The sequence below is a fragment of the Brucella tritici genome, from assembly GCF_008932295.1.
Classification (GTDB): domain Bacteria; phylum Pseudomonadota; class Alphaproteobacteria; order Rhizobiales; family Rhizobiaceae; genus Brucella; species Brucella tritici.
The window spans coordinates 111,896-222,589 of the sequence record NZ_WBWA01000006.1 but is presented as its reverse complement, the minus strand read 5'-3'; the positions used below and the strand labels follow the sequence as shown (position 1 = coordinate 222,589).

The window sequence follows — 110,694 nt, the reverse complement described above, 5'->3', positions numbered from 1 at the left end:
TTAAGCTCGGTGCGCACAAAGTTTATCGCGGGGTGGAGCAGCCCGGTAGCTCGTCAGGCTCATAACCTGAAGGCCGCAGGTTCAAATCCTGCCCCCGCAACCAAGACTTTCAAACCCCGCAGAAAAACTGCGGGGTTTTTGCGTTTAACCGCTGCAATCTTCCAACCACCCAAAATAGCGACAAACCAGCCCGCTTGAGCTATCAGACCATGTGCTTAACCAAGGAAGAAAATGGTGAACCTCGAACGCTCAATGCTCGCTGATCTCAACATATTCGTCACAATCGTGCGACGCCAGAGCATCAAACAGGCCGCTAACGAACTCGGTGTCACAACATCCGCAATCAGCCATCGTTTGCGTAAACTCGAAGCCGATCTCGGCGTCCGCCTCCTCAATCGCACAAGCCGATCCATCAAACCAACCCTAGCCGGAAAAGCTTTCGCTGAACAGTTTGCAGCCTCTCAGGACGACTTTTGGGACAGGCTCTTAGAGGTCTGCGATGTTCCGCGTATCCCGATCGTTGAGTGAATACCTTAATTTAATATATTCTAGTAAATACAAATATCTAGCAAGCAATACTTCGCGGATTGTAGTTTGACTTTTTATTATTCAGTATTGATGTCGTGCCAAGATGCACAAATAACTATTAAACTGGAGGGAAAGCTATGTTTCGTGAATTCTCCTGGTAAGTGATAGGCGACCGGAATACCCGGTCGCCTTTGCTTTGTGACGCTGTATTTCGTTGGCGGAGAGGAAAATGCAGCTTGTTGACCACCCGTTCGTGAAATTTGATCATCTGAAGCCAGTATACAACTTCACATATCCGTTGTTTCGGACAATTTCAGATAAATTCCGCGGTTATATAAATTATTCCAAGCTGATTGATTGTGACAAGGTTCCGCGGGCTCGAAGTGTTTCTCTTTATCTCCATGTTCCGTTCTGCGAAACTATCTGTTCATTTTGCCCCTTTCAAAAAGGCGCTTTTAAACATACCAGTCAAATCGACGATTATACTGACGCTCTTGTCAGAGAAATAAGTATCAAAGGTAATTTCGTTCGTTCATTGGGCGGACGTATCCGTACCATCTATATTGGCGGCGGTTCGCCATCTGTTTTAAGTATGGAGCCGTCCAGCTTGGCTCATCGACAAGTTCTTCGCTTGTTTAGTGACACAGTTTTGCGTGAATGTGGCTATGCTCCTTGCAATGGGCATTCTTAGATCAGAGATGCAAACTGCGGATTGCTTAATCTGGCAGGTATTTGTTCAGCAGATAATTTCCGCTATCACAAGTATCTACATGGCTATCATGACGACTATGTTGTTGGGTTTGGGGCTTCTGCCCAATCTATATTAGGACCGCTCATTACGCGCGCCAATCCAAATCGTAGCGACTATATCGCAGATACCAGGGAACACGGTGCGCCGAAAGTACACTACAACTGGGCACCGACGCGACAGAGTGCATCCAAGGCTCTCTGCATGCGCCTTCCCTATAGCGGGTATGTCGCCAAGGAACGCATCGACTGGAGGAATGTAGATCCGTTTGTCAGAGAAAATTTGCGACATGTCATCAAAGCCGGTCTCGTCGTTGAAGATGAGCATTGCATGCAACTCACGCGGACAGGGTGGCAATGGTACTCCGGCTTGATGTTCTATCTGCTTCCTCAAGCCGACAGAGCTGTCTTGGATGATTACGTCGCGGAAATGTTGAACGCCCCGGCTGTACTGGATGGGGCGACAGAAGTGTTTACGGCAGCCTGACGGAGATAGCGATGCATGAGATATTGTCCCATCGGCATATTCGTTATTTCTGTCTGACTGTTGTTCTTCTCGCGTTTCTCAGCGGTGCCCTGCGCACTGCCATACCTTTGCTGGCAACAAAGTCGGGTTACGGCGTTTTGGGGGTAAGCTGGTCACAGGGGCTGTTCTCTTTGGCATGGCCCCTCTTCGGCATCGTCGCGGGCATTTTGCTGGACCAGAATGACAAGGTGGTGCTCGCGGTTCGCGCACTTGCACTCTTCATTGTCGTCCACCTCATTCTGTTCCTGATGTATGCGCTCCAATTCATTCCGGTTGAGCAGATTTTCGTCTACGCAATGATCGCTGGAATCATCGTGGTTTCAGCTGAAGCTTATATGCTAACGGTCCCACCGCTCATTATGGAGGGAGACCAGCTCACCGGCTTCTATTCCATTGTGCTATTTCTGGATTTCGGCTTTTCATACTTCATCGGACCCGTTGTGACTACCGCCGTTCTAACCTCAAGCCCGCAGAGTTTTTACCTGCTGATAATCGCCGTACTGATTGCCACAGTCTGGACAGTGCAACTGGCAACCCCGGAGCTTCCACCGATAAATAAATCAAGCATCACAATTAACTACATTATGGCGGGCTTCAGATTCATTTTTTCTAATCGACAGTTAACTTCGCTGACCGTTCTGACTTTCTTTCTTTCAGTTGTATTTGGAGCTTTTTTGACTTCTTTCGTGCTTTTCGTTACGGGCGATCAGTATCTCGGATTGGATGTCAGCCAGTATGGAATTATGTTCGGCGCATATGCTGTCGGATCGATGACTGGAGCCTTGTTTGTGCGACAACTTCTCGGTTCAACATCGGTACGGACCGCTGTGTTAGCTGACGGATTAGGCACTGTTGCCCTGCTGATCGTCCCGGCCTTCTGCAACAATGCTTTGCTTGTCTGGCTCACGACTTTTCTGGCGGGGGTAGGGCTTAGTCTTTGGTTCGTTGCCGTGACGGCTTTCAGGCAACGTCTGACGCCGAGGGATCTGCTTGGCCGAACCAATTCTGCATTTCGGGTTATCGGCTATGCCGGAATGCCGATTGGTAGCTTGCTGGTCGGTGTTCTGGGTTCACTTGCATCATTACAATTCGCAGCGATCATCATAGCGGGTCTGCTCTTGTTGGCTCTCGCGATAACGCTTCCCTTGATCTGGTCTGTGGATGTTGAGCCAGAATGCCAGGAACTCGAATTCTAGTGGATTGAATTTGGCGTTTGATACCCGTCCGATATTAATCTCGGTCAAACGTCAAATTCGAAAAAACCCATTAGATTGTACTCATCTTGGGTGATGAACGGCGAACAGTGTGTCGGATATGACGCAAAGCGTGGATACGACCGTTTTAAGCCATTTCCACTAACCAAAAGATTGCTAATATGACCTTGCAAGCATGGAGGGGCTCTATCCATGAAAGGTCTGGTAGATAAATCACCGCCTGGCGTCGGTGAAAACAATGATACTTCGCACCCTGCCGACGGGGCTCGTCAGCCGTCAGAACAAAAGCCGGGCGACGATGCGCCCATGGGCGCGGAGCAACTCGACTGGCTCGTCGCGATGATCAATCACGTGCCGGATTTCATCTATGCCAAGGACCTGCAAGGCCGGTTCCTGTTCGCCAATGAGGCGGTGGTTCGCAACAACGGCCTCTCGGACATCAAGGAACTGATTGGACTGACCGACTTCGATGTTCACGGCGAAGCTGCGATCATCGCTCGCATCTCCGAGATCGAAAAGCAGGTGATGGAGAGCGGCCAGCCAGATCTCGGCTATGAAGAGCGCGCCATGCGCGGAGGAGCCGATCGCTGGCTCATGATCTCGCGGGTGCCTTTGCGGGACAGAAGCGGCAATATCATCGGCGTCGTGGGCGTTTCCCGTGATATCTCCGTCAAGAAGCGAGCTGAACGCTTCATGCAGGTTCAGGCCCGTATTCTGGAAATGACGGTGAGCGCGGTCGCCATACCGGAATTTGTCGACCAGTTGACCCGGTTGCTGGAGGGGCTTGCGGCTGGCATTCATTGCGTTGCAATGGTTACCGGCGAGACCAGTGACGATATTGTCATTTCTGCACCGTCGTTTCAGCCTTTGGCGAGCAATTTGAGGGACGGGTCTGAAACACTGTCTGCGACACGCCTTAAGGCGGCGCTGGAAGCTCTCGTTCCCGATAGCAAGACCATATTTGCTATTGATATTCCGTCTGCGGACGGTGAGGGGCATGGTGTTCTCGGCTTCGTGGTGGATGAAGAGGCTTCGGATGATCGCGGCCTTCGCGAGTTTTTGACCGCTGCCGCCGGGATGGCTGGCATCGCCATCGACCGACGCATCGCCGACGAGCGCATTCGTTATCTGGCTGAACACGATACGCTGACGGGACTGGCGAACAGGGCCTTTCTGGAACGAAAGCTTGAACGGATACTCGAACAGGCTGCCGCCCATTCTCAGCGGGTGGCTGTCGGTTTTCTTGATCTGGACCAGTTCAAGCCAGTCAACGACACACTTGGCCATGCCGCCGGAGACAAGCTCCTGCGGCAGATTGCCGGACGGATTGCGCTACTGCTGCGTGAGGGTGAGCTTGCCGGTCGCATGGGCGGGGATGAGTTCATTCTTGTCTTGCAGGCCGATGACGGGGATTTCTGCTCACGGCTGGATGAAATCAGGCGCAGGATCAGCGAGCCGGTCGAGCTTGATGGGATATTTCTGGAAGTCACCTGCAGTATCGGTGTTGCCTGTTTTCCGAGGCATGGCCGGTCGGTCACCGAACTGTTCGCGGCCGCAGATGCCGCCATGTATGATGCTAAAGCGAAGGGGCGTAACAGCGTCAGTATCTATTCCGATCAGATGTCGCGCGGCCATGCTTCGGGCGAGGACGGACAGGCTTAGCTACAGCATCACTTTCAGCCGATCCTGGCAGCCGATCCTGGCCCCCCGATCCTGGCCTTGACGAACACGTCGTAGCGCGTGCTTTTGCCGAGTATCTGATGAGAGGGTTTGCGCAGTCCGGCCATCGGCTCGGCACGCAATGGCCACTTCAACACCACGCGATTCTGCGCGGCTTCCAGCGCCACTTGCATCAGCCGTTCCGCATCCGGATCGGTACCAACGATCTCGCGGATCTGCCGCATTTCCTTCTTGACGAGCGCGCTGTTGCCGCGTGGAGGATGCATCGGGTCAACCAGCACGACCTGCGGCTTCAGTTCAGGCAGGAGCAGGCAGGAATCGCCCAGCAGAAGTGTCATGCGTGCGATGGTCTCGGCATAGCGACCGCCTTCTGCGGCTGCGCGTGCCAATCCTTCGGCGAGAAGACTATGCATCTTTTCGGAGCGCTCGATCAACGTTACCTTTGCACCCAGCGATGCCAGCAGAAAGGCATCGCGCCCGAGGCCCGCCGTCGCATCGACGATTTCCGGCATGACATCGCGGGTCAATCCGGCGGCCTTGGCGAGAGCCTGTCCGCGTCCTTCGCCGGAGCGAAACCGGTGGCCAACGGCGCCTCCGACGAAATCAACAACCAGTTCCGATGGTTCGATTTTCTGCGACATGGATGCTCTCAGAAGGGGCAGGGCGCGGTAAAGGTCACGGAGCGACCGTCGGGATGCCGGAAAGACAATTCTTCCGCGTGCAGCAGCAGGCGATCTGCGGCAGAAAGTGCTTCGCCTTCGGCGTAGAATTCATCGCCGAGGATCACGTGGCCGAGTGCCTTCATGTGTACCCGCAGCTGGTGCGTACGGCCTGTCAGCGGAAAAAGCCGCAGCCGGGTTGTGTTTTCGCCTCGATCCATAATCTGCCAGCGTGTCTGCGCGGGTTTGCCGTGATCGCAGTCGACACGATGGCGCGGCTTGTTGTCGGGATCAATCGCCAACGGCAGATCGATCAGCCCTTCGTCACCTTCGACACGCCCCCAGACCACCGCGACGTAGGACTTTTCCGTCGTCCGTGCCTCGAACTGCGAGGCGATGGCCGCATGTACCTTGCGGTTGAGCGACATCAGCACAAGGCCGGACGTGTCCTTGTCGAGACGATTAATCATCTGGGCTTGCGGAAACTTTTCCCGAACGCGCGTTGCGAGACTGTCCGACAATGCCGGGTGACGCCCCGGTACGGACAGCAAGCCGCCTGGCTTGTCGAGCACGAGAAAGCCTGGATCGCGATGAAGGATCGAGACATAGGGTTCGAGCGGCGGGTGATAGATAGGAGCAACGTCGGATGGCACAGTCATGATACGCTTCTAGCATGGTTTGCGTGATGCGGAGAAGCGTGCGCTCAATTCTGCAGCAGCAAAGGACAGACCATATGCGCCGGATGGCCGATTGTTTGTGCCGGGAAAATAAATGGCGGAGAGGGAGGGATTCGAACCCCCGATGGAGTTGCCCCCATGCCGCATTTCGAGTGCGGTGCTTTCAACCACTCAGCCACCTCTCCGCGTTATGCAGCACTGTAAAACGACCCTTGAAGAATCGCACAGTAAAGAGCATCAATAGCGAATGCCGAGCGTGCAGCGGCTCAATAACGGGCCAGCGCCGATTAGACAAGAGCTAATTTGCATTCCCTTGTGAAAATTCTTGACTTTTCTGCCGCTTCACACCTATAAGCACCAGACCTTAGGCGTGGGGTAATCCGCGCCTATTGTTTTGATTGCAGATTTCGGGCTTTACCGGGCTGCGATCAGGGGCCAAAAGCCCGCTCATCAACCGACTGATAAAAAGACGGCCCATCACTTCGACGCCAATGTCGTGGAAATGAGAGCCGGACCGAACAACCGAAAGGACAACAAATGTTCGCAGTCATCAAGACCGGTGGCAAGCAGTATCGCGTTGCCGCAAACGACCTCATCAAGGTCGAAAAAGTTGCTGGCGAAGCCGGTGACATCGTAGAATTCGCAGAAGTCCTGATGGTCGGCTCGACCATTGGTGCCCCGACCGTTGCCGGTGCTCTCGTCACCGCCGAAGTTGTCGAACAGGGCCGTGGCCGCAAGGTCATCGCGTTCAAGAAGCGCCGCCGTCAGAACTCGAAGCGCACCCGCGGTCATCGTCAGGAACTGACGACCATCCGTATCTCGGAGATCCTCACCGACGGCGCAAAGCCTTCCAAGAAGGCCGCCGAGAAGAAGGCTCCGAAGGCAGCGCCTAAGAAGGCAGCAGCCAAGGCCGAGTCGGCTGAGTAAGTAGAGAGATTAAAGGAGAACACCAATGGCACACAAAAAAGCTGGCGGTTCCTCGCGTAACGGTCGCGATTCAGAATCCAAACGCCTTGGCGTGAAGAAGTTCGGCGGCGAAGCTGTGCTCGCCGGCAACATCATCGTGCGTCAACGCGGCACGAAGTGGCATCCGGGCGCCAATGTTGGCCTCGGCAAGGACCACACGATTTTTGCAACCACGAACGGTTCTGTATCTTTCCGTACGAAAGCCAACGGCCGTACGTACGTATCGGTAGACCCGATCGCGGAAGCAGCAGAGTAAGCCGGGCACTCTCTAAAGCACCGGCGTCCCATCGGACCCGGTGCAAATGGCAGCCTAGCCAAAAGATCGAAGGGAAGATGGGGCCACCATCTTCCCTTTTTGCATCTGGAGGAACGAAAAATGGTTGTCGAAGTTCTGGAAGAAGATTGTTACGACGCAAGCAGTAGCGAAAGAAGAGACAGTTACACCGATCTGTCGCCCGGCCTGAAGCCCAGTTTGGCGACCAGTCTGGCTGATGATCTGAGCCCTGATCTGGCTTACGAATTAGACTGTCCTGTCCTCGTCACTGAAAGGCTGGTCCTGCGCCCGCCGCATGTCGAAGACGTGGATGCGATTTCCTATCTTGCCAATAACGCCCGCGTCTCCGGTATGCTTGCCCGCATGCCGCATCCATACACGCGTGAAAATGCCGTCGATTTTGTCGAGCGCGTGCGAAAAGGCGAGATGGGCAATTGCATCTACGCCATCACGCAAGCGGAAACTGGCATCTTTATGGGTTGCTGCGGCATCCATCCGCTAGATCGTGGCGGCGGGCTTGAAATCGGCTACTGGCTGGGCGAGCCCTATTGGGGGCACGGCTTTGCCACCGAGGCCGCCCACGCTCTGATCGATCTGGCTTTCCGCGCGACCGCTATCGAGCGGCTGCATGTCTCGTGCCATGCCAGCAATGGCGGCTCGCGCCGGGTGATCCACAAGTGCGGGTTCCAGTTCAGCAGCATGGGCATGGCGGATTCGCTTGCTGCAGGCAATGTGCCGGTCGAGCGCTATGTCCTTGATCGTCGCACCTGGATCGGGCTGAGAAGCTGGCAGTCATAAACAAAAGGTCCTGCGTGCCAAACCTCATAGGCCGCAGGACCAATAATAACGGGGAATGAAATGATGGATACTCACGCAATCGCACGCGAGAAGATCGTGGTGCGTGCGCTCGAAAAGGGCGATCTGCATCGTTATCGGGCTATAAGATTAAGCGCCTTGCAGCGTGCGCCAATGGCCTTCGGTTCGAGTTTCGAAGAAGAAAATGCCTATTCGGACAGCGTATTAGCGCGTCGTCTGGAACAGGTGGACGGCAATGTGGTTTTCGGTGCCTTCGACGGCGAAAGCCTGCTGGGAACGGCTGGCCTTTTCCGCCACGACCGCAAGTCCGAGCGCCATCGCGGGACGCTCTGGGGGGTCTATGTGGCCCCCGAAGCACGCGGGCTGGAACTCGGCAAGGCTCTCGTCAGTAAGGTCATCGATCATGCTGCAAAGCAGGTCCTCGTTCTGGATGCCAAGGTGGTGGCCACGAATGAAGCCGCCAAGCGCGTCTATTATGCGCTTGGTTTCAAGACTTACGGTGTCGAACCCAAGTCACTTTACGTGCAGGGCCAGTATCTGGATCAGGAATTGATCTATATCGATTTCACCGATCCGGTCTGGAAAGACAAACTCGGATGAAATCTGGCCTCCTCGACTGTTTGCAGGAGGCCGCTTTTGCTGTAATTGCAACACACCACATGCGGGCACACGCCCGCATGTAACGATATTCAGGGCGCCTGCCGCCCAAAAGCCCGCCAGAGTGCGGGCATCCAAGAAGGTTACGTTCAGATGAAGTTTCTCGATCAGGCAAAGATCTACATCCGCTCCGGCAATGGCGGTGCGGGGGCGGTTTCGTTCCGCCGCGAGAAATTTCTCGAATTCGGCGGTCCTGACGGCGGTGACGGCGGACGCGGCGGCGATGTCTGGGTCGAGGCTGTAAATGGTCTCAACACGCTGATCGACTATCGCTATCAGCAGCATTTCCGGGCCAAGACCGGCATGCATGGCATGGGTCGCAACATGACAGGCGGCAAGGGCGACGACGTTATTCTCAAGGTGCCGGTCGGCACGCAGATTTTCGAGGAAGACGACGAAACGCTGATCTGCGACATCACCGAAATCGGCCAGCGCTACCGGCTGGCCAAGGGCGGCAATGGCGGCTTCGGCAATCTGCATTTCACGACCTCGACCAATCGCGCACCGCGCCGCGCCAATCTCGGACAGGATGGCATCGAACGCACCATCTGGCTGCGCCTGAAGCTGATCGCCGATGCTGGTCTGGTCGGTCTGCCCAATGCCGGAAAGTCAACCTTCCTTGCAAGCGTGACAGCGGCCAAGCCGAAGATTGCCGATTATCCATTCACCACGCTGCATCCCAATCTTGGCGTCGCGCGTGTGGACGGTCGCGAATTCGTCATCGCCGATATTCCGGGACTGATCGAAGGTGCGAGCGAGGGTGTCGGCCTTGGTGACCGTTTCCTCGGCCATGTCGAGCGCACGCGCGTTCTGCTGCATCTGGTTTCGGCGCAGGAAGAGGATGTTGCCAAGGCCTATCAGGTCATTCGCGGCGAACTTGAAGCGTATGAGCACGGGCTTGCCGACAAGCCGGAAATTGTTGCGCTGTCGCAGATCGATACGCTTGATCCTGAAGCGCGCAAGGCCAAGGTCAAGGCGCTGAAAAAGGCATGCGGGCGCGACCCGCTGCTGCTTTCAGCCGTCAGTCATGAAGGTCTGAACGATGCTCTTCGCCAACTCGCAAGCGTCATCGATCAGAGCCGCGCCGCAGAGGCCGGCACGGCGGAAGCCGAAGAATAAGCGTCGGATTTTATTTGGGCGCGCATCTTGTCCGAAAACCGTTTCACACTTTTCGGGATGCGCTTTGGATGCGGCGAGGGGAATGAAGGCATGCTGAAGAAACTGAAAGACTATCGCCGCATCGTTGTCAAAATCGGGTCCGCCCTTCTGGTGGATCGGGCAACCGGTCTCAAGCGGGACTGGCTGGAAAGCCTCGGGCAGGACATTGCCGCTCTTCATCATGCGGGCGTCGAAGTTCTGGTGGTTTCTTCCGGTGCTATTGCACTTGGACGCACGGTTCTGGGGTTACCAAAGAAGGCGCTGAAGCTTGAGGAAAGTCAGGCTGCCGCCGCTGCAGGCCAGATCGCGCTCGCCAAGGCTTATGCCGATGTGCTCGGCGGCCATTCCATCCGTTCAGGCCAGATTCTCGTCACGCTTTCCGATACCGAGGAGCGCCGCCGCTATCTCAATGCGCGCGCGACCATCGAGATGCTGTTGAAGCTGAAGGCCGTGCCGGTCATCAACGAGAACGATACGGTGGCGACCACCGAAATCCGCTATGGTGACAATGATCGTCTGGCCGCACGTGTGGCGACCATGATGGGCGCGGACCTGCTGGTCCTGCTGTCGGATATTGACGGGCTTTATACGGCCCCGCCGCATAAGAACCCGGATGCTGCGTTTCTGCCTCTGGTCGAAACCATCACGCCGCAGATCGAGGCCATGGCCGGAGCAGCGGCGTCGGAACTGTCGCGCGGCGGCATGAAGACGAAGCTCGACGCAGGCAAGATCGCCAATGCGGCAGGGACCGCGATGATTATCACATCGGGTACGCGTTTGGGCCCGCTTTCGGCAATCGATCGTGGGGAGCGCGCAACGTTGTTTGAACCGGCGCGTGCGCCGGTCAATGCCTGGAAAACCTGGATTTCCGGTAATCTTGAACCGGCTGGCCGTTTGACGGTGGATGCCGGTGCGGCCAAGGCGCTGAAATCCGGCAAGTCGCTTTTGCCAGCGGGCGTGAAGGAAATCGACGGCCAGTTCGAGCGCGGCGATACGGTTGCTGTGATGAACGAGGACGGGCGCGAAATCGCGCGCGGACTGATCGCTTATGATGCCGAGGACGCGCGCAAGATCGCAGGCCATAAAAGCGATGAGATCAGTGAAATTCTTGGCTATGATGCTCGCGCGGCGATGATCCATCGCAATGATCTGGTTGTGCGTGCTGCCAGCAATACGGAAGCTGCATAAAGGGGGAAGAGGATGTTGAACAAAGTGGACGCCGAAACTGACATTGCAGCCATCATGGCAAAGGTTGGCCGTAAAGCTCGGCAGGCAGCGGCTCCGCTTTCCATCGCTTCGCCTCAACAGAAAAACAAAGCTTTGCTTGCCGCCGCCGATGCGATGCTTGAAGCGCTTGGCGACATTCTTGCAGCCAACAGGCTTGATCTGGCCAATGCGGAAAAGAACGGCATGGCAGCCTCTTTTGTTGACCGCCTGACGCTCGATGACGGCCGGATCAATGCGATTGCTGACGGTATCCGCGCCATTGCCGCCCTGCCTGATCCGGTAGGGGAAGTGATTGCCGAATGGGACCGTCCGAATGGCCTCCATATCGAGCGCGTGCGCACGCCGCTTGGTGTGATCGGCGTCATTTACGAAAGCCGCCCCAATGTGACCGCCGACGCCGGTGCATTGTGTCTTAAGGCTGGCAATGCCGTCATTTTGCGTGGCGGCTCGGATTCGGCACATTCGTCGGCTGCCATTCATAAAGCGCTGGTCAGGGGGCTTGAAGCTGCCAACTTGCCAGCCGATGCGATCCAGATCGTGCCGGTGACAGACCGTGCCGCTGTTGGCGAGATGCTGAAAGGTCTGGACGGTGCGATTGACGTGATCGTGCCGCGTGGTGGGAAAAGCCTTGTTGCGCGGGTTCAGTCGGAAGCGCGGGTGCCGGTCTTCGCGCATCTGGAAGGCATTTGCCATCTTTATATCGACAAGTCGGCCGATCTCGACATGGCCCGCAAGATTGCAGTCGATGCCAAGATGCGGCGCACCGGCATTTGCGGCGCGGCGGAAACGCTTCTGGTGGATCGTGCTGCGGCTTTGACCCATCTGGCGCCGATCCTTGAAGATTTGTCCGCCAAAGGCTGTGAAATTCGCGGGAACACGGATGTGCTGGCGTTCTATCCGGCGGCAAAGCCTGCAACCGAAGAGGACTGGTCGACCGAATATCTCGATGCGATCATTTCCGTTGCGCTGGTTGACGGCATTTCGGGCGCGATTGAACACATCAACCGCTATTCCTCGCATCACACCGAAGCTATCGTGACGCAGGATGCGGCAGCGGTTGCGCGGTTCTTCAACGAGATCGACTCGGCCATTCTCCTGCACAATGCCTCGACGCAATTTGCCGATGGCGGTGAGTTCGGCATGGGGGCGGAAATCGGCATCGCTACCGGCAAGATGCATGCGCGCGGGCCGGTTGGCGTGGAGCAGCTCACCTCGTTCAAATATCGTGTGCGCGGTGACGGGCAGATTCGTGGTTAGATTTGGCATGATCTTATCTGATCGAAGCGGGAGCAGAAATCAGTCCAGCGGACTGATTTTCCCGCGTAGGCGGTTCCCACTTTTCGGGATCATTCCCTGATGAAATTCGGCTTCGGGCTTTCCGCATTGAAGGAGCAATATCCTGGTGTCGATGCGCATTATCTGCGCATGCCATATGTCGAGAAGGGTATGGCGGTCGGGCTGTTCGGCGGCTCGTTCAATCCGCCGCATGGCGGGCACGCACTGGTGGCGGAAATTGCCATCCGGCGGCTCAAGCTCGACCAGCTCTGGTGGATGGTGACGCCCGGCAATCCGCTGAAGGACAGTCGCGAACTGGCACCGCTTGCCGACCGGTTGAAGCTGAGCGAGGAGATTGCATCCGACCCGCGCATCAAGGTGACGGCCCTCGAAGCGGCGTTCAATGTGCGTTATACGGCGGATACTCTCGCGCTTATCCGCGATGCCAATCCCGGCGTCCATTTTGTCTGGGTGATGGGCGCGGACAATCTTGCCTCTTTCCACCGCTGGCAGCGCTGGCGCGAGATTGCGCAGAACTTTCCGATTGCGGTTATCGACCGTCCGGGTTCGACGCTGGCTCATCTGTCGTCACGCATGGCACAGACATTCTCCGACAGCCGTGTCGATGAACAATATGCGCCGATACTGGCGCGTCGCACACCTCCGGCCTGGACCTTCATCCATGGACCGCGTTCGTCGCTCTCATCCAGCGCGATACGCAAATCCCGTACTTGATCTTGATGCTTTCATGACGATTTCGACAAGATATATGCAAAACGGGCGAATAAACTGAAAAAGTGAACGGTTTGGAAAAGCCGATACTCTTGAAACAAAACAGGGACTCTGCCTATTTTAGGGAGTGTGGTGCTTATAACTGCCACACGGCGTTGTTCTGCTGAGAAAGGGAATACACTGAGAACAGCAATTGAGAAGAAGGCTCATCACGCGCCTTCAACGGTCAGGATGGACGAGTCCAATCTCGTGTCCCAGACCTTCGACGCGGCCTTGGCCAGTCTCGAAAACTCCAAGGCAGAATCCATCATCCCCATCGACATTCGCGGAAGATCAACGATCGGCGATTATATGATCGTCGCGTCGGGCCGTTCGCATCGCCATGTGACGGCGGTTGCCGACCATCTCCTGCAGGCCCTGCGTGAAGCAGGCTGCAAGGATATACGGGTCGAAGGTCTCGAGAGTGGCGACTGGGTTCTCATCGACACCGGCGACATCATCGTCCATGTCTTCCGACCGGAAGTCCGTGATTTCTACAATCTCGAGAAGATCTGGCTCGACGAGGGTTTCGACGCGTTCGACACCGAACCTGCGCCGGGATTGGTGCACTAATTCGATGAATTGAGAGCGTCATGCGTGTGAGTGTTTTTGCCGTGGGCCGGATGAAAGCCGGCCCCGAACGGGAGCTGGTCGAGCGCTATTTCGATCGATTTTCGAAAGCTGGACCGCCATTGGGGCTTGAATTCGCCGGTGTGAGCGAAATTCCCGAAAGCCGGGGCCAGACGGCAGAGTTGCGCAAGGCCGAAGAGGCCCAACGCATCTATGAAGCTCTCGATAATGGAGCTGCCTTGATCCTGCTCGACGAGCGCGGCAAGGCGCTCGGATCGGAAGATTTTGCGGATCGCATCGGGCGGATGCGGGACGACGGCAAGCGCCAGCTCATCGTCGCCATTGGCGGGCCGGACGGCCACGATCCGGCATTGCGATCACGCGCCGACCTCGTTCTAGCGCTGGGCGAATTGACCTGGCCGCATCAGATCGCCCGCATCCTGATTGCCGAACAGCTTTATCGCGCCGCCACCATTCTGGCAGGCCATCCCTATCATCGGTCTTGAAATGCGTAATGCAGGCGTATGCAGCCGCGGTCAAGCGTCTTGGCGCTGAGGAGAACAGGGCTCGCCTTGAAGCCGGTTGCAGGAAATAGCGGTATGCCGCCGCCAATGAGTTCGGGGATGAGGTAGATTTCGATCTCGTCCAGCGCGCCGCGTTCCAGAAATGCCATTTGCAATTGCCCGCCGCCGAGCATCCAGACATCGCCATCGTCGAATGCCCGTAATTCGGTGATCAGCGCATCCACATCCTGACGTATTTCGAGCGGTCCCTTCGGGGTCTCGATCGGCCTTGACGTGACGACGATGGCTCTCTGGTCGCCATAGGCCCAGGGCGCATCGCTTTCGGCGATGAAGTCATAGGTTCCCCGGCCCATGACAACAGTGCGTATTCCTTTGATGAAGGTGCGGTAATCGTGCTCCCCCATATCTCCGCCGCTATATTTGAACAGCCAGTCTAGGTTTCCGTTCTCGGCGGCAATAAATCCGTCGAGACTGGCGGCAATGTAGCCGACAATCCTTGCCATGATGAACTCTCCTGTTGATTTATAAATAAATATACGTTTATATATCCTGTATGGCAAGAACCAAATCCGTGCCCGATGAGGCAGTGCTCGACCGATTGATGGCTGTTGTGGCGGAAGAAGGTCCCGACGGGCTTACCTTTGCGCGGGCTGCAAAGGCTGCTGGGCTTTCGGCTGCGACGCTCGTCCAGCGTTACGGCAGCAGTCAATCCATGCTTGAGGCGGTGCTGTTACGGGCGTGGGATCAGCTCGATGCGGCAACGCGTACTGCCGATGAAAATGCAGCCCTCACCCCGCAAGGCGCGATAGATCTGCTGATGGCGCTTATGCCCCCCGACACCGCGGATTATAACGCCAAAGATGGTTTGCTTCTTCTGCGCGAGGACATCCGAAACCCGGTCTTGCGGGCACGGGGTGCCGCTTGGGGCCTATATCTGGCAGGTGCGTTGGGGCGACGACTTTCCGGCGATGCGGCAAAAGCTGAACGCCTTGGCTGGCAGATGGCAAGCATCTGGCAAGGCGCGCATATCTGGTGGGCTTTCACGCGCTCCGAGCCGCCGGAGATTGCAATCCGGCGGGCACTGATGGAATGGGTGGAGACGTCGCGGTGCGCAGGCTCGCTGGATCACCATTCGTAATACGGTTCATTTCCTTGACAATACGCTGAAATCTTAGGATTGCTCCCGGCACGAAATGCATTTGGTTGGGCATAATGCATTGTTTTATTAGAATGAACTAAAGTGCTTGGGGGAAAATTGAACAGGCCTACGATTATATCGCTATCGACTATTCCGCCGCGTTTTGATCTTTTGAAGCCAACGCTGTTGTCGCTTCTGTCGCAAAGGCTGAAAGCCGAGGAAATCCGCCTCTATATACCGCACAAGTACAGGCGGTTTCCCGATTGGGATGGGCGCTTGCCTGAAGTGCCAGCCGGCATAAAAATTGTCCGTTGCGAGGAAGATCTCGGACCTGCCACCAAGGTTCTGCCAGCGGCCCGCGATCTCAAGGGGCGGGACGTGGATATTCTGTTCTGCGACGACGACAAGATTTACGATGCCAATTGGCACCAGCGTTTCAAGACGGAAGCCGCGTGCAAGCCGGGCCATTGCATTATCGAGGTCGGGGAAACATTTCCCGATATTGCCGATGCAGGCAGGTCCGCCGACCGGCTCCCGCGCAGCCGCTGGAAGCCCAAGGACTACAAGTATAGAATGAAACGCGTCGCGTCCCTGTTTCTGCATAAGCCGGACCGCAGCATGCCCGGTTATGCCGACCAGATTTCCGGCTTTGCCGGTGTGCTTGTTCATCCTGAATGGTTCGATGAGTTGTTCTACGATATTCCCGACATCATGTGGACCGTGGACGACCCCTGGATCTCCGGCCATCTTGAAAGACGCGGCATTCCGATATGGGTGATCGGGCAGAACTGCCGTCGTGCCGAAGGCAAGGGAAGCGGGGTGAGCGCTCTCCTGAACCATGTCGAGGACGGGCAGGGTCGCGTGCACGCCGACCTGTTGGTGATCGACTATTTCCGACAGCACTACGGCATCTGGAAAAAAACCGAAAAGATCGACGAAAAAGCGGCGCTACGCACCACATAGATGCGCGAAATGATGCGGCGCAGAAAAGCAGAACTCGGCCTGATCGATTCATAGGGACGGATGCGGAGGGGCCTGCTGACTGCAGTTGCCAATCTGGTTGACGCTTGGAGGAGCGGCGGCGCCGGGTTCGGCATTGCAGTCGACGGGTTTATGGTTGATGGTTCGTTAACAGGTTCGGGCTAGTTTCGGCTCTGAATTTGGCCTTGTTTCGTCCTGATAGAACACGCATGAGTCCTGTACGCTTTTTCAAAAGACCACGATTGCTTGTTTTCGCGCAGGCTGGCCTCGTTTTGGCTGGCGTGTTCGCCTGCGCGCCGTCGGTTCTTGCGCAGGAAGCCTTGCAGCAGCAGCGCGATCAGGCGGCGAGCGAATATGAAAAGCTCAGCAGCGAACTCACCGTCACAGGTGACAAGCTGAAACAGCTTGAAGACGAGGTGGCCGGGCTCAAAAAGGACCAGGCCACCATTACCGCAGCGCTGATCCAGTCGGCCAAGACCGACAAGAAGCTGCAGCAGGATATTGCCGACATTGCCGACAAGCTGGTTTCGCTGCGGGAGCAGGAAGACGGCATTCGCTCGTCGCTGCGCGCAAGGCGCGGCGTTCTGGCGGAAGTGCTGGCCGCCTTGCAGCGCATGGGGCTGAACCCGCCGCCCGCCATTCTGGTTCGGCCCGACGATGCGCTTGCTTCGGTGCGCAGCGCCGTGCTTCTGGGCGCTGTCGTGCCCGAAATGCGCGAGCAGGTGGAAGAACTGACCGGCGATCTGAAGGATATGCAGCGGGTCACCGCTTCCATCACCGAAGAACAGGAAAAGCTGAAGACGACGCGCACCGTTCAGGCCGAAGAGCAGAAACGGCAATCACTTCTTCTTGAGGAGAAGAAGAAATTGCAGTCGCAATCGGAACAGGAAATCGACGCGCAGCGCGCACGTTCGGAAGAACTGGCGGCCAAGGCAGGCAGCCTGAAAGACCTTATCGACGGGCTCGACAAGCAGATGGCAGGCGTGCGCGATGCAGCCGAAGCAGCCCGCAAGGCCGAGGCGGATCGCCTTGCAGCAGCAAGGGAAAAGGCCGGTGAATCGACGCCGGACGACACGCATCTGCGAGCCCATATCGATTTTGCCTCGCTACAGGGCAAGCTTGCTCTGCCTGCGGCTGGCAAGACCATGCGCCGCTTCGGCGACAAGGATGGCGTCGGCGGCAGCATGATGGGGCAGATTGTCGAAACCTTGCCTTCTGCCACGATTACGTCACCTTCCGATGGCGTGATACTTTATGCGGGCACTTTCCGTTCTTACGGGCAGCTCTTGATACTCGACGCGGGCAATGGATATCATGTCGTAATGGCTGGCATGGGTCGAATCGACGTATCGCAAGGCCAATTTGTACTTGCTGGAGAGCCGGTCGGCGCAATGGGAGAAAAACTTCTGGCAAGTGTTGCACCGATAGAGGTGGGCAATGGTGCGCCATTGCTTTACATTGAATTTCGAAAGGATGGAAAACCCGTCGATCCCGCCCCTTGGTGGACCGAACGGCTTTCTGGAAGGACGTGAAAATGATACGTAAACTATCGCTGCTGTTCGCCGGGGCCCTTCTGGGGGCGTCAGCCATGGTGATGGTCCAGGGCGCGCCGGCTTCCACCGCTTTTGCGGCAGGGAAAGATAGCGATGTCTACAAGGAACTGGCCCTTTTCGGCGATATTTTCGAACGGGTGCGCGCGCAATATGTGACGCCGCCGGACGACAAGAAGCTGACCGAAAGTGCGATCAACGGCATGTTGACCTCGCTCGATCCCCATTCTTCCTATCTTAACCCGGAAGCCGCGCAGGACATGCGCGTGCAGACCAAGGGTGAGTTCGGCGGTCTCGGCATCGAAGTGACGATGGACAACGATCTCGTGAAGGTCATTGCGCCGATTGACGATACGCCTGCTTCCAAGGCCGGCGTGCTGGCAGGCGATCTCATCACCAAGATTGACGGGCAGGAAGTTCGCGGGCTGACGCTGACCGATGCGGTCGACAAGATGCGCGGTGAAATCGGTTCGCCTATCGAGCTGACCATCCAGCGCCAGGGCGTCGACAAGCCGATCACGCTGAAGATCGCACGCGCCGTCATCAAGGTGAAGGCCGTCCGCTATCGCGTCGAGAATGACATCGGTTATCTGCGCGTCATCTCGTTCACCGAACAGACATCCGAAGACCTCAAGAAGGCGATCAAGGATATTCAGGACAAGATTCCTGCCGAAAAGCTCAAGGGCTTCGTGCTGGATCTTCGCCTCAATCCGGGCGGTCTGCTTGATCAGGCTGTTGCCGTTTCCGATGCCTTCCTCGACAAGGGTGAAGTCGTCTCGACCCGTGGTCGCGATCCGCAGGATGTGACCCGCTTCGATGCACGCAAGGGCGACCTGACTGACGGCAAGCCGGTCATCGTTCTCATCAATGGCGGTTCGGCCAGCGCGTCGGAAATCGTTGCCGGTGCGCTTCAGGATCATCGCCGCGCCACCGTGCTCGGCACGCAGTCCTTCGGCAAGGGCTCGGTGCAGACGATCATTCCGCTTGGCGAAAACGGTTCGCTGCGTCTGACGACGGCGCTTTATTACACGCCGTCGGGCAAGTCGATCCAGGGCAAGGGCATCACGCCTGACATCAAGGTCGATCAGCCTTTGCCGCCGGAACTGAAGGGTGAGGACGTCGTTCGCGGCGAATCCGAACTCAAGGGCCACATCAAGGGCAATGCCGAGGATGACAATGGCTCCGGTTCGTCGGCTTATGTCCCGGCTGATCCGAAGGACGACATCCAGCTCAACGAAGCCTTCAAGCTCCTGCGTGGTGAGGTGGCCAATGCTGCATTCCCGCCGGATCCGAAGAAGGGCGTGTTGAACTGATCGCTCCATGCTGGATCTGAACAGCCCGTTAGGACTGGATAAGAAACCGCAAAAGCGCGGGGGCTCACGCTCCCGCGCTTTTCGTTCGTTCATGACAGGCCTCGTCATTTTAGGTGGACTTGGTCTCGCCGGTGGCGCGGTGTTCGCCATCTGGCAGAGCAATCAGGCGGCCTTTCGCAAAACCGAAACCGCCGCCGTGGAGCCGACGCAAATTGAAGCGCCAGTCGCCAACAAGACTGAAGCCAAGCCCGTAACCGGCAATACGCCGCCGCCCGGCAGTGCGCTGCGCGGGGCAAGCGGACAGCCGGGGCCTGCCATCATCAAGGTCACGCCGGACATGCCACCCGGTATGCCAGGTGCCACCACCGGTATGGCGGAAGGCAATGTGGTCGTGGTGCAGAATACGCATCAATCCGGACAGGATAAGCGTGTCGCCCATCTGCCGGAACAGGCGCTGGTCGAGCAAAGCCCCACCGGCCCGCTGCCGGTGCGCGGAGCGGACGGACTGCGCCCGATGGATGCCTATGCAGCGGGATGGTCTGGCGCGCGTGGCGCGCGGATTGCACTCGTCATTGGTGGTCTTGGGCTGTCACAGACTGGCAGCATGGAGGCGGTCGACAAGCTTCCGCCGGAAGTCACGCTCGGATTTGCGCCGCAGGGCAACAGTTTGCAGCGCTGGATGCAGGCGGCCCGGCAAAACGGTCATGAACTTGTGCTGCAATTGCCGATGGAGCCTTTCGACTATCCGCGCGTCAATCCCGGTCGCAATACGCTGACGGTGGATGATGGGGCCAGCAAGAATCAGGCTTCCTTGCTGTGGGCGCTGTCGCGGATGACGAATTATGCCGGTGTGATGAATTATATGGGTGCGCGTTTTACATCCGAGGCAGGCGCCTTTTCGCCGGTGCTGGGCGAGATCGGAAAGCGCGGCCTTTATTATCTCGATGACGGCACCTCGGCGCGCAGTCAGGCTGACCGGATTGCGGGAAGCGATGCGGTGCCTTTCGCGGCGGCGGATATTCTGATCGATGCAGCGCAGGAGCGCGGTGCGATCCTCGATCGTCTCGATGAACTGGAGCGGACCGCGCGCGCCAATGGCAGCGCCATCGGCACCGGCTCGGCCTTTGCGGTGACCGTCGATGCAGTTGCCCAATGGGCCAATGAGGTCAAGAAGCGCGGCATTGAAATCGTGCCGGTTTCGGCGCTGGTCCGCGATCCCGAACGGCAGTAGAGTATTTCCAGTTTGAACTGAATCGTTGGAAATACTCTATCTCTTTGTTTTTACGCATTATCCTACACAAAACCGCTTCGCACTTTTGCTGGAAATGCTATAAGTTTGCATATCATGGAGAATGTCATGTCGAAGCACAAAGGTCCTGTCGATCCTGAAAGCCTGCCTTATCGCCCCTGTGTTGGACTGATGGTGCTGAACAAGGCCGGTCTGGTCTGGGCTGGCCGTCGTATCGTCATTCCGGGCGACGAGATGGATGGCGCGACCCTGCTCTGGCAGATGCCGCAGGGCGGTATCGACAAGGGCGAGGAGCCGCTCGAGGCGGCTATCCGCGAACTTTACGAGGAAACCGGCATGAAGTCGGTTTCGCTGCTTGAGGAAGCGTCGGACTGGATCAATTACGACCTGCCGCCGCATCTGGTCGGCCAGGCGCTCAAGGGCAAGTATCGCGGCCAGACGCAGAAGTGGTTTGCCTATCGTTTCGAGGGCGACGAGAGCGAAATCGCCATCAACCCGCCGCCCGGCGGACACACCGCCGAGTTCGACCGCTGGGAATGGAAGCCGATGGTCGAGCTGCCGGAACTGATCGTTCCCTTCAAGCGCAAGGTTTACGAGGAAGTTGTCGCGGCTTTCCGGCATCTGGTAGCCTGATTTAACGGGGGAGGCGCTGGCACCCCCTTGTGCCGTCGCTCAACATATAGTCAACTCGCTTCAGGCGCACCGGATGGTTGCGTTTTGAGAGGGAGAAAAACGCATGGATGTTGGAAGTCTTCTCGTATTTCTTTTCGTCGGTCTTATCGCCGGTTGGCTGGCGGGCAAGGTCGTGCAGGGTGGCGGTTTCGGCCTGATCGGCAATATCATCGTCGGCGTGATCGGCGCATTCTTTGCAGGCTGGTTGCTGCCGCGTCTCGGATTTTCCGTTGGTGGAGGGATGATTGCCTCGATCGTCAACGCCTTTATCGGCGCGGCCATCCTCCTGATTATCCTGCGCATCGTCAAACGCGCCTGACTTGTAAATATTCCTCTGAACAGGCCCGGCTTCCCGCAAGCCGGGTTTCTGCATTCCCAAGTTCAATCCCATGACACCGAATTCCAAACTTTCGCTCGGTCTTGTTCTCACTGCATCAGCCGGTTTCGTCGATGCGATTGCTTTCCTGCAACTGGGCGGTTTCTTCGCATCCTTCATGAGCGGCAACACCACGCAGCTTGGTGTTGCACTCGCGGGACAGCCCGGCGTGCAGGGCGAAGTGCTGGTCTGGTTTCCCGCGATCCTGATCGTGCTGTTCTTTTCCGGCGCCTTCTTCGGCACGCTTGCAGTGCGCGCTTACGGGCGATGGGGCAGTCTCTATGTGATGGCGAGCGTGGTGGCGATCCTGCTGCTGGTCGGCGTGCTGCGGCGCGAGGGTGCATTGCTGGTCCAGCCGGTGCTGCTGCTTGCCGCAGCCATGGGCGCGCAGAATGCTGCGGTGCAGCCTATCGGGGCTGCGCGTCTCGGCGTGACCTATGTGACCGGCACGCTTTTCAACGCTGCCGCCGATCTTGCCTGTTCGCTGCGCGGTGAAACGCCGAAATGGCGCTGGCTGCAGCATGTGGCGGTCTGGCTGTCCCTGATGCTGGGCGCTGTCGGCGGCGGTCTCGGTCACTATTTCATCGGCCTCGACGCCTTGTTCGTTCCGGCTGCGATGATCGTCGGCGTCATGGTTGCCTATATGCGGCTTAATTGAAGAGCGATTTCTCGCTTTCCACCAGTTCAGAAATCAGCGCCGATATGGCGGTGACGCGCCGCAATGTGCGGGCGGATTCGTGATAAGCGAGCCAGTAGGCGCGGCGGATCACCTGGTCCGGCAGAATGGGCACGAGATCGGGATCGGCGCGGGCGATGAAGGCGTGCAATATGCCGATGCCTGCACCAGCCCGCACGGCCTCGACCTGCCCAAGCGCGCTCGACACTTCGAAGGCCGGTTTCCAGTCGCGGCTGATTTCCGGCGCATAGGCCAGCGACGGGTTGATGACGAGATCTTCCACATAGCCGATGAGCCGGTGCCGGGCGAGATCGTCGGTGTTTTCCGGCGTGCCGTTCGCCTCCAGATAGCTGCGATGCGCATAGAGACCAAGCGTATAATCGACGAGCCTGCGCGCGATCAGCCTGCCTTGTTCCGGACGTTCGACCGTAATCGCGATATCGGCTTCGCGGCGTGACAGCGAAAACGAGCGCGGCACCGGCACAAGCTGGATGGTCAGGTCTGGATATTTCTGTGTCAGCCGCGCCAGCCGGGGCGCCAGGAAATTCACGCCGAACCCGTCTGGCGCCCCGATACGCACCGTGCCGGATACCGCAATATCCGCATTGCCGACATGCGAGCGGGCGGAAAGCATTTCGGCTTCCATGCGTTCGGCGGCAAGCAGAAACTCTTCGCCTGCCTGTGTCAGCGTCGAACCGTTGGTGCGGCGGGTCAAAAGCGTGGTGGACAGCGCCGTTTCAAGCGCGGTGAGCCGTCTGGCAACCGTGGTGTGGTTCAGGCCGAGCCTTTTGGCCGCGCCCAGAATCTGGCCAGAGCGCGCAACAGCGAGAAAAATCCGAATATCGTCCCAGTTCATGATGTTCTCTATCCATGCATGATCTTGCCCGAAAGCCGCTCCGCACTTTTCAGGATCATGGTCTTTTGCTTGAACATGATCTTGTCCGAAAACCGTTTCACACTTTTCGGGATCATGTTTCCAATTACTATAAAATTTGCACAACGGATACGCTTTTCATCGCCTTGCAATCACGAATTTGCAGAGTCAAGATAATGTCAACGATGGGAGCCGCGTGGCTCCTCAAAGCGATCATCAGGGAGGTTCTTCGATGCGCAATATCGGACATTTCATCGGCGGCAAGCATGTGGCAGGCAAGAGCGGCCGCACGGCGGACGTTTTCCAGCCGCTCGACGGCTCGGTGCAGGGCAAGGTGGCGCTCGCCACCAAGGAAGAAGTGCGCGCGGCGGTCGAAAACGCCAAGGCGGCACAGCCAGCCTGGGCAGCGACCAACCCGCAGCGCCGCGTCCGCATCCTGCGCAAGTTCATCGAACTCGTCGAAGCTGAATATGACAGCCTGGCCGAATTGCTGGCCCGCGAACACGGCAAGACCATTGCCGACGCCAAGGGCGACATCCAGCGCGGCCTCGAAGTGGTGGAAGTCTGCCTCGGTGCGGCTCACATGCTGAAAGGTGAGTTCACCGATAACGCCGGTACGAACATCGACACCTATTCGATGCGCCAGCCGCTCGGCGTCGTTGCAGGCATTACGCCATTCAACTTCCCGGCCATGATCCCGCTCTGGAAGGCCGGTCCGGCGATTGCCTGCGGCAATGCCTTCATCCTGAAGCCGTCCGAACGCGATCCGGGCGTACCGATGCGCCTTGCCGAACTGTTCATGGAAGCCGGTCTTCCGGCAGGCATTTTCAACGTCGTCAATGGCGACAAGGAATCGGTCGATGCGCTGCTCGACGATCCTGACGTCCAGGCCATCGGCTTTGTCGGCTCCACGCCGATTGCCCAGTACATCTATGGCCGCGGCTGCTCGAACGGCAAGCGCGTGCAGTGCTTCGGCGGTGCGAAGAACCACCTTCTCATCATGCCGGATGCCGACATGGACCAGACCGTCGATGCGCTGATCGGCGCGGGCTACGGTTCGGCTGGCGAACGCTGCATGGCGATCTCGGTTGCGGTTCCGGTCGGTGAAGACACTGCCAATCGTCTGATGGAAAAGCTCATTCCACGTGTTGAATCGCTGAAGATCGGCACCTCCACCGACAATTCCGCCGATTACGGCCCGCTGGTCACCAAGGCTGCACTCGACCGCGTGCGCGGCTATGTGGATCTGGGTGTTGAAGAAGGTGCGAAGCTGGTCGTCGATGGCCGCAACTTCAAGATGCAGGGCTATGAAGATGGCTTCTACATGGGTGGCTGCCTGTTCGACAACGTGACCAAGGACATGCGCATCTACAAGGAAGAAATCTTCGGTCCGGTTCTCTCGGTCGTACGTGCCAAGAACTACGAGGAAGCGCTGGCTCTGCCGAATGATCATGAATATGGCAACGGCGTTGCGATCTTCACCCGTGACGGTGATGCAGCCCGCGATTTCGCCAGCCGCGTGCAGGTCGGCATGGTCGGCATCAATGTGCCGATCCCGGTTCCGATCGCTTATTACACCTTCGGTGGCTGGAAGGCTTCCGGCTTCGGCGATCTCAACCAGCACGGCCCGGATGCATTCCGTTTCTACACCAAGACCAAGACCGTCACCTCGCGCTGGCCGTCTGGCGTCAAGGATGGTGCGGAATTCGTCATCCCGACGATGAAGTAACGCCAGACGCTTTCTTGCTTGCACGTCCTCGCTTTGCTGCGGGCGCGCGGCATGGCGTCAAAGACGGTGCCGAATTCGTCATCCCGACGATGAAGTAATAGGCAGCCTTACTGTCCCCCAAGCGAAACCCCGCCCTTGTGGCGGGGTTTTTATTTGTATCCAGCCGTCGATGACGGCGCAGAGTTGGTCATTATCGACAATGAAGCAGGCGCGACGTCTGGCACCTCATCCTGAGGAGGCGCGAAGCGCCGTCTCGAAGGACGAGGTGATGGCAATTCGCTATTGCCCAACCTTATCCTGAGCTTGTCGAAAGGGCAGGTTTTCAGGGATGCGGCAGCGGAAAGCCGTGCCGCTCCGCAAGGGTGGCCAGTATCTTGTGCGGGTCGCCGATCAGCGAACGCTCTTCATGCCTCCCGGTCTCGAACGGGGACCGGTCGCCATTCTTCAATATGAGCAAGGGCAGGTTTTGGTTGTCTTCGCCTGCCAGCTCTATGACGGCCTTGCGCGGACGCTGCCAGTCAACGCGCTCTATATCCAGCCGGTCTCCCAGTGCCGGAAAGGAAGCCAGAACACCCTCGATGAGGGCGCAATGCCAGCAATAGAAAAGCTGGCCGGGATAAGCCGGATCTTCAAAACCCGGTTTCAAGAGAAAAAGTCTGTCCTTACTCATGCCGTTTGTCCCAAGGCTGGCTGCAAAAAAGGATGATGCGTGGCGCAAAATCGCCAGCTTTAGAATAGATTTCCAAGTCAGATGCCCACAACAGACGTATAGCTTGATCTCGATTGTAAGAGCCTGTTCCAAAAGTCGCCATGCCGGTCTGCAAATGGCAATTTCCTGCGTTCCGGTGCTCATGTACGTTCAGTACATTGCGCTCCGGTACTCGAAAATCACCATTTTCGCCACGGCCTGCCGCTTTTTGATTCAGGCTCTAAGAGGTCAACTTTTTCGCATCGCGCCCTAGCTTACAATTCTATCGTCTTCTTCTCTGTTTCAGGAGTTCCGTTCATGAGCGAAAAGATCAATCGCCGTATCGTGCTGGCATCGCGCCCGGAAGGTCGGCCGACCGCAGAAAACTTCCGGCTGGAGGAAGCGGCGATTCCGGGCCCCGGTGACGGCGAGGTTCTCCTGAGACTGCACTATCTGTCGCTCGATCCCTATATGCGCGGGCGTATGAGCGCGGCCAAATCCTATGCCGCGCCGGTGGCAATCGGAGACGTGATGGAGGGCGGCACGGTAGGCGAAGTCGTTGAAAGCAGGAGCGCGGGCTTTGCGCCGGGCGACTTTGTGCTTTCCCATTCGGGCTGGCAGGATTATGCGGTTGCCGATGCATCGACCTTGCGCAAGCTCGACCCGAAGGAAGCTCCTGTAACGACGGCGCTTGGTGTTCTCGGCATGCCGGGCTTTACCGCCTATTCCGGCCTCCTCACCATAGGCCAGCCGAAACCGGGCGAGACTGTCGTGGTTGCGGCGGCAACCGGTCCGGTCGGTTCTGCCGTCGGGCAGATTGCCCGGATGAAGGGCGCGCGCGCCATCGGCATTGCCGGCGGAGCCGATAAATGCAAGGCGTTGATTGATGAATTCGGTTTCGATGTGGCGATTGACCACCACAGCAAGAATTTCGCGCAGGAACTGGCTGCGGCCTGCCCGAAGGGCATCGACGTTTATTTTGAAAATGTCGGCGGCAAGGTTTTCGATGCTGTGTTTCCGCTGTTGAACCAGTTTGCACGTGTTCCGGTCTGCGGACTGATCGCGCAGTATAATCAGAGCGGACCGTTCGACGGGCCTGACCGGCTGCCGCTGGTAATGCGGGATATTCTGTCGAAAAGCCTGACCATTCGCGGCTTTATCCAGCGCGATTTTGCCGATCAGAGGCCAGCCTTTTACCATGACATGGTGGAGTGGATTGCCGATGGTCAGGTGCGCTATCGCGAAGACATTGTCGATGGATTGGAAAATGCGCCGAAAGCTTTCATTTCCCTGCTGGAAGGCGGCAATTTCGGAAAGCTCATCATAAAGCTCGCATAATACCAAAACTCGATGAGTTTGACTCATCGAGTTTTGGTTAAGCCTGTGCGGCGACTGAGCATTTTCAGGGCGTGATGCGTTAGCATCTCAGTGCCCTGGTATAAGACTGCAATAAACTGCTTGCAGAACTGCGCCTTGAGCGTGATGCTGTGCCTGTTTCTTCTGTTGGAAACTAGTGTGGCGAATCCGAAATTCGTATCACTCTGGAGCGGGGTTGCGAACGAATTTCGGATTCAAAGCCACCACACTGGGTCATTGCAAAGGGCAGGCAGAGCATGGGCGAGCGCCAGCAGGCGGGCATAGGGGAAGGCGGCGGGCCGGGACGCGAGCGTCAGGAAGAGGCCCGGCGTATTCTCGACAGGCTCGAACGCGAGCAGACCGGTGCGGAAGGCATCGTGCGGCGTGGGTTTTCCCGTACTGCGCACCATCTGGCTGCCGCCGATGCTCCCGAAAATGATCCCATCGAGCTCTGGGCCACGCGTGTCGGGCGCGGGCTCGGCTTCCTCATCACGCTGGCGATCATCGTCTGGCTCATTTTCTATCTCATGCAAAGCTAGGTACCCAATGACGCTTTCTGCGCCTTCGGATGCGACAACCGTTATTGTCATCTCAAGCCATGTCGTGCGCGGATCGGTTGGCAATCGAGCCGCCGTATTCGCATTGGAAACGCTGGGTTTTCCTGTCTGGGCCGTGCCGACCGTGGTGCTGCCCTGGCATCCGGGCCATGGGCCTGCTGGGCGTATCGTGCCACCGGCGGAAGAGTTTTCGCGCCTGATGCAGGATCTTCAGCGTGCACCGTGGCTTGGCGAAGTGGGCGCTGTTCTGACCGGCTATCTCGGGCATCCCGAGCAGGCGGCAGCCGTTGCCGAACTGGTCAAAGCCGTGAAGGTGAAAAATCCGGGGGCGGTCTATCTGTGCGATCCGGTCATCGGCGATGAAAAGGGGCTTTATGTGCCCGAAGCAACCGCCATGGGCATTCGCGACAAGCTTCTGCCGCTTGCCGATATCGCGACACCCAATCGTTTCGAGCTTTCATGGCTGACCGGCGTTCCGCTGGAAGACAATACCGCCTTGATGGAGGCCGCATTGGAAGCCGGTCCGGCAACCATGCTGGTCACTTCGGCCTTTCCGCTGATGAGCGGCAGCATCGGCAATATTCTACTCACGCCGACCATGGCGCTGATGGCCGAACATCGCCGTGTCGATGGGCCGACCAACGGTCTCGGCGATCTGACCTCTGCCGTGTTTCTGGCGCGTCGCCTGTCTGGCATGGCAGAGGAAAAGATGCTGCAAAGCACGACTGCGGCAGTGTTCGAGATCATGGCGCGTTCGGCAAAGCGCGGGGCGGATGAGCTGATGCTGGAGGCCGATGCGTCGAGCCTTGCCACGCCGATGGCCATGGTGCAGACGCGGCGGCTGATGCATCCGACCAAGGGGCTCCGCGCTTGACGCAGACCGCCGACGCGCTCGCTGGTGTTGATGGCTGCCCCGGCGGTTGGATCGCCGTGATCGGGGATGGCGGCAGCTTGCGAGCCGAAGTGTTCGGCAGTTTCTCCGGCCTGGTGGCGTCGCTTTCGCAGAGCGCGGTCATTGCCGTCGACATGCCGATCGGACTGCCGGAAAAGGGCGGTCGTTCTGCGGAGCGGGCCGCACGGGCTCATCTTGGCGAAAGGCAGTCGAGTGTCTTTTCCATTCCGCCGCGTGCTGCCGTCTATGCCCGCGATTATCGTGAGAGCTGTTCCTTGTCGCTGGAACGAACCGATCCGCCACGCAAGGTTTCCCGACAGGCTTTCGGGCTGTTCCCGAAAATTTGCGAGATTGATGAATTGTTGCGCGCTGATGCGGGGCTGGCGACACGCATTATCGAATCGCATCCCGAACTGGCTTTTACGGCTTTGAATGGCATGAAGGCCATGTCCCTGCCGAAAAAGATCAAAAGCCGGGTGAACCCGGAAGGCATGGCCGAGCGCCGGGCTTTGCTGCAGCGCTGCGGATTGCCGGAGAATTTTTTGAAAAGTCCTGTTCCGCGCGGAGCGAAGGAGGATGACTTTCTCGACGCCTGCGCCATGTATCTCGTGGCTGGTCGTCATGCGCGCGGTGAAGCGCGTCCGCATCCCGACCACGTCGAACGCGACGCTTTCGGTCTTCGCATGGCGATATGGGCTTGAGAAGCTTGCATGAAAAGTGAACGGGATCATGCGTCCAATTGGACGCAGCCGCTTCAGTGCATTTCGATTGATCTCGGTTTTCGATAGGGATATTGGAAAAATATGGTTGATCTTCCAGACTCACTTCTCGCCGGTTATCGAACCTTCATGCGCGAGCATTTTACCCACGAAACCTCACGATATCGCCATTTGGCCGACAAGGGACAATCGCCGGAAACGCTGGTTATTGCTTGTTGTGATTCCCGTGCGGCTCCCGAAACCATCTTCAACACGGCGCCCGGCGAAATCTTCGTTCTGCGCAATGTTGCCAATCTCATCCCGCCCTACGAACCCGATGGCGAATATCATGCCGCTTCGGCAGCACTGGAATTTGCGGTTCAGAGCCTCAAGGTGAAGAACATCGTCGTCATGGGCCATGGCCGTTGCGGCGGCATCAAGGCTGCGCTGGACACCGAAAGCGCACCGCTTTCGCCAGGCGACTTCATCGGCAAGTGGATGAGCCTCATCGCGCCTGCCGCCGAAGCCATCAGCGGCAATCAGCTCATGACGCAGAGCGAACGCCAGACTGCGCTGGAGCGTATCTCGATCCGCTACTCCATCAACAATCTGCGCACATTTCCTTGCGTCGATATTCTGGAGAAGAAGGGTAAGCTTACCCTGCATGGCGCATGGTTCGATATTTCGACCGGCGAGCTGTGGGTAATGGATCACCAGACGGGTGATTTCACGCGGCCCGACCCGGCCTGATCAAGCTTTCAGAAAACGCTTCCTGAAACGGCTCCTCTCAGATCGAAAGGGGCCGTTTTGCCATATTTTGGACCGCTGAAATCGGCGTTTTTGTCTTCAAAATGCGAAAATTCGCAACAAAATATACAAAAATAGCCCCAAACTTTGGGGCTATTCTGTGAAGCTTGAAGCTTTTCTGCGGCAATTTCAAAGCGAAATTGCGATTTCAGCCTTCTGCCCTTACTTGCCGTCGATGGCCTTGCCCATGACGGCGATGGCGCGCTGGTAAACCTGTGCAGCATTCCAGCCCTGGATCGCGCCGTAGTTCGGTTCGCCCGGCTGATAGCCTGCGCCGCGCTGCCAGCCATGGCCGACGAGGAAGTTCGCGGTCGAATAGAGCGCGTCCGCCTTGTTGCGCAGGTCGAAATGGGCGCTGCCCGAACCGCTGACACCATACTTCAGGACGTTTGCCGGCATGAACTGGGTCTGGCCGACTTCACCGTGCATCGCGCCGACAGCCTGCGGGCTGAGATCGCCCTGATCGACGAGCTTGAGAGCGGCATAGAGTTGGCCGGTGAAGTAGTCGGAACGGCGGCAGTCATAGGCCAGCGTTGCAACGGCGGATACCGTGTGCTGCTTGCCGAGATAGGAGCCGAAACCGGTTTCCATGCCCCAGATCGCGATCAGCGGACCGGCTGGAACGCCGTAGCGCTTTTCGATTGCCGCGAAGAGAGCTGCGTTCTGCTGCTTCTGCGCGCGACCACGCTTGATGATCGTATCTGCGCCGCGCTTCTTCATGAAATCTTCGAAGGAGAGCTTGAAGCTCTTCTGATTGCGGTCGGCATTGATGGTAGCCTGCGCATATTTGGTGCCGGCCAGCGCATTGAGGCCTGCCTTGCCAACGCCGCGCGACGGCGCTTCCTTAAGGGTCTGCTGGAGCCAGGCATTATAGCCGGCGGCGTTATTGCCGCACTGGGCAGCCTCGGCAATGCCTGTTCCCGTCATCATGCCCATTGCAAGAACTGCTGCTGCGGTCCAAGACCGGCCCTTGGCAACCAATGCCATTCGTTTCTCCTTTGGAGTGATTCGACCTCAACGCGAATTTGCCATTCCTTACACCAAATGTCATGCGGCAACGGCAAAGCGTGCAGAGACAGGTGCGGAATGCCGCGTTTACAAGCATTTTTGCACAAAAACAGCAAGCTTTTGTTGGCTGCCAAACGGCGAGTGAAATTTTTCGCTTGGAAGCTGTGGCTTTCATATCTATTGCTTGCATGTGTACTGGTAAAAAAACTTTACCACCATTGCATAGTTGAGCTTCAACATTCGCGACATTGACGGGGAGGACGCCCATGTCGTACGGATTTCTTGCGCTATTTGCGTTTTTGCCAATTCTTGTAGCCGGCGTCATGCTGGTTGGATTTCGTATTCAGGCCCGCATCGCGATGCCGGTGACCTATGTGCTGACTGTGGTGATCGCCATGGCGATCTGGGGCATGAGCGGAAACCGGGTCATTGCCTCGACCATTCAGGGGCTGATCCAGACGGCAGGTCTGCTCTGGATTATTTTCGGAGCGATTCTGCTTCTCAACACACTGAAATATTCGGGCGGCATTTCTGCGATCCGTTCCGGCTTTGCCCAGATCAGCCCGGACCGCCGCATTCAGGTGTTTCTGATTGCCTGGCTGTTTGGTTCGTTCATCGAAGGCGCATCGGGTTTCGGCACGCCTGCCGCCGTCGTGGCGCCGCTGATGGTGGCTGTCGGATTTCCGGCCCTTGCCGCTGTAACTTTCGGACTGATCATCCAGTCCACGCCGGTATCGTTCGGTGCCGTCGGCACGCCACTCATCGTCGGTGTCCAGTCAGGTCTCAACCGCGAGGCGCTGACGGCGCAATTGCAGGGCGCCGGGTCGAGCTGGGAACAGTTCTTTCACATCATCACATCGGAAGTGGCCATCCTGCACGCAATCTGCGGCACGTTCATGCCGTTGTTCCTGGTGGTCATCATGACCCGTTTCTTCGGGCGCAACCGCTCCTGGACCGAAGGGCTTGCCATTCTGCCGTTTGCGCTGTTTGCGGCTTTCTCGTTCACCATTCCCTATGTGTTGAGCGCGGTTTTCCTCGGTGCAGAATTTCCGTCCATGATCGGCGGTCTGGTCGGCCTCGCGCTGGCGACATTTGCGGCGCGCGGCGGTTTTCTCATGCCAAAGCGGAGCTGGGATTTCCCGCCTGCTGCGGAATGGCCTGCAGGCTGGGTCGGCACCGTCCAGATTAAGCTCGATGAATTGACTTCGAAGAAAATCCCGCTTGCTCTGGCGTGGACGCCATACATTCTGCTGGCGATTTTTCTGGTGGTCAGCCGCACGTTTCCATCGGTTGGCAATGCGCTGAAGTCGATCACTTTCGTTGCCAGGGACATCATGGGTGAAACTGGGGTGGGTGGTGATTTCACGCCGCTTTTCCTGCCGGGCGGTCTTCTGGTCATCGTCTGTGTTATCACCTTCTTCCTGCATCGGATGAATGGCGGGCAGTTCGCCAAGGCTTTCGGTGAAAGCACCAAGACGCTGGTGGGCGCGGGCTTCGTGCTCCTGTTCACCGTGCCGATGGTGCGCGTCATGATCAATTCTGGCGTCAACGGCAAGGATTTGGTCAGCATGCCGCTGATGGTTGCTGATTGGGTGGCAGTGGAAGTCGGCAATGTCTATCCGTTCTTCGCGCCGTCTGTCGGTGCGCTGGGTGCGTTCCTTGCCGGGTCCAACACGGTATCGAACCTCATGCTCAGCCAGTTCCAGTATGGCGTGGCGGAAGGGCTTGGTATTTCCGGTGCGCTGATGGTCGCCGGTCAGTCGGTGGGCGCTGCCGCTGGCAACATGATCGCGATCCACAACGTGGTTGCGGCTTCCGCTACGGTCGGCTTGCTGGGGCGTGAAGGCACGACCTTGCGCATGACCATCATTCCCACGATCTATTATGTGGTTCTGGCGGGAACGCTTCTGATGATCGGCCTTTATGTGCTGGGCATCGGCGATCCGCTTGCCGATGTGGCCGCACAGTAAAACAAAATAGAAACCGGCCCTGTATTGGAGCGCATCCCGAAAATTGCGAAACGGTTTTCGGAACAAGATGTGCCCAAAACAAACTGGGCCGGTTTCAGTGCGTTTCTGGCCTTTTGCTTGACATTGCGGGCTGATCGCCTTAAAGCCAGCTCCAATCTATCCGCGATCTTCAGAACGCGAGCCACCGACCGGGACCCATTTGGTATAAAGCGATCCCGGAGGTCCACATCCGACAGCGCGATGCGCCCTCGGGTGCTGTATCGCTTTGGTTGCTTCTTGAACTGGCAGATAAGCGGGACGATCTATCCCGGATGAAGCCTCCCGCCTATTCCCGGATATAAGGATAACCCGATGTTTGAATCACTTCAGGAGCGTCTTGGCTCCATCCTGAACGGCCTTACCGGACGCGGCGCTCTTTCTGAAGCCGACGTGACCGCAGCGCTGCGCGAAGTGCGCCGTGCGCTGATCGAAGCCGACGTTTCGCTGGAAGTGGTTCGCTCGTTCACCGACCGCGTTCGTGAGAAGGCTGTTGGCGCTGAAATCCTGAAAAGCATCAAGCCCGGCCAGATGGTCGTCAAGATCGTCCATGACGAGCTTGTCGAGATGCTTGGGACCGAAGGCGTTGCGATTGACCTGAATGCGCCTGCACCTGTCGTCATCATGATGGTCGGTCTGCAAGGTTCTGGTAAGACGACCACCACCGGCAAGATTGCCAAGCGCCTGACCGAGCGCCAGCGCAAGAAGGTGCTGATGGCGTCGCTCGATACGCGCCGTCCGGCTGCACAGGAACAGCTTCGCCAGCTTGGCATCCAGACCGGTGTCGATACGCTGCCGATCATTGCCGGTCAGTCGCCGGTCGAAATCGCCAAGCGTGCCGTACAGGCTGCAAAGCTCGGCGCGCACGATGTCGTCATTCTCGATACCGCAGGCCGCACGCATATTGACGAGCCGCTGATGGTGGAAATGGCGGATATCCGCAAGGCCGCCAATCCGCATGAAATCCTGCTCGTAGCCGACAGCCTGACCGGTCAGGATGCCGTCAATCTGGCGCGCAATTTTGATGATCGCGTCGGCATCACCGGTATCGTCCTGACTCGTATGGACGGCGATGGTCGCGGTGGTGCGGCCCTTTCGATGCGCGCCATCACCGGCAAGCCGATCAAGCTGATCGCCACCGGCGAAAAGATGGATGCGCTGGAGGAATTCTATCCCAAGCGCATCGCCGACCGTATTCTCGGCATGGGCGATATTGTTTCGCTCGTGGAAAAGGCTGCTGAAAACATCGATGCGGAAAAAGCCGCGGCGATGGCCAAGAAGATGCAGTCGGGCAAGTTCGATCTCAATGATCTTGCCGATCAGCTCGGCCAGATGAAAAAGCTCGGCGGCATGGGCAGCATCATGGGCATGATGCCCGGCATGGGCGGAATGAAGGACAAGGCTGCAGCAGCCGGTCTCGACGACAAGGTGTTCGACCGCCAGCTCGCAATCATCGGCTCGATGACCAAGGCCGAGCGCGCCAATCCCGACCTTCTCAAGCACAGCCGCAAGCAGCGCATTGCCAAAGGTTCAGGCACGACTGCTGCCGACATCAACAAGCTTCTCAAGATGCACCGCCAGATGGCCGACATGATGAAAGTCATGGGCAAGGGCAAGGGCGGAATGATGAAGCAGATGATGGGCGGTCTTGCCAGCAAGATGGGCCTTGGCGGTCTGGGCGGCGGCATGGGCGGCCTCGGCGGCATGCCGGATCTGTCGAAGATGGACCCGAAGCAGCTTGAAGCGCTTGCCAAGCAGGCGGAAGCAGCGGGCTTGACCAAGGGTGGAATGCCGGGGCTTCCCGGCGGTGGACTGCCCGGCCTGGGTGGACCCAAGCTTCCCGGTCTTGGTGGCGGCCTTCCCGGTCTTCCGAAGAAGAAGTGAGCATCATGAGCGACGAACAGAACACTGCACCGGCTGAACTTCTGGCACTGCGCGCCTCCATCGACAATATCGATGCTGCGCTGATCCACATGCTGGCCGAACGTTTTCGCTGCACCAAGGCTGTCGGTGTACTCAAGGCTGAACGCGGCCTCGCACCGGCTGATCCGGCCCGCGAAAAGCGTCAGGTGGAACGTCTGCGCGCTCTGGCAACCGACGCCCATCTCGATCCCGATTTCGCCGAAAAATTCCTGAACTTCATCGTGAAGGAAGTCATTCGGCATCATGAGCATGCCGCCGCAAATCACGGCGGAAAGTAAAGCGCATCCCGAAAAGTGTGAAACGGTTTTCGGGTAAGATGCGCGTCAAAATAACAACTGCATCAGCAGTCTAACCCGTTTTGTCCCGGCCATCCTCGGGCGAAGCAATTGTCTAAAGGAAAGAAACAATGTCTCTGAAGATTCGTCTGGCCCGCGCTGGCTCCAAGAAGCGTCCTTACTACCACATCGTTGTTGCCGACGTCCGCAGCCCGCGCGACGGCCGCTTCATCGAAACCGTTGGCGCATGGAACCCGATGCTGGCCAAGGATGCTGAACGCGTGAAGCTCGATGCCGACCGCATCCAGCATTGGATTGCACAGGGCGCACAGCCGACCGACCGCGTTCTGCGCTTCCTCGACCAGGCTGGTCTTGCAAAGCGTCCGACCCGCAGCAACCCGACCAAGGGTGAGCCGGGCAAGAAGGCTCAGGAACGTCTGGCCATGGCCAAGCAGGCTGAAGAAGAAGCTGCTGCAAAGGCCGCTGAAGCTGCCGCAGCCGCTGCTGCTCCGGCTGAAGAAGCTGCAAGCGAATAATCTTCGCGCAGTTTTATGGTTTGAAAAAGCGGCGGAGCAATCCGCCGCTTTTTTGTTGGGCTGGGCATAGCCATTCTCGTCAGAAACGACCCGGCTGACGGATAGCTATCATTGTGCTACGAAATCCGACATGGAACATTCTGGTGAAATTCTCATCCTGACCGGCACACCGGGCGCCGGTAAAACCACAACTGCCGAGATGCTTGCGAACCAGCCGGGTTCGCCGAAGGTTCATCTTCATTCGGACGATTTCTGGCACTTCATCAAAAACGGTGCGATCCAGCCCTACCTGCCGGAAGCCCATGCGCAAAATGCCATCGTGATGGATGCGTTGACCAAGGTGGCCAAAGCCTATGCCGACGGCGGTTATTTCGTCATTGTCGACGGGATAATCGGGCCATGGTTTCTCGAGCCGTTCCGAACGCTGGCCGCGCCGCTTCATTATGTGGTTCTGAGGCCATCTCTCGATGAGGCGATCCGGCGTTGCCGCGAGAGGGGCGGCAATACGCTGACCGATCCGGGGCCGATTGCAGAACTTCACCGGCAATTGTCTGCACTGGGTCCGCTTGAGCCGCATGTGCTGGCCACAGAAGGGCTATCGCGCAGCCAGACGCTTGCCGCTGTCTGCGCGGCGGTCGAAAGCAGTGCTTTCCGATTGCACGCCTGAAATCGGACTGTGGTGTTCGCAGTTTTACCTTGTTGTTCAAATCGACTGGAAAACGAGAGGATTTCGTCTATCTTGTTGATTTGACGGCTCGCATTCACGTGAACACACATATGCGGGTGACAGATTTGTTTTCCCGGCGCTTGGCAAAGCGCTCTTTTCAGGAGAAGTCCATGTCGGCTGCGACGGTTGCCACTTCTTTCTCTTTTCGCCGTATTTTCATCGCTCTTGGTCTCGCTGTTCTGGTTCCGCTGCTATCGGCATGCGGTTTCAACACGATCCCGACCAATGAGGAAAAGGCGAAAGCCGCCTGGGGCGAGGTGCAGAACCAATACCAGCGCCGCGCCGATCTCGTGCCCAATCTGGTCGAGACCGTGAAAGGCTATGCCGCACACGAACAGGAAACCCTGCAGGCCGTGATCGAGGCGCGCGCCAAGGCGACGCAGGTGCAGATCACGCCGGAAACGCTCAACAATCCGGAACTCTTCAAGCAGTTTCAGGATAATCAGGCCAATCTGACAAGCGCATTGTCGCGCCTGATGGTGGTGGTCGAGCGCTATCCGGACCTGAAAGCCAACCAGAACTTCCTTGCATTGCAGTCGCAGCTTGAAGGCACCGAAAACCGCATCGCCGTCGCACGTCGCGACTATATTGAGGCGGTTCGCGTCTACAACACGGCGCTGCGCACCATGCCGACGATGATCTGGACGTGGATCTGGTATCGCGATGCACAGCCGATGCAGAGCTTCAGCGCCGATGCGGGCAGTCAGGCCGCGCCTAAAGTCAACTTCAACTGACGGCGCGTCTCATGATGCGTTTCGGGGCGAGTGCAGCACTCTCGCGTGATCGTCGCGGTCTTGGCTGGTTGGGCTGGCCGCGACATCTCCTTGCGCTCGCTTTCCTGTTGTTTTCCGCAGCGCTGACGCTGCACACGGCGGCCCTTGCACAGGATGCGCCAAAGCCTGCACAGGCCTTGACCGGTCGCGTGGTGGATGCGGCGGGGATCATCGACCCCGCAGAGCGCCAGCAACTGACCCAGAAGCTTGCCGATTTTGAAGCGAAATCGTCGGATCAGGTGGTCGTGGTGACGGTCCCGAGCCTCAATGGCGAAGACATAGAAACCTATTCCAACCGCCTGTTCCGTGCCTGGGCGCTCGGGCAGAAACAGGAAAACAACGGCATATTGCTGGTGGTGGCGCCCAATGACCGCAAGGTGCGGATCGAGGTCGGCTATGGTCTCGAAGGCGTCATGACCGATGCGCTTTCAAGCGTCATCATCAATGGCACCATCATTCCCGAGTTCCGTACCGGCAATTACTCGAATGGTATCGTGCAGGGCGTGGATGGCATTCTTTCGGTGCTTTCCGGCGATGCAGCCGAGCTTGAAGCGCGGGCCAAGCGCAATGTGCAGTCGAGTTCGGATGATGTCGACTGGGTCTTTGTCGTCTTCATTGCCTTCTGGTGCCTGATCTTCTTCGGCGGTTTCGGCATGGCGATCCTGACGCCGGTTTTCGGACGCAAGATCGGGCCGGGCAAATATCAGTGGCTCGGCATGGTCGTGGATTACAACAATCGCGGCGGCGGCTCTGGCGGCAGGGGTGGTGGAAGCTGGGGCGGCGGCGGTGGCTGGTCGTCCGGCGGGGGAGGCGGTGGTTTCTCCGGTGGTGGCGGTTCATCCGGTGGCGGCGGCGCCTCGGGTAGCTGGTAGGGAGACGCAAGGATGAAGCATCACACGCTGATTGGCGCCGAGGACCACGCCCGCATTGCCGAGGCCATCCGCAAAGCGGAAACCGAGACCAGCGGCGAAATCTATGCGGTCCTGGCGCGCTCCAGCGACGACTATTTCTTTGCGGCGGGCTTTGTTGCGACCTGCGGCATCCTGATTGCTTCGGTGATCGCAGCCTTTCTCGCCCATTGGTACTGGTTCGATATCCGCCTGCCCATGTTCGGGCTTGCGGTGCTGGCGGCGTTTCTGACTGCGATGCTGGTGCTGTGGTTCTTTCCGGCCATCCGCATGATGCTGGTGCCGCGCCGCATCCGTTACAAGCGCGCCCATCTCAATGCGCTGCAACAGTTTCTGGCGCGCAATGTCCATATTACGGAGCACCGTACCGGCATTCTGCTCTTCGTCTCGATGGCCGAGCATTATGCCGAGGTGATCGCCGATGCGGGCATCCATGCGCGTGTCGAGCAGGACGAATGGAATGCAATTGTCGCGACGCTCATCCATCACGCCTCCCGCGCCCAAGTGGCCGAAGGTTTCGTGCTGGCCATCGGTCAGGCCGGGCTTTTGCTGGAGAAACATTTCCCGGCAGGAGCAGACAATATCAATGAGCTGGACGATCACCTGATCGAGCTCTGAGTGGCCGGTTCATTCATCAGAATCATCTGCAACTTTAGTCTGAAATGTGGCGAAGCTGGCCTCTGGATTCGCCCTTTTGGCATGACTTTTGAGCCTCGCGGAGAAATCCGCTGGCATATTCCGAAATTTCGCGAGAAGTTTTCGAAGTTTTGTTCCAAATTAAATGGATTAAATGCGGTCTTTCTGACTTTCCGGGAAATTTTTCGTTATTTTCAACGAATTGCCATCGAAACCAATGCCTAATCTGCTAGTTTGGCGCGCATTGCCATCATGACAGGAGTATCCGACGTGACTGCAAAGCAGGATCGGTCGAGCAAGGTTAAAGGTTCCAAGGCAAGCAAGGAGGAGAAGAAGGGAGGCAAGTCGAAGGCGCTTACGGCCTTCTCACAGCTTCTCTTCGAATGGGCGCCGCCAGAAGATCTGGCCGCTTACGATGCTGCCGCTCTCGACAGTTCAGCCCGTCACGGCTATGCCGCCCTCGAATCCTATCGCAAGGGCAAGAGCATCATCAGCCTCGATAACGGTATCGAACGCCATGGTCGGCCGGTGAGTGTCATCACCATCGTCAACGACAATATGCCGTTCCTGCTCGACTCCATCATGGGTGAGCTGAACGATCATGTCGGCCAGATTTTCATGGTTGTGCATCCGGTTCTGGATATTGCGCGCGAAAAAGACGAGCTCGTCATTCTGGGCGAAGCATCGCAGCTCGCGCCTGCCAAGGGCGTTGAGCGCGTCAGCCTGGTACAGATTCATCTTCCAGCCCTCGACAAGCAGGCCAAGGCCGACCTGACCGCCGCGATCAAGCGCGTGCTCGGACAGGTCCGTGCCGCTGTCAGCGACTGGAAGCCGATGCTGAAGCGTCTCGACGGCGCTATCGCCGATTACAAGCGCGTTTCCGAAATGACGAGCGATCCGGCCATGCCGGAAGCCATCGCGTTTCTGGAATGGCTGCGCGACGACCGTTTCATCTTCCTCGGGCTTCGCGAACTGACCTTCAAGGGCAAGGGCGACAAGCGTGAGCTGGTTCCGGTCAAGGAAACGCTCGGCATCCTCAACGACAATGAAGTCCGCGTTCTGCGCAAGCATGACGACGACACGGTGACGCCGCGTGAGGTAACCGAATTCCTCGACAGCAACGAGCCGCTGATCGTCACCAAGGCGAATTCGCTTTCGCTGGTGCATCGCCGCTCCTATCTCGATTATGTCGGCGTGAAGATATTCGGCGAGAAGGGCGAGGCCATCGGCGAATTGCGCCTGGTCGGTCTCTTTACTTCCGTTGCCTATACGAGTTCGGTTGCAGGCATTCCGTTCATCCGCTCCAAGGCCGATGCCGTCATCAAGCATCTCGGCTTCAACCGCGAGGACCATTCGGGCAAGGCGCTCATCAACGTGCTGGAAGAATATCCGCGTGACGAGCTTTTCCAGATTGATGTGGAAAGCCTGACGGCGAATGCCGAACTGATCCTGGCGCTCGGCGAACGTCCGCGCGTGCGTGCTGTTCCGCGTCTCGATCGCTTCGGTCGTTTTGCCACCGTGCTGGTCTATATCCCGCGTGACCGTTACGACTCGGTCGTGCGCGAAAAGATCGGTCATTATCTGGTTGACGTCTATGGCGGCGACAGTTTCGAATTCCACCCGGTCTTCCTGCAGAACGGCCTGACGCGCGTTCAGTTCGTCATCCGGCGTCATGAGCGCTCCACGCCGCATGTGGATCGCGAAGCGCTGGAAGCGGAAGTGCGTTCCATCGTGCGCACATGGGACGATGCGGTGCGTGAAAGCTCTGACAATGCAGACGCAAAGACCGTCGCGCTTGCTGCAAGCTTCCCGCCATCCTATCGCGAAATCTTCACCGCGCCGGAAGCACTTGTCGATGCAGAGCGCATCGCTGGCCTCAGCGCAGAGGCGCCGCTTTTCGTGGACTTCTATCGTTATCGCACCGATGGTCCCGATGCGGTTTCGCTGAAGCTCTATCATCACGGTGCGCCGGTAGTGCTGTCGCAGCGCGTGCCACTCCTGGAAAACATGGGTTTCCGTGTCGTCAGCGAGCAGACCATCGACCTGCCGCATGCTGGCAAGGATGGCGCTGCCGTTTACGTGCACGACATGCAGCTCGTGAACGCCTATGGCTTGGCCGTCGATCTCTCCGACGATGGCGAGATGCTGGAAGATGTGTTCCGCAATGTCTGGGACGGTCTGGCCGATAATGACGGCTATAACGCGCTGGTGCAGACCGCGCGCCTGACGGCACGCCAGATCATGATCCTGCGTTCCTATGGCCGTTATCTACAGCAGGCAGGTATCGCCTATTCGCAGGGCTTCATCGCCGCAGCGCTGAACCGTTATCCGGAAATCGCCAGCGATCTCTATTCGTTGTTCGACCTGCGCTTCAACCCATCGGCCAAGCGCCGCGATGCGGCTGAAAAGAAGCTGGTCGATGCCATCGAGACCGCGTTGCTCGGCGTGCCGAGCATCGACGACGACCAGATTTTGCGCCGGTTCCGCAATCTGATCGAAGCGACGCTGCGCACCAATGCCTATCAGCCGGATGCCGATGGCAAGCCACGTGTCACCTTTGCCTTCAAGCTCAATCCGCGTCTGGTCGAAGGTCTGCCGGACCCGCGCCCCTATCGCGAAATCTTCGTCTATGGGCCGGAAGTGGAAGGCGTGCATCTGCGCTTCGGCGCTGTCGCCCGCGGTGGTCTGCGCTGGTCGGACCGCGCACAGGATTATCGCACAGAAGTGCTGGGCCTTGTGAAGGCACAGCAGGTCAAGAACGCGGTGATCGTGCCGGTTGGCGCCAAGGGCGGCTTCTATCCGAAGCGTCTGCCGGTCGGCGGCGATCGCAATGCGGTGTTTGAAGCTGGTCGCGATGCCTACAAGGTGTTCATCTCCACGCTTCTGTCGGTCACCGACAATATCGAGGACAATCATGTCGTGCCGCCGGCGGAAGTCGTGCGCCATGACAATGACGATCCTTATTTCGTCGTTGCAGCCGATAAGGGCACGGCCACCTTCTCCGATACGGCCAATGCCATCAGCCAGGCACATGATTTCTGGCTGGACGATGCCTTCGCATCCGGCGGTTCCGCCGGTTACGACCACAAGGGCATGGGCATCACTGCGCGCGGCGCATGGGAAGCCGTGAAGCGGCATTTCCGTGAATTTGACATGGATATCCAGACCGAACCTTTCACGGTTGCCGGTGTGGGCGACATGTCCGGTGACGTGTTCGGCAACGGCATGCTGCTTTCCGAACAGATCAAGCTGGTGGCTGCGTTCGACCATCGTGATATCTTCATCGATCCGAACCCGGTTCCAGCCGACGGCTTTGTCGAGCGCAAGCGTCTGTTTGAACTGCCGCGTTCGAGCTGGCAGGATTATGACCGTTCCAAGCTTTCGGCTGGTGGCGGCATCTATAGCCGCAGCCAGAAGACGATCACGCTTTCGCCGGAAGCTGCTGCAGCCATCGGCCTTGGAAAGACCTCCGGCACGCCGCAGGAAATCATGACTGCGATTTTGAAATCGAAGGTCGATCTCCTCTGGTTCGGCGGTATCGGCACCTATATCCGCTCGTCTGCCGAAACGGATGCGCAGGTAGGTGACCGCGCCAATGATGCGATCCGCATCACCGGCTCGGAAGTTGGTGCACGGGTGATCGGCGAAGGTGCAAATCTTGGCGTAACGCAGCGCGGGCGTATCGAATATGCGCTGGCAGGCGGTCGCGGTAATACGGACGCCATCGACAATTCGGCAGGCGTCAACTGCTCGGACGTCGAGGTCAACATCAAGATCGCTCTGGCCGCTGCCATGCGTTCGGGCAATCTCAAGCGCCCGGCACGCAACAAGCTTCTGGTCAGCATGACCGATGATGTGTCCGAACTGGTTCTGCGCAACAACTATCTGCAGCCGCTGGCGCTTTCGCTCAGCGAAAGGCAGGGTCTGGCAGAGCTGCCTTATCAGGCGCGGTTCATGGCGGAACTCGAAAATCGCAAGCTTCTTGATCGCAAGGTCGAGTATCTGCCATCCGATGCGCTTCTGGCCGAACGCCAGAAGGCGGGCCAGCCGCTGACGCGTCCGGAACTGGCGGTTCTGCTTGCTTATGCCAAGCTGTCGCTGTCGGATGATCTGGTGGCAAGCCAGCTTCCGGATGAGCCTTACTTCCAGTCGCTGCTGTTCGGCTATTTCCCGAAGCGCATGACCAAGACTTATGCCGAGGAAATCTCCGGCCATCGTCTGCGCCGTGAAATCGTCGCTACTTTGCTGGCAAACGATGTCATCAACCGTGGCGGTATCACCTTCATCAGCCGTCTGGCCGATACGACCGGCAAGTCGCCTGCCGATATCGTCCGCGCCTATGTGGCGGTGCGTGACGGCTTCGATATCGACACGATCTATGATGCCATTGATGCACTCGACAGCAAGGTGCCGGGCGATGTGCAGAACCAGTTCTATCATCTCGTCGGCGAAATGTTGCAGGCGACGACAGCCTGGGTGCTGCGCAACGATACGACACGCGCCAATCTGACGGAACTGGTGGACACGATCACCAGGGCACGTGCCGAGCTGGAGCCGCGTTTCGACGGTCTGATGCCGGAATACCTGAAGAGCACGCTGCAGGCTGACAAGGCTGCTTTCGTGGAAAAGGGTGCACCGGAAAAGCTGGCCCAGCGTCTTGCCAATCTGCAGCTTGCAGGCATCATGCCGGACATCGCGCTGATCGCGCATCTGGCCGATGCCGACAGGGTGGTAACCGCCAAGACCTATTTCGGTGTTTCGGAAGCCTTCCGCATCGGACGCATCGAGGAAGCCGCGCGCTCCATCCCCGTCACGGACTATTATGACGGGCTTGCTCTGTCACGAGCAAGCGATACGATCACGCAGGCCGCACGCGGTATCACCATTGCGGCGCTCAAGCGTTTTGCCAAGGACAAGGACCCGGCAGCAGCCTGGTTTGCAGCCGATGGCGCGCGCATTGAGCAGGTGAAAAACCGCATGGTGGCGCTGACGGAAGGTGGTGACCTGACGGTCTCGCGACTGGCGGTTGCAGCGGGCCTGATGTCCGATCTGGCCCAATAGAAAACAACGACATAAACTTGCAAAAGGGCGGCTTCGGTCGCCCTTTTTGTTTCTTTTGAAGCCGAGTTTCGGGTTATAAGGTGCGGCTGATAAAGGAGAGGCTTCCGACCGACTGGCCGGTCAATGGTTGGGCCAACTTCTTGTCCGGGGGGAAGGAAAGAGCAATTGAGCGATCAGGTTGCGGCTGCCCGCAGCTATGCCTCGCGGCGTGGCATCTGGGGCTGGATATTTTTTGACTGGGCGGCGCAGCCCTTTTTTACCGTCGTGACCACGTTCATCTTCGGGCCTTATTTCATCTCGCGCATGGCAGAAAATCCTGAAGCCGGCCAGGTGGCCTGGGGTTATGGCTTTGCCGCTGCCGGCTTTCTCATTGCTGTGCTTTCACCGATCCTGGGAGCGGTGGCCGACCGGACAGGTGCGCGCAAGCCCTGGATCGCTTTCTTCGCCGTGCTGAAGATTATAGGCCTCTGCCTGCTGTGGTTCGCCGTTCCGGGTGCGAACCTGTTCTGGGTACTGTGTGCGTTTTCGATGGCCATGGTGGCTGCCGAATTTTCCATCGTCTTCAATGATTCCATGATGCCGCGTCTGGTGCCGAGCAACGATATCGGGCGTGTCTCCAATATCGCCTGGGGGCTCGGCTATCTGGGCGGCATGATCGTACTCATTTTCGTGGTGCTATGTCTGGCGGCCTCGCCTGAAACAGGCACAACGATCATCGGCATGAAGCCCCTGTTCGGTCTCGATCCCGTACTGGGGGAGGATGCGCGCATTACCGGACCGCTGGCTGCCCTGTGGTATTTCGTTTTCATCCTGCCAATGTTTTTGTTCACGCCGGACGCGGAGCGCGGCGAGCCTCTGCGCAAGGCGTTGCGCTCCGGCTTTGCAGAACTGAAGGTTACGCTCACCGAGGCGCGCAAACGGTCCGGACTTGTCCGCTTCCTTGTCGCGCGCATGATTTATCAGGATGGCGTCAATGCTACGCTGGCTCTCGGTGCGGGCTATGCGGCAGCCTTGTTCAGCTGGACGATCACCGAGATCGGGCTTTTCGGCATGGTGATGAATGTCATGGCGATTTTCAGTTGTCTGGTCGCAAGCCGCGTCGATACACGGATTGGTTCCAAGGCTGTCGTGATCTTTTCGCTGGTGCTGGTGCTGCTTGCTTCTATAGGCATTGTCTCGACCGGACGCGATTACACTTTGTTCGGCCTGATGCCTTTCGCATCTCCCACAACACAAGGACTGTTCTCCAGCGCGGCAGAACACGCCTATCTGATTTACGGTCTGATGATTGGTGCAGCCTTCGGTCCGGTTCAGGCCTCGTCGCGTTCATGGTTTGCCCGCAGCATCAAGCCGGAGGAATCGGGCCGCTATTTCGGCATCTATGCGCTCGCCGGGCGTGCGACCAGCTTCCTTGGGCCGTTTCTGGTTGCCACCATCACGGCGCTGAGCGGATCGGCGGCGCTGGGCATGTCGGTGCTGGTCATATTCTTTGCGGTCGGTCTGGTGCTGATTGCAATGACGCCTTATCCGGCTGACAAGCTGGCTGCAACCAGCCCGTCGTGACGGGCCGGGGCGAGACTTCTATTCAATCCAGCCAAGCGAACGCTGCACGGCCTTTTCCCACGCATTGAACAGGCGCGTGCTTTCCTCAGCGGACATTCGCGGATGCCAGCGATGGCCCACCTGCCAGTTCTCCACAATGTCCTTCGTCGATTTCCAGTAGCCGACGGCGAGCCCCGCCGCGTAGGCAGCGCCCAGTGCCGTCGTCTCTATGATTTTCGGGCGCACAACCGGCACATGCAGAATGTCGGACTGGAACTGCATGAGCAGTTCATTGATGGTCATGCCGCCATCGGCGCGCAGTTCCGTGATCTCGACACCGGAATCCTTCACCATCGCATCCAGTACTTCGCGGACCTGATAGGCGCTCGCTTCCAGAGCCGCGCGGGCAATGTGGCCCTTGTTGGCGAAGCGGGTGAGGCCAGCGATGATGCCGCGCGCTGAATCCTGCCAATGCGGTGCAAAGAGACCGGAAAAGGCTGGAACGAAATAAACATCGCCATTGTCTTCGACGGTGCGCGCCATCGTTTCGATGTCGCTGCTGTTTCTGATGATGCCGAGATTGTCGCGCAGCCACTGCACCAGAGCGCCGGTAATGGCGATGGAGCCTTCCAGCGCATAAACCGGTTTGGCGCCGTCGAGCTTGTAGGCAACCGTGGTCAGCAGGCCGTAATTGGAGGGCACCAGTTTCTCGCCGGTGTTCATCAGCATGAAGCAGCCTGTGCCATAGGTGTTCTTGGCTTCGCCCGGTTCCAGACATGCCTGACCGAAGAGCGCTGCCTGCTGGTCGCCCAGAATGCCCGCAAGTTTGACGCCGGAAAGCGAGGGCAGGGTGATCTCGCCATAGACTTCGCTTGAAGAGCGGATTTCCGGCAGGCAGGCCGACGGAATATCGAAAAGACGGAGAATGTCCTCGTCCCATTTCAGCGTCGAAAGGTCCATGAGCTGGGTACGGGACGCATTGGTCACGTCGGTGACGTGAATGCCGCCATCGGTGCCGCCGGTCAGGTTCCAGACCAGCCATGTGTCGATGGTGCCGAAAAGTGCGTCTCCGGCTTCGGCCTTTTCACGCGCACCGGGAACATTATCGAGTATCCAGCGCAGCTTAAGGCCGGAAAAATAGGTTGAGATCGGCAGGCCCGTCTTGGCGCGCAAGCGGTCCGCGCCACCCTCTTTCGTGTATCGGGCAACAAGTTCGTCGGTGCGCGTATCCATCCAGACAATAGCATTATAGAGCGGCGCGCCGGTCGTCCGGTCCCACAGCAGCGTGGTTTCGCGCTGATTGGTGATGCCGACCGAAGCAATATCGCTTGCCTTCAGTTTTGCCTTTTTGAGTGCGGCGGCAATGACATGCTGTGTGTTGCGCCAGATTTCTATCGGATTGTGTTCGACCCAGCCCGCCTTCGGATAAATCTGCTCATGTTCGCGCTGGTCGCTCGCGACGATATCGCCCTGCCTGTCGAAAATGATGAAACGCGAACTCGTGGTTCCCTGGTCGATGGAACCGATAAACTGCGTCATGGGGCGGGCTCCTCCGTTGATCCGGTCTATGCTGAAAACGAATTTAAACGAAACAATATGAAACTCAAACTAGAGCATTTCCAGCAAAAGTGCGAAGCGGTTTTGCGTAGGATAATGCGAAAAAACAAAGAGATAGATCGGTTCCTGGATTCCGCTGGGATCAGAACCGATCTAAACGAAAGCCCCGGAATGGTTGGTTCCGGGGCCTCGATAAGTGCTTTTTTATAAGGGGTTAGAGCATTTCCAGCAAAAGTGCGAAGCGGTTTTGCGTGGGACAATGCGAAAGAAACAGCATTTCCAGCAAAAATGCGAAGCGGCTTCGCGCAGGATAATGCGTAAAAGCCCTAATGCCGGAAGTGGCGCATCCCCGTCATGACCATGGCGATGCCATGTTCGTCGGCGGCGGCGATCACTTCGTCGTCCCGCATCGAACCGCCTGGCTGGATGACGGCGGTTGCACCGGCCTGAACGGCGGAAAGCAGACCGTCGGCAAACGGGAAGAACGCATCGGAAGCGACCACGCAACCCTTGGTGAGCGGTTCTGCAAGACCGGCGGCTTCTGCTGCATCTTCAGCCTTGCGGGCTGCGATACGGGCCGAATCGACGCGGCTCATCTGGCCTGCGCCGATGCCGACCGTTGCGCCGTCCTTCACATAGACGATGGCGTTCGACTTCACATGCTTGCCGACGCGGAAGGCGAATTTCATATCGTTGAGTTCGGCTTCGGTCGGCGCGCGCTTGGTGACGACCTTGAGGTCGAGATCATCGACTACGCCGTTGTCGCGTGACTGAACCAGCAGGCCACCGGCAACCGTCTTGGCGGCAATGCCCTTGGCGCGCGGGTCCGGCAGACCACCGGTCACCAGGAGGCGCAGGTTCTTCTTGGCTGCGACGATGGCCTGTGCGCCTTCGGTGGCATCTGGTGCAATGATGACTTCGGTGAAGATCTTGACGATCTCTTCAGCGGCTTCCTCATCGAGCGTCTTGTTGAGCGCGACGATGCCGCCAAAAGCCGAAACCGGATCGCAGGCGAGTGCCTTCAAATAAGCTTCCTTGATGGTGAAAGCTTCCGCCACGCCGCAAGGATTGGCGTGCTTGATGATGGCGACGGCTGCGGTGCGGGCAGGGTCGAATTCTGCGACGAGTTCAAAAGCTGCATCGGTGTCGTTGATGTTGTTGTAGGAGAGCTGCTTGCCCTGAAGCTGGGTCGCGGTGGCAACGCCGGGACGCTTTTCGCCGGTGAGATAAAAGCCAGCCGTCTGGTGCGGGTTTTCACCGTAGCGCATGACGGAATGCAGCTTGCCAGCGACCGAGCGATAGACCGGAGTTTCTTCGTTGATCGCTTCGGCGAACCAGTTGGAAATGGCTGCGTCATAGGCTGCTGTGCGCGAGAAGGCCTTGGCGGCGAGCTTTTTGCGGAAGGCAAGCGGCAGGGAGCCTGCATGCTTTTCCAGTTCAGCGACGACGTCGGCATAATCGTCAGGATCGACGACCGTTGCGACATAGGCATGGTTCTTGGCGGAAGCGCGGATCATAGCCGGGCCGCCAATGTCGATGTTCTCGACCGTCGTGTCGTAGTCGCCGCCCTTGAAGCGGACTTCCTCGAACGGATAGAGATTGATGACGGCAAGATCGATGCCGCCAATACCATGTTCTTCCATGGCCGCGACGTGTTCCGGGTCGTTGCGCACGGCGAGCAGGCCGCCATGGACTGCCGGATGCAGCGTCTTGACGCGCCCGTCCATGATTTCCGGGAAGCCGGTTACTTCGGACACATCCTTCACCGGAATGCCTTCGGCAGCAATCGACTTGGCGGTGCCGCCGGTCGAAAGGATTTCGACGCCCTGCGCATGAAGCGCTTTGGCGAAATCGATCAGGCCGGTTTTGTCGGAAACGGAAAGGAGGGCGCGGCGCACCCGATGAAGATCGGGAGCGGGAATATGCTTGGAGCTGACAGCCATAGGGAGTTGGTCTCTTCGTTGCTGAAACGGATGCGTTCAGGAAAGTGGACGGCTCGCCCTAACACAGGCGCGCCGAGAATCCTACCGCAAAAGGCCGGAAAAGAACGGTGAAGAGGTATTTCTTGCCCCGCATTCGATCCCATTGACCCTCGACCCTTCGAGACGGCGTCCTGAGCTTGCCGAAGGACGCCGTCTCGAAGGGGAGGAGCGGGAGAGCGAATTATACGTAACTGCCGAGTGCGACGCGGCTGAACTGCCAGTTTACTTCCGGCAATTCGGAAGCCGGGAAGGAGAGCACGATCTGCTTCGATGTCACGGGGCCGCGGAAGCCTGCAAAGAAGATCGAATCCTCCAGTTGCGGCGCAACTTCAAAACAGGAGAAGACCCAGGTATCGTCTCGATCCGCCGACAGAACGATCAATCCGTTCTCATCGAAGGAAATATCGACCGACGGATGCAGGTGGAAACGGACGGCAATATTGTCGCGTCCGTTTGCCTTCAACGGACGGCCATCGCCGCGATAGAACCGGTCTGCACCTTGAATGACGCTGCCATTGTGCGACAGCACGAGGCGACGTTCATGATAGATGCCGAACAGGCGCGCATAGCCGTCGTGGCTGGCGACAAAACCCTGCCGCCCCATTTCCTCGATCCGGTCGCGCTGCACGCGGGTCGGGCCTGCAATGATCGGCGTGCCAATCATGTTGGAGAGACCCGCATTGAGGCTGAAGCGGCACGAGGACGTGTCGTTGATCGTGGCGGTGGAATGTGCAGCCGTCGAGCGGCCCAATGGGCGAAATTCCGGCGGGCCGAAACGGTCGATTCCGGAATTGACGATATAGCGCTGGCGCCCGGAGGACATTTCGAAGGCGAGACAACCGGCATGGGCATCCCGCGATGCGGTCACCGGCGGCGGCAGTCCTGTATCGGCGATGATGGTGGTCGACCCCATCGAGAGCCGTTCATAGCCGGAATAGGGCGCATGGGTCAGCGGCGATCCGGCGGTCTCATCATGCCGCAGAACCGAGATGATGCGTTCCGGCATGGTCGGGCCGACGCCGTTGAAAAGCGCAAGGCTGCCATCCTGATGGCGGAAGAAGCGCAGGGCTGGCAACATGCGCTCGACGGCTTCGATCAACGCTTTGGGCGGGGCTTCCGTGCCATTGGCATAGGTCTGGCGGAGCGGCAGAAGATCGGCCAGCAGCTCCAGCACCGTAACGGGATTGCGCGAGATATGTCCGCCATCGGGGAGAATCTGGCGTTTCAGCTCGTATTCCAGATTGCGCCGGGCGGCGCGTGCAGTCGGCGGCGAAACAGGCAGAGCCAGAGCGGCAAATGCCAATGCGATGCGGGCGCGCAACCGTTCCTCGCCGTCATCCATGGCGGCGGCAACGGTGCGCAGATAACGCACCTGCATGGCAAGCGAGCGCATGAAGCGGCGATAGGCGGGAAGTTCAGCGCCCGACAGAATGAGGTTCGAATGCTGGAGCCAGGCGATGATGCGCTGGGCGGTGACTTCCGGCGACCAGGCGATGCCGCCGATGCGCTTGCCGAACATGCGCATCCAGTCATCGACGAGAGCGCGCGCATTGGCGGTTGCCAGTTCGCTATTGGCGCTTTTCAAATGACGCAGCCAGCCGAAACTTTGAAGTGCTGCTTCCCATTCCGGCGTCGGCGGTTCGACAGCGAAAGGCGACAGTCCGCCGGTTTCGACCAGACGACCGGCCAGTGCAAAACGGCCGTGGTAGAATTCCTGCGCCAATTGCGGGTCTGCTACGCGCAGATCAGGCGGTGCGATCAGGATACGATCCGGGGTAAAGCCGGTGAAGCGCCAGCGATAGAGAGGCCCCATGCGCAGACGGCGGCTGAACTTGCGCCAAGCCTGTGCAACGGCCAGTCCCCAAAGATGTGGGGTTTCGCTGAGGGCGACTGCCACCCGGTCTTTCTCCGTATCGTTTGTCATTATTGTTTGGCCAGATCGAACAGCCCGTTCCTTTGATACAATTGTACAGAAATGGTGAATCGAGCGTTAACCATAACGGGTATCGCGACCCGTTATGGCAATTTTTACGATTTGTCTGCTTGTAGCTGGCCTCAGGACCGGCGCTTGAAGCGGGCGGCGAAGAAGCCGTCCATGCCAGCCATCTGCGGATTGCCCTCAAAACGATCCGGCGGCAGGTCTGCCGGAGTGGATCGCAGAAAGCCTTCCGCCGTCACCAGCCCGTCCAGAAGCCCGCTCAGACTGGAGCAATCCTGCTCCGTAATCGGGAAAGGCTCCAGCAGCGGATTTTCCGCTGCCTTGCGCGCCATTTCCTCGCCTTCGAGCGGGTGCAGCGAACAATTGGAAAAGACGATTATGCCGCCGGGTTTGACCAGAGTGGCCGCGTGCGCCAAAAGCTTGCCCTGAAGTTCGGCAAGCTTTGCTATGTCCTGCGGCGTCTTGGTCCAAGGCACATCCGGATGACGGCGCACCGTGCCGGTGGAAGAGCAGGGGGCATCCAGAAGCACGGCATCGAACAGTTCGTCCGGCTGGAAATCCATCAGATTGGTGGCGACAGTCTTCGCCTCGAAGCCGAGACGTTCCAGATTGCCGCGCAGGCGCTTCAGCCGGTTTTCGGAAAGGTCGAGCGCGGTCACGTCGGCGCCCTGAAGTACGAGCTGCGCCGTCTTGCCGCCGGGGGCGGCGCACAGGTCGGCAACCCGTTTGCCCTTGATGTCGCCCATCAGGCGCGCAGGCAGGCTTGCCGCCACATCCTGCACCCACCAGTCGCCCTCGGCAAAGCCGGGCAGGTCAGTGAGATTGCCTTCGACTGTTTGCAGGCGCACCGAACCATTGGGGAGGGCTGTGCCGCCGAGCTTTTCAGCCCATGCCTTAGCGTCGCCCTTGACCGTGAAATCGATCGGCGGCTCATAGGCATGCATGGCAAGAATGGCTGCTGCTTTTTCCGCGCCATAGGCGTCGGTGATGCTTTTGGCAAACCACTCCGGCACATTGGTTTCCGGCTGCAATGTATGCGCGAGAGCACGTTCCTTGTTACGCGACAGGCGACGCAGCAGCGCATTGACGAGACCGGCATATTTGCGATTGCGAGGATCGTTGTTCGCCGCTTCCACCGCCAGATCGACCGCCGAATGGTCGGGCAGGTCGAGATAGAAAATCTGCGCGATGGCGACATGCAGAAGATGTTTCAACGCCACGGCATTTTCCGGCAGTGGCCGGTCGAGCCGCTTGTTGATAGCGCGTTCGATGCTGCCGCGATTGCGCAGCGCAGAACCTATAATGGCGCGAACCAGCGCGCGGTCGCGCGGCTCCAGCGCCAGATATTGCGGATGACCGTGCGTATTGTCGGTCAGGCCGTCGAGCGAGGTGTTCTTTTCGATCACCGCACCGAGAAGGCGCGCAGCACACAAACGCGCCGCGAGACCGGGGCGCAGGTCTGCGGCATTGGTGTTCATTTGCGGCTTTTTATTTCCACGCTTCGGCGCGGGCTTTTTATCGTTCACACTGTTCTACTTTATTTAGGACCACGGCCCCCGATAACCGGAACCGCCATTGCTGTTACCGCCTGCATTACCCCATGGACCGCTGCTTTGGGAAGGGGCAGCGGCACGCGGTGCCATTCCGCCAGAGCGGATGCCCATTTCGGCAGCCATCTGTTCAAGTGCTGCAATGCGGTTATCGGTGTCCGGATGGGTCGAAAAAAGATTATCCGCGCCGCGTCCGCTCAAGGGATTGATGATGAACATATGCGCGGTTGCCGGGTTGTGTTCGGCTTCCTCGTTCGGGATGGCCTTGGCGCCACGCGCGATCTTGCCCAACGCTGAGGACAGCCATAGCGGATTGCCGCAGATTTCCGCGCCGCGCTTGTCGGCGGCATATTCGCGGGTGCGGCTGACGGCCATCTGCACGATCATTGCGGCAAAGGGCGCGACGATCATGGCGAGAATGGTGCCGACCACGCCCATGATGCCGTTGCCGTTCTCACGATTGCCGCCCAGGAAGAAGGCAAAATTGCCGAGCATGGATATGGCGCCGGCAAGCGTTGCCACGATCGTCATGGTCAGCGTATCGCGGTTCTGGACGTGCGCCAGTTCATGCGCCATCACGCCTGCGACCTCTTCCGGCGTCAGACGGTTGAGGAGCCCGGTTGTAGCTGCAACGGCAGCATTTTCGGGATTGCGGCCCGTGGCAAAGGCATTCGGCTGGTCTTCATGAATGATATAGACCTTCGGCATGGGAAGGCCCGCATTGGCAGCCAGCCCGCTTACCATGCGGTAATAGTCCGGTGCGCTGCGCTCATCCACTTCCTGCGCATTGTACATGCGCAGCACCATCTTGTCGGAGTTCCAGTAGCCGAACAGGTTCATGGCGACAGCGATCAAAAGCGCGATCATCATGCCTCCGCCGCCGCCCAGCAAATAGCCGATGCTCATGAACATGACCGTCATGAGGGCGATCAGCATGGCAGTTTTCGTCATATTCATCCGTGGCGGTCTCCAAATCTTAGGCTGCATGACCCGTAAGGGTTTTGCACGGCAAGTCTTTCTGCCTATATGATGGGTATGAACAGGCTTTGCTTCAATGTTCGAAGTAAAAACCGAGAACGGGAATGTGACCGATGAGCGAAAAAAACGAAGCAACCGAAAGCCCGGAAAACGTAGACAAGCGCACGTTTGAAGACCTGCCGCCTGCCGCCCAGCGCGCGCTGAAGGAAGCTGAAGCGCGCCGCGCTGCCGAAAAGGCAAGCGAAGCGCCCCGCGAACTTGGCGGTCGCGGCGGCAAGGACCCCGCCCGTTTCGGCGATTGGGAGATCAAGGGTCGGTCGATCGATTTCTGATTATCCTGTGAGGATCGATTATCGATGCTGGTAAAAGCAATCTCGATCGTCGCTCCAAGCGGTCGCCGAATAGCGTCTGGGGAGAAAACCCTGGAGGTGAGACGCTGGCTTCCCAATCTCGATGCAGGCGAAGATTTGCTGATTGTCGAGAATCAGCGGTTTCTGGAGAAAGCTGGCGATTACGATCCGGATGGCTATGCGGTAGCACTGGTCCGGATTGGTCGTGTTCGGCCTTTTACACGGGACGATATGAAAGCGGCTTGTGCCTCATATTTCGAAGATGGTTGGCTGGCTTGGGAGATCACCCATATGCGTCCGCTTGAAAAAACATTTCAGGTCGTTGCGGCGCGGAAAATCTATTCGATAGATGTCGAAAGCAAATGTCTAATCGCAATGTGAAAAGGCCGGGAAATCCCGGCCTTTCATTTGTCACTTCTTGTTCTGACGATTTTCGATCAGGTCGTCCACGACGCCCGGATCGGCCAGCGTCGAGGTATCGCCCAGTGCGCCAAAATCGTCTTCGGCGATCTTGCGCAGGATGCGGCGCATGATCTTGCCTGAGCGGGTTTTCGGCAGGCCCGGCGAGAACTGGATCTTGTCCGGCGTGGCAATAGGACCGATTTCCTTGCGCACGTGCTGGGTCAGTTCCTTGCGCAGGGCGTCTTCGTCCTGAACTGCTTCGCCGGTCATCAGCGTGACGTAGCAATAGATGCCTTGTCCCTTGATCGGATGCGGATAGCCCACGACAGCGGCTTCTGAAACCGAGTGATGCGAGACGAGTGCCGATTCGATTTCCGCCGTGCCGAGGCGGTGGCCGGAAATGTTGAGCACGTCATCGACGCGGCCCGTGATCCAGTAGTAACCGTCTTCGTCGCGACGGCAGCCGTCACCGGTGAAGTACTTGCCCTTATAGGTCGAGAAGTAAGCTTCGATGAAGCGCTTGTGATCGCCGTAAAGCGTACGCATCTGGCCCGGCCAGCTATCAATGATGCAGAGATTGCCGTCCACGGCACCTTCAACGACAGCGCCTTCATTGTCCACCAGTTCCGGCCTGATGCCGAAGAACGGACGCGTTGCCGAACCCGGCTTGAGGTCGGTTGCGCCGGGCAGCGGGGTGATGAGAATGCCGCCGGTTTCCGTCTGCCACCACGTATCGACAATCGGCGACCGCTGGTCACCAACGACGTTGTAATACCATTCCCAGGCTTCCGGATTGATCGGCTCGCCCACCGAACCGAGCAGGCGCAGCGTCGAACGCGACGAGCGGGTGACGAATTCATCACCTGCGCCCATCAGGGCGCGGATGGCCGTCGGAGCCGTGTAGAAGATGTTGACGTGATGCTTGTCGACGACTTCCCAGAAACGTCCCTGATCGGGGAAGTTGGGCACGCCTTCGAACATCAATGTCGTCGCGCCGTTGGCCAGCGGGCCGTAGACGATATAGGAGTGGCCCGTCACCCAGCCCACATCCGCCGTGCACCAGTAGATGTCGCCGTCATGATAGTCGAAGACATATTGATGCGTCATTGATGCATAGACGAGATAGCCGCCGGTTGTGTGCAGCACGCCCTTCGGCTTGCCGGTGGAGCCGGAGGTGTAAAGGATGAAGAGCGGGTCTTCCGCATTCATCGGTTCCGGATCGCAGGTCGGTTCGACGCTTGCGACTTCCTGATGATACCAGAGATCGCGGCCCGGTCCCCAGTTCACCTTGCCGCCGGTACGGCGCACGGTGAGAACCTTGTTGACCATGACATATTGCTTGGCCGCAATGTCGATGGCGGTATCGGTGTTTTCCTTCAGCGGAACCGGCTTGCCGCCGCGCACGCCTTCGTCGGCCGTGATGACGAAAGTGGATTCGCAGTCGACGATACGACCGGCAAGCGCTTCCGGAGAGAAGCCGGCAAAGACGACCGAGTGCACAGCGCCGATGCGCGCGCAGGCCAGCATCGCATAGGCCGCTTCCGGGATCATCGGCAGATAGATCGTGACGCGGTCGCCCTTCTTCACGCCGTGCTTCTTCAGCACATTGGCGAGGCGGCAGACATTCTCATGCAGTTCGCGATAGGTGATCTTCTTGTCGATATAGGGATTGTCGCCTTCCCAGATGATGGCGACCTGATCACCACGGCTCTTCAGGTGGCGGTCGATACAGTTATAGGAAACGTTGGTAACGCCGTCCTCATACCATTTGATGGATACATCGCCGTTGAAATCGGTGTTCTTGACCTTGGTGAAAGGCTTGAACCAGTCGATGCGCCGTCCGTGCTTCGCCCAGAAGCTGTCCGGGTCGCTCACGCTTTCCTGATACCAGTCGAGATAGGTTGCGTTGTCGATGAGCGTGTTTCTCTTTGCCTCGGCAAGGACCGGGTAAAGCTTTTCCGACATGATTTCCTCCTTCAGCATTCCGCGAGCCGGACAATATCCCGCTCGTATAAATGCACCCAAAAACTGACCGGCACCTCCCGCCGGATGAGACGGCTTGCCGTGAAAGGCGAGACCATCGGGTGCCCTGTCTACCTTCCATTGCGGGCAAGGTAAATTAGACAATCGGCGCGTCTATGATCCACAATGACGCATCGTCAGAAATGGCAACTGGCAGCACTCGCTGTTGATTGGTGCTAATATATTGTTTTTACAGTTTAAAAACCATTTGGAGTGATTATCTCCTATTCAGGAGCCTGACAATAAGGCTCTTCACAAAAAGGGGAAATCGCCATGACGACGTCCGCTTTGAACGCAAAATCAGCCTTTGAACTCCAGCTCGCCGGTTATGGTCTGACGACGGCGAAAGTTTTCTACCATTTGCCCGATCATCCGCATCTGCTGCAGCTTTTCGTCTGGCAGGATTATGACCTCGCGCCCGATTTTCCGGTGCTCAATCATTTCATCGAATTCTGGAATCGGGAAATCGACGGGCCGTTGCATTCGGTCAGCTACACGCATTTCCGGCTGCTTGGCCCCTCGGACTGGAGGAATGTGCAGGGCGAGATCGTCCTGCATTAGTGGATTGAATTTGACGTTTGATACCCGTCCGATATTTGCCCGGCGCTCATATCCTAGGGATGCAAATGTCGGAATCAGACCACTAGGAGCATTTCCAGCAAAAGTGTGAAGCGGTTTTGCGTAGGATAATGCGACAAAAACAAACAGTAGGGGTGACAATTCAGGCGGGGTTGGCATAGCTCCGCCCGCCGAAGATGGCCGAGCCGACACGCACCGATGTCGCGCCGAAACCGATGGCGGTTTCATAATCGCCCGACATGCCCATGGAGAGCTTTTCGACCTGTGCCTCGCGGGCGAGCTTTTCCAGAAGAGCGAAATGCGGCCCCGGATTTTCATCCGCAGGCGGGATGCACATCAGCCCCTCGATGGCGAGGCCATGTTCCTTGCGGCAGCGCTCGACAAAGGCGACGGCTTCCTTCGGTGCAATGCCGGCCTTCTGTTCTTCAAGTCCGGTATTCACCTGCACGTAGAGCTTTGGGGCCTTGTTCTGCTTCTTGATCTCGCTGGCCAGGGCGGCTGCGATCTTTTCGCGGTCGACCGTTTCGATGACATCGAACAGGGCGACGGCATCGGCGGCCTTGTTGGATTGCAGCGGGCCGATCAGATGCAGTTCGATGCCGGAATAATCCTCGCGCAGTCCTGGCCATTTGGCTTGTGCTTCCTGCACGCGGTTTTCACCGAAGACGCGCTGGCCCGCGTCGAGAGCCGGGCGGATTTCCTCCGCATCGAAGGTTTTTGATACAGCGACAAGCGTAACGGAACCCTTGTCACGCTGTGCTTCCTCTTCGGCAGTGGCGATTGCGGCCTTGACCGTGTTCAGGTTCGTGACGATATCTGACATGAAACTCTCGCTTTCAGGCTTTTCATCCGCAAAAGGTTGACGCTTTCGCCAATACGTGGTGAAGGTCGCCATTAAACATCGACTCTCCTTATTGCATCACCTTCGTACGAGTAAATACGGTCATGGCAGCCGAACGTTATAATCCGCGCGTGGCGGAAGCTCATTGGCAGAAAGTCTGGGAAGAAGACCGGACCTTCGAAACCGACAATGGCGACAGCCGCGAGAAATATTATGTGCTCGAGATGTTCCCCTATCCATCGGGGCGCATCCATATGGGCCATGTGCGCAACTATGCGATGGGCGACGTGGTCGCCCGTTACAAGCGCGCCAAGGGTTTCAACGTGCTTCATCCGATGGGATGGGACGCGTTCGGCATGCCTGCGGAAAATGCAGCGATGCAGAACAAGGTTCATCCGAAGGAATGGACCTACCAGAACATCGCCACGATGCGCAGCCAGCTCAAATCGATGGGGCTTTCGCTCGACTGGGCGCGTGAATTCGCGACCTGCGACGTGGAATATTATCATCGCCAGCAGATGCTGTTCATCGATCTTTTCGAAAAAGGTCTGGTGACGCGCAAGACCTCCAAGGTCAACTGGGACCCGGTCGACAACACCGTGCTTGCCAACGAGCAGGTGGTGGACGGTCGCGGCTGGCGTTCGGGCGCGCTGGTCGAACAGCGCGAACTGACGCAATGGTTCTTCAAGATCACCGATTTCAGCGAGGAATTGCTGGCCGGTCTCGACACGCTCGACCAGTGGCCGGAAAAGGTTCGCCTGATGCAGCGCAACTGGATCGGCAAGTCGGAAGGCCTGCAGGTCCGCTTCGCGCTGGACGGCAATACGGCGCCTGCCGGTTTCTCGGAAATCGAGGTCTATACGACCCGTCCGGACACGCTGTTCGGTGCGGCTTTCGTGGCGATCTCCGCCGATCATCCGCTGGCGAAGAAGCTGGCCGAAGATAATGCTTCGCTTTTCGGTTTCATCGAGGAATGCCATCAGCACGGTACGTCGCTGGCGGCGCTGGAAACGGCAGAGAAGAAGGGCTTCGACACAGGCGTGAAAGTCCGGCATCCGTTCGATGAGAACTGGGAACTGCCGGTCTATGTCGCCAATTTCGTTCTGATGGAATATGGCACGGGCGCGGTGTTCGGCTGCCCGGCACACGATCAGCGCGATCTGGATTTCGCCAACAAGTACAAATTGAAGGTTACGCCTGTTGTTCTGCCGAAGGGCGAAGATGCGGCAGGCTTCAGCATCGGCGAAACGGCCTATACCGATGATGGCGTGATGATCAATTCGCGCTTCCTCGACGGCATGACGCCGGAAGCGGCCTTCAATGAGGTGGCTAAGCGTCTGGAACAGACCAGCCTCGGCAACAGCCCGCAGGCAAGCCGCAAGGTACAGTTCCGTCTGCGTGACTGGGGCATCTCGCGCCAGCGCTACTGGGGCTGCCCGATCCCGATGATCCATTGCGAAAGCTGCGGCGTCAATCCGGTGCCGCGCGCCGATTTGCCGGTCAAGCTGCCGGACGATGTCGAGTTCGACCGTCCGGGCAATCCGCTCGACCGTCATACAACATGGCGTCATGTTAAGTGCCCGAAATGCGGTGCCGATGCGCGCCGTGAAACCGATACGATGGACACGTTCGTCGATTCGTCCTGGTACTATGCGCGCTTTACGGCACCATGGGAAAACGAGCCGACCGACCGCAAGGTTGCCGATCACTGGCTGCCGGTCGATCAGTATATCGGCGGTATCGAACACGCGATCCTGCATCTGCTCTATTCGCGTTTCTTCACCCGCGCGATGAAGGTCGCCGGTCACGTCGGCATCGACGAGCCGTTCAAGGGCCTGTTCACGCAGGGCATGGTTGTGCACGAGACCTACAAGGCCAATGGCCAGTGGGTGGCGCCAGCCGATATTCGTATCGAGGAAACCGACGGCAAGCGCAGCGCGGCCCTGCTCTCGACAGGCGAGCCGGTGGAAATCGGTTCCATCGAGAAGATGTCGAAATCGAAGAAGAATGTTGTCGATCCGGATGACATTATCGCTTCCTACGGTGCCGATACGGCGCGCTGGTTCATGCTGTCTGATTCGCCGCCCGAGCGTGACGTGATCTGGACGGAAGCCGGTGCCGAAGGCGCTCATCGTTTTGTGCAGCGCGTCTGGCGTCTGGTGGCGGAAGCCGCCGAACATCTGAAGGACGTTGCGCCGAAGACCGGGACGCAGGGTGAAGCCCTTGTCGTTTCCAAGGCAGCGCACAAGGCGGTCAAGGCTGTCGGCGATGATATCGAGAAGCTCGCCTTCAATCGTGGCGTCGCCCGTCTTTATGAGCTGGTCAATACGGCTGCTGCTTCCCTGCAGCAGGTGGCTTCGGGCAATGCGGATGACGAGTTGAAGAGTGCTGTCCGTGACGTCACCGAAAAGCTCATCTTGATGCTGGCGCCGATGATGCCGCATCTGGCTGAACAGTGCCTGGCTGTGCTGGGCGGCAAGATTGCCGGTCGTGAAACGCTGGTTGCCCGCAGTGCCTGGCCGGAATTCGATCCGGCATTGGTGGTGGAAAACGAGATCGTTATGCCGGTGCAGATCAACGGTAAGAAGCGTGGGGATTTGACAATCGCCCGCGACGCTGATCAATCTAGCATCCAGCAGGCGGTGCTCGAACTTGACTTCGTCAAGGCTGCGCTCAATGGAGGCTCGCCGAAGAAGGTTATCGTGGTGCCGCAAAGGATCGTCAATGTCGTTGCCTGACCGCTTTTTCTCTGCAATCAAAGCCTTCCGCGTTGCGTTTTTCGCGCTCGGAGCTGCGGTTCTGATGGCTGGATGCACCGTGCAGCCGCTTTACTCCTCCGGCGCTGGTGCCGGTGGAACCATAGGCGGCAGCGTGACGCCGGACATGCGCACCAAGCTTGCCTCGGTGGCCATTGATCCGGCTGGCGATGTGTTTCAGCAGCAGGTCCGCAATCGCCTGATCTTCCTGCTCGGCGGTGGTGCCGGTGAGCCGGCCAACCCGACCTATCGGCTCGGTCTCGGTCTGAGCAGCTATACGCTTGCGGCCGTAAGCGTCGATATTGGCGATCAGACCGACCGTACGGGCCGTCCATCGTCCGGTATCGTCAAGGCAACATCGAACTTCGTGTTGCGTGACAAGGATGGCAAGCCGCTTGCCGCTGGCACCCGCACGGTTGGCGCTTCCTTCGACCGTCCGCGTCAGGAATTCGCGAACCTGCGTGCCGAACGCGATGCACGCAAGCGCGCTGCGGAAGAACTGGCCGAACAGGTGTTCCTCGCTCTGGCACAAAAATTGTCGAAACTCTGATCGGGCTTTCACCTGACGTTGAAAGGCGGTGCTTCCGGGCGCCGCTTTTTTTGTTTTAGAGATTGGATAAATAGCAATGAATTCAGGAAGGTAACATTGCTGTGCCTACCCAACATTCATGTGTCTTCTTGTTTTTCATGAAGTGATTAGCAACCTGAATGCTCCTGCGAGCGCATGATGCGTCCGCTGGTTCAAACCAGTTGTTACAGGAGTAATTGGATGAAGCGGTTTTCCATGATGATGGGCAGTCTCGCAGTTTTGGCCGGGCTGGCGGTTGCGGGCTCGGCGTTGGCACAGGAAAAGGTTGCGCCGCTGCAATGGCAATATTTCCAGGCGGATGAGAACGGCTTCAATCGTACGCCTGTTCTTCTGACCGGAGACAAGGAAGCGATCCTGCTTGATGGCGGCTTCACACTTTCGGACGGTAAGGCGGTTGCCGAGAAAATCAAGGAGACGGGCAAGAAGCTGACCACGATCTATGTGAGCCAGAGCGATCCGGACTATTATTTCAGCCTTGGCCCGATCAAAGCTGCTTTTCCCGACGCGCGCATTATCGCGGCCCCTGAAACGGTCGAGGCGATCAAGGGCAATATCGATAACAAGCTGAAAGTCTGGGGTCCGCAGCTCAAGGATAACGGCCCGCAGAAACTGTCGGATGTCGTCATTCCCGAAGCTTCTGACGTGAAGGCGCTGGAGCTTGAGGGCAATGAGATTGAAATCGTTCCTGCCGAAGGCATGAAGAACCGCCGCTATTTATGGGTGCCTTCGCTCAAAGCGGTGTTCGGCGGCGTTCTGATATCGTCGGGCGGACATGTCTGGCTTGCCGATACGCCTGATCTTGCCCAGCGTGAGGCATGGATCAGGAATCTCGATGCGATTGCTGCCCGCAATCCTGCCATTGTCGTTCCGGCACATACGGCGGCAGGGTCGGCAACGGATGTTTCGGCAATCAAGTTCACGCGCGACTATATCACGGCCTTCGACGAGGAAGCGGCGAAAGCCAAGGATAGCGGCGAACTGATCGCAGCAATGAAGAAGCGTTATCCTGATCTTGGCGGCGAAAGCAGCCTGGAGCTCGGTGCAAAGGTCATCAAGGGCGAGATGAAATGGGAATAAGCTAGAGCATTTCCAGCAAAAGTGCGAAGCGGTTTTGCGTAGGATAATGCGTAAAAACAAAAAGATAGAGTATTTCTAACGATTCAATTTAAACTGGAAATACTCTAGTCTCAAATTGATAGGCAGCTATAAAGGCGGTGTGGATTTCACGCCGCCTTTTCATTGCTGGACCCGATCAAGCCATGCGTCTCGTTTCATTTTCCGCCAAAGGCTACCGTTCGTTGCGTTCCGTCCGGTTCGACCTCGGACAGGTGACGGTTTTCGTCGGCGAGAACGGTGCCGGAAAATCCAACCTCTATCGGGCGCTGCAACTGGTGAAGGCCGCTGCCGAGGGTAATCTCTCGACCGAAGTGGTGCGTGAAGGCGGAATGCAATCGGCCATGTGGAGCGGCAGTCGCCGCAAGCACGAATCGGCGCGCATCATTCTGGAAGCAGATTTTGAAGACGAGCGACTGGCTTCGCGTCTTTCCTATCGTGTCGAGGCAGGTCTGCCGCCGCCGGTTTCCGGGGCCTTTCCCTTCGAACCGCAGATCAAGGAAGAACAGCTCAATCTCGATACGGGCCGTCGTCCTGTCGATCTGATGGACCGGCGCGGACCTGCGGTTTTCGCGCGCGACGGGGAAGGGCGGCGCATGGAACATCCGGGGCGTCTGCTGACTTCGGAAAGCGGTCTGGCGGTGCTCGGACAGTCAGGCCATTATCCGGAGATAGGCGATCTTTCTGCTCAGATACGTGGCTGGCGTTTTTACCATGGTTTTAGAAGCGACCGCGATGCGCCGGTACGTCAGCCGTCCATAGCCGCGACCGCTGCGATGCTGGACGAGGATGGCGGCAATCTCGCTTCGGTCTTTGCGACGCTGGCCCATATCCGGCAGGATACGGTCGATCTGGATCGTCTGGTTGCCGACGCGCTGGAAGGCGCCAAGCTGGTCATTCCCTATCCGGAAGAAACGGCGACTTTCGGCCTGAACTTCCCGGCTTTTCCGCCACGAACATTTCGCCCCGGAGAATTGTCCGACGGACAGATTCGCCTGCTGGCTCTGGCGGGTGCGCTGCTCTCCTATCGCCTGCCGCCACTGATCGCGCTCAACGAGCCGGAGGCAAGCCTGCATCCCGATATGATCCCGTCACTTGCCCGAATGATCGCGCAGGCATCCGAACGCAGCCAGATATGGGTGGTGACCCATTCAGCCGCCCTTGCCAGCGCGATTACCGAGCACTGCGGCGCACGACCGATCCGGGTGAGCAAGCAGGACGGGGAAACGGTGCTGGAATAAAAAAGGCGAGCCAATGGCCCGCCTTTCATTCGTCTGGCAAGGTCGCCGATCAGGCGATCTTCTGACCGGTTTTCGCCCAATCAGCGAGGAAGGTTTCGAGGCCCTTGTCGGTCAGCGGATGCTTGACCAGTGCCTTGAGCGTTGCCGGAGGTGCGGTCACGACATCGGCGCCGATGAGAGCTGCTTCCTTGACGTGATTGACGGTGCGAACCGAAGCGGCAAGAATTTCGGTGCGGAAATCGTAATTGTCGTAAATCGTGCGGATTTCGGCAATCAGCTCCATGCCGTTGATGCCGGTATCGTCGAGACGGCCAATGAACGGCGAAATGAAGGTCGCGCCGGCCTTGGCTGCCAGAAGCGCCTGATTGGCCGAGAAGCAGAGCGTCATGTTGACCTTGTGGCCGTCAGACGACAGAGCCTTACAGGCTTTCAGTCCGTCGAGGGTTACAGGCAGCTTGATGCAGATGTTGTCAGCGATCTTGGCGATGACGGCTGCTTCCTTCATCATCTGCTCATATTCCGTCGCAGCAACCTCGGCGGAAACCGGGCCCTTGACGATGTTGCAGATTTCCTTGGTCACTTCGATAATGTCACGACCCGACTTCAGGATGAGGGACGGGTTGGTGGTCACGCCATCGACCAGCCCAAGGTCATTGAGCTCGCGGATTTCCTTGACGTCCGCAGTGTCCACGAAAAACTTCATAACAGCGTTCCTCCATAATGAGCGCGGGTGGTTTTTGGGAGCTAAATCCATTTAAGTCCCGGAAGGTGGCTTTTCTTTAGCGCAAAGCCGCGCCAAGGTCACGCGATCATGTCGAAAGATTCGCACGATATTGCAAACCCCATTTCTGGTCTGTTTCCGGAGCTCGCACCACGGGTCGTTCCCGTGCTCGTGCCCATGCCCGCAGAGCGGCCTTATTCTTATATGGTTCCGGAAGGGATGAACGTCCAGCCCGGATCGATCGTGCGCGTGCCGCTCGGTCCTCGTGAGGTGGCGGGGATCGTCTGCGAGGGCGAGACCGATGCCGTTGACGCCAGAAAACTGCGGGAGGTTTCCGAAGTTTTCGACTGCCCGCCGGTGGGGGGCGACATGTTGCGCTTCATGCGCTGGGCTGCGGACTACACGCTTTCGCCGCCAGGCATGGTGGCGCGTATGGTCCTGCGTGTGCCTGCCGCATTCGATCCCGAGCCATCGGTGCCGGGCCTTCGATATTCCGGCGGTGAGCCGGAGCGTATGACCGAGGCGAGGTCGCGGGTGATGGAGCTTGCCCGCGACGGGCTTGCATGGACCAGATCCGGCCTTGCCCATGCGGCGGGTGTCTCCATGACGGTCGTGGACGGGTTGAAGACGCAAGGTATTTTCGAGGAAGTCATGCTGCCGCCGCCAGCCGTGGTGGCAAAGCCCGATATCGACTATGCACGGGCCACGCTTTCGGAAGACCAGCAGGCGGCGGCTGAAATGCTGTCGGAAGCCGTGGAAGCCGATTGTTTTTCGGTTTCATTGCTCGATGGCGTGACCGGATCGGGTAAGACCGAGGTTTATTTCGAAGCCGTTGCCAAGGCGATCGAGCAAGGCAAGCAGGTGCTGATTCTCCTGCCTGAGATCGCGCTGACACAACAGTTTCTCGACCGGTTCCACGATCGTTTTGGGGCCAAGCCTGCCGAATGGCACTCCGACCTTGCCCCCCGCACTCGGGAGCGCGTCTGGCGGCAGATTGCCGAAGGTACGGTGCGGGTGGTGGCAGGGGCGCGGTCGGCGCTCTTTTTGCCCTTCAAGGAACTGGGGCTGATCGTTGTCGATGAAGAACATGATCCGGCTTACAAACAGGAAGACCGGGTCTTCTACAATGCGCGCGACATGGCGGTGGTGCGCGGCCATATCAGCGGCTTTCCGGTGGTGCTGGCATCGGCCACGCCATCCATCGAGAGTCAGGTCAATGCGGAGCAGGGACGCTACAAGCGAATCAAGCTTTATGGTCGCTATGCGGAAGCGGCACTGCCCGATTTGAAGACCATCGACATGCGGCGTTCTCCGCCACCGCCGGGCCGGTTTCTGTCGCCCGCACTGACCGAAGCCGTCGGCAAGACGGTGGAACGCGGCGAGCAGGCGCTTTTGTTCCTCAACCGGCGCGGTTATGCGCCTTTGACGTTGTGCCGGGTTTGCGGCCATCGCTTCCAGTGTCCGCAATGTTCAAGCTGGCTGGTGGAACATCGCTTTCGCGGGCAGCTCATGTGCCACCAGTGCGGCTATCACGAGCCAACACCGCAGGCTTGTCCCGAATGCGGCACGCTGGATCATCTGGTTGCCTGCGGTCCGGGTGTGGAGCGCATTGCGGAAGAAGTGGCGGCAACGTTCAGCGAAGCGCGAATCATAGTTCTTTCGTCTGATATGGCAGGCGGCGTGAAGCGGCTGCGGCTGGAACTCGACGCTATCGCAAAAGGCGAGGCGGATATCGTCATCGGTACGCAGCTTGTTGCCAAGGGGCACAACTTTCCCAACATGACATTGGTCGGTGTCGTGGATGCCGATCTGGGGCTTGCCAATGGCGATCCGCGCGCGGCTGAGCGTACCTTCCAGCTTCTCAATCAGGTGACGGGACGTGCCGGTCGAACCGGTCGCAAGAGCCTGGGCCTCATCCAGACCTACCAGCCGGATCATCCGGTGATGCGGGCAATCGTCAGTGGTGATGCGGACGCATTCTATGCCCGCGAGATCGACGAGCGCGAACGCAGCGCTTTGCCGCCTTTCGGACGGCTTGCCGCGCTGATTATTTCAGCCGACAACCGGCCCGATGCCGAAAATCATGCGCGCGCGCTTCGTCGTGCAGCCCCTTCATCCCCGGAGATTTCCGTGCTTGGGCCTGCCGAAGCGCCGCTTGCGCTGGTACGGGGACGCCATCGTTTCCGTATTCTGGTGCACGGGACCAAACGCGCCGATATTCAAGGATTTATTCGCGTCTTGCTTGCCAAAGGGCCGAAGGAAAAAGGCTCGATAAGGGTGCAGGTGGACATTGATCCGCAAAGCTTCCTGTAGGCTGTTGATATTCAGGCTCTGCCGGCCTGCAAATAGCGTCTTTGTGCGCTTCCGGTGCTCACGTACTTCAAGTAGGCTCCGCTCCGGTTCTTCAAAGCCACTATTTTCGGCGCGGCATAACCAGAATCTGAACAGCCTACGCAGGATGGAACGTGGTGCCAAATTCCGCTATATGGCAAGAAACGACGAGGGTAATTGCGATGGAATTCTATCTTCCTGCCACGACCGGAGAATGGCTTGCCTGGGGCTCTGCCGCCGTGACAGCACTGGCCGGTCTTGTCATGCTTTTTGCGCCCGGCATCACGATGAAGCTGCTGCGGCTCCAGCCGATCAACGGCCGTCCCGAAGGTTACGGTTCCATCCGCGCAACGCTCGCCGGGCCCTATCTCGGCGTGGGGCTCGGATGCCTCATTTTCGCGCAGCCGTTTCTCTGGGTCGTGCTTGGTTCCGTATGGGGATTTGCGCTGTTCGGACGCTTCATTTCGATGATGTCGGATGCAGCGGGCCGCAAGGGCGGACCGGCCGGCGGACGCTTCTATGGCAGTCTTGCAGCACTGGTGGAATTCGTGCTTGCAGCGGGTCCGCTCCTTTACGCTTTCGGCTTCATTTCCTGATCGGAAAGGGTGCTCTTCTGCACGTCAGGCGTGCAGGTTGTGTAACGGAAGGTCGCCTCGCCGGGGCAGATGCGACTTTTTTGACCGCGAAAGGCGGCAAATCTTACACAAAAGTGCCGGATTCGCGTGTTGCGAGTCCTGTTCGTCTATGCTAGACGGCAATCACATTTCGGTGTTGACGTGCTCGCGCGTCAGTGGTTTTCCGGAAACATTCAATAAAATCATCGGCTTGGCGTCCTGAACAAGATTGGGTCCCAAAAGGATGGTTTCAACGTAGAGAGCAGGTTGTTCGTGGCTGAAACGTCTTCGCTCATTTCAGGTGTCGCACAGCGTTACGCCGGATCTCTTTTCGAGCTCGCACTCGACGCGAAATCCGTTGCGGCTGTGGAAAAAGATCTTGACCGTTTCGAGGCGCTTCTGAGCGGAAGCGAAGACCTCAAGCGACTGATTTCCAGTCCGGTATTTTCTTCGGAAGATCAGCTTCACGCCATCGGCGCTCTCGCCGACAAGGCGGGCATCAAGGGTCTGGTCGGAAATTTCCTGCGCGTTGTCGCGCGGAACCGTCGTCTCTTCGCCCTGCCGGGCATTATCGCCGCTTTCCGCAAGATTGCTGCCGAACATCGCGGTGAAGTCTCCGCCGATGTCATCTCCGCGCACGAACTGAGTGCTGCGCAGCAGAACGAATTGAAGGCAACGCTGAAGGGCGTGGCCGGCAAGGACGTGACGATCAATGTCACCGTCGATCCGTCGATCCTCGGCGGTCTTATCGTCAAGATGGGTTCGCGTCAGATCGACACGTCCCTTCGCACTAAACTTTCTTCTCTCAAGCTTGCACTGAAAGAGGTCGGCTGATGGACATCCGCGCCGCGGAAATTTCCGCTATCCTGAAAGAGCAAATCAAGAACTTCGGCAAGGAGGCTGAGGTCTCCGAGGTCGGTCAGGTTCTTTCCGTTGGCGACGGTATCGCCCGCGTCTATGGTCTGGATAATGTCCAGGCCGGTGAAATGGTCGAATTCCCTGGTGGCATTCGCGGCATGGCGCTGAACCTTGAAAGCGACAATGTCGGCGTCGTTATCTTCGGTGCCGACCGTGACATCAAGGAAGGCGACATCGTCAAGCGTACCGGCGCAATCGTTGACGTTCCAGTCGGTCCCGGCCTGCTGGGCCGCGTTGTCGACGCTCTCGGCAACCCGATCGACGGCAAGGGCCCAATCGTTGCTACTGAGCGTCGCCGCGTCGACGTGAAGGCACCGGGCATCATTCCGCGCAAGTCGGTTCATGAGCCAATGTCGACCGGCCTCAAGGCTGTTGACGCTCTGATCCCGGTTGGCCGCGGCCAGCGCGAGCTGGTCATCGGTGACCGTCAGACCGGCAAGACCGCCATCATTCTCGACACCTTCCTGAACCAGAAGCCGATCCACGACAACGGCCCGGACAGCGAAAAGCTTTATTGCGTTTACGTTGCTATCGGCCAGAAGCGTTCGACCGTTGCTCAGTTCGTCAAGGTTCTCGAAGAACGCGGCGCTCTGGAATATTCGATCGTTATCGCGGCTACCGCTTCCGATCCGGCTCCGATGCAGTATCTCGCTCCATTTGCGGGCTGCGCCATGGGCGAATATTTCCGCGACAACTCGATGCATGCCCTGATCGGCTACGACGATCTGTCCAAGCAGGCTGTCGCTTACCGTCAGATGTCGCTTCTGCTCCGTCGTCCTCCGGGCCGCGAAGCTTATCCGGGCGACGTTTTCTATCTGCACTCCCGTCTTCTCGAGCGCGCTGCAAAGCTCAACGACGAAAACGGCGCTGGCTCGCTGACGGCTCTGCCGGTCATCGAAACGCAGGGCAACGACGTTTCCGCCTTCATTCCGACCAACGTGATCTCGATCACCGACGGCCAGATCTTCCTCGAAACCAACCTGTTCTACCAGGGTATCCGTCCGGCTGTTAACGTCGGTCTGTCGGTTTCGCGCGTTGGTTCTTCGGCGCAGGTCAAGGCCATGAAGCAGGTTGCCGGCTCGATCAAGGGCGAGCTCGCCCAGTATCGTGAAATGGCCGCCTTCGCACAGTTCGGTTCGGATCTCGATGCCTCGACCCAGCGTTTGCTGAACCGCGGTGCACGTCTGACCGAGCTTCTCAAGCAGCCGCAGTTCTCGCCGCTCAAAACGGAAGAACAGGTTGCCGTGATTTTCGCCGGCGTGAATGGCTATCTCGACAAGATCGCCGTCAACCAGGTTGGCAAGTTCGAAGCAGGTCTTCTTTCTTCGCTGCGCACCGAGCACAAGGATGTGCTCGATGCGATCCGCGACGAAAAGGCGCTCACCGACAACATCAAAGCAAAGCTCAAGGCAGCGGTCGACGCGTTCGCCAAGTCTTTCGCTTGAATTTTGTGACGGGATGAACGGATGCCTTCACTAAAGGATCTGAGAAACCGTATCGCCTCGGTCAAGGCGACGCAGAAAATCACCAAGGCGATGCAGATGGTCGCCGCGGCGAAGCTGCGCCGTGCCCAGGAAGCTGCGGAGGCCGCAAGGCCTTATTCGCAGCGCATGGGCGCCGTTCTCGCAAATATCGCGCAGAACGTAACCGGCGAAGATGCGCCGGCCCTGATGGCCGGTACGGGCAAGGACGACGTGCATCTGCTCGTCGTCTGCACCGCAGAACGTGGCCTTTGCGGCGGTTTCAACAGCCAAATCGCGCGTCTGGCGCGCGATCATGCCCGCAAGCTCCTTGCTGAAGGCAAGACGGTCAAGATCATCACGGTCGGCAAGAAGGGCGCAGATATTCTGCGTCGTGAGTTTGCCTCTCTGATTATCGACCACGTCAATTTGCGCGAAGTCAAGCAGCTCGCTTTTGTGCATGCCGACCAGATCGGCCACAAGGTGATCGAGCTGTTCGAACAAGGCGAATTTGATGTCTGCACCCTGTTCTATTCCGAATTCAAGTCGGTGATTGCACAGATTCCAACTGCACAGCAGATCATTCCGGCTTCGGCTGGCGATGTTGCGCAGGCGGACACTGCAGGCGATGCGATTTATGAGTACGAACCTGATCCTGCGGCGATCCTGTCGACGCTGATCCCACGCAATATTTCGGTCCAGATTTTCCGCGCTCTGCTGGAAAATGTGGCGGGCGAAATGGGCGCGAAGATGAGCGCGATGGACAATGCGACGCGTAACGCCGGTGACATGATCAACAAGTTGTCGATCACGTATAACCGTCAGCGTCAGGCTCAGATCACCAAGGAACTGATCGAAATCATTTCGGGCGCGGAAGCGCTCTAATCGGAAGGTAAAAGGATCGATGGCAAAAGCAGCGACCCCGAAAACTACCGCCGCGGCCGAAGCGAAGCCAGCAGCGGCGAAAGCTCCAGCCAAAAAGGCTCCGGCGAAGGCGGCAGCCGCCAAGTCTGATGCAGCTCCCAAGGCTGCAACGACCGGCGCAGTAGGCAAGATCACTCAGGTCATCGGCGCTGTTGTCGACGTACAGTTCGAAGACGGTCAGCTTCCGCTGATCCTCAACGCTCTGGAAACCGACAATCTCGGCAGCCGTCTGGTTCTTGAAGTTGCACAGCATCTGGGCGAAAACACCGTTCGCACCATCGCCATGGACTCGACTGAAGGTCTGGTTCGCGGTCACGAAGTGCGCGACACCGGCAACCCGATCATGGTTCCGGTTGGTGAGGAAACCCTTGGCCGCATCATGAACGTCATCGGCGAGCCGGTTGACGAAGCTGGTCCGATCAAGACCACTGCCCGTCGTGCGATCCACCAGGAAGCTCCTGAATATATCGAACAGTCGACCGAAGCTGAAATCCTCGTAACGGGCATCAAGGTCGTCGACCTTCTCGCTCCTTACGCCAAGGGCGGCAAGATTGGTCTGTTCGGCGGCGCTGGCGTCGGCAAGACCGTTCTCATCATGGAACTGATCAACAACGTCGCCAAGGCGCACGGCGGTTACTCGGTATTCGCAGGCGTTGGTGAACGTACCCGTGAAGGTAACGACCTTTACCACGAAATGATCGAATCGGGCGTTAACAAGCTCGGTGGCGGTGAAGGCTCCAAGGCCGCACTCGTTTACGGTCAGATGAACGAGCCTCCGGGTGCGCGCGCTCGCGTTGCCCTGTCGGGTCTGACGGTTGCTGAAAACTTCCGTGACCAGGGCCAGGACGTCCTGTTCTTCGTGGACAACATCTTCCGCTTCACGCAGGCTGGTTCGGAACTTTCGGCTCTTCTCGGCCGTATTCCTTCCGCTGTGGGTTATCAGCCGACGCTGGCAACCGACATGGGCGCGATGCAGGAACGCATCACCACGACGACCAAGGGCTCGATTACTTCGGTTCAGGCAATTTACGTTCCTGCCGACGATTTGACCGACCCTGCACCGGCAACGTCGTTCGCTCACTTGGACGCGACCACGACGCTGAACCGTTCGATCGCTGAAAAGGGTATTTACCCGGCTGTGGATCCTCTCGAATCCACGTCGCGTATGCTCGATCCGATGATCGTTGGTGAAGAACACTACGCTGTTGCTCGTCAGGTTCAGTCGATCCTTCAGCGCTACAAGTCGCTTCAGGACATCATCGCCATCCTCGGCATGGACGAACTGTCGGAAGACGACAAGCTGACCGTTGCGCGCGCTCGTAAGATCGAACGCTTCCTGTCGCAGCCGTTCTTCGTTGCTGAAGTCTTCACCGGTTCGCCAGGCAAGCTGGTTGACCTCGCCGACACCATCAAGGGCTTCAAGGGCCTTTGCGCAGGTGAATACGATCATCTTCCAGAACCGGCTTTCTACATGGTCGGCTCGATTGAAGAAGCGATCGAAAAGGCGAAGAAGCTGGCAGCTGAAGCTGCTTGATGAATTGAATTTCCCGGTGGGCCGCAAGGCCCGCCGTGAAAGCCAATCATTTTGTTTAAGCATGATCTTTTCCGGAAACCGTTTTCGGGTTCATGCTTTTGAATTCAAGTGAGAACCATGGCTCAAGCTTTCCAATTCGAACTCGTGTCGCCTGAACGGCTCCTGCTTTCCGCGCAGGTGACGGAAGTCGTCATTCCGGGTAGCGAAGGCTATCTGACGGCTCTCGCCGGTCATTCGCCGCTGATGACGACGATCATGCCGGGTGTCGTTTCGGTGAAGCTTGCCGACGGCAAGTCCGACTCCTACGTAGTCTTTGGCGGTTTCGCCGATATTACTCCGCAGGGCTGCACCGTTCTGGCCGAATCGGCGACTCATGTGGACGATATCGATCCGGCGGATATTCAGCGCCGTATCGATCATGCCCGCCAGGCTCTGGACGATGCTTCGTCGAACGAACACCGCACCAAGGCTGAAATCTTCCTGCATCAGTTGATGACGCTGCAGGGAACGATCATGCCAGCCTGATCGGCAGCAGTTTATCGTTTTTCGGAAAAGCGGGCTTTGGCCCGCTTTTTCTTTTTCAGATCACCCGCTCCGCAGTGAATTTGTTCGCAGAACTGTCATATTGGCGCCAAATCCCATCACGCTTGCGTGAGTTCAGGAAGTTCGCTTGAAAATAGTTCGCCAGCGATTTATCCAAATCCATAATCATTAGTTTACTAATATATAAGGCGATTGGCATGGATACGGCAGATCTCAAAGCTGAAATGATTGATGCCATGGCGAAGGTTAATCGCAGGCTTCGCACCGTCTTCGACGCACGTGTGAAAGAGCGTGGCCTGACGTTGGCCAGAGCGCGCACCCTGCTTGCCTTGATGGAACAGGAAGGGCTTTACCAGAAGGAACTGGCTGAAGCGCTGGAGATCGAGAATGCGACCATGGTGCGCCTGCTCGATGGTCTGGAGCGGCAGTCGTTCATTGAACGTCAGACGGTTCAGGGCGACCGTCGCGCGAAGCGAGTGGTGATGACGGCAGAAGGCAAGATTCTGGCTGAGCAGGTCGTGAAGCTTGCTGGTGACGTTCGCGAAGACCTTCTGGAGGGCGTGAGCGATGAGGAGCTGAGCATTGCGCTCAACGTACTTCGCAAAATGTCGGATTCGATGAACAAGACCCACTGAAGGGGTTCGTCAGTCCTTACGATATCCAAAAGCCGAAGTTCACGCTTCGGCTTTTATTTTTTGGAATCACGGCGTCGTGAAGGAACGTCTTGAAATTGGACGTACCGCGCCTTTTTTCGGTCGCAGCCGAACAGTCCACTAGGGGTCTGTTTCCGACATTTGCATCCCTCGGATATGTGCGCTGAGCAAATGCCGGAAGCAAAAGACCACCAGTAATTTTATGACTCTAGTGGATTTTTCGAATTTGACGTTTGAAACGGGATCCATATCGGACGGGTATCAAACGTCAAATTCAATCCACTGGCCCCGAAATTAATCCTGGAACCCCGGACGGGAGTGGTTGAGATGCAACATTCATCTCATGCAGCGATAGGCCTCTGCGCCGTTCTTTCTATTGTGTCGTTACAGGTAAAATATATGGAGCGTGGAACACGCCACGCCTATGCGCGCGCCTTGAATGGCGTGAATACGGATGACGGCCTGATCTTCAGTACCAACCCTATAGCAGCGACGGGTGTTCGGGCTAATGAGCGGTCGCGGCGATCCTTGCGGGCACGTTGATCGCTGTTGGATGTCCGGCGTCGCGAATCACGGCGCAAGGGTGCGCAGATAGGCCATCAGTTCGGTGGCCGTATCGCTGGCCCGCTCCGGTTGGCGGGAGATGATCGCCTCGATCAGTGTCGCATGCGCATTGGCCGAGCCCGCAATGCCGGTCGACGGGCGAAGACGGAACCAGAAACGACGACTGTGGGTTTGCAGAGGCGCTGCAATGCGCGCGGCATAGGGATTGCTCGCTGCCGCACCCAGAACAATGTCGAATGCCTTGTCGGCATCGAGAAACAGCGCCACATCCTCGTTCGGGATCGCCTGCCGCATGGCGGCTGCGGCAGCTTCAAGCCGTTCATAGTCGCGGGGGCTGCCGAAGCGAGCGGCATCACGCGCCAGAACGCGCTCAACACCTTCGCGTGCGTCCAGCACCTTGATGAAATCCTTCGGGTCGATGGCTGCGATGGCGATACCGGAGCGCGGACGCACTTCCACAAGGCCTTCCCAGGCGAGCCGTTGAATGGCCTCGCGCATGGGCGTGCGGCCCATGCCGGTAAGTTCGATCAGCGTGCGCTCGTTGACGACAGTGCCGGGTTCCAGTTCCAGCGTGACGATGGAACGTTCCAGAATGCGATAGGCCTGCTCGGCAAGGCTTTCGCTACCCCAGCTGTCCATGGTCGCCTGCGGCATGTTTGCCGGGCTCCGCGTCAGCCTGTCTCGAACGTTCGTTTCTTCCATGCCGGTCTATGCCTTGTGGTTACGACGATTGACATAGTGCAATCTTACAGATATATCTCTGATATATCAATATGGTGTGATTTGCGCTGGTCGTTCCCTAAATCTGCCTTTGTGGCTTTTTCAAGCGATGGCGAGTTTTCAGCACAGTGTCATTCCAAAAAATCGATGGACAGAGCCGGACGGCTGGCATTGAACATACTGAATGCCAATTGCCTGAAGCGTGGAGATTGCCCGGTTCTTTGGCAGGGGTACGGGTAAGAATGAATCGGTTGGGAGCCGCACAAGATGAAATCTGATCCGCAGGGTCAGCAGGATATTCTCATAATCGGTGGCGGTATTGTTGGCGTCGCCACTGCCGCCTTGCTTGCCGAGGCGGGGCGTCAGGTTCTGGTCATCGACAGAACCGGCATTTGCGAGGAAACCAGTTCAGGCAATGCGGCGGCGCTTGCTTTTTCCGACATTCTGCCGCTGGCGTCCAAGGGCGTCATGCGCAAGGTGCCGGGCTGGCTGATGGACCCGCTCGGGCCTTTTACGATCCGTCCTTCCTATTTTCCCAAGATGGTACCGTGGCTTTACCGGTTCTGGCGCGCGAGCAGCGCGGATGCGCTGGCGAAAACCGCAGTTGCGCAGGCCGATATCATGCGTCTCGCCGGCAGCGAGATGATGGCGCTGATCGACAGGGCAGGGCTGCGTGACAGGCTGCGCGAAAACGGCAATCTGGAGCTTTATGAAAGCGAAGCCGAACTTGCTGCCTCTCAGCCGGGCTGGGACGTTCGCGAACAGGCCGGAATTGCCTGCGAGCATGTCCGCGGCGACCGACTTGCCGAATTGCAGCCCGGCCTGAGCCCGCGTTTCGTTGCCGGTACTTTCGTACCCGGCTGGAAGAATGTCAGCGATCCGAAACTGTTCGGCAAGGCGATCTGGGCTTATGCCGAAAGCAAGGGCGCGCGCTTCCTTCAGGCCAGGGTCATGAATGCAAGACCCGGCAATGGCGGCGCGAGCGTTCGTCTGGAAGATGGGACTGAAATCGGGGCAGCACATCTTGTCCTGATGGCCGGCGCCTGGTCACGCGATCTTGCCAAGGGGTTTGGCGATGCAGTGCCGCTCGACACCGAGCGCGGCTATAATACCACATTGCCGGTCGGCAGTTTCGATGTGAAGCGCCAGCTGACATTCCCCGGTCACGGTTTTGTCGTCACGCCGATGGAAACCGGCCTGCGTGTCGGCGGCGCGGTAGAGTTCGGCGGGCTTGACCTGCCGCCCAATTTCGCGCGATCCGAAGCCATGCTAAAGAAAGCGTCCATGTTCCTGCCGGGGTTGCGCACCGAGGGCGGGCGACAATGGATGGGCTATCGGCCATCGATGCCGGATTCCGTGCCGGTTATCGGCAGGGCTTCGGCAGGCGGGAATATCTATTACGGCTTCGGCCACGGCCATCTTGGCCTCACACAGTCGGCTGCGACCGGGCGACTTATCCGTGACCTCATCACAGGGGCCGCGCCTGCAATCGACATTGAACCTTTCAAGCCACAACGTTTTCGGAACTGACCATCATGGCAAGACATTCCTTCTTCTGCGTCGACGGACATACATGCGGCAACCCCGTGCGTCTGGTGGCTGGCGGCGGGCCGAACCTTGAAGGTTCGACCATGATGGAAAAGCGCGCGCATTTTCTGCGCGAGTACGACTGGATCCGCACTGGCCTGATGTTCGAGCCGCGCGGCCACGACATGATGTCCGGTTCTATCCTCTATCCGCCGACGCGCCCCGATTGCGATGTCGCGGTGCTGTTCATCGAAACGTCCGGCTGCCTGCCGATGTGCGGTCACGGCACGATCGGAACCGTGACGATGGCTATAGAACAGGGGCTGGTGACGCCGAAGACGCCGGGCAAGCTCAATCTCGATACGCCTGCCGGTCTGGTGGCGATCGAATATGAGCAGAACGGCCAGTATGTCGAGCGGGTTCGTCTCACCAATGTTCCGGCTTTCCTTTATGCCGAAGGGCTTGAAGTCGAGTGCCCGGACCTTGGCACTATCAAGGTCGATGTGGCCTATGGCGGCAATTTCTACGCTATCGTCGAGCCGCAAGAAAATTACACGGATATGGAAGATTATTCCGCTTTGCAGCTGATTGCCTGGAGCCCGATCCTGCGCCAGCGGCTGAACGAGAAGTACAAGTTCCAGCATCCGCTGCTGCCTGATATCAACCGTCTGAGCCATATTCTGTGGACCGGCAAGCCGAAACACCCAGAAGCGCATGCCCGCAATGCGGTCTTCTACGGCGACAAGGCAATCGACCGTTCGCCATGCGGAACGGGTACGTCTGCGCGCATGGCGCAACTGGCTGCCAAGGGCAAGCTGAAGCCCGGCGATGAGTTCGTGCATGAATCCATCATCGGATCGCTTTTCCACGGCCGCGTTGAGCGCGCTGCGGAAGTTGTGGGGCAGGATCGCACATTACCGGCGATTATCCCTTCAATTGCAGGCTGGGCACGCATGACGGGATATAATACGATCTTCATCGATGATCGCGATCCCTTTGCACACGGGTTTACGGTCGCGTAAAGTGGGTACGGCTGGTAATTTTATTACTGGCTCCCAATTTTTTGGCTTTCGAGCCATGCAGAAAATGTGGAATAAGGCGTCCTGGGTAGGAGAAAAAAACATATACAGGACGTTTAGTAGGGGACATAACTAGTTTGTGGAAGGATGATACCCTTAGTCTTTTGTCTGAGACAAAAGGGGGTTGCATTCCTCTATACAGCCGTTAGGTGTAAAGAGCCGGGAAAAAAATGAAGGCGCACGAAATAAAGATGCGTCAAAAAAATCCCGGGCGGTAAAATGGGTGGCTTCTCGATGGAATATTTCTTCCAGCAGGTGATCAACGGGCTCGCGCTCGGCTCGATCTATGGCCTGATCGCCATCGGCTACACGATGGTCTACGGCATTATCGGCATGATCAACTTTGCTCATGGCGATGTCTTCATGCTCGGCGCCTTCATAGCGCTGATTGTTTTTCTCATCATCACAACCTTCATTGGAGCATTGCCGATTGCGCTGATGCTTCTTCTGATGATGGTCGTCGCCATGTTGCTGACGGGGTTGTGGAGCTGGACGATCGAGCGCGTGGCCTATCGGCCGCTGCGTGGTTCGTTCCGCCTCGCACCGTTGATCACGGCTATCGGCATGTCGATTGCCTTGTCCAACTTCGTCCAGGTGACGCAGGGGCCGCGTAACAAGCCGGTGCCTCAGCTTCTGAACGGTTCCTACAATATTTTCGGCACCAATGTGACGATTTCGCTGAAGCAGGTTGTGGTCATCGTGGTGACAGCGCTGCTGCTGACGATCTTCTGGTATATCGTCAATCGCACCTCGCTCGGTCGCGCACAGCGTGCCTGTGAGCAGGATCGCAAGATGGCGGCGCTTCTGGGCATCAATGTCGACCGTGTCATTTCGCTCACCTTCGTGATGGGTGCGATGCTCGCGGCGGTGGCCGGTACGCTCTACCTTTCCTTCTATGGCGTGATTTCCTTTGCCGACGGATTCATCCCCGGCGTCAAGGCGTTCACGGCGGCTGTTCTGGGCGGCATCGGCTCGCTTCCAGGCGCTGTGGTCGGTGGTTTGCTCATCGGTCTCATCGAGGCATTGTGGTCCGCGTATTTCTCGATCGACTACAAGGACGTTGCCGCGTTTTCGATCCTCGCTATCGTGCTGATCTTCATGCCGTCCGGCATTCTTGGCCGTCCTGAAGTCGAAAAGGTTTAATCATGGCTGCACAGTCGAGTTCACGCCCGGATTCCCTTTTTGGCCGGGCCATTCGTGAAGGGTTTTTCGCCGGTCTTCTGGCTCTGGGCCTCTTCTGCCTCATCATCGGTTTCAAGACCGATCAGAACATCAACAACGAACTGGTGCTTGTTCAGCGCTGGGGTGCACTGGCCGTCATGGTCGCGCTGGCTGCGGTTGGCCGTTTCCTGTTCGTTGCCTTTGCACAGCCATGGCTGGAGGCGCGCAAGCTTGCCAAGAGCAAGCAGCCGACCGTTGCGGTCGAAAGCCCGTCTTTCGTGCGCCGCAACTTCTCGCGCCTCGGCGTTGCCTTCCTTTTTGTCTATCCGATCCTGATCGTCGCCTTCCTCGGCTGGCAGGGATCGCTCAAATGGGTCGATAATTTCGGCGTCCAGATCCTCATTTATGTGATGCTGGCCTGGGGCCTCAACATCGTGGTGGGTCTCGCTGGTCTTCTCGATCTGGGTTACGTCGCCTTCTATGCAGTGGGCGCTTATTCCTATGCGCTGTTGTCGGCCTATTTTGGTCTATCCTTCTGGATGCTGCTGCCTATAGCCGGTATTCTCGCCGCAACATGGGGCGTCATTCTGGGCTTTCCGGTCCTGCGTCTGCGTGGTGACTATCTCGCCATCGTGACGCTTGCCTTCGGTGAAATCATCCGTCTGGTGCTTATCAACTGGACAGATGTTACTCGCGGCACCTTCGGCGTTTCGGGAATTGCCAAGGCTACCTTCTTTGGTCTGCCCTTCAATGCCAGCAAGGACGGGTTCGCGGCCCATTTCGGCCTCACCTTCTCGGCGGCCCATTACAAGTTCTTCCTCTATTACGTCATCCTTCTGCTGGCGCTCCTGACGGCCTGGGTTACCATCCGTCTGCGCCGCATGCCGGTTGGTCGCGCATGGGAAGCACTGCGTGAAGATGAAATCGCGTGCCGTTCGCTCGGCATCAACACCACCACGACCAAGCTCACGGCTTTTGCCACGGGCGCGATGTTCGGTGGTTTTGCCGGTTCCTTCTTTGCCGCGCGTCAGGGCTTCGTCAGCCCGGAATCCTTCGTGTTCCTCGAATCCGCCGTCATTCTGGCCATCGTCGTTCTGGGTGGCATGGGCTCGCTGGTCGGCATCGCCATTGCTGCGATTGTTATGATCGGCGGTACCGAAATCCTGCGCGAAATGAGCTTCCTGAAAGCGATTTTCGGCCCGGATTTCACGCCGGAACTCTACCGCATGCTCATCTTCGGCCTTGCCATGGTGGTGGTCATGGTCTGGAAACCGCGCGGTTTTGTCGGAAGTCGAGAACCCAGTGCCTTCCTGCATGAGAAGAAGATGGTGTCGGGTGCCTTTACCAAGGAAGGGCACGGCTGATGGCGGAGATAAGCACTATGTCTGGCACTGCGCCTGATAAAGCCGAATTGGGCAACACTGAAAAAGACACCATCCTGCAGGTCGAGCATCTCTCGATGCGCTTTGGCGGTCTCGTGGCCATCAACGATCTAAGCTTCAACGTGAAGCGTGGGGATATCACGGCGATCATCGGCCCGAACGGTGCAGGCAAGACCACGGTCTTCAACTGCATCACCGGTTTCTACAAGCCGACGGGTGGCATGCTGACGATGAACCGGAAGACGGGCGACAAGTTCCTGCTTGAGCGCCTGCCTGACTTCCAGATCACCAAGCAGGCCAAGGTGGCGCGTACCTTCCAGAACATCCGCCTGTTCTCGGGCCTCACCGTTCTGGAAAACCTGCTGGTCGCGCAGCACAACACGCTGATGCGCTCATCGGGCTTTACGATCCTCGGCCTTCTCGGTCTGCCGGGCTACAAGTCGGCGGCGAAGGACGCGGTTGAAAAGGCGCGTTACTGGCTGGAGAAAATCAACCTGATCGGTCGTGCAGACGATCCGGCGGGCGATCTGCCCTATGGCGATCAGCGCCGTCTGGAAATCGCCCGCGCCATGTGCATCGAGCCGGAAATCCTCTGCCTCGATGAACCGGCCGCCGGTCTCAATCCGCGTGAATCGGCAGAGCTCAACAAGCTCCTGCTCGATATCCGCAAGGAAACCGGCACATCGATCCTGCTGATCGAACACGACATGTCGGTGGTCATGGAGATTTCCGACCATGTGATCGTGCTGGAATACGGCACCAAGATTTCCGACGGCGCGCCGGAGGAAGTCAAGAACGATCCACGCGTTATCGCGGCCTATCTCGGCGTGGATGACGAAGAGATTGCCGAGCTTATTGAAGAGGCGGACAAGCCGGGTATTGCCGATCCGGCGCAGCTGGTCGCTGCCCAGCTTGCCGAAGAAGCCATCGAGGAAGAAATTTCCGAAGAGACGGGTGAAGCACCGTCAGGACGCGCTTCGCTCGCCGGTGGTCTGGCCGCAGCACGCGGCGGAAAGGCCGATAATCTGACCCTCATCAAGGGCATTGGCGCGGTCAACGAGAAGAAGCTTCACGAACACGGCATCTATCATTTCGATCAGATTGCCGCCTGGAGTGAAGCGGATATCGTGGAAGCTGAGACCTATCTGGAATTCGACGGGCGTATCGCACGCGAAGACTGGGTCGGGCAGGCCAGGCAACTCGCCGCCGGTCAGGCGACCGAGTTCTCCGAGCGCGTTGAAGCGGGCGATGTTCCGACGAGCCATAAGACTGCTCCCGTGAAGGCTGGCAAGAGTGGGGCTGCGAAAAGCAGCGGCGCAAAACGCGCCAAAGCCCCGACAAAAGCTTCTGCCAAGCCGAAGAAGGGAGGCGAATGATGCAGGCTGAAACCATGCAGAAAAAGCAACCACTTCTGGCCGTCGAGAAGGTCGAGACCTATTACGGCAATATTTGCGCCTTGAAGGGCATCGACCTCACCGTCGACGAGGGCGAGATCGTGGCGCTGATCGGTGCCAACGGTGCCGGTAAATCGACGCTTATGATGACGATCTTCGGTTCGCCGAAGGCTCGTACCGGTCGCATTCTCTTCAACGGCAAGGATATCACATCCATGCCGCCGCACGAGATTGCCAAGCTGCGCATTGCGCAGTCGCCGGAAGGCCGTCGTATCTTTCCGCGCATGACGGTTCTGGAAAATCTCCAGATGGGCGCAAGCCTCGATAATCAGCAATATTTCGAAGAAGACGTAAAGCTGATGTTCGACCTGTTCCCGCGTCTGAAGGAACGCATCAACCAGCGTGGCGGCACGCTTTCGGGCGGCGAACAGCAGATGCTGGCAATCGCCCGTGCACTGATGGCGCGCCCGAAGCTCCTGCTTCTGGATGAACCGTCACTCGGTCTGGCACCATTGATCGTGAAGCAGATTTTCGAGGCGATCAAGGAACTGAACCGCACGCAGGGGCTGACGGTGTTTCTCGTCGAGCAGAATGCATTCGGTGCGTTGAAGCTCGCTGACCGTGGCTATGTGATGGTCAACGGCTCGATCACCATGAGCGGCGCTGGCCGCGAATTGCTGGCGGATCCGGAAGTCCGCGCTGCCTATCTCGAAGGCGGAAGGCACTAGGAGGAAATCATGCAGGGTATTCTCTACGAAGAACCGTCATTCTGGTTGTTTTTCCTCATCACCTGTCTGCTGGGCGGCTGGGCTGCCTGGATGACGGGGCGTGCCTGTGCTTCGACCTGGCGCACCTATCCGCAGCTTCTGCTCTATCTGATCCCGCTGGGGGCTGCGGTGCGCTTCATCCACTTCGCGCTGTTTGAAGGAACGCTTCTTTCGGTCCACTACTATCTGGTTGATGTAATCGTGCTGATGATTATCGGTACGGTGGGCTTCCGCTACACGCGTACCAAGCAAATGGTGAGGCAATATAGCTGGCTTTATGAAAAAGCTTCGCCTCTCAGCTGGAAGGCAAAATAAATTTAAAGCTTCGCCGTCATGCGGCGAAGCTTTTTTGTAAGATCACGTTGACAGTAATAAGATTCAGCGTAGATATTGCTGAGTAATCAGCAAGAAAATAAAGCGATGCAAAAAATCGTTTCGGGGTAAATACAATGATGGGAGTTCCAACAATGAAGAAATCGCTTTTCGCAGGCGTTGCTCTTGCAGCAGTAATGGCTTTCGGGGGCTCGGCTTGGGCTGACGTAGTTCTGGGTATCGGTGCACCTTTGACCGGTCCGAACGCCGTTTATGGCGCGCAGATCCAGAAGGGTGCGGAAGCCGCGATCAAGGAAGTCAACGATGCGGGCGGTATCAATGGCGAGAAAATCTCGATCTCGCTCGGCGATGACGTTTCGGATCCGAAGCAGGGCATTTCCGTTGCCAACAAATTCGCAGCCGACGGCGTGAAATATGTCATCGGTCACTTCAACTCGGGCGTTTCGATCCCGGCTTCGGAAGTCTATGCCGAAAACGGCATTCTTGAAATCTCGCCTGCCGCGACCAACCCGGTCTATACCGAACGCCAGCTCTGGAATACGTTCCGTACCTGCGGCCGTGACGACCAGCAGGGTATTGTAGCCGGTCAGTACATCTTCGACCATTTCAAGGATGCGAAGATCGCCGTCATTCACGACAAGACCCCATATGGTCAGGGCCTTGCCGATGAAACCAAGAAGAAGCTCAACGAGCTTGGCACCAAGGAAGCCCTTTATGAAGGCGTGAACGTTGGTGAAAAGGACTTCTCCGCTCTGATCGCAAAGCTCAAGCAGGCTGGCGTGAATGTGGTTTACTGGGGTGGTCTGCATCCGGAAGCCGGTCTCATCATCCGCCAGATGGCCGATCAGGGCCTGAAGGCCCAGTTCATCTCGGGCGATGGCATCGTGTCCAACGAACTGGCCTCGATTGCAGGTCCGGCTGTCGAAGGCACGCTCAACACCTTCGGTCCCGATCCGCGCAACAACCCGAACAATGCCGATCTGGTGAAGAAGTTCCGTGATGCCGGTTTCGAGCCGGAAGCCTATACGCTCTATTCCTATGCGGCTGTTCAGTCGCTGGCGCAGGCTGCAAAGGCTGCCGGCAGCAACGATCCGCAGGAAATCGCCAAGGCGCTCAAGGAGAAGGGTCCGTTCAAGACCGTTCTCGGCGACCTGTCCTATGACGAAAAGGGCGATCCGAAGCTGCCAGGCTACGTCATGTACAAGTGGGAAAAGGGTGCTGACGGGAAATATACTTACATTCAGCAGTAAGTTTTGCTTATATTCTTTCCCGATGAGTGGAGATGCCCGGCTTTGCGCCGGGCATTTTCGTTTTCAGGCTTCCGATCCGCATAAAGTCATGCGGAAAAAGCAAGATATAGACGAAATCATTACTTTACTTCGCCAGCGGGCGTGATTGTATCTAGAGTGATGATTAGACATAGGGCGATTCTCTATGTCTGATCGTGCGATCTGGTGGGAGGACCAGTTTCAACGCGGGTGGTTTCAAGCCCGAATTGCGTTCCTGGGGCTGACGCGATCTCCCATTCGAATATCAGGGTTTATGCGGCACCTCTGGTGTTGCGGTCGAGCCTGCAAAAATGGCGGTTGTCTGATCCGGTCAGATTGCCGTTCTGAATGAGTGTTTTGATGCGTATTCCGAAACCGTTTCCAGCTTTCGGGCTGCGTTTAGTGGGAGCAACTGAAATGAAGAAATCCTTATTCTGCGGCGTTTGCCTTTCGGCGCTAGTTGCAATGGGCGGCGTATCCTTTGCTGACATCCAGCTTGGCGTTGGCGCACCTCTGACCGGTAGCCAGGCGGCTTTTGGCGAGCAGATCAAGCGCGGTGTCGAAGCGGCAGTCGCAGAAGCCAATGCCAAGGGCGGCATGAATGGCGAGCAGATCACCATCGTCTATGGCGATGATGCTGCCGATCCGAAGCAGGGCATTTCCGTTGCAAACAAGTTCGTCGGCGATGGCGTTCAGTTCGTCATCGGTCACTTCAATTCCGGCGTCAGCATTCCGACTTCGGACATCTACGCTGAAAACGGCGTACTGATGATCGCGCCAGGCACCACCAACCCGACCTTCACCGAGCGTGAACTGTGGAACACCTTCCGCACCTGCCGTCGCGATGACCAGCAGGGCATCGTTGCTGGCAAATATATGGCCGACACTTACAAGGACGGCAAAGTTGCCATCCTTCACGACAAGACGCCTTACGGTCAGGGCCTTGCCGATGAAACCAAGAAGTCGCTCAACGACAATGGCATGAAGGAAACGCTCTACGAAGGCGTGAATCAGGGCGACAAGGACTTCTCTGCGCTCATCTCCAAGATGAAGGCTGCTGGCATCACCGCTGTTTACTGGGGTGGCATGCATCCGGAAGCGGGTCTGCTCATCCGCCAGATGGATGATCAGGGCCTCAAAGCACAGTTCATCTCGGGCGATGGCATCGTGTCCAACGAACTCGCCTCGATTGCCGGTGACGCTGTGGCTGGTGTCATGAACACTTTCGGTCCCGATCCGCGTGACGACAAGTCGAATGCGGAACTCATCAAGGCTTTCCGTGACAAGGGTTTTGAGCCTGAAGCCTACACCTTCTATGCCTATGCCGGTGTGCAGTCGCTGGTTAATGCCGCCAATGCTGCCGGAAGCAACGACCCGCAGGAAGTTGCGACCGCGATGAAGGAAAAGGGTCCGTTCAAGACCGTTCTCGGCGAAATCTCGTTTGACGCCAAGGGGGATCCGAGCCTTTCGCCTTACGTCATGTTCGAATGGCGCAAAGGTGAAGACGGCAAGTATAATTACTTCCAGAAGTAATGGAGCATTTCCAGCAAAAGTGCGAAGCGGTTTTGCGTTGGATAATGCGAGAACACAGATGCTTAGAGCGGTTCTGATGATTGCTTCATAATCGGAGACGCTCCTGTACCTGATATATTAGCATAAAGTGCTACAAAATTCATCAATCTGCCCGGCTTTTAGTCGGGCATTTTGTTTTTATCTCCCGGTTGCACAGTTTGTTTGCGCTTGTGTCTATTGCAGGTTAAGCAATGGCGCCTTTGTCATTGCAGTTAGGGAGATCTGCCTTGTCTTTCGCCCCAAAGCCTATCCGGAAAATTCTGGTCGCCAACCGATCTGAAATCGCAATTCGCGTATTCCGCGCCGCCAATGAGCTGGGGCTCAAAACGGTGGCTATATGGGCTGAGGAAGACAAACTTTCCCTGCATCGCTTCAAAGCCGATGAAAGCTATCAGGTCGGTCGCGGACCGCATCTGGATCGCGATCTTGGTCCGATTGAAAGCTATCTTTCCATTGATGAAATTATTCGCGTCGCCAAGCTTTCGGGTGCCGATGCGATTCACCCCGGCTATGGCCTTTTGTCCGAAAGCCCGGAATTTGCTGAAGCCTGTGCCGAAAGCGGCATCATCTTCATCGGCCCGAAGCCGGAGACCATGCGCCGCCTCGGCAACAAGGTTGCGGCCCGCAATCTTGCCATCGAGATCGGCGTACCCGTGGTTCCAGCCACTGAGCCGCTTCCTGACAACATGGAGGAAGTGAAGAAGCTTGCGGCAGAAATCGGCTATCCGCTGATGCTGAAGGCGAGCTGGGGCGGTGGCGGTCGCGGCATGCGCGCCATCCGCGCCGAAGCCGATCTTGCCCGCGAAGTCACGGAAGCCAAGCGCGAGGCCAAAGCTGCATTCGGCAAGGATGAGGTCTATCTCGAAAAGCTGATTGAACGCGCGCGCCATGTCGAAGTGCAGATATTGGGCGATACCCATGGCAATGCGGTCCATCTTTTCGAGCGTGACTGCTCGATCCAGCGCCGCAACCAGAAGGTCGTGGAGCGGGCGCCGGCGCCGTATCTCAATGACGCGCAGCGTCAGGAACTGGCAAGCTATGGCCTGAAGATTGCCCATGCCACCGATTATATCGGTGCGGGTACTGTCGAGTTTCTGATGGATGCCGATAGCGGCAAATTCTATTTCATCGAGGTCAACCCGCGTATTCAGGTTGAGCATACCGTCACCGAGCAGGTGACCGGCATCGATATCGTCAAGGCGCAAATCCATATTCTCGAAGGCTTTGCCATAGGCACACCGGAATCGGGTGTGCCGCGTCAGGAAGATATTCGCCTTAACGGCCATGCGCTTCAGTGCCGTATCACTACGGAAGACCCGGAACAGAACTTCATTCCTGATTACGGACGCATTCAGGCCTATCGCTCGGCATCGGGCTTCGGCATCCGTCTGGATGGCGGTACGGCCTATTCGGGTGCGTTCATCACCCGCTATTACGATCCGCTGCTGGTCAAGGTGACCGCTTCGGGCGCAACACCTCTGGAAGCCATTCGCCGGATGGATCGCGCCTTACGTGAATTCCGCATCCGTGGTGTGGCGACGAATCTCACCTTCCTCGAAGCGATCATCAATCATCCGAAGTTTCAGGCCAACGACTATACGACGCGCTTCATCGACACGACACCGGAACTGTTTGAGCAGGTCAAGCGGCAGGATCGTGCCACCAAGCTTCTGACCTATATTGCCGACGTGACGGTCAATGGCCACCCCGAAACCAAGGGGCGTGCAAAGCCGGCTAAGGATGCGGCCAAGCCGCGTGTGCCGTGGTTCGGCGATAAGCCGGTTGTTGATGGCACCAAGCAGCGTCTGGATCAGCTTGGGCCGAAGAAGTTCGCGGAATGGGTGCGCAACGAAAAGCGTGCGCTGATTACCGATACGACCATGCGAGACGGCCATCAGTCGCTTTTGGCGACGCGTATGCGCACTTACGACATTGCCCGCATTGCCAATTCCTATGCGCAGGCGCTGCCGAACCTGTTTTCGCTGGAATGCTGGGGCGGCGCGACCTTCGACGTTTCGATGCGCTTCCTCACCGAAGATCCGTGGGAGCGTCTGACACTGGTGCGTGAAGCTGCGCCGAACCTTCTTCTGCAGATGCTTTTGCGCGGTGCAAACGGCGTCGGTTACAAATCCTATCCCGACAATGTCGTAAAATATTTCGTGCGCGAGGCAGCACGCGGCGGCATTGATCTGTTCCGCGTTTTCGACAGTCTCAACTGGGTCGAGAATATGCGCGTGTCGATGGACGCGGTGCTGGAGGAAAACAAGCTCTGCGAAGCGGCTATCTGCTACACGGGCGATATCCTCAATCCTGAACGCGCCAAATATGATCTCAAATATTACGTCAATCTGGTGAAGGAAGTTGAAAAAGCCGGCGCGCATGTCATTGCGGTGAAGGATATGGCGGGGCTTTTGAAGCCTGCCGCAGCCCGCGCCCTGTTCAAGGCGCTGCGCGAAGAAACCGATCTGCCGATCCATTTCCATACGCATGATACGTCGGGCATTTCGGCAGCGACCGTTCTTGCCGCGATCGATGCGGGCGTGGATGTGGTCGATGCGGCGATGGATGCGCTGTCCGGCAACACATCGCAGCCTTGCCTTGGTTCCATCGTTGAGGCGCTGCACGGTTCAGAACGCGATCCGGGCCTCGATCCGGATTCGATCCGCCGCATCTCCTTCTACTGGGAAGCCGTACGCAACCAGTATGCGGCCTTCGAAAGCGACCTCAAGGGACCGGCTTCAGAAGTCTATCTGCATGAAATGCCGGGTGGCCAGTTCACCAACCTGAAAGAGCAGGCCCGTTCGCTGGGACTTGAAACCCGTTGGCATGAGGTGGCGCAGGCCTATGCCAATGTGAACCGCATGTTCGGCGATATCGTCAAGGTCACGCCATCCTCCAAGGTTGTGGGCGACATGGCACTGATGATGGTCAGTCAGGACCTGACGGTTGCCGATGTCGAAAACCCGGCAAAGGATATTGCTTTCCCGGATTCCGTGGTGTCGATGATGCGCGGCGATCTTGGCCAGCCGCCATCGGGATGGCCGAAGGCGCTTCAGAAGAAAATTCTGAAGGGTGAAGAGCCGTTTACCGTGCGTCCTGGCGCCCTGCTGGAACCTGCCGATCTGAACGACGAGCGTGAAGGGTTTGAGAAGACCGTCGATCGCAAGATTTCCGATCAGGAATTCGCGTCGGCGATGATGTATCCGAAGGTCTTCACCGATTATGCATCCGCGCAGGAAACCTATGGCCCAACAAGCGTTCTGCCGACCCCGGTCTATTTCTACGGCCTAAAGCCGGAAGAAGAGGTCTTCGTCGATCTGGAACGCGGCAAGACGCTGGTGATCGTCAATCAGGCAATGAGCGAGACCGATGAGAAGGGCATGGTGACCGTGTTCTTCGAGTTGAATGGCCAGCCACGCCGCATCAAGGTGCCGAACCGCGCCAAAGGCGCTTCCGGTGGTGTCCGTCGCAAGGTAGAAGCCGGGAACGACCGCCAGGTCGGTGCGCCGATGCCGGGTGTTGTCTCGACGGTTGCCGTGGCGACCGGCCAGACGGTTACGCAGGGCGACGTGCTGCTTTCCATCGAAGCGATGAAGATGGAAACTGCTATTCATGCCGAGCGTGACGGCACAATCGCGGAAGTGCTTGTGCGCCCCGGAGAGCAGATCGATGCCAAGGATTTGCTCGTCGTCTACTCCGAGTAAAAGTCTCGCAGGTTCAGGCTCTGGCGGCCTGCAAATGGCGTAGCCAGAATCTGCCAGATTTTAGATGCCCTACGTTTCTAGAGTTAATGCCGTGCCTGTCAGAAGGCACGGCTTTTGTTTGCGCTTGCAGGGCTTCCAAAATCTGATATGCATGTTTGTGCCGATTTATGCATGATTGTGCATGGTGGGAGGGTAACGGTGACAGAGCTTCTGCTCCACGAAAGACAGGCGCGCATCCAGGAACTGCTACAACAGTCGGGTCGTGTGCTGGCGGCTGAACTGGCGGAAAGCTTCGGTGTGTCCGAGGATACGATCCGGCGCGATCTGCGCGAGATGGCGGCGGCAGGGCTTTGCAGGCGTGTCTATGGCGGCGCGTTGCGTGCCGTGCCCGAGCCTTCCCCGCTCGCAGAACGGGATTCCGAGCGACCACAAGCGAAGGCCGCCCTAGCTGCGGTCCTGGCGGAACTGGTCGAACCCGGCATGACGGTGTTTCTCGATGCATCTTCGGTGAATACGGCGCTGGCGCGGCTTTTGGTCGAACGCGGTGAAGCCATCACCGTCGTCACCAATACGCCGTCTATCGCTGCAATTCTTATGGGCTCGCCGGAGATTGAGCTAATCATGATTGGTGGTCCCATCGACCGGCGGGTGAGTGCCGCCGTCGGGGCGCGCGCCTTGCGTGATGCGGAACTGCTGCGGCCTGATCTTTGCGTTTTGGGCGCGTGCGGTATTGCCGCCGAAATCGGCGTAACGGCGCTGCATCTGGATGATGCGGAATTCAAGCGAGTGATTGCCGGGCGCAGTCGGATAGTGGCGCTTGCCATTACAAGCGACAAGCTTGGTACGGTTGCCGCCCATGACGTCGTTCCCTTGGACGACGTCGGTGTCATGGCTGTCGAATATGATGCGGATGAAGCAGCGCTTGCGCCCTATGCGGCATCAGGTATGAAGATTTTACGTGCGGCAGCGGACCGCAACTGAGGGATAGATGGAACAGGTTTCCGGACGAGAAGATGCGGTGCCTGCGCGTGCGCCGATTATAACCAGAGAGCGGATTGCCGTTGCGCTTCTCTTTCTGATGAATGGCTATATTTTCGGTGGCTGGGCCCCGAAAATCCCGGAGTTTGCTGAACGCCTCGGACTTGATAGCGCCGGAATGGGACTGATGATCCTCGTCTTTGGCCTTGGTTCTCTGGCTATGATGCCGGTCGCAGGTGCGCTTTCTGCGCATCGCGGTTCGGGCATTGTGGTGCGCATTTTTGCACTTGCCTTTATCCCGGCGCTGCTCATCATCGCACTGGTGCCGAATGTGGTCACGGCTGTGATCGTTATGTTCTATTTCGGCGGGACCATGGCTGCGATGGATGTCTCCATGAATGCCAATGCAGTCGCGGTCGAGAAAAAGATGCGCCGGGCAATTATGTCCTCCTGCCATGCTTTCTGGAGCCTTGGCGGTCTCATCGGTGCCGCGACAGGTGGTTTTCTCATCGCGCAATTCGGATCGACCGTTCATGCGCTGGTCACGACACTTGTCGCCGCCATCCTGATCGCTACCGCATGGCCTTCGATCATCCCGGATACGGAGCATCATCATCCGAGCGGCGAAAAGCAGAAGCTTACCTTGCCGCGCAATCCTCTGCCCTGGCTTGTCGGTGTCATGGCGCTGTTTTCCATGGTGCCGGAAGGGGCGATTCTCGATTGGGGCGCCTATCATATGCGCCAGGATTTGGGCGCGTCCGTTACGATGGCGGGCTTCGGCTTTGCGGCCTTTTCGGGTTCGATGGCGATCATGCGTTTTGCGGGCGATCTGGTGCGTGATCGTTTCGGTGCGGTTAAAACCCTGCGCGCCTGCACGATCATCGCTATCATCGGAATGCTGATCGTCGGTTTTGGAAACAGTTCGGCAACCGCGATTATCGGCTTCGCGATCTGCGGGATCGGCATTTCCAACATGGTGCCGATAGCCTTCTCGATGGCTGGCAACATGCCGGGTGTCAATCCTAGTGTCGGTCTCTCCATCGCAACGACGCTCGGCTATTCGGGTATGCTGGTGGCGCCGTCGCTGATCGGTTTTGTTGCAAAGCATAGCGGTTTCGGCGTGGTGTTTCTGGCGCTTCCGGTCTTGCTGCTGGTCGTGCTTGCCTTCTCAAGTCTGGCCCGATACGCCGACCATAAGCATTAAGCTTTCTTATGCCGCGCATCCCGAAAACCGGTTCCCGCTTTTCTGGATGCGCTATTCTGCTGTCCAGCCGCCATCGACAGGAATGGCAGCGCCGTTGATCTGCGCTGCCGCATCGCTTGCGAGGAAAGCGGCAACGGCGCCAATCTGTGCGGTGGTGACGAATTCCTTCGTCGGCTGTTTGTCCAGCATCACTTCGCGGATCACGGTTTCGCGGTCCATGTGATAGGCCTTCATCTGGTCCGGTATCTGCGCCTCGACAAGGGGGGTCAGAACATAGCCGGGACAGATGGAATTGGCGGTGATCTTTGCGGTCGCAAGTTCCAGCGCCAGCGTCTTGGTAAAGCCGACAATGCCATGCTTGGCGGCCACATATGCTGACTTGAACGGCGATGCCACGAGGCCATGCGCTGAAGCGATATTGATTATGCGGCCCCAGCCGCTCCTACGCATATGCGGGATCGCGGCAGCCGAGGTGTGAAAAGCCGATGTCAGGTTGATTGCGATGATGCGGTCCCATTGCTCGGTCGGAAACTCTTCGACCGGAGATACATGCTGGATACCGGCATTGTTGACGAGAATGTCCACCCCGCCGAACTGCTTTACCGTTTCTGCGATCAGTTCGCGGCATTGGTCGGCCTTCGACATGTCGGCCGCGATATAGACCGCGCTGACGCCATGTTCCGAGCCCAGCTTGCGTGCGAGCGCATGGTCCTCATCACGGTCGGTGAATGAGTTGATCACGACGTTTTGTCCCGCCGCCGCCAGTGCATGGGCTATACCGAGGCCGATCCCGGAATTTGATCCGGTGATGATTGCGGTCTTGCGGGCAGATGCGTCGGTCATGGGCGGGCTCCTCCTTGTCAATCACGACATAATGAGAGGGCGACATTGCCTCGGCAAGCGATTATATAAAGCGAAAGCCGGATATATGCAGGCCCCGATATACGCGGGCGTTGACATTCGCGTCGCGCTGCGCCACCTGAAAACAGGTACAGTTAAGAACAGAGCAAAATGTCTTCCGAGACCGTCAGCTATTTTTCGCATCCATTTCCTCGCCGCCAGTCGGTTGGCGTCAGTGTCGGCGGCGTTATCGTCGGCGGCGGTGCGCCCGTCGTCGTGCAGTCGATGACCAATACGGACACCGCAGATGTGGATTCCACGGTCGCGCAGGTGGCCGCACTTCACCGAGCCGGTTCGGAAATCGTGCGCATTACGGTGGATCGTGATGAATCGGCGGCCGCCGTTCCGAAAATTCGCGAACGGCTGGAGCGTCTTGGCCATGATGTGCCGCTGGTCGGCGACTTCCATTATATTGGTCACAAGCTGCTGGCCGATCATCCGGCCTGTGCGGAAGCACTTGCAAAATATCGCATCAATCCCGGTAATGTCGGTTTCAAGGACAAAAAGGACAAGCAGTTCGCCGATATCGTCGAAATGGCGATCCGCTACGACAAGCCTGTCCGTATCGGCGTGAACTGGGGGTCGCTTGATCAGGAATTGCTGACCACGTTGATGGATCGCAATCAGGACGCTGGCGCACCATTGAGCGCACAGGAAGTCATGCGCGAGGCCATTGTGCAGTCGGCTCTGATTTCCGCCAATCTTGCTGAAGAGATCGGCCTTGGCCGGGAAAAGATCATTCTGTCGGCCAAGGTCAGCCAGGTGCAGGACCTGATCGCCGTCTATACGATGCTGGCGCAGCGTTCCAATCATGCGCTGCATCTGGGGCTTACCGAAGCAGGCATGGGCACCAAGGGCATTGTCGCTTCGTCGGCGGCTATGGGCATTCTGCTGCAGCAGGGCATCGGCGACACGATCCGCATTTCGCTGACCCCGGAACCGGGCGGCGACCGCACTCGCGAAGTGCAGGTCTCGCAGGAACTTCTGCAGACCATGGGCTTCCGTCAGTTTATTCCTATTGTTGCGGCGTGCCCAGGTTGCGGACGCACGACGTCGACCGTGTTCCAGGAACTGGCGCAGACCATTCAGGATGATATTCGTCGCAACATGCCAGTCTGGCGTGAGAAATATCCCGGTGTGGAAGCGCTGTCGGTGGCGGTGATGGGCTGCATCGTCAACGGTCCGGGCGAATCGAAGCACGCGGATATCGGTATCTCGCTTCCCGGCACGGGCGAAACGCCGTCCGCACCGGTCTTTGTCGATGGCAAGAAGGTCACGACGCTGCGTGGTCCTGCCATTGCCGAGGACTTCCAGAAGATGGTTGCCGATTACATCGAAAACCGCTTCGGGCTCGAGCAGAAGGTGGCATCTGGTCAGAACTAAGCTGTACAAATGACTGCGCGTGTCGCGGCTTCTGGCGTCGTTTTTAGCGTTGCTGCCCAGAAAATAAGCGTGACAAGGCTGATGCCTGCGCCGAGCAGGCAAACGCCATTCCAGCCTGCGTGAGCATAGATCCAGGTTGAAACTGCCGAACCGCTTGCGCTGCCGATGGAATAGAAAACCATGTAGGCGGCGGTGAGCCTGTTTTGTGCGTCCGGGCGCACACGGTAGATCATCGCCTGATTGGTGACGTGGACAGCCTGAAGGCCGAAGTCGATAATCAGCACGCCTGCGATCAGCCAGAGCAGCGAATGTCCCAGCAGGGCTATCAGGCCCCAGGAAATGAACATCAACAACAAGGCGAAGCCTGTCATGCGCTGTGCGTGGCCGCGGTCGGCAACGCCGCCTGCACGCGATGCTGCAAGTGCTCCTGCCGCACCTGCCAGACCAAACAGACCGATCTCAGCATGGCTCAGTTCGAAGGGTGGCGCACTGAGCGGCATGACCATTGGGGCGAGTAAAGTGGTGATATCGGCGAAGATCAGCATCGCGATGATGGCGCGAATGCGCAGCACCGGCTCGGAGCGAAACAACGTCACAAGCGACAGAATGAGAGCCGGATAGCTGACGCTGGTCGGCTGGCGTTTCTGGTCGGGCAGGCTGCGCCAGAGCAGGAGCGCGATCAAAAGCGTGAGAATGGCGGAAACGAAGTAGACGCTGCGCCAGCCGCCAATGTCGGTGAGGGCGCCTGCTACGGCGCGCGCCAGCAATATGCCAAGCACAATGCCGCTGGTTACGATGCCCACCACATGGCCGCGCCGCGCTGGTGCTGCGAGGCTGGCTGCATAGGCGACAAGGGCCTGTGTTACGACGGCGAGCAGGCCCATAAAAGCCATGGCGACCAGAAGCACGGTGGCATTGGCCGCAAAACCGATTGCGATCAGGGACAGGACCGATAGAAGAAAATGCGTGATGATGAGTTTGCGCCGGTTGAACAGATCGCCAAGCGGGACAAGGAATATCAGGCCAATTGCATAACCGAGCTGGCTGGCAGCGACGATGAGGCCTGCTGTTGAGCGCTTGAGGCCAAGGTCATCAGCCATCACATCAAGTAGCGGATGGGCGAAATAGACATTGGCCACCGCCAGTCCGCTTGCAGTCGCAAACAAAAAGAGGGTGGCCGAAGAGAGCAAAGCGCGTGCATCAGGGTTTGCGGACAGCGTTGCTGCCGCATCGGTTGAAGGTCGCATGAGGGACTCCTGCAAAATGGTTTCAAAATGAAACCATTTTGCTTGTAGCGAAAAAGGTTTTATATTGCAACCAGATTGCAATCGATGGAGTGAACATGGTTCGAAAGAAAAGCATGAAAGGCGATTATTGCCCGAGTGCGCGTGCGCTTGATGTGATCGGCGACTGGTGGTCGCTGCTGATCGTCCGTGAAGCCTTTGACGGTGTGACGCGTTTCAGCGCCTTTCAGAAGAATCTGGGGATCGCCCGCAATATTCTATCGGAACGCCTGCGCAAGCTGACGGGGGAGGAGATCATGGAAACTGTTCTGGACCCCAATGGCGGGGCGCATCAGGAATATCGGCTGACAGCCAAAGGGCGCGATCTGCTGCCGGTCATCGTGTCGCTCAGGCAATGGGGTGAAAAGCACCTATTTGCGCCGGGTGAGTCACATTCGCGTCTTGTCGACAGCGTGTCAGGCGAGGATGTGGCCGCGCTTGATGTTCGCGCTCAGGATGGGCGCATGCTTTCCGCCGACGATGTGGTTATCATCAAGGTGCGTGAGGACGATCTCTGAGTCGCTGTCTTTACGCATGTCTTTATCCCGAATGGGTTCTCACTTTCGGGAGACCTGCTTTAATTCTGGCGTTCGGCGATGAACCGCGCAGCCTGCTTCAAAATATCAGCATCCTTGCCGAAAGGCGCCAGCAGACTTTCCGCCTGGGCAACCAGTCCAGACAATTGCTTGCGCGTCCAGTCGATGCCATGGAGTGAAACCAGCGTGGCTTTTCCGGCGGCAGCATCCTTGCCGGTCGCCTTGCCCATCGCCTCCGCGTCGGCGGTAACGTCCAGAAGATCGTCGGCGAGCTGGAAGGCAAGGCCGATGGCCGAGCCGAATTCGGCCATACGCTCGCGGTCTTCGCTGGATGCGTTGGCGATGATGGCTCCGGCCTCGCAGGCGAAACGGATCAGCGCGCCGGTCTTCATTGCCTGCAACGTGATGATACCGGCTTCGTCGGGCTTGCTGGTCTCGGCCATCAGATCGAGAGCCTGTCCGCCCACCATACCTCCGAGGCCGGATGCGCGGGCAAGCGCTGCAACCAGTTGTACGCGAATTGCTGCGTCGAGATCGGTTTCATCCGACGAGATGATGTCGAAAGCATAGGTCAGAAGGCCGTCACCAGCCAGAATGGCGGCGGCTTCATCAAATGCCTTGTGCACGGTCGGCTGACCGCGCCGCAGATCATCGTCGTCCATAGCTGGCAGATCGTCATGGACAAGCGAATAGCAGTGAATGCATTCGAGAGCGGCAGCAACACGCAGAACGGCGTCGCCACCTTTGCCGAACAAAGCGGCACTTTCGACAACGAGAAAAGGCCGGAGGCGCTTGCCGCCATTCAGGACACCGTGGCGCATGGCAGCGAGCAGCCGTTCCGGGCGGGCGATTTCTCCCGTCCTGAGGCGCTGGTCCAGAAGGCCCGTCAGCGCCATTTCCACTTCCATGGCGCGATGGTTGAGAACGGCGGTGAAATCGGTCGACAGCTTTTCCATGGCAAAGGGGATGGACGAAAGCGCCGAATTGGTCAACCGGGCACATCGATCAGCACAGGCTTTTTCATTTGAACGTCACGAAACGGCGCGTTTCGACTTGTTTCCCCGGTTGGATTATGGAATCCGGTTCAAACTTATTAAGGAATGGTTTATGTCGCTTGGGGGAAGGCAGCAGGCGGTGGCAGTGGCAAAAATCATCATCAAGAGCAAAGATGGGCGCAATTATCTGGCAGATCCCGTTTGGGGTGCCCGGATTGCCCTCGCGCTCAAGATTCTGGTGATTCTGGCCGTATTGCCGATTTTCCTGCTTCTTGTATATTCCGTGCCCTTCGTCCGCCCGATTTCGACCCTGATGGTCAAGGACTATGTTCTGTTTCAGGGCGTGGACCGCAGATGGGTCAGTATCGACGACGTCGCGCCGGTTCTCGTCAATTCGGTGATGATGGCCGAGGATGGCCAGTTCTGTAGCCACGGCGGGGTGGACTGGCATCAGCTTGGGCTGGTTCTGGACGATGCGGGCGAGGGTGGCCCAAGCCGCGGCGCATCCACGATCACGATGCAGACAGTGAAGAACCTCTTCCTCTGGAATGGGCGCTCTTATGTCCGCAAGGGGCTCGAATTTCCGCTGGCGCTGGCTGCTGACGGTATTCTGTCCAAAAAGCGCATTATGGAAATCTATCTGAATATCGCCGAGTGGGGACCGGGCATTTACGGGATCGAGGCCGCAGCCCAGCATTATTTCAAGCGCCCGGCAGCAAAACTCAACGCGCAGCAATCCGCACTGCTTGCCGTCACGTTGCCGAACCCGGCCTTGCGCAATCCAGCCAAGCCGACGCGGAACATGCAGCGTATTGCCCGGATCGTTGCCGGACGCGCTGCACGGTCGGGGCCCTATGTGGTTTGCGTGCAATAAATACGCGATACGAAAAAAAGATCAGACTCCCGCTGGTCAAACGCCGTTGGAGCGTGTATAGGCACGTGACTTTCCGGAATTTTGTCCGATGTGACAGGCTCTTCGGGGCCGTGCCGGACGTTTATTGACCGATCAGTGGAGCTGGATCCATGGCAGTACCAAAACGAAAAACGTCTCCGTCGAAGCGCGGCATGCGCCGTTCGGCTGACGCTCTCAAGGCCCCGACCTATGTCGAGGACAAGAACTCGGGCGAACTTCGTCGTCCGCATCATATCGATCTGAAGAGCGGTATGTATCGCGGCCGTCAGGTCCTCGAAGCCAAGGAATAAGTCTGACGCTGCATTGCAGCCGAAAGATGATTTTCAAGAACGCCGTTTCCGGTTTCCGGAAGCGGCGTTTTCTTTTGTGCGGCCTTCTTTGCAAACTGCATGAAAAAGGCCGCATGAAGCGGCCTTGATCGAGAACAATTATTGAAAATCAGCCTGCGTCAGATGCAAAGCCTGCGCCTTCGATGCCGGAAATGGCTGCAATCTCGTCATTGTCCGATGTGTCGCCGGAAATGCCGACTGCACCGAGGATTTCGCCGCCTGCATCCTTTATCAGAACGCCACCCGGTACCGGCACGACCTTGCCGCCCGACACGCCCGAGAGGCCTTCCAGGAAGTGTGGACGGTCCTTTGCCTGATTGTTCAGCCAGCGTGAGCCGGTGCCGACCGCAAGCGCGCCATAGGCCTTGCCCGAGCCGATCTCGAAGCGGAGCATGGACGCGCCGTCCTGACGCTGGAAAGCCTTCACATGGCCGCCTGCATCGAGAACGCAAACAGCCAGCGGCTTCAGTTTCAGCTCCGCCGCCTTGGCAAAGGCACCGGCAATAATCCCATTGGCTTGTTCGAGCGTCAGTGAAGGCATGGATAATCTCCTATTTATAGCTAAATGTAATTTAGCGATCATGACCGGCAATGCACACTCCAATGCTGCTCGCCATGGGAAAAACACTTTATCGATTTTCATGAAGACGGTTGCTGACGCACTGCAAAGCTTGCCAAGGCCGGAATTTTGGTCTTTGTGTTGCGCAACATTTCAAGGAGGAAAGAATGTCCGACCAGAAAGCCATCGTCATTGCCAGCGCGGCGCGTACCGCAGTGGGCGCTTTCAACGGTGCGTTTGCCAATATCCCCGCACATGAACTGGGTGCGGCGGTCATCAAAGGCGCGCTGGAACGCGCCGGTGTGGCGGCGACTGATGTGGACGAGGTTATTCTCGGACAGGTGCTGACGGCAGGTGAAGGGCAGAACCCGGCGCGGCAGGCGGCCATGGACGCCGGTTGCCCGAAGGAGACAACGGCCTTCTCGATCAACCAGCTATGCGGTTCGGGTTTGCGGGCGGTCGCGCTCGGCATGCAGCAGATTCTTTCCGGCGATGCCAAGATCATCGTGGCAGGCGGCCAGGAATCCATGTCCATGGCGCCGCATTGCGCGCATTTGCGTTCGGGCGTGAAAATGGGCGACTTCAAGATGATCGACACCATGCTGAAGGACGGCCTGACCGATGCCTTCAATGGCTATCACATGGGGATCACGGCGGAAAATATAGCTCGCCAGTGGCAGTTGACCCGCGCCGATCAGGATGAGTTCGCACTGGCCTCCCAGCAGAAGGCGGAAGCTGCACAGACTGCCGGTAGGTTCGAGGATGAAATCGTTCCCTTCACCGTGAAAGGTCGCAAGGGGGATGTCGTTGTCTCAGTTGACGAATATATCCGTCCCGGTACGACGATGGAGGCTTTGACCAAGCTGAGACCGGCTTTCGACAAGGAAGGAACGGTCACTGCGGGTAACGCATCCGGGATTAACGATGGCGCTGCAGCAGTGGTGCTGATGGATGCGGATGAGGCTGCCAAACGTGGTGTGAAGCCGCTGGCTCGCATCGTTTCCTGGGCGACGGCTGGCGTCGATCCGTCGATCATGGGAACGGGGCCGATTCCGGCGACGAAGAAGGCATTGGAAAAGGCAGGCTGGAGCGTCGGTGATCTCGATCTGGTCGAAGCCAACGAAGCCTTTGCTGCGCAGTCCTGCGCTGTTGTCCGTGATCTTGGCCTCAACCCGGGTATCGTCAATGTCAATGGCGGAGCAATCGCGATCGGACATCCGATAGGTGCCTCCGGCGCGCGCGTTCTGACAACGTTGCTTTACGAAATGCAGCGCCGTGATGCCAAGCGCGGTCTGGCGACACTTTGCATCGGCGGCGGCATGGGCGTTGCCTTGTGCGTCGAGCGCGACTGACCTTCGCCTTTATCAGAAGAGGGGCGGGTGGAGAAATAGCTCCGTCCGCCTTTTTGTTTCCGCAATGAGACGTTTGAAATCGGAGGCGTCGGGCATACGGAATTGCCGGAAAAGTTAACGCGAAATCGAAGAAATGCTCATCAAGGTTCGTCTGGTTTCGATTTTCTATGGCGTGTCTGGCACTTTGAACACCAGATGTGGTGAGAACAAATGGAGAAACTTTGCGGATCAGCGATTCGTCGCCGATTCGTTCCGGCTTTGGCCTGAAGGTTAACGAAGATCGTGTTCGCAACCGTTCATGAATTAACGAACTATCAGTAATCATTAAGATTTTCTGAAGAATCGCCTTGCTACCGGAACAGCCTGTTGACAGGTTTTGCCAAAAGTTAACGGCGGTGTCGTTTCGCGTCAGAAAAACACAGAAAAGCGGAACATCCGATTCATCATATTGTGGGGTTTTGTGTTAGGCTTACTATATGTTGCCGTGAACAAAAGGCGAAGCTACTCGAGTCAGCGATTCGTCGCCGATTCGTTCCAGAGTCGTTCCAATCGTTAATCGACAAGTTATTGACCGGATGCGTATCGTTCGCCGAAAGGCTGGCAACTCGTCCATATTGAAACTTAACAGGAGCGCTTCCGGTGCAGGTCGTATAGTGCTATCGCAAGAACCAGCATCCAGCCCGTGACGGGCGCTTGTACCGGGAACCCGATTATTGGCATGAACCAACTCCCTGCCCATGATTTGCCGCTGACCTTGAGTGGCCGCGATGTGACTGCGGTGCTTGGGCCGACCAATACCGGCAAAACGCATCTGGCCATCGAACGCATGCTGTCGCATGGAAGCGGGATGATCGGCCTGCCGCTGCGCCTGCTGGCGCGCGAGGTCTATAACCGCGTCGTGGAACGGGTTGGGGCGGCCAATGTCGCGCTGGTCACGGGTGAGGAAAAGATCGTGCCGCCCGGCGCGCGCTATTCCGTCTGCACGGTTGAGGCCATGCCGCGCCGCACCGATGTGGCTTTCGTGGCCATCGATGAAGTACAGCTCGCCGGTGATCTGGAGCGGGGCCATATATTCACCGACCGCATCCTGCATCTGCGCGGACGGCAGGAGACGCTCCTGCTTGGTGCAGGGACCATGCGCGGCATTCTGGAAAAGCTTCTGCGTGGCATCAATGTGGTGACGCGTCCGCGCCTGTCGCATCTGGCCTATGCCGGTTCCAAGAAGATTACCCGTCTGCCGAACCGTTCCGCCATTGTCGCCTTTTCCGCCGATGAAGTTTATGCGATTGCCGAATTGATCCGCCGCCAGCGCGGCGGGGCTGCTGTGGTCATGGGCGCTTTGTCGCCGCGCACGCGCAATGCGCAGGTCGAGCTTTACCAGTCGGGCGATGTCGATTTTCTGGTGGCAACCGATGCTATCGGGATGGGGCTCAATCTGGATGTCGACCATGTTGCCTTTGCGCAGAACCGCAAATTCGACGGCTATCAGTTCCGCGATCTGACGCCCGCAGAAGTGGGGCAGATCGCCGGGCGTGCGGGCAGACATCTGCGTGACGGCACCTTCGGCGTGACCGGGCAGGTGCATCCGTTCGACGAAGAGCTGGTCGAGCGGGTGGAAGCGCATAATTTCGATCCGGTGAAAGTGCTGCAGTGGCGCACGGCGCGGTTCGACTTTTCATCGCTCGATTCCCTGCGATATTCGCTGGAAACACTCGCACCGATCGAAGGATTGGCCAAGGCTTTGCCAGCCGTCGATCAACAAGCGCTTGAAAATTTGTCGAAAGACGAAGAGATTGTGCGGCTCGCCAAGACACCGGCACGTATCGAGCTTTTGTGGGACGCCTGCGCGCTGCCCGATTATCGCAAGATCGCGCCGGCGCAGCATGCCGATATCATTGCAACCATCTATCAGGATCTTGTCCGCCGAGGGAGCGTCGATGAAGATTATATGAGCGAACAGGTGCGCCGCGCCGATAGCACAGAGGGGGAAATTGACACCCTGTCGCATCGTGTGGCGCAAATTCGAACCTGGACTTTTGTGTCGCACAGGCCGGGATGGCTTGCCGATCCGACACACTGGCAGGAAAAGACGCGCGAAATTGAGGACAGATTGTCCGACGCGCTGCATGAAAGGTTGACGAAACGCTTTGTAGACCGCAGGACAAGCGTGCTTATGAGGCGCCTGAGAGAGAATGCCATGCTTGAAGCAGAAATCAGCCCTGCCGGAGACGTGATTGTCGAAGGCCACAATGTCGGGCAACTGGAAGGATTCCGTTTTACCGCTGACGTTCAGGCCGAGGGGCCGGACGCCAAGGCGGTGAAGTCGGCTGCACAAAAGGCGCTGGCCGCCGAGTTCGAACGCCGCGCGGAGCGCTTTGCTGCTGCGCCGAACGGCGATTTTGCGCTCGGCTCGGATGGCGTTATGCGCTGGGTTGGTGCAACGGTCGCAACGCTGGTTGCAGGTGATGACCTGCTGAAGCCGCGTGCAGTGATCCTGGCCGACGAACAACTTACCGGAGCGGCGCGCGACAAGGTTGCCGCGCGTATCGAGCGGTTCGTCGCCCATCATATCGAAACCGTTCTGAAGCCGCTTACCGATCTGGCTGCCGCTGATGCCCTGACCGGCATGACACGCGGCCTTGCTTTCCAGATCGTCGAGAACCTTGGCATTCTTCCGCGTCGCGATGTGGCAGAGGAAGTGCGTGGGCTCGATCAGGATTCGCGCGCGGCGCTGCGCCGTCTCGGCGTGCGTTTCGGCGCCTATCACGTCTTCATGCCCATGCTGCTGAAGCCCGCTCCGGCTGGCCTCATCACGCTGCTCTGGGCGCTCAAGAATGATGGCCGCGAACGGGCCGGTTATGGCGACGTCGTGAATGTGTTGGCGGCTGGCCGCACTTCGGTCGTGGTCGATCCGGCGTTCGATCCAATGTTCTACCGTCTGGCAGGCTATCGCGTGCTGGGCCGCCGTGCCGTGCGCATCGATATTCTGGAACGACTTGCCGACCTGATCCGTCCGGCGCTTGCCTGGCGTCCGGGGTCCGGTGCGCGTCCGGATGGCGCTTATGACGGCGGACGGTTCATCGTCACGCCTGCCATGATGTCCATTCTCGGTGCGACCACCGACGATATGGAAGAAATCCTGAAGAGCCTCGGCTATCGTCACGAGGCCATGGAAGCCGCTGCCGTCACGGCGAAGCTTGCTGAGCTGGATGCTTTCGCGGCCGAAGCTGCAGCCAAGGAAGCTGGCGTTTCGCCGGTCGCAGAGGCTGAGAGGCCTGCTGTGCCAGCGGCTGAACCTGTGCCCGCACCGGCGGTTGTTGTCGCTGAGACGGAAACGGAAACCGAAGCCAAAGCGGAAGAAGCTGCACCTGTAGCGGCAGAAACCGAACCGGCAGGCGAAACCGCAGAAGCGGTGGCAGAAGAACCGAAGCCTGTTCTTCTGTGGCGTCAGGGGCGTTTCGAAGGCCGCAACCGCAATCAGGACCAGAACCGTCAGCGTCAAAATCGCGGTAACCAGAATCGTGGTCATCAGAACCGCGATCAGGGCGGCGAAGCACGCAAGTCGGAAGGCGGAGCAGAGCAGCAGGCGCGCAATGATCGTGGCGGCAAGCGCTTCGACAAGCAAAAGCGTCATGACGGCGAAGGCAAGCGCGAAGGTTCCAAGGGGGACTTCCGTGGTGGCAATCAGCGTCAGCCGAAGCGTGATCATGGTCATCAGGGCGGCAAACGTGTGGAGCAGGAACGTCCTGCACGTATCGATCCCGATTCGCCTTTCGCCAAGCTTCTTGCTCTGAAAGAGCAGATGAAGAAGTAAGATGACTGCAGAAGCGGGCGCAAGACAGCGAATCGACAAGTGGCTGTTCTTCGCGCGCGTGGTCAAATCAAGATCGCTGGCGGCGAAACTCGCCGTCGGCGGCAAGGTCCGGCTCAACCGTGACAAGATCGAGCAGGCCGCTCATCAGGTGAAGGTTGGCGATGTGCTGACCATCACACTCGACCGTCGTATCCTCGTTTACAAGATCGTTGCTCCAGGTGAGCGCCGCGGTCCGGCGCCTGAAGCCCAGCTTCTTTATGAAGATCTTTCGCCGCCACCGGCATCTGCTACTGCGATGGCGGCGGAGGTGGTAACGCCGCAACGTGAGAGCGGAGCCGGACGCCCGACCAAGAAAGCACGCCGTGAAACGGATCGTTTGCGCGGAAACTGACACGGACGCGTTGCCGCAGGCATCTTTTGGCGGTGATGGAAATTGCGTGTTGAACCGTTCCGGCGAAAGCCTTTTCCACGCAAAAGCCTTCAAACGAAATGCTGTTTCAGATGTGCGTGACTTCGTGACGTTGCGGCGTTTGTGCCCTTGTCACGGCAGGATAAAATCGTTACCTCACGCATGTCATAAAAGGGCATGGCTGAGGCTAGTGGTCTGATTCCGACATTTGCATCCTCCCTGATACAGACGTCGAGCAAATGTCGGAATCTAAAAGACCACTAATGAACCCATGGATCTAGCGGATTCTTCGAATTTGACGTTTGAAATGAGATTGATGTCGGAGGGATATCAAACGTCAAATTCAATCCACTAGCAACCATTTCCGTGCACAGTGACTTCGTGGCGAGATATTCCAAAGCCCCAAGCCGGTTGTCGGCTTGCCGGAGTATCGGCGCAAAGCTGTAGGATAGATAAGCTGCCTCTTCTGGAATTCGGGCGGCAACAGGAGTTCGACGATGACGTATGTCGTGACCGATAATTGCATTCGCTGCAAATATACGGACTGCGTCGAGGTCTGTCCGGTCGATTGCTTTTACGAAGGCGAAAACATGCTCGTCATCAATCCCGACGAGTGCATCGACTGTGGCGTATGTGAACCGGAATGCCCTGCCGAGGCGATCAGCCCCGACACCGAGCCGGGCCTCGACAAGTGGCTGGAATTGAATACGGAATATGCGGCAAAATGGCCCAATATTACCGCTAAGAAGGACGCCCTGCCGGAAGCCAAGGAAATGGACGGCGTGGCTGGCAAGCTGGAGCAGTATTTCTCTGCCGAGCCCGGTAGCGGCGACTGATACCCGGCCAGCGTTGCAGGTAAAGCTTGCAGTCTGCTGCAAGCTGGACGGTATTGTATAAGTATGTCTTCGTTTCGGAAGACTTCGCGCTTCCGGAATATGTTCGCTCAACCCGGCAAGACTGCCAGGTTGTCCGACATCGCTGGAATGCAGGATTTATCACTTGCTTTTTCTGCAATGCATCGGCAGATGACGAATGAAATCACGGGAAAACGCCCATCTTTTAGGCGTGATGCATTGCCAGATAGGACATATTTGGCAATTTGTTGATTCTTTCGCGAAATTGTGTTAGGTTACTCCAATAATTTCGGTGACTGGACGTCAATTCGTGGCGCTATGCGTTAATCTCTGAAAGGGCTGATCTTTAGTACCGGGCTGAATGGCACCGGGGAAGATGATTGCGATTTGGCGTCGTCCCCCTCACCGTACACCCGGTCGGCTAGATTTGCCGTCAGATACGTTTTCAGTTCCAAGCCGACAAACAACTTCCGTGCTTCACTTCTCCGGAGCGCGGTCGAACATCATGTGTCAACCGGCGGGTCGCGCCGGGCACAACAGGGAGTAATGAAGCGTATGTCATCCCAGCAGAAAAAGTCTCCAGTAGCGCGTGGCGGTTTCAAGGCCGGTGAGGCCATCGTATATCCGGCTCATGGCGTCGGCCAGATCGTCACCATCGAAGAGCAGGAAGTGGCAGGCCACAAGCTCGAGCTTTTCGTGATCGATTTCGAAAAAGACAAGATGCGCCTGAAGGTGCCGGTTGCCAAAGCTGCTTCCATCGGTATGCGCAAGCTGTCGGAGACCGACTATGTTGAACGTGCACTGAAGGTCGTACAGGGCCGCGCACGTGTGAAGCGCACCATGTGGTCGCGCCGCGCCCAGGAATATGATGCGAAGATCAATTCCGGCGATCTGATCTCGATCTCGGAAGTTGTCCGCGATCTCTTCCGCGCTGAAAACCAGCCGGAACAGTCCTATTCGGAACGCCAGCTTTATGAAGCTGCCCTTGATCGCATGGCGCGCGAGATCGCTGCCGTGAACAAGCTTTCGGAAACCGAGGCTGTTCGTCTGATCGAAGCAAATCTCGCCAAGGGACCAAAGCGCGGCAAGGCCGACGCTGAAGCGGACCTCGACGATGATGAAGTCGAAGCCGCATAAGCTTTACTTCTCTTCTTTCAAAAAGGCCCGGCTTTAGCCGGGCTTTTTTTGTTTGTCAGAGCTTCCCATTTTCGGAAGACATGCTCCGCCCACAACAGGAATTGGGTCCGCAGCCCTCCATGCGAGTAAAGAGCAATATTATCTGGTTAAAATTCTATTGAATTTCGCAGTCAATCATTAACCCTTCCAGTCATCTTTCTGCATAGTCAGAGATTTATCCTTGGATGGTGGGAACCTGATCGCATCTGATGCGTTCTTCCAGACACCAGTTCGTAAGCGGGTTTGTTTTGCGGCGTAGTCATATTGGCCAAAGAATGGGCCTGGCGGGGAGTTTTGGGCGAATTCGCATGTTCGTCCAATGAGTCTTTGTGGGACTGGCATATCCTTCCACTGAACGCCCGGCGGGCGTGAGTTCAGAACAGGAGAACCAGATGAAGCAGTCATCCATGAGCAGTTCTTCCGCAGTTCCAGCCAATCGCATGCCTATGGTTGCGCGTAGCCTCCCAGCGACAGCAGCCTCTTCTCAATCCATGATCCGCAGCGCAATGTCGGCTCCCTATCTGGAGCGCGAAGAGGAGCGAGCCCTTGCCATTCGCTGGAAGGAACTGAAAGATCAGGAAGCCCTACATCGTATCACATCGGCACATATGAGACTGGTCATCTCCATGGCCGGGCGCTTCCGCAAGTTCAAATTGCCGATGAACGATCTCATTCAGGAAGGTTATGTCGGTCTTCTTGAAGCTGCCGCACGTTTCGATCCCGAACGGGAAGTGCGTTTCTCGACCTATGCGTCGTGGTGGATTCGCGCGTCGATGCAGGATTATATCCTGCGCAACTGGTCCATCGTGCGCGGTGGTACAAGTTCAGCGCAAAAGGCGCTCTTCTTCAATCTGCGGCGGCTTCGTTCAAAGCTGGCCCAGTCCGATGACAACATGACCAAGGCTGAGATGTATCGGGAGATTTCCGATCAGCTCGGTGTTTCGACAAGCGATGTCGAGATCATGGACAGCCGCCTTTCCGGGCCGGATAGTTCACTGTCAGCGCCTGTGAACAACGAGGAGCCGGGCGCGTCGCGTCGCATGGATTTTCTGGTTGACGATCATCCCTTGCAGGATGAGATCGCCGAAAGTTCCATCGATATGGAACGCCGCAATCAGTGGCTCAATGTGGCGCTCGATACGCTGAACGAGCGCGAACTGCACATCATCCGTGAGCGTCGTCTCGACGATGACGGCGTGACGCTTGAAGCGCTGGGTGAAAAGCTTGGCATCTCCAAGGAAAGGGTACGGCAGATCGAAAGCCGTGCAATGGAGAAGCTGAAGATTGCCTTGTTGAGCCAGCACGAACTGGCAGCTTATCAAGCATAAGCTGTTGCGACCAAGGCAACACAAGTAAAGGGGCCGAATGGCTCCTTACTTTTGTGGTTCGGCGACTTTGCCTTCAAGCCGAGAGGACCAGTCCTCAACCTTGCGATTTTCGAGGCGGCGCACTGCATAGCGCTTCCAGCTGTCGGCGAGATACGAAAGCTCCGCCATTACTGCCAGTTCGTCATAGTTCAGTGTATCGACATAGAGCAGATGCCAGACCCGGTGCAGTGTCCAGTCCGGTGAAGGGCGGTCGATAAGGATCATCGTATCGCCGGTTTCTACGTGGCCTTCTTCCAGAACACGATAATACCAGCCTGTCCGCCCCGTCTTCTGAACGCGCACGGCCATGTCGGCGTTTGCAAAGCGTTCGTTCAGTTTCCAGCAAGGCTGGCGGCCCTGTGAAACCTCGACAAGCGCGCTGCCGAGCCGGAACCTGTCGCCCACGGCAACATTGCGCTCGTTCAGGCCCGATGTGGAAATGTTTTCGCCGAAAGCACCACGCGCACTCAGACGCGGGTTTTGGCCGATCTCTTCGCGCCAGACCGCATAATGATCGTGCGGATAATGATGGAGTGCCTTTTCCGGGCCACCATGCACTTTCCGATCACCCTGCGCATCGCAGTCCAGCCCTTCGAAAGTCACGCGAGCCTTGCCGGAAACCGGCTGCTTGTCGATGCCGCTTGGAGCGCCGCGAGCCCCGAGAGGAGCGACTTTTCCAGCAAGGACAGAGTGGATGAGAGTTTCCGTCATCGTGACTTACTCGCTGATCAGCTTCACGCGGTCGCCGACCGAAACCGTCGCTCCCGCCGACATGGCATTGAGGAGGCGGAACAGTTCCAGCTTGCGGGTGGTGCCTTGCATGCGTGCCGACAGGCTGGCCAGCGTGTCGCCCGGCCTCACCGTCACAACGCGGATGCGCAGTGGCTTGATGGCGTTTTGTTCGGCTGGTGACAGCAGGCGGAAGGATTGCGTGACCGTCTGCGAGGCGGGCAGAAGGGCATTGCTGCCTTTCGGTGCCGCTGTCAGGAAGCGATAAACCTTGTTGTTTGCTCCAATGACCACAATGTCGAACTGCCACCGGTCGGCGCTGGCGCGCGCGGTAGCTGCGGGCAAACCGTTGATGGTGGTGGTCTGGATCGAACTGTCGTCGAGCCCCGTCACCCAACCGGACCGGATATAATCGGCAAGGTTTGATCCCGCCGGAAGAGAAGCGCCATCGAAACGAATGGCAACTTCGCCGGGGCCGCTTGCCATGACCGCATTGGCTGAATTGTCGATGCTGAAGCCATCCGGTGCGCGGAAAGTGACGCCGAGCTTAGGATGAATGAAGGTCTGCTCACGGACATAACCTTCATTGGGCGAGTCGCCATAAAGCAAGCCGTCAATGCCGTTGAGGAAGGAATCGCGATCCGTCGTGCCGACGCCCGGTGCGCCGATGCGGCGTGCATGACCGAGCGCAAGCTGGATGCGCTGTGGTGTTGCCGGATGGCTTGCAAGAAAGTCGAGGCTGGCATCGGTCGCGCCCGAAACCGAGCGAAAGCTCTGATAGGCTTCCATCGATTGCAGGAAACGCGCCGAAGCAAACGGGTCATAGCCGGCTTCGCCGATCATCTTGATGCCGATGGCATCCGCCTGAAGTTCCTGATTACGCGAGAACTGGGCAAGCCGCAGCTTGCCGCGCAGCGCTTCTTCGCGGCTGGCAGATTCATTATGCAGGACTTCGCTGGCAACGCGCCCGGCTATGGCCGTCTCTGCTTCCTTCTCCTGCCGCAGAATACCGTGATTGGCGATGACATGGCCCATTTCATGGGCAATCACGGCCGCGACTTCTGAAGAGTCGTTGGCGAGCGCGAGCAGGCCGCGCGTAACGTAGAGATAGCCGCCCGGCAATGCGAAGGCATTGATATTGGGACTGTCGAGGATGGTGATACGATAGGTCTGGTCCGGCTTGTCGGTAACGGTCGTCAGCTTGCCAACGATTTTCGCCACCATACGCTCAAGCTTCTGGTCTTTGTACTCACCGCCATAGGTCGCGAGGATGCGGGGATGCTGCTGGGCACCGAGCTGCGCCAGCCGGTCATTGCGTGTCACATTGTCGACAGTTACGGGATTGTCGGAAGGCTGTAGTCCCAGATCCTTGCTGGAATTGATCGACTGGCAACCTGAAATCAGGGCGATCGCAAGCAAGCCAAGACCGATGGCTGGCTTCCGCCAATTTTGCTGCGTCCATTCTGGCAGGGAGATGGGGAGACGCAGGAAGGCCCGGAAACGGGTCGATTGACGGAACAGTATTTTATCCTCGCTTCTGAATCAGATTGCTTGATCCGGGGCCAAATCTAGCCACAGACCAGAAAGCGTACAAGTCGTACATGGGCACTATAAGAAAGCTGTAGCCGGTTCTTCCGGCAGATTGCGAACAAAATATGTCCGCAACTGTAACTCTATTTGAGGCTCAGCTCTGAACGCCGCTTTTCGCCGATATAGTGCCGCAATGCTTCCGGTCCAGTCGGCGAAAGCAGTTCAGAGGCGGGGCCCATCGCGCAAATCGTGCCATTGTCGAGAAAAAGCAACACTGCGTCGAGATAGAGCGCATCTTCAGGCGTGTGCGTCACCATCAGCACCGTCATGCCGGTTTCAAGTTGAAGTTCCCGGACTAAATCCAGCATCTGGTGCCGCAATGCAGGGCCAAGCGAGGCAAAGGCTTCGTCGAGGAGTAAAACCGGACGCTGGCGTATGAGGGCGCGGGCAATTGCCACGCGCTGGCGTTCGCCGCCGGAAAGCACTTCCGGCTTGCGCTGTTCTTTGCCTGCGAGCCCGACGCGCGACAGGGCTTCTGCGATATCGGTGCGATCTTCTGCGGTCAGCTTCAGGTTCGGCGAGCGTCCGAGGCCGACATTCTGTTCGACGGTCAGGTGGGCAAACAGGTTGTTTTCCTGAAACACCATCGAAACAGGCCGGTCGGCTGGCGGAAGTTCGCTGACGTCTTTATCGCCGATGAAGATATGACCGGATTGCGGGAGTTCGAAACCGGCAATCAGGTTGAGAAGTGTCGACTTGCCCGAACCACTTGGCCCGACAACCGCAGCAATGACACCGCCCTTTATCGTCGCATCGAAATGCATGGCGGTTTCACCATAGCTGAAACGAACCTCATCGAGGCGAATTTCGGCGAGGACGTTTATTGGGGCGTTCATCCGGGCGTTCATGGAGAAGGCGTTTCCTTTCGGGATGCGCGATCCGCGATCATCATCAATACAAGGCAAAGCAGCCCGAGAATAAGCGCCAGACCCGCCGCGTCGAATGTGCGATAGCTGCCCATACGCTGCAAGAGGAGATAGGGCAGTGTCAAAAGCGCGTCACTGCCGAACAGAGCGATCGTGCCAAGATCGCCAAGAGAAAGCGCCATGGCAAAGGCAAAGGCCATGCCGAAAGGCTTGCGGATCGAAGGCCAGTCGATAACCCGAAGGCGGTTGAAGCCGCGAATGCCCAACTGCGCGCAAAGCCGGTTGTGGCGGCTGGCTGCTGTGTCCCATGCGGGCCGCAGAAGACGCACCGCAAAGGGCATGGCCATCGCCGCATTGACGGTGACGACCATGAACGGCGCCATCGCAAATGGATCGGTGAAATGACGAAGCAGGATGAACCAGCCAGCGCCGATCACGATTGGTGGCATGACAAGGATCAGGCTGGCGCCGGTATCGAAAATACTGGCGACCTTGCGTTTCTTCATCGCTTCACGTGCCGATACAAGCGCAAGTGACAGAATGACCGATAGCAACGCTGCGCAAAAGCCGAGCGCCAGACTGGTGCCGATCGCGCGCCAGACTGTCCTTTCCGTCAGTAGCCGCCCAAGATCGGCTGCGAGACCGGAGATGACAACGCCTGCAATTGGCAGTGCGACATAGAGGAAACCCATCCCGATGATGACGATGTTCAAAATGCGTTCAGCCGTGGACGCCCTGCTGTAGCGCCGCGGCGTCGCCGCATGGGTGAAGCCCTCTTCGGATGTGCTACCGGTCATCCGCAGGGCCAGAAGGACGAGCAATGTCAGTGCAAGCTGCGTGAAGGTGAGGGCGACAGCACGACCTGGATCAAAATCGAAATGCAGGCTTTGGTAGATTGCGACTTCCAGCGTGGTGGCACGCGGTCCGCCGCCGAGCGTCAGTACGGTTGTGAAACTCGTCACGCAGAGCATGAAAATGAGTCCGATCATGCCCGGCAGATTGCGCCGGATTACGGGCCATTCGATGAGCCGGAAGCGCGCTCCATTGCCCATGCCGAGCTGTGCGGCAAGCTTCCAGTAATCGGTCGGTATGGATTCGTATCCTGCAAGAATGAGACGCACTGCGAGCGGCATATTGAAGAAGATGTGGGCTATCAATATGCCCGTAAT

100 protein-coding genes, 2 tRNA genes and 1 pseudogene (1 of these 103 running past the window's edge) are annotated in these 110,694 nt (G+C 57.8%); 79 read left to right on the top strand and 24 right to left on the bottom strand.

The window, feature by feature from the left end; translation table 11 throughout:
- Window positions 1–26: 26 nt before the first annotated feature.
- The 6 genes from F9K91_RS09250 (at window position 27) to F9K91_RS09230 (ending at window position 4,677) form a co-directional block, all read left to right on the top strand.
- Window positions 27–103, top strand: a tRNA-Met gene (locus F9K91_RS09250).
- Between the two features lie 128 nt (window positions 104–231).
- Window positions 232–528: a LysR family transcriptional regulator gene (locus F9K91_RS09245; protein WP_235912843.1), complete on the top strand. Its 297-nt coding sequence runs from the start codon at window positions 232–234 to the stop codon at window positions 526–528.
- Between the two features lie 229 nt (window positions 529–757).
- Entirely contained in the window at window positions 758–1,219 is a 462-nt protein-coding gene (locus F9K91_RS26310; RefSeq protein ID WP_235912842.1) for a hypothetical protein, read from the top strand.
- A 21-nt stretch (window positions 1,220–1,240) separates the two neighbouring features.
- Window positions 1,241–1,762 carry a hypothetical protein gene (locus F9K91_RS26305; protein WP_235912840.1) on the top strand — a complete coding sequence of 174 codons (522 nt, stop codon included), beginning with the start codon at window positions 1,241–1,243 and terminating at the stop codon, window positions 1,760–1,762.
- Window positions 1,763–1,773: 11 nt separating this feature from the next.
- A complete protein-coding gene (locus F9K91_RS09235; RefSeq protein ID WP_151677664.1) occupies window positions 1,774–2,997 on the top strand; it encodes an MFS transporter in 1,224 nt (407 codons plus the stop codon).
- A 210-nt stretch (window positions 2,998–3,207) separates the two neighbouring features.
- Window positions 3,208–4,677, top strand: coding sequence for a GGDEF domain-containing protein (locus F9K91_RS09230; RefSeq protein ID WP_151677663.1), 1,470 nt, complete (start codon window positions 3,208–3,210; stop codon window positions 4,675–4,677).
- A gap of 14 nt (window positions 4,678–4,691) precedes the next feature.
- Here F9K91_RS09230 and F9K91_RS09225 read toward each other — a convergent pair whose 3' ends face one another.
- The 3 genes from F9K91_RS09225 to F9K91_RS09215 all read right to left on the bottom strand — a co-directional run bounded on the left by F9K91_RS09225 (window position 4,692) and on the right by F9K91_RS09215 (window position 6,216).
- The gene (locus tag F9K91_RS09225) at window positions 4,692–5,336 is read right to left on the bottom strand and encodes a class I SAM-dependent methyltransferase (protein ID WP_151677662.1); all 645 of its coding nucleotides are present in this window, start codon (window positions 5,334–5,336) and stop codon (window positions 4,692–4,694) included.
- Between the two features lie 8 nt (window positions 5,337–5,344).
- On the bottom strand, window positions 5,345–6,013 hold the full coding sequence (locus F9K91_RS09220) for a pseudouridine synthase (protein WP_151677661.1): 669 nt from the start codon (window positions 6,011–6,013) through the stop codon (window positions 5,345–5,347).
- Between the two features lie 113 nt (window positions 6,014–6,126).
- A tRNA-Ser gene (locus tag F9K91_RS09215) sits at window positions 6,127–6,216 on the bottom strand.
- Between the two features lie 352 nt (window positions 6,217–6,568).
- Between F9K91_RS09215 and rplU the strand changes: the two genes are divergently transcribed.
- The 10 genes from rplU (at window position 6,569) to rlmH (ending at window position 14,251) form a co-directional block, all read left to right on the top strand.
- Window positions 6,569–6,958 carry a 50S ribosomal protein L21 gene (gene rplU / locus F9K91_RS09210; protein ID WP_061347925.1) on the top strand — a complete coding sequence of 130 codons (390 nt, stop codon included), beginning with the start codon at window positions 6,569–6,571 and terminating at the stop codon, window positions 6,956–6,958.
- Window positions 6,959–6,983: 25 nt separating this feature from the next.
- Window positions 6,984–7,253, top strand: coding sequence for a 50S ribosomal protein L27 (gene rpmA / locus F9K91_RS09205; RefSeq protein WP_010661520.1), 270 nt, complete (start codon window positions 6,984–6,986; stop codon window positions 7,251–7,253).
- A gap of 120 nt (window positions 7,254–7,373) precedes the next feature.
- The gene (locus F9K91_RS09200) at window positions 7,374–8,069 is read left to right on the top strand and encodes a GNAT family N-acetyltransferase (RefSeq protein ID WP_151555934.1); all 696 of its coding nucleotides are present in this window, start codon (window positions 7,374–7,376) and stop codon (window positions 8,067–8,069) included.
- A gap of 60 nt (window positions 8,070–8,129) precedes the next feature.
- Window positions 8,130–8,687: a GNAT family N-acetyltransferase gene (locus F9K91_RS09195; protein ID WP_151677660.1), complete on the top strand. Its 558-nt coding sequence runs from the start codon at window positions 8,130–8,132 to the stop codon at window positions 8,685–8,687.
- 150 nt (window positions 8,688–8,837) lie between these two features.
- On the top strand, window positions 8,838–9,863 hold the full coding sequence (gene obgE / locus F9K91_RS09190; RefSeq protein WP_151677659.1) for a GTPase ObgE: 1,026 nt from the start codon (window positions 8,838–8,840) through the stop codon (window positions 9,861–9,863).
- 90 nt (window positions 9,864–9,953) lie between these two features.
- Window positions 9,954–11,090 (top strand): glutamate 5-kinase, encoded by a 1,137-nt coding sequence (gene proB / locus F9K91_RS09185; RefSeq protein WP_151677658.1) that lies wholly within the window; start codon window positions 9,954–9,956, stop codon window positions 11,088–11,090.
- A 12-nt stretch (window positions 11,091–11,102) separates the two neighbouring features.
- Window positions 11,103–12,386 carry a glutamate-5-semialdehyde dehydrogenase gene (locus F9K91_RS09180; RefSeq protein WP_151677657.1) on the top strand — a complete coding sequence of 428 codons (1,284 nt, stop codon included), beginning with the start codon at window positions 11,103–11,105 and terminating at the stop codon, window positions 12,384–12,386.
- A 99-nt stretch (window positions 12,387–12,485) separates the two neighbouring features.
- Window positions 12,486–13,139 (top strand): nicotinate-nucleotide adenylyltransferase, encoded by a 654-nt coding sequence (locus tag F9K91_RS09175; RefSeq protein ID WP_151677656.1) that lies wholly within the window; start codon window positions 12,486–12,488, stop codon window positions 13,137–13,139.
- Window positions 13,140–13,367: 228 nt separating this feature from the next.
- On the top strand, window positions 13,368–13,748 hold the full coding sequence (gene rsfS, locus F9K91_RS09170) for a ribosome silencing factor (RefSeq protein WP_151677655.1): 381 nt from the start codon (window positions 13,368–13,370) through the stop codon (window positions 13,746–13,748).
- Between the two features lie 20 nt (window positions 13,749–13,768).
- On the top strand, window positions 13,769–14,251 hold the full coding sequence (rlmH, locus tag F9K91_RS09165) for a 23S rRNA (pseudouridine(1915)-N(3))-methyltransferase RlmH (protein WP_151555930.1): 483 nt from the start codon (window positions 13,769–13,771) through the stop codon (window positions 14,249–14,251).
- On the opposite strand, the gene F9K91_RS09160 is transcribed toward rlmH, so the two are convergent.
- On the bottom strand, window positions 14,239–14,772 hold the full coding sequence (locus F9K91_RS09160; RefSeq protein WP_151555929.1) for a dihydrofolate reductase family protein: 534 nt from the start codon (window positions 14,770–14,772) through the stop codon (window positions 14,239–14,241). The genes rlmH and F9K91_RS09160 overlap by 13 nt on opposite strands.
- 50 nt (window positions 14,773–14,822) lie before the next feature.
- On the opposite strand from F9K91_RS09160, the gene F9K91_RS09155 reads away from it, so the two are divergent.
- The 8 genes from F9K91_RS09155 to F9K91_RS09120 all read left to right on the top strand — a co-directional run bounded on the left by F9K91_RS09155 (window position 14,823) and on the right by F9K91_RS09120 (window position 22,206).
- A complete protein-coding gene (locus F9K91_RS09155; protein ID WP_151652323.1) occupies window positions 14,823–15,407 on the top strand; it encodes a TetR family transcriptional regulator in 585 nt (194 codons plus the stop codon).
- A gap of 117 nt (window positions 15,408–15,524) precedes the next feature.
- Complete coding sequence (locus tag F9K91_RS09150) at window positions 15,525–16,370, top strand: glycosyltransferase family 2 protein (RefSeq protein WP_151677654.1); 846 nt, start codon at window positions 15,525–15,527, stop codon at window positions 16,368–16,370.
- Between the two features lie 227 nt (window positions 16,371–16,597).
- The gene (locus F9K91_RS09145) at window positions 16,598–17,920 is read left to right on the top strand and encodes a murein hydrolase activator EnvC family protein (protein ID WP_151555926.1); all 1,323 of its coding nucleotides are present in this window, start codon (window positions 16,598–16,600) and stop codon (window positions 17,918–17,920) included.
- 2 nt (window positions 17,921–17,922) lie between these two features.
- Entirely contained in the window at window positions 17,923–19,251 is a 1,329-nt protein-coding gene (locus F9K91_RS09140) for a S41 family peptidase (protein ID WP_151555925.1), read from the top strand.
- A gap of 7 nt (window positions 19,252–19,258) precedes the next feature.
- A complete protein-coding gene (locus F9K91_RS09135; protein ID WP_151652326.1) occupies window positions 19,259–20,482 on the top strand; it encodes a divergent polysaccharide deacetylase family protein in 1,224 nt (407 codons plus the stop codon).
- Between the two features lie 126 nt (window positions 20,483–20,608).
- Entirely contained in the window at window positions 20,609–21,133 is a 525-nt protein-coding gene (locus F9K91_RS09130) for an RNA pyrophosphohydrolase (protein ID WP_151652327.1), read from the top strand.
- 103 nt (window positions 21,134–21,236) lie between these two features.
- Window positions 21,237–21,491 carry a GlsB/YeaQ/YmgE family stress response membrane protein gene (locus F9K91_RS09125; protein WP_012091232.1) on the top strand — a complete coding sequence of 85 codons (255 nt, stop codon included), beginning with the start codon at window positions 21,237–21,239 and terminating at the stop codon, window positions 21,489–21,491.
- A 70-nt stretch (window positions 21,492–21,561) separates the two neighbouring features.
- Window positions 21,562–22,206: a YoaK family protein gene (locus F9K91_RS09120; protein WP_151652328.1), complete on the top strand. Its 645-nt coding sequence runs from the start codon at window positions 21,562–21,564 to the stop codon at window positions 22,204–22,206.
- On the opposite strand, the gene F9K91_RS09115 is transcribed toward F9K91_RS09120, so the two are convergent.
- Window positions 22,199–23,080, bottom strand: a complete 882-nt coding sequence (locus F9K91_RS09115; RefSeq protein WP_151652329.1) for a LysR family transcriptional regulator — start codon at window positions 23,078–23,080, stop codon at window positions 22,199–22,201. The two genes, F9K91_RS09120 and F9K91_RS09115, sit on opposite strands and share 8 nt — an antisense overlap.
- Before the next feature lie 250 nt (window positions 23,081–23,330).
- On the opposite strand from F9K91_RS09115, the gene F9K91_RS09110 reads away from it, so the two are divergent.
- A complete protein-coding gene (locus F9K91_RS09110; protein WP_151555922.1) occupies window positions 23,331–24,827 on the top strand; it encodes a CoA-acylating methylmalonate-semialdehyde dehydrogenase in 1,497 nt (498 codons plus the stop codon).
- Between the two features lie 322 nt (window positions 24,828–25,149).
- Here the strand turns inward: F9K91_RS09110 and F9K91_RS09105 are convergent, their stop codons facing one another.
- On the bottom strand, window positions 25,150–25,497 hold the full coding sequence (locus tag F9K91_RS09105) for a DUF3088 domain-containing protein (RefSeq protein WP_151555921.1): 348 nt from the start codon (window positions 25,495–25,497) through the stop codon (window positions 25,150–25,152).
- A gap of 154 nt (window positions 25,498–25,651) precedes the next feature.
- Between F9K91_RS09105 and F9K91_RS09100 the strand changes: the two are divergent.
- The 6 genes and pseudogenes from F9K91_RS09100 to F9K91_RS09075 all read left to right on the top strand — a co-directional run.
- A pseudogene (locus tag F9K91_RS09100) lies at window positions 25,652–25,762 on the top strand (flagellar basal body P-ring protein FlgI); the annotation flags it as partial.
- A 71-nt stretch (window positions 25,763–25,833) separates the two neighbouring features.
- Window positions 25,834–26,853, top strand: coding sequence for an NADP-dependent oxidoreductase (locus tag F9K91_RS09095; protein WP_151555920.1), 1,020 nt, complete (start codon window positions 25,834–25,836; stop codon window positions 26,851–26,853).
- 275 nt (window positions 26,854–27,128) lie between these two features.
- Entirely contained in the window at window positions 27,129–27,410 is a 282-nt protein-coding gene (locus tag F9K91_RS09090; RefSeq protein WP_061347943.1) for a hypothetical protein, read from the top strand.
- Between the two features lie 7 nt (window positions 27,411–27,417).
- Window positions 27,418–28,302 carry a pyridoxal kinase PdxY gene (gene pdxY, locus F9K91_RS09085; protein WP_151677653.1) on the top strand — a complete coding sequence of 295 codons (885 nt, stop codon included), beginning with the start codon at window positions 27,418–27,420 and terminating at the stop codon, window positions 28,300–28,302.
- Complete coding sequence (locus tag F9K91_RS09080; protein WP_151555918.1) at window positions 28,299–29,021, top strand: DUF429 domain-containing protein; 723 nt, start codon at window positions 28,299–28,301, stop codon at window positions 29,019–29,021. The genes pdxY and F9K91_RS09080 overlap by 4 nt, the downstream gene beginning before the upstream one ends.
- Window positions 29,022–29,123: 102 nt before the next feature.
- Window positions 29,124–29,768, top strand: coding sequence for a carbonic anhydrase (locus tag F9K91_RS09075; protein WP_151555917.1), 645 nt, complete (start codon window positions 29,124–29,126; stop codon window positions 29,766–29,768).
- A 219-nt stretch (window positions 29,769–29,987) separates the two neighbouring features.
- On the opposite strand, the gene F9K91_RS09070 is transcribed toward F9K91_RS09075, so the two are convergent.
- Window positions 29,988–30,812 (bottom strand): lytic murein transglycosylase, encoded by an 825-nt coding sequence (locus F9K91_RS09070; protein ID WP_061347948.1) that lies wholly within the window; start codon window positions 30,810–30,812, stop codon window positions 29,988–29,990.
- Between the two features lie 287 nt (window positions 30,813–31,099).
- Between F9K91_RS09070 and F9K91_RS09060 the strand changes: the two genes are divergently transcribed.
- The 10 genes from F9K91_RS09060 to F9K91_RS09015 all read left to right on the top strand — a co-directional run bounded on the left by F9K91_RS09060 (window position 31,100) and on the right by F9K91_RS09015 (window position 45,241).
- The gene (locus F9K91_RS09060; RefSeq protein WP_151677652.1) at window positions 31,100–32,803 is read left to right on the top strand and encodes an L-lactate permease; all 1,704 of its coding nucleotides are present in this window, start codon (window positions 31,100–31,102) and stop codon (window positions 32,801–32,803) included.
- A gap of 351 nt (window positions 32,804–33,154) precedes the next feature.
- The gene (gene ffh / locus F9K91_RS09055) at window positions 33,155–34,723 is read left to right on the top strand and encodes a signal recognition particle protein (RefSeq protein WP_151555914.1); all 1,569 of its coding nucleotides are present in this window, start codon (window positions 33,155–33,157) and stop codon (window positions 34,721–34,723) included.
- 5 nt (window positions 34,724–34,728) lie between these two features.
- Window positions 34,729–35,040, top strand: a complete 312-nt coding sequence (locus F9K91_RS09050; RefSeq protein WP_010661493.1) for a chorismate mutase — start codon at window positions 34,729–34,731, stop codon at window positions 35,038–35,040.
- Between the two features lie 128 nt (window positions 35,041–35,168).
- Window positions 35,169–35,573, top strand: coding sequence for a 30S ribosomal protein S16 (gene rpsP, locus F9K91_RS09045; protein WP_010661492.1), 405 nt, complete (start codon window positions 35,169–35,171; stop codon window positions 35,571–35,573).
- A 130-nt stretch (window positions 35,574–35,703) separates the two neighbouring features.
- Window positions 35,704–36,240 carry an ATP-binding protein gene (locus F9K91_RS09040; RefSeq protein ID WP_151555913.1) on the top strand — a complete coding sequence of 179 codons (537 nt, stop codon included), beginning with the start codon at window positions 35,704–35,706 and terminating at the stop codon, window positions 36,238–36,240.
- 170 nt (window positions 36,241–36,410) lie between these two features.
- A complete protein-coding gene (locus tag F9K91_RS09035; protein ID WP_010661490.1) occupies window positions 36,411–37,034 on the top strand; it encodes a LemA family protein in 624 nt (207 codons plus the stop codon).
- A gap of 11 nt (window positions 37,035–37,045) precedes the next feature.
- Window positions 37,046–37,945, top strand: coding sequence for a TPM domain-containing protein (locus F9K91_RS09030; protein WP_094514234.1), 900 nt, complete (start codon window positions 37,046–37,048; stop codon window positions 37,943–37,945).
- 12 nt (window positions 37,946–37,957) lie between these two features.
- Window positions 37,958–38,599 (top strand): TPM domain-containing protein, encoded by a 642-nt coding sequence (locus F9K91_RS09025; RefSeq protein ID WP_061347954.1) that lies wholly within the window; start codon window positions 37,958–37,960, stop codon window positions 38,597–38,599.
- Window positions 38,600–38,887: 288 nt separating this feature from the next.
- Window positions 38,888–43,678, top strand: coding sequence for an NAD-glutamate dehydrogenase (locus F9K91_RS09020; RefSeq protein ID WP_151555943.1), 4,791 nt, complete (start codon window positions 38,888–38,890; stop codon window positions 43,676–43,678).
- A gap of 165 nt (window positions 43,679–43,843) precedes the next feature.
- Window positions 43,844–45,241 carry an MFS transporter gene (locus F9K91_RS09015; RefSeq protein WP_412842154.1) on the top strand — a complete coding sequence of 466 codons (1,398 nt, stop codon included), beginning with the start codon at window positions 43,844–43,846 and terminating at the stop codon, window positions 45,239–45,241.
- Window positions 45,242–45,259: 18 nt separating this feature from the next.
- On the opposite strand, the gene glpK is transcribed toward F9K91_RS09015, so the two are convergent.
- The 5 genes from glpK to htpX form a co-directional block, all read right to left on the bottom strand.
- A complete protein-coding gene (gene glpK / locus F9K91_RS09010; RefSeq protein WP_151555911.1) occupies window positions 45,260–46,759 on the bottom strand; it encodes a glycerol kinase GlpK in 1,500 nt (499 codons plus the stop codon).
- Window positions 46,760–47,103: 344 nt separating this feature from the next.
- Window positions 47,104–48,720 (bottom strand): bifunctional phosphoribosylaminoimidazolecarboxamide formyltransferase/IMP cyclohydrolase, encoded by a 1,617-nt coding sequence (gene purH, locus F9K91_RS09005; RefSeq protein WP_151555910.1) that lies wholly within the window; start codon window positions 48,718–48,720, stop codon window positions 47,104–47,106.
- 220 nt (window positions 48,721–48,940) lie between these two features.
- The gene (locus F9K91_RS09000) at window positions 48,941–50,683 is read right to left on the bottom strand and encodes a heparinase II/III family protein (protein ID WP_010661483.1); all 1,743 of its coding nucleotides are present in this window, start codon (window positions 50,681–50,683) and stop codon (window positions 48,941–48,943) included.
- A gap of 131 nt (window positions 50,684–50,814) precedes the next feature.
- Window positions 50,815–52,224, bottom strand: coding sequence for an RsmB/NOP family class I SAM-dependent RNA methyltransferase (locus tag F9K91_RS08995; protein ID WP_151555909.1), 1,410 nt, complete (start codon window positions 52,222–52,224; stop codon window positions 50,815–50,817).
- 15 nt (window positions 52,225–52,239) lie between these two features.
- Window positions 52,240–53,205, bottom strand: coding sequence for a zinc metalloprotease HtpX (htpX, locus tag F9K91_RS08990; RefSeq protein ID WP_151555908.1), 966 nt, complete (start codon window positions 53,203–53,205; stop codon window positions 52,240–52,242).
- Window positions 53,206–53,339: 134 nt separating this feature from the next.
- Between htpX and F9K91_RS08980 the strand changes: the two genes are divergently transcribed.
- Window positions 53,340–53,558, top strand: a complete 219-nt coding sequence (locus F9K91_RS08980; protein ID WP_151555907.1) for a DUF1674 domain-containing protein — start codon at window positions 53,340–53,342, stop codon at window positions 53,556–53,558.
- A gap of 24 nt (window positions 53,559–53,582) precedes the next feature.
- Entirely contained in the window at window positions 53,583–53,957 is a 375-nt protein-coding gene (locus F9K91_RS08975) for an ASCH domain-containing protein (RefSeq protein ID WP_151555906.1), read from the top strand.
- A 30-nt stretch (window positions 53,958–53,987) separates the two neighbouring features.
- On the opposite strand, the gene acs is transcribed toward F9K91_RS08975, so the two are convergent.
- Window positions 53,988–55,943 carry an acetate--CoA ligase gene (gene acs, locus F9K91_RS08970; protein ID WP_151555905.1) on the bottom strand — a complete coding sequence of 652 codons (1,956 nt, stop codon included), beginning with the start codon at window positions 55,941–55,943 and terminating at the stop codon, window positions 53,988–53,990.
- Between the two features lie 330 nt (window positions 55,944–56,273).
- Between acs and F9K91_RS08965 the strand changes: the two genes are divergently transcribed.
- Window positions 56,274–56,561 (top strand): usg protein, encoded by a 288-nt coding sequence (locus tag F9K91_RS08965; RefSeq protein WP_006471250.1) that lies wholly within the window; start codon window positions 56,274–56,276, stop codon window positions 56,559–56,561.
- A 160-nt stretch (window positions 56,562–56,721) separates the two neighbouring features.
- On the opposite strand, the gene F9K91_RS08960 is transcribed toward F9K91_RS08965, so the two are convergent.
- Window positions 56,722–57,402 carry a YggS family pyridoxal phosphate-dependent enzyme gene (locus tag F9K91_RS08960; RefSeq protein WP_151555904.1) on the bottom strand — a complete coding sequence of 227 codons (681 nt, stop codon included), beginning with the start codon at window positions 57,400–57,402 and terminating at the stop codon, window positions 56,722–56,724.
- A gap of 122 nt (window positions 57,403–57,524) precedes the next feature.
- On the opposite strand from F9K91_RS08960, the gene leuS reads away from it, so the two are divergent.
- The 4 genes from leuS (at window position 57,525) to F9K91_RS08940 (ending at window position 63,119) form a co-directional block, all read left to right on the top strand.
- The gene (gene leuS, locus F9K91_RS08955; protein WP_151677650.1) at window positions 57,525–60,158 is read left to right on the top strand and encodes a leucine--tRNA ligase; all 2,634 of its coding nucleotides are present in this window, start codon (window positions 57,525–57,527) and stop codon (window positions 60,156–60,158) included.
- Window positions 60,145–60,726: an LPS assembly lipoprotein LptE gene (lptE, locus tag F9K91_RS08950; RefSeq protein WP_151555902.1), complete on the top strand. Its 582-nt coding sequence runs from the start codon at window positions 60,145–60,147 to the stop codon at window positions 60,724–60,726. The genes leuS and lptE overlap by 14 nt, the downstream gene beginning before the upstream one ends.
- A gap of 219 nt (window positions 60,727–60,945) precedes the next feature.
- A complete protein-coding gene (locus F9K91_RS08945; protein ID WP_151677649.1) occupies window positions 60,946–61,842 on the top strand; it encodes an MBL fold metallo-hydrolase in 897 nt (298 codons plus the stop codon).
- 182 nt (window positions 61,843–62,024) lie between these two features.
- Window positions 62,025–63,119 (top strand): AAA family ATPase, encoded by a 1,095-nt coding sequence (locus F9K91_RS08940; RefSeq protein WP_151555900.1) that lies wholly within the window; start codon window positions 62,025–62,027, stop codon window positions 63,117–63,119.
- A 49-nt stretch (window positions 63,120–63,168) separates the two neighbouring features.
- Here the strand turns inward: F9K91_RS08940 and fsa are convergent, their stop codons facing one another.
- Entirely contained in the window at window positions 63,169–63,822 is a 654-nt protein-coding gene (gene fsa, locus F9K91_RS08935; protein WP_061347966.1) for a fructose-6-phosphate aldolase, read from the bottom strand.
- A gap of 108 nt (window positions 63,823–63,930) precedes the next feature.
- Between fsa and F9K91_RS08930 the strand changes: the two genes are divergently transcribed.
- From F9K91_RS08930 to F9K91_RS08890, 9 genes are all read left to right on the top strand, one after another.
- The gene (locus F9K91_RS08930) at window positions 63,931–66,153 is read left to right on the top strand and encodes a primosomal protein N' (RefSeq protein ID WP_151555899.1); all 2,223 of its coding nucleotides are present in this window, start codon (window positions 63,931–63,933) and stop codon (window positions 66,151–66,153) included.
- Between the two features lie 200 nt (window positions 66,154–66,353).
- Window positions 66,354–66,767: an AGROH133_08824 family phage infection protein gene (locus F9K91_RS08925; RefSeq protein ID WP_151555898.1), complete on the top strand. Its 414-nt coding sequence runs from the start codon at window positions 66,354–66,356 to the stop codon at window positions 66,765–66,767.
- Window positions 66,768–67,058: 291 nt separating this feature from the next.
- Window positions 67,059–67,619: a F0F1 ATP synthase subunit delta gene (locus tag F9K91_RS08920; protein ID WP_012091258.1), complete on the top strand. Its 561-nt coding sequence runs from the start codon at window positions 67,059–67,061 to the stop codon at window positions 67,617–67,619.
- Window positions 67,619–69,148 carry a F0F1 ATP synthase subunit alpha gene (gene atpA / locus F9K91_RS08915; RefSeq protein ID WP_012091259.1) on the top strand — a complete coding sequence of 510 codons (1,530 nt, stop codon included), beginning with the start codon at window positions 67,619–67,621 and terminating at the stop codon, window positions 69,146–69,148. The genes F9K91_RS08920 and atpA overlap by 1 nt, the downstream gene beginning before the upstream one ends.
- A gap of 21 nt (window positions 69,149–69,169) precedes the next feature.
- Window positions 69,170–70,048 (top strand): F0F1 ATP synthase subunit gamma, encoded by an 879-nt coding sequence (locus F9K91_RS08910; RefSeq protein WP_061347969.1) that lies wholly within the window; start codon window positions 69,170–69,172, stop codon window positions 70,046–70,048.
- A gap of 19 nt (window positions 70,049–70,067) precedes the next feature.
- The gene (gene atpD / locus F9K91_RS08905; protein ID WP_061347970.1) at window positions 70,068–71,621 is read left to right on the top strand and encodes a F0F1 ATP synthase subunit beta; all 1,554 of its coding nucleotides are present in this window, start codon (window positions 70,068–70,070) and stop codon (window positions 71,619–71,621) included.
- A 117-nt stretch (window positions 71,622–71,738) separates the two neighbouring features.
- Complete coding sequence (locus F9K91_RS08900) at window positions 71,739–72,146, top strand: F0F1 ATP synthase subunit epsilon (RefSeq protein WP_061347971.1); 408 nt, start codon at window positions 71,739–71,741, stop codon at window positions 72,144–72,146.
- Window positions 72,147–72,361: 215 nt separating this feature from the next.
- On the top strand, window positions 72,362–72,799 hold the full coding sequence (locus F9K91_RS08895; RefSeq protein ID WP_061347972.1) for a MarR family winged helix-turn-helix transcriptional regulator: 438 nt from the start codon (window positions 72,362–72,364) through the stop codon (window positions 72,797–72,799).
- Window positions 72,800–73,144: 345 nt separating this feature from the next.
- The gene (locus tag F9K91_RS08890) at window positions 73,145–73,360 is read left to right on the top strand and encodes a hypothetical protein (protein ID WP_081104559.1); all 216 of its coding nucleotides are present in this window, start codon (window positions 73,145–73,147) and stop codon (window positions 73,358–73,360) included.
- Between the two features lie 27 nt (window positions 73,361–73,387).
- Here the strand turns inward: F9K91_RS08890 and F9K91_RS08885 are convergent, their stop codons facing one another.
- Window positions 73,388–74,035 carry a GntR family transcriptional regulator gene (locus F9K91_RS08885; protein ID WP_235813557.1) on the bottom strand — a complete coding sequence of 216 codons (648 nt, stop codon included), beginning with the start codon at window positions 74,033–74,035 and terminating at the stop codon, window positions 73,388–73,390.
- Between the two features lie 333 nt (window positions 74,036–74,368).
- Between F9K91_RS08885 and F9K91_RS08880 the strand changes: the two genes are divergently transcribed.
- The 12 genes from F9K91_RS08880 (at window position 74,369) to F9K91_RS08825 (ending at window position 90,470) form a co-directional block, all read left to right on the top strand.
- The gene (locus F9K91_RS08880; RefSeq protein ID WP_151677648.1) at window positions 74,369–75,631 is read left to right on the top strand and encodes an NAD(P)/FAD-dependent oxidoreductase; all 1,263 of its coding nucleotides are present in this window, start codon (window positions 74,369–74,371) and stop codon (window positions 75,629–75,631) included.
- A gap of 5 nt (window positions 75,632–75,636) precedes the next feature.
- Window positions 75,637–76,650, top strand: a complete 1,014-nt coding sequence (locus tag F9K91_RS08875; protein WP_061347975.1) for a 4-hydroxyproline epimerase — start codon at window positions 75,637–75,639, stop codon at window positions 76,648–76,650.
- 291 nt (window positions 76,651–76,941) lie between these two features.
- Window positions 76,942–77,850 (top strand): branched-chain amino acid ABC transporter permease, encoded by a 909-nt coding sequence (locus F9K91_RS08870; protein WP_151677666.1) that lies wholly within the window; start codon window positions 76,942–76,944, stop codon window positions 77,848–77,850.
- Between the two features lie 2 nt (window positions 77,851–77,852).
- Window positions 77,853–79,232 carry a high-affinity branched-chain amino acid ABC transporter permease LivM gene (gene livM, locus F9K91_RS08865; protein WP_151677647.1) on the top strand — a complete coding sequence of 460 codons (1,380 nt, stop codon included), beginning with the start codon at window positions 77,853–77,855 and terminating at the stop codon, window positions 79,230–79,232.
- Window positions 79,232–80,626, top strand: a complete 1,395-nt coding sequence (locus F9K91_RS08860) for an ATP-binding cassette domain-containing protein (RefSeq protein WP_412842153.1) — start codon at window positions 79,232–79,234, stop codon at window positions 80,624–80,626. The genes livM and F9K91_RS08860 overlap by 1 nt, the downstream gene beginning before the upstream one ends.
- Window positions 80,626–81,372, top strand: coding sequence for an ABC transporter ATP-binding protein (locus tag F9K91_RS08855; RefSeq protein ID WP_061347978.1), 747 nt, complete (start codon window positions 80,626–80,628; stop codon window positions 81,370–81,372). The genes F9K91_RS08860 and F9K91_RS08855 overlap by 1 nt, the downstream gene beginning before the upstream one ends.
- 9 nt (window positions 81,373–81,381) lie before the next feature.
- Window positions 81,382–81,726, top strand: coding sequence for a DUF6867 family protein (locus F9K91_RS08850; RefSeq protein ID WP_071633441.1), 345 nt, complete (start codon window positions 81,382–81,384; stop codon window positions 81,724–81,726).
- A 152-nt stretch (window positions 81,727–81,878) separates the two neighbouring features.
- Window positions 81,879–82,994, top strand: coding sequence for a branched-chain amino acid ABC transporter substrate-binding protein (locus F9K91_RS08845; RefSeq protein WP_061347980.1), 1,116 nt, complete (start codon window positions 81,879–81,881; stop codon window positions 82,992–82,994).
- A gap of 435 nt (window positions 82,995–83,429) precedes the next feature.
- Window positions 83,430–84,545, top strand: coding sequence for a branched-chain amino acid ABC transporter substrate-binding protein (locus F9K91_RS08840; protein ID WP_151555894.1), 1,116 nt, complete (start codon window positions 83,430–83,432; stop codon window positions 84,543–84,545).
- 266 nt (window positions 84,546–84,811) lie between these two features.
- Complete coding sequence (gene pyc, locus F9K91_RS08835) at window positions 84,812–88,288, top strand: pyruvate carboxylase (protein WP_151677645.1); 3,477 nt, start codon at window positions 84,812–84,814, stop codon at window positions 88,286–88,288.
- A gap of 147 nt (window positions 88,289–88,435) precedes the next feature.
- A complete protein-coding gene (locus F9K91_RS08830) occupies window positions 88,436–89,269 on the top strand; it encodes a DeoR/GlpR family DNA-binding transcription regulator (protein ID WP_192799245.1) in 834 nt (277 codons plus the stop codon).
- A gap of 7 nt (window positions 89,270–89,276) precedes the next feature.
- Window positions 89,277–90,470, top strand: coding sequence for an MFS transporter (locus F9K91_RS08825; protein ID WP_151555891.1), 1,194 nt, complete (start codon window positions 89,277–89,279; stop codon window positions 90,468–90,470).
- A 51-nt stretch (window positions 90,471–90,521) separates the two neighbouring features.
- Here the strand turns inward: F9K91_RS08825 and F9K91_RS08820 are convergent, their stop codons facing one another.
- Complete coding sequence (locus F9K91_RS08820) at window positions 90,522–91,313, bottom strand: 3-hydroxybutyrate dehydrogenase (RefSeq protein ID WP_151555890.1); 792 nt, start codon at window positions 91,311–91,313, stop codon at window positions 90,522–90,524.
- 168 nt (window positions 91,314–91,481) lie between these two features.
- On the opposite strand from F9K91_RS08820, the gene ispG reads away from it, so the two are divergent.
- A complete protein-coding gene (gene ispG / locus F9K91_RS08815; RefSeq protein WP_151555889.1) occupies window positions 91,482–92,753 on the top strand; it encodes a flavodoxin-dependent (E)-4-hydroxy-3-methylbut-2-enyl-diphosphate synthase in 1,272 nt (423 codons plus the stop codon).
- On the opposite strand, the gene F9K91_RS08810 is transcribed toward ispG, so the two are convergent.
- Window positions 92,750–94,000: an MFS transporter gene (locus F9K91_RS08810; RefSeq protein WP_151677644.1), complete on the bottom strand. Its 1,251-nt coding sequence runs from the start codon at window positions 93,998–94,000 to the stop codon at window positions 92,750–92,752. The two genes, ispG and F9K91_RS08810, sit on opposite strands and share 4 nt — an antisense overlap.
- A 95-nt stretch (window positions 94,001–94,095) precedes the next feature.
- Here F9K91_RS08810 and F9K91_RS08805 point away from each other — a divergent pair, with 95 nt between their 5' ends.
- Window positions 94,096–94,554 (top strand): winged helix-turn-helix transcriptional regulator, encoded by a 459-nt coding sequence (locus F9K91_RS08805; RefSeq protein ID WP_151677643.1) that lies wholly within the window; start codon window positions 94,096–94,098, stop codon window positions 94,552–94,554.
- A 59-nt stretch (window positions 94,555–94,613) separates the two neighbouring features.
- Here F9K91_RS08805 and F9K91_RS08800 read toward each other — a convergent pair whose 3' ends face one another.
- Window positions 94,614–95,528, bottom strand: coding sequence for a polyprenyl synthetase family protein (locus F9K91_RS08800; protein WP_151555941.1), 915 nt, complete (start codon window positions 95,526–95,528; stop codon window positions 94,614–94,616).
- Between the two features lie 184 nt (window positions 95,529–95,712).
- Between F9K91_RS08800 and mtgA the strand changes: the two genes are divergently transcribed.
- Window positions 95,713–96,441, top strand: a complete 729-nt coding sequence (gene mtgA, locus F9K91_RS08795) for a monofunctional biosynthetic peptidoglycan transglycosylase (protein WP_176038049.1) — start codon at window positions 95,713–95,715, stop codon at window positions 96,439–96,441.
- Window positions 96,442–96,590: 149 nt separating this feature from the next.
- On the top strand, window positions 96,591–96,770 hold the full coding sequence (gene rpmF, locus F9K91_RS08790) for a 50S ribosomal protein L32 (RefSeq protein WP_006467787.1): 180 nt from the start codon (window positions 96,591–96,593) through the stop codon (window positions 96,768–96,770).
- A 148-nt stretch (window positions 96,771–96,918) separates the two neighbouring features.
- On the opposite strand, the gene F9K91_RS08785 is transcribed toward rpmF, so the two are convergent.
- Window positions 96,919–97,350, bottom strand: a complete 432-nt coding sequence (locus F9K91_RS08785) for a GlcG/HbpS family heme-binding protein (protein ID WP_010661442.1) — start codon at window positions 97,348–97,350, stop codon at window positions 96,919–96,921.
- 185 nt (window positions 97,351–97,535) lie between these two features.
- Here F9K91_RS08785 and F9K91_RS08780 point away from each other — a divergent pair, with 185 nt between their 5' ends.
- From F9K91_RS08780 to F9K91_RS08750, 6 genes are all read left to right on the top strand, one after another.
- Window positions 97,536–98,720, top strand: a complete 1,185-nt coding sequence (locus tag F9K91_RS08780) for an acetyl-CoA C-acetyltransferase (protein ID WP_151555886.1) — start codon at window positions 97,536–97,538, stop codon at window positions 98,718–98,720.
- Between the two features lie 718 nt (window positions 98,721–99,438).
- Window positions 99,439–102,534 carry a helicase-related protein gene (locus F9K91_RS08775; protein WP_151555885.1) on the top strand — a complete coding sequence of 1,032 codons (3,096 nt, stop codon included), beginning with the start codon at window positions 99,439–99,441 and terminating at the stop codon, window positions 102,532–102,534.
- Window position 102,535: 1 nt separating this feature from the next.
- Window positions 102,536–102,925, top strand: a complete 390-nt coding sequence (locus tag F9K91_RS08770; RefSeq protein ID WP_151677642.1) for an RNA-binding S4 domain-containing protein — start codon at window positions 102,536–102,538, stop codon at window positions 102,923–102,925.
- A gap of 515 nt (window positions 102,926–103,440) precedes the next feature.
- Entirely contained in the window at window positions 103,441–103,779 is a 339-nt protein-coding gene (gene fdxA, locus F9K91_RS08760; RefSeq protein ID WP_061347990.1) for a ferredoxin FdxA, read from the top strand.
- 573 nt (window positions 103,780–104,352) lie between these two features.
- On the top strand, window positions 104,353–104,934 hold the full coding sequence (locus F9K91_RS08755; protein WP_006471273.1) for a CarD family transcriptional regulator: 582 nt from the start codon (window positions 104,353–104,355) through the stop codon (window positions 104,932–104,934).
- 431 nt (window positions 104,935–105,365) lie between these two features.
- Window positions 105,366–106,301: an RNA polymerase factor sigma-32 gene (locus F9K91_RS08750; RefSeq protein WP_151555882.1), complete on the top strand. Its 936-nt coding sequence runs from the start codon at window positions 105,366–105,368 to the stop codon at window positions 106,299–106,301.
- 45 nt (window positions 106,302–106,346) lie between these two features.
- Here the strand turns inward: F9K91_RS08750 and F9K91_RS08745 are convergent, their stop codons facing one another.
- The 4 genes from F9K91_RS08745 to thiP all read right to left on the bottom strand — a co-directional run.
- Window positions 106,347–107,051 carry an MOSC domain-containing protein gene (locus tag F9K91_RS08745; RefSeq protein WP_151677641.1) on the bottom strand — a complete coding sequence of 235 codons (705 nt, stop codon included), beginning with the start codon at window positions 107,049–107,051 and terminating at the stop codon, window positions 106,347–106,349.
- A gap of 6 nt (window positions 107,052–107,057) precedes the next feature.
- Window positions 107,058–108,539, bottom strand: a complete 1,482-nt coding sequence (gene cdlP, locus F9K91_RS08740) for a cell division protease CdlP (RefSeq protein ID WP_151555880.1) — start codon at window positions 108,537–108,539, stop codon at window positions 107,058–107,060.
- Between the two features lie 203 nt (window positions 108,540–108,742).
- Complete coding sequence (gene thiQ, locus F9K91_RS08735; protein ID WP_282188466.1) at window positions 108,743–109,495, bottom strand: thiamine ABC transporter ATP-binding protein; 753 nt, start codon at window positions 109,493–109,495, stop codon at window positions 108,743–108,745.
- Between the two features lie 8 nt (window positions 109,496–109,503).
- A protein-coding gene (gene thiP, locus F9K91_RS08730; RefSeq protein WP_151677640.1) for a thiamine/thiamine pyrophosphate ABC transporter permease ThiP crosses the window boundary here: on the bottom strand, window positions 109,504–110,694 show its 3' portion. It continues 435 nt past the right edge of the window; only the last 1,191 of its 1,626 coding nucleotides appear in the window; the start codon falls outside the window, past its right edge — the gene reads right to left on this strand; its stop codon occupies window positions 109,504–109,506.

Excerpts from the sequence above, each read along its gene's own strand:
- F9K91_RS09025 (WP_061347954.1), top strand. The coding sequence starts at position 37,958 with ATGAAGCATCACACGCTGATTGGCGCCGAGGACCACGCCCGCATTGCC.
- F9K91_RS08850 (WP_071633441.1), top strand. The coding sequence starts at position 81,382 with ATGCAGGGTATTCTCTACGAAGAACCGTCATTCTGGTTGTTTTTCCTC.
- F9K91_RS08860 (WP_412842153.1), top strand. The coding sequence starts at position 79,232 with ATGGCGGAGATAAGCACTATGTCTGGCACTGCGCCTGATAAAGCCGAA.
- F9K91_RS09145 (WP_151555926.1), top strand. The coding sequence starts at position 16,598 with ATGAGTCCTGTACGCTTTTTCAAAAGACCACGATTGCTTGTTTTCGCG.
- F9K91_RS08945 (WP_151677649.1), top strand. The coding sequence starts at position 60,946 with ATGAAGCGGTTTTCCATGATGATGGGCAGTCTCGCAGTTTTGGCCGGG.
- leuS (WP_151677650.1), top strand. The coding sequence starts at position 57,525 with ATGGCAGCCGAACGTTATAATCCGCGCGTGGCGGAAGCTCATTGGCAG.
- F9K91_RS08960 (WP_151555904.1), bottom strand. The coding sequence starts at position 57,402 with ATGTCAGATATCGTCACGAACCTGAACACGGTCAAGGCCGCAATCGCC.
- F9K91_RS08975 (WP_151555906.1), top strand. The coding sequence starts at position 53,583 with ATGCTGGTAAAAGCAATCTCGATCGTCGCTCCAAGCGGTCGCCGAATA.
- F9K91_RS09090 (WP_061347943.1), top strand. The coding sequence starts at position 27,129 with ATGGGCGAGCGCCAGCAGGCGGGCATAGGGGAAGGCGGCGGGCCGGGA.
- F9K91_RS08820 (WP_151555890.1), bottom strand. The coding sequence starts at position 91,313 with ATGACCGACGCATCTGCCCGCAAGACCGCAATCATCACCGGATCAAAT.
- rsfS (WP_151677655.1), top strand. The coding sequence starts at position 13,368 with ATGGACGAGTCCAATCTCGTGTCCCAGACCTTCGACGCGGCCTTGGCC.
- thiQ (WP_282188466.1), bottom strand. The coding sequence starts at position 109,495 with ATGAACGCCCCAATAAACGTCCTCGCCGAAATTCGCCTCGATGAGGTT.
- F9K91_RS08810 (WP_151677644.1), bottom strand. The coding sequence starts at position 94,000 with ATGCGACCTTCAACCGATGCGGCAGCAACGCTGTCCGCAAACCCTGAT.
- F9K91_RS08845 (WP_061347980.1), top strand. The coding sequence starts at position 81,879 with ATGAAGAAATCGCTTTTCGCAGGCGTTGCTCTTGCAGCAGTAATGGCT.
- F9K91_RS09135 (WP_151652326.1), top strand. The coding sequence starts at position 19,259 with ATGCTGGATCTGAACAGCCCGTTAGGACTGGATAAGAAACCGCAAAAG.
- F9K91_RS09225 (WP_151677662.1), bottom strand. The coding sequence starts at position 5,336 with ATGTCGCAGAAAATCGAACCATCGGAACTGGTTGTTGATTTCGTCGGA.
- fsa (WP_061347966.1), bottom strand. The coding sequence starts at position 63,822 with ATGAAGTTTTTCGTGGACACTGCGGACGTCAAGGAAATCCGCGAGCTC.
- lptE (WP_151555902.1), top strand. The coding sequence starts at position 60,145 with ATGTCGTTGCCTGACCGCTTTTTCTCTGCAATCAAAGCCTTCCGCGTT.
- F9K91_RS08825 (WP_151555891.1), top strand. The coding sequence starts at position 89,277 with ATGGAACAGGTTTCCGGACGAGAAGATGCGGTGCCTGCGCGTGCGCCG.
- F9K91_RS09035 (WP_010661490.1), top strand. The coding sequence starts at position 36,411 with ATGTCGGCTGCGACGGTTGCCACTTCTTTCTCTTTTCGCCGTATTTTC.
- F9K91_RS09120 (WP_151652328.1), top strand. The coding sequence starts at position 21,562 with ATGACACCGAATTCCAAACTTTCGCTCGGTCTTGTTCTCACTGCATCA.
- F9K91_RS09200 (WP_151555934.1), top strand. The coding sequence starts at position 7,374 with ATGGTTGTCGAAGTTCTGGAAGAAGATTGTTACGACGCAAGCAGTAGC.
- F9K91_RS09075 (WP_151555917.1), top strand. The coding sequence starts at position 29,124 with ATGGTTGATCTTCCAGACTCACTTCTCGCCGGTTATCGAACCTTCATG.
- rplU (WP_061347925.1), top strand. The coding sequence starts at position 6,569 with ATGTTCGCAGTCATCAAGACCGGTGGCAAGCAGTATCGCGTTGCCGCA.
- proB (WP_151677658.1), top strand. The coding sequence starts at position 9,954 with ATGCTGAAGAAACTGAAAGACTATCGCCGCATCGTTGTCAAAATCGGG.
- F9K91_RS08965 (WP_006471250.1), top strand. The coding sequence starts at position 56,274 with ATGACGACGTCCGCTTTGAACGCAAAATCAGCCTTTGAACTCCAGCTC.
- F9K91_RS08745 (WP_151677641.1), bottom strand. The coding sequence starts at position 107,051 with ATGACGGAAACTCTCATCCACTCTGTCCTTGCTGGAAAAGTCGCTCCT.
- F9K91_RS08885 (WP_235813557.1), bottom strand. The coding sequence starts at position 74,035 with ATGCCGCAGGCGACCATGGACAGCTGGGGTAGCGAAAGCCTTGCCGAG.
- F9K91_RS08875 (WP_061347975.1), top strand. The coding sequence starts at position 75,637 with ATGGCAAGACATTCCTTCTTCTGCGTCGACGGACATACATGCGGCAAC.
- rpmA (WP_010661520.1), top strand. The coding sequence starts at position 6,984 with ATGGCACACAAAAAAGCTGGCGGTTCCTCGCGTAACGGTCGCGATTCA.
- livM (WP_151677647.1), top strand. The coding sequence starts at position 77,853 with ATGGCTGCACAGTCGAGTTCACGCCCGGATTCCCTTTTTGGCCGGGCC.
- F9K91_RS09230 (WP_151677663.1), top strand. The coding sequence starts at position 3,208 with ATGAAAGGTCTGGTAGATAAATCACCGCCTGGCGTCGGTGAAAACAAT.
- F9K91_RS09105 (WP_151555921.1), bottom strand. The coding sequence starts at position 25,497 with ATGAGTAAGGACAGACTTTTTCTCTTGAAACCGGGTTTTGAAGATCCG.
- F9K91_RS09095 (WP_151555920.1), top strand. The coding sequence starts at position 25,834 with ATGAGCGAAAAGATCAATCGCCGTATCGTGCTGGCATCGCGCCCGGAA.
- pdxY (WP_151677653.1), top strand. The coding sequence starts at position 27,418 with ATGACGCTTTCTGCGCCTTCGGATGCGACAACCGTTATTGTCATCTCA.
- purH (WP_151555910.1), bottom strand. The coding sequence starts at position 48,720 with ATGGCTGTCAGCTCCAAGCATATTCCCGCTCCCGATCTTCATCGGGTG.
- htpX (WP_151555908.1), bottom strand. The coding sequence starts at position 53,205 with ATGAATATGACGAAAACTGCCATGCTGATCGCCCTCATGACGGTCATG.
- F9K91_RS08785 (WP_010661442.1), bottom strand. The coding sequence starts at position 97,350 with ATGCCTTCACTGACGCTCGAACAAGCCAATGGGATTATTGCCGGTGCC.
- F9K91_RS08900 (WP_061347971.1), top strand. The coding sequence starts at position 71,739 with ATGGCTCAAGCTTTCCAATTCGAACTCGTGTCGCCTGAACGGCTCCTG.
- F9K91_RS08910 (WP_061347969.1), top strand. The coding sequence starts at position 69,170 with ATGCCTTCACTAAAGGATCTGAGAAACCGTATCGCCTCGGTCAAGGCG.
- F9K91_RS09130 (WP_151652327.1), top strand. The coding sequence starts at position 20,609 with ATGTCGAAGCACAAAGGTCCTGTCGATCCTGAAAGCCTGCCTTATCGC.
- F9K91_RS09245 (WP_235912843.1), top strand. The coding sequence starts at position 232 with ATGGTGAACCTCGAACGCTCAATGCTCGCTGATCTCAACATATTCGTC.
- F9K91_RS09160 (WP_151555929.1), bottom strand. The coding sequence starts at position 14,772 with ATGGCAAGGATTGTCGGCTACATTGCCGCCAGTCTCGACGGATTTATT.
- F9K91_RS09195 (WP_151677660.1), top strand. The coding sequence starts at position 8,130 with ATGATGGATACTCACGCAATCGCACGCGAGAAGATCGTGGTGCGTGCG.
- F9K91_RS09235 (WP_151677664.1), top strand. The coding sequence starts at position 1,774 with ATGCATGAGATATTGTCCCATCGGCATATTCGTTATTTCTGTCTGACT.
- F9K91_RS08755 (WP_006471273.1), top strand. The coding sequence starts at position 104,353 with ATGTCATCCCAGCAGAAAAAGTCTCCAGTAGCGCGTGGCGGTTTCAAG.
- F9K91_RS09070 (WP_061347948.1), bottom strand. The coding sequence starts at position 30,812 with ATGGCATTGGTTGCCAAGGGCCGGTCTTGGACCGCAGCAGCAGTTCTT.
- obgE (WP_151677659.1), top strand. The coding sequence starts at position 8,838 with ATGAAGTTTCTCGATCAGGCAAAGATCTACATCCGCTCCGGCAATGGC.
- F9K91_RS09040 (WP_151555913.1), top strand. The coding sequence starts at position 35,704 with ATGGAACATTCTGGTGAAATTCTCATCCTGACCGGCACACCGGGCGCC.
- F9K91_RS09115 (WP_151652329.1), bottom strand. The coding sequence starts at position 23,080 with ATGAACTGGGACGATATTCGGATTTTTCTCGCTGTTGCGCGCTCTGGC.
- F9K91_RS09030 (WP_094514234.1), top strand. The coding sequence starts at position 37,046 with ATGATGCGTTTCGGGGCGAGTGCAGCACTCTCGCGTGATCGTCGCGGT.
- F9K91_RS26310 (WP_235912842.1), top strand. The coding sequence starts at position 758 with ATGCAGCTTGTTGACCACCCGTTCGTGAAATTTGATCATCTGAAGCCA.
- F9K91_RS08930 (WP_151555899.1), top strand. The coding sequence starts at position 63,931 with ATGTCGAAAGATTCGCACGATATTGCAAACCCCATTTCTGGTCTGTTT.
- F9K91_RS08770 (WP_151677642.1), top strand. The coding sequence starts at position 102,536 with ATGACTGCAGAAGCGGGCGCAAGACAGCGAATCGACAAGTGGCTGTTC.
- F9K91_RS09000 (WP_010661483.1), bottom strand. The coding sequence starts at position 50,683 with ATGACAAACGATACGGAGAAAGACCGGGTGGCAGTCGCCCTCAGCGAA.
- fdxA (WP_061347990.1), top strand. The coding sequence starts at position 103,441 with ATGACGTATGTCGTGACCGATAATTGCATTCGCTGCAAATATACGGAC.
- F9K91_RS09180 (WP_151677657.1), top strand. The coding sequence starts at position 11,103 with ATGTTGAACAAAGTGGACGCCGAAACTGACATTGCAGCCATCATGGCA.
- F9K91_RS08870 (WP_151677666.1), top strand. The coding sequence starts at position 76,942 with ATGGAATATTTCTTCCAGCAGGTGATCAACGGGCTCGCGCTCGGCTCG.
- F9K91_RS09220 (WP_151677661.1), bottom strand. The coding sequence starts at position 6,013 with ATGACTGTGCCATCCGACGTTGCTCCTATCTATCACCCGCCGCTCGAA.
- F9K91_RS08750 (WP_151555882.1), top strand. The coding sequence starts at position 105,366 with ATGAAGCAGTCATCCATGAGCAGTTCTTCCGCAGTTCCAGCCAATCGC.
- acs (WP_151555905.1), bottom strand. The coding sequence starts at position 55,943 with ATGTCGGAAAAGCTTTACCCGGTCCTTGCCGAGGCAAAGAGAAACACG.
- F9K91_RS08925 (WP_151555898.1), top strand. The coding sequence starts at position 66,354 with ATGGAATTCTATCTTCCTGCCACGACCGGAGAATGGCTTGCCTGGGGC.
- rpsP (WP_010661492.1), top strand. The coding sequence starts at position 35,169 with ATGTCTCTGAAGATTCGTCTGGCCCGCGCTGGCTCCAAGAAGCGTCCT.
- F9K91_RS09110 (WP_151555922.1), top strand. The coding sequence starts at position 23,331 with ATGCGCAATATCGGACATTTCATCGGCGGCAAGCATGTGGCAGGCAAG.
- F9K91_RS08895 (WP_061347972.1), top strand. The coding sequence starts at position 72,362 with ATGGATACGGCAGATCTCAAAGCTGAAATGATTGATGCCATGGCGAAG.
- F9K91_RS08780 (WP_151555886.1), top strand. The coding sequence starts at position 97,536 with ATGTCCGACCAGAAAGCCATCGTCATTGCCAGCGCGGCGCGTACCGCA.
- F9K91_RS08830 (WP_192799245.1), top strand. The coding sequence starts at position 88,436 with ATGCATGTTTGTGCCGATTTATGCATGATTGTGCATGGTGGGAGGGTA.
- glpK (WP_151555911.1), bottom strand. The coding sequence starts at position 46,759 with ATGACGCAGTTTATCGGTTCCATCGACCAGGGAACCACGAGTTCGCGT.
- F9K91_RS09155 (WP_151652323.1), top strand. The coding sequence starts at position 14,823 with ATGGCAAGAACCAAATCCGTGCCCGATGAGGCAGTGCTCGACCGATTG.
- F9K91_RS08940 (WP_151555900.1), top strand. The coding sequence starts at position 62,025 with ATGCGTCTCGTTTCATTTTCCGCCAAAGGCTACCGTTCGTTGCGTTCC.
- F9K91_RS08855 (WP_061347978.1), top strand. The coding sequence starts at position 80,626 with ATGCAGGCTGAAACCATGCAGAAAAAGCAACCACTTCTGGCCGTCGAG.
- F9K91_RS08880 (WP_151677648.1), top strand. The coding sequence starts at position 74,369 with ATGAAATCTGATCCGCAGGGTCAGCAGGATATTCTCATAATCGGTGGC.
- F9K91_RS09140 (WP_151555925.1), top strand. The coding sequence starts at position 17,923 with ATGATACGTAAACTATCGCTGCTGTTCGCCGGGGCCCTTCTGGGGGCG.
- F9K91_RS09125 (WP_012091232.1), top strand. The coding sequence starts at position 21,237 with ATGGATGTTGGAAGTCTTCTCGTATTTCTTTTCGTCGGTCTTATCGCC.
- F9K91_RS09175 (WP_151677656.1), top strand. The coding sequence starts at position 12,486 with ATGAAATTCGGCTTCGGGCTTTCCGCATTGAAGGAGCAATATCCTGGT.
- F9K91_RS09050 (WP_010661493.1), top strand. The coding sequence starts at position 34,729 with ATGAGCGACGAACAGAACACTGCACCGGCTGAACTTCTGGCACTGCGC.
- atpD (WP_061347970.1), top strand. The coding sequence starts at position 70,068 with ATGGCAAAAGCAGCGACCCCGAAAACTACCGCCGCGGCCGAAGCGAAG.
- F9K91_RS08805 (WP_151677643.1), top strand. The coding sequence starts at position 94,096 with ATGGTTCGAAAGAAAAGCATGAAAGGCGATTATTGCCCGAGTGCGCGT.
- atpA (WP_012091259.1), top strand. The coding sequence starts at position 67,619 with ATGGACATCCGCGCCGCGGAAATTTCCGCTATCCTGAAAGAGCAAATC.
- F9K91_RS08980 (WP_151555907.1), top strand. The coding sequence starts at position 53,340 with ATGAGCGAAAAAAACGAAGCAACCGAAAGCCCGGAAAACGTAGACAAG.
- ffh (WP_151555914.1), top strand. The coding sequence starts at position 33,155 with ATGTTTGAATCACTTCAGGAGCGTCTTGGCTCCATCCTGAACGGCCTT.
- F9K91_RS08775 (WP_151555885.1), top strand. The coding sequence starts at position 99,439 with ATGAACCAACTCCCTGCCCATGATTTGCCGCTGACCTTGAGTGGCCGC.
- rpmF (WP_006467787.1), top strand. The coding sequence starts at position 96,591 with ATGGCAGTACCAAAACGAAAAACGTCTCCGTCGAAGCGCGGCATGCGC.
- ispG (WP_151555889.1), top strand. The coding sequence starts at position 91,482 with ATGTCTTCCGAGACCGTCAGCTATTTTTCGCATCCATTTCCTCGCCGC.
- F9K91_RS09060 (WP_151677652.1), top strand. The coding sequence starts at position 31,100 with ATGTCGTACGGATTTCTTGCGCTATTTGCGTTTTTGCCAATTCTTGTA.
- F9K91_RS08800 (WP_151555941.1), bottom strand. The coding sequence starts at position 95,528 with ATGGAAAAGCTGTCGACCGATTTCACCGCCGTTCTCAACCATCGCGCC.
- F9K91_RS08840 (WP_151555894.1), top strand. The coding sequence starts at position 83,430 with ATGAAGAAATCCTTATTCTGCGGCGTTTGCCTTTCGGCGCTAGTTGCA.
- rlmH (WP_151555930.1), top strand. The coding sequence starts at position 13,769 with ATGCGTGTGAGTGTTTTTGCCGTGGGCCGGATGAAAGCCGGCCCCGAA.
- F9K91_RS08890 (WP_081104559.1), top strand. The coding sequence starts at position 73,145 with ATGCAACATTCATCTCATGCAGCGATAGGCCTCTGCGCCGTTCTTTCT.